Here is a 115,343-nt window from a genome sequence, read left to right as displayed (position 1 = left end):
GTGTAGGATTCGTCCGCCTTCAAGGCGCTCTCCAGCAAGTTCTGCCCTTCCGCCAGCCGGCCGTCCTCGAACAACAGCAGAGCCGATTCGCACAAGGCAATGACGTGGGTCGGCTCCTTGCCCAGGGCCTCCCGGAACTGCGCCTCGGCCAGGGCCTTGTCCCCACGCTGCATATAGAATTTGCCCAGGCTGATGTGGGGCAGGACAAACGCGGGGTCCGCCTCGATGGCCTTCTTGAACCACATCTCGGAACTCTCGGCCATGCGCCCCGACTTCAGGGTGTTCCGCCCCATGTTGTAGAAACGAAGCGCGTTCTTGGTCGGCTGATATCCCTTCTTCGCCGCTATGGCCGGTTTCGCCCCCTCCAGGGATNTCACGAAATCCGCCATCTCTTCCGCGCCCACCAGGGGATAGCCGGAAAGCTCGTACCGGATGACCCGCTCCTTGTCCACAATGACCGTCGTGGGCAGGGCAATGATGCCGAGATCGTGGAAATAGTCCAGACCGCTGTCCACGAGAACCGGATAGCTCAGCTTGAGCCGCTCGACGGTCGAACGGGCCTGCGCCATTACGCCATCGGCACGCTCCTGCACATCCGCTTTGATGGCCACGACCGCAAGCCCGTGGTCGCGGTATTTTTGATACAGCTTCTCCATCCGGGCCAGGGCCTGTTCCGATTTTTTGTCCCAGGTGGACCAGACCAGGAGGATCGTCAGTTTTTCCCCCTTCAGGTTGGCAAACGACCTCTGTCCGCCGGACAGCTGACGCAGGGAAAAATCGGGGGCCTCCATGCCGGACTGGAGCAGCTGGAGCGTCGCATCGGCGGGAGTGGCGGGCAGGCCCGCACAGGCCGCGACCAAAACACCCGGCAGCGCGGTTCTTTTCAAGGCACGCAAAACAGTGGATAGGGGGATCGTCCTGATCATCGTTCCTTCTGACAGGTATCGGCCGTCAAACAACCTGGGTGGAAAGAGGCGGCGGGAGGGGGCGTCACTTTCTCCCCTGCCGGAATTTCGCTATACCCTCTTTGTACTCCGCCAGCGCCTTGTCGAGGTCGCCCGAGGCCTCGTACACGCGCCCCAGCTCATAGTGGGTCCTGACCGGATTCGGATTGCGGAGCAGGGCCGTTTTCAATACCTGCTCGGCCTCCCGGAGATTCCCGGCGCGGGCCAGGAGAATCCCCTCCCCCGTCATGGCGGCATGGGAGTGCTGATTGCGTTTCAGCGCCTCGTCAAACGCCGTCTTTGCCTCTGCCGGGGCGTCGGCGTCCAGCAGCAGGTATCCCAGGCGCACATACAGGACGGCGTCGTCCGGTGCCCGAGCGATCTGCTCCCGCAGGCCGAGGATTTCATTGTCCCGAGAGTGCGGGGCGGCCGGGGCAGAAACGGGCGGCGGCTCCTTTTCCGCGGCCGCCTTGGACGCGGTTCCGTCTGCCGCCCAGGAAGAAACGGCCGTGAGTGCGACCATACCCGCAACACCCCACAACAGCCTGCCACCAGACAGGCGGGGTGGGGTCGATACCGCCAAACGCTCTGCGTTGCCATCTGCCATTATTGATTCTTCACCGCATGCTTCCGGTCATAGGCGAACTGCTTGTGGCACCCCGGCAGACACCGTCCGCCATCGGCGGTCTTCTCGAAACCGACCGGCAGTTTCCAGGCGTTAAAGGGAACCGTATCCCGCACGTGGCGGGGATTGTTGGTCGCGTGGGCATCGTGGCATGCCCGGCAGGTGCGCCCCTTTACCGCCTTGTTGACATGGACGAAATGCAGGTTTTGATCGCCATTCCTGAAGGCGGTCAATTTTGTGGTTCGCTCATCGTCGGCCAGGGATTTTTCATGGCACATGTAGCACAGCTTGTAATTTTCCGGGTTATAGCCGGCGTAAAAAACCGGGGGGAAGTTTTCGCGCAGAATCCTGAAATTCTTGGAACCGTGGGTGTTGTGGCACCCCGAGCAGTCCTTCTGCTTTATGGGACCGTGAAAATCCGTATTGGCATCCAGCATGGCCTTCATATTTGCCACCCGCGTCGTACCGCTCCCATACTCCCTGTTATGACAGCTCATGCAGAGGTCCGCAGGTTGCATGGTCAACTGTTTGACGTAATCGGAGACATGGGGGTCATGGCAGGCAAGGCATTTCTTTTCCGTGGCAAGCCCCTTGTGCTTCACGGTCGCCGAGTTGATATCCGTCTGTTTTTCCTTATGGCAGCCAAGGCAGAGTTCCTCCGAACCATCGGCCTTGAAGTTGTACCGGTACTCGCCGCTATGGGCATCATGGCAGGCGGTGCAGGACTTCTGAACCGGAGCATGGGTGAACTTCTTGTTTTTGAAGGCCTCGGCCTTATCGGCATGGCATTCGAAACAGACGGCGTTGACGGTTGTCCGCAGCAGTTTGGGGAAATCGCCCTGGTGTACGGCGTGGCAGGTGGTGCAACTCCCCACGGCAACCGGCCCATGGACGAACTTGCCCTTCATGATGGAGCGGTCGTGGCACTTGAAGCAGAGTTCCGCGCCGGCGGCACGAAGCTGGTACTTATTGGGGGACTGGTGAGAATCGTGGCAGGTGAAGCATTTACCCTGCTTGACCGGTGCATGGACATACTTGTGGGTATCGAGACGCTCGTGGCACTCGGCGCACAGCTTGCCCGTGTTCTCTATGGCCTCGAACTTGTGTTTCCCGGTCTGCTTGTGGCAGAAGGTACATTCGCCCGTGGCCACGGGACCATGAACATATTTTTCGGTACCCATTTTGCCGTGACAATCGGTGGTAATGCAGGATGCCTTGGGGGGAGCGGATTGGCTGGACAATGCAAAAGCAATGTTCGCGGTGCCGGTGGACAAGAGGAGCAACAGACCAGCAACAAACATCACAGCTACAGCACATGGAGTCTTCCTGCGCACAGTACAATCCCTCCTTCAATCAAGTAAATCATAACATTGCAACTGTGCTTTAAAACCATGTATGTAGTTAATTGTCAAGCGATTTATCCAGAAAGCCTTCTTGCATCATATCGGCTGCGCATACAAGGGGCCTTGGATCGCGTCGGATCGCGGCAGGATCAGTAGGCGTACAGAACCTCGATATTAGCCTGCGCCATGGGATTATTCTGTCGTTCTCCCTTAAGCTCCATACGGTAAATATACGGAATCGACTGTGGCGTGAGAACAGTGCTGGATTCCGCAACTCCGGAGCCCTCCAGTTGAAGACCGCTCGTGTCGGAATTACCCTTCACCGTGTCGACAATCTTGGAATACACGACAAACGGACTGCCCGTAACAGCTGCCATGGTGAAACTCATATCGGAACTTTCTTTTGTCGCGTAGGGGGTGCTGCTGCACCCAGCAGGCCAATTGGCGGTCGATTTGGTTAACTTGCTCTGAATGCACGACTGGTCAGAAAGCAGCTTAGTCACGGTAACACCATTGCTAAAGGCCGTCTGAAGGTCCGCCGCCATGGTGGCGCTCGAGTAGTTCCGCATGATAAACGGCAGAATATCCTTGGCGTATATCTCTGCCCCGCCATAGGTGGCCTCGAGAGCGGTCTTGTAATGCTTGTTCAGCCCTGACACCTGGACGCTCTGGGTCATCATGTAGAGCAGAGCCATAACAATCGTGAGCGATATCAGAGTCAGCATCAAGGATGTGATCAAGGCGAAACCATCTTCATTCTTTATCCTGTTCAAGGCCATCACCTCAGCTTACTCATTGGAAAAGAGATTTTTGGGACGCACCACGAGACGGTACAACTTCCATCGATAATTCAGCAGCCCCTTAGCAGCCAGATCGTAGGAACTGGTCAAGCTTATTTCAGCCGCATTACTGTCACCGACTACAATCGGCGACGGGCTGGTATAGTTCAGATCGCGCCTGCCGTTCTGGGCCAGCACATAAATCTTCACCAATTTCAGGTTGTTCCTGATATTCGGCACCGTGGCGGCGGAAGCGTTGTTTGCCGCTGAAAGCGCAGTAGAGACCGTGCCGCCAGTGGGCGCAGTACAGACGCCTGTCATGACACTACCATTTGCATTCGAATAACAATCGATTGCACCATCACCGTCCATGTCCCATCCGAGGACCACTTGCATATCGGCAACACAGTCCAAGAGAGGAAAATACGTCAGCTTGCCATCGGAGTGGTTGACCATCGCCTTGTAGAGGATGCCGACATAGGGGCTGGGATTGCCATTGGCGTCCTTGGCGCAGACAGCGGGAATCCTGCTTGCATCGGGTGAACCGGCACTACTCGTCGGCTGAGCGACAAAGTAGTCGGCCCGGTTGAAGGGCATGCGGGGGGTGGAACTGTCAATGCCGTACGCCGTATAGATAGCGTTACTCGATGATGAAAACTGGGCAAAGGCCGAATTGCTGAAGGCATAGGAGAAGTTGGTCGGGGAGCCTGAAGGGTTCGCCATGAGCGTCGTACTCTGACCGGTGGCGCTCACCTGCCGCTTGAGTAATACGACATTATCGTTGTTTCCCAGGTTCTCAGCTGCTGATGCCCAGGAATGGGGCGTAACGTTGGGTGGTGAGATTTCAAGGTAGGTCCATTTCTGGGCGGTTTTGGAGGTGCCGACCGTGGTGGCCTTGATAACCAGATAGTCGGTATTGGCAAGAATCTTGTAGTTACCGCTACCGTCCGGGTCCAACGAGACAGATGCCACATTATTGTCGGCTATGATCGGCCGCGGCGGCTCGGTACCGGTATTGAAGTCGTTATAGGTGCTTGCGGGGGCATTCAAGGCTTCTCCGGTATACGCGATCGACGAGGTTTCGGTAAAGAGCCCCAAACCGGCCTGTTGCAGGTCATGTCTCAGCATTTCGAGCCCGACGACCCCCTCGATATTGCTTTCCTCACTCCGAAACACTTTGTTACTCTGTTCGAGGATCGTCTTGAATGCGCTTCCCGTTATCATCAGCACAATCACGAAAAACGTCATGACAATCAAAACTTCAGTCAGAGTAAAACCTTTGTTATTCACTCGCATAGTATTTCCATTCACTGATTTGTCTTTGTGATTACCGCCGACGCTCCATGGTTGTACGAAACCCCTCTATGGTGCCAAGAGACCGCAATATTGACCTGTTTGGAGTTCTGGAGAATTATTCCGGACCGAGTAACCGAAAAATTCTTAAATGCATTTAAAACCGGGCGATTACTGATAACGTAGGAGCTGGTGGATGTTGAAACGAGATCATAGCCTTTGGCCATCTCCCTGGCCATTTGTTCATCCGCGACGACAACGCCCTCGTTCCGCAACTGGTTCTGGAGATTGTGATTCAGGGATACGTTTACAGCCTGCAAAAGTCCCAAAAGCCCCACCATGAGGATAACGATGGCCACAAGGAACTCGATAAGGGTAAACCCGTTGTCATTTAACATTGCAGTTGTCCGGTTGCCCATTATTGTCACTGTCCACTCCCTGCCCCATATTGGTTTTAGCCATGCCAACAGCGATACAATCGAACATGGCGCCGCTATTTACCGGGTTGATGAAGAAGTTAAGCGCATTGTTCGAGATGCCCCTGATATCGAATTCAAAAAAAGTGCCCGCTATGGAGTTGCCATTGTTCAGGCTCAGTTGATAAGCGATATTTTTGGTGAAAAGGACGTGCCCCCCCGTCAAGCTATCCTCGTTGTCGCTGCTGTAATTTTTCATCACATAGCTGGTGGGTTGGAATGTAATCCTGTGTCGTTTCTTCTGATAGATGGAATGGAGCCTGGCATCATTCAGGTCGGCAAATATCTGCCGCGTCAGGCTCTCGATCCGAGCCTTGCGCTGCATGGTAGTGAAACTGAGCGTAGCAATAGAAAGAATTATCCCAATGATGGCCATGGTAACGATAAGTTCAATCAATGTGAACCCTGCTTTGTTCATCCCTTATCTCCCCGGCCGGGTCCAGAGAGAGCGCAAAAAGAAATTTGCAACCCTCGCCCGGCACACGACAGCATTACTTCTCTCTAACATGCAGGAACTTCTTTACCGGCGGCGGGTTCGTGACCAGGGAGAGCCCCTGGGAAACGGGGGGAACGCCGGAAATCGGGGTCGCCAGACGCCGCAAATTGTACCGTGGGTTCGAGTTGCCGAAGGCGGACTGCAACGATATCTGCGAGAAGGCCCCGGTGGAAACCTGTATCAGGGCTTTTCCCTGCATGGCTGCGGAAGGCGGCGTGCCGCCGGTATCGTAGCGCACCGCCCATATCAGGGTATCGCCGCCGAATTTGCACACATCGCCGCTTGGCTTCAAGGTGGTGAAAAACACCGCTCCGGCGGCACTGGCAATAGGGTCGGTAATCACCCGTTCGGCATTGATGGAGTTGGTGCTGTCGGCCGCGTCCAGGTTGATGTACCACCCTGGAGCGGTCTTACTGATGGTCGTGTTCGGCGCAGATGAGCTTGTGCCGGATTGATTCACCAGCCCTGATGGTGACGAATCGGTGCAGGTGGGATCGATATCATTGTCCGTTCCACCAGTGATGTTGCCGAGCCCGGTTCTGGCGTACCGGTTCGCGGTACTGTAGCAGGGCTCCTTGATGCCGTACAGGGTCCGTTGCCCAATACCGTCGTCGCCCTTGAAGAAATAACGGCCGGTTCCAAAATACAGCCAGAGGTTTTTGTTGCTGCGATCCTGCAGCTTGGTCACCGAAGTGGTAACAGGGCCGATACCATTGCTGATAAGGGACGAGGCGACCCAGGTGCTGGGATCGGTGTTTTCCTTGGTCACCAATCGTATCACGCCGCCATTGGTCCAGGTGCCGTCGCTGGCCTGTTGCACATATCCGATGTAGACGGCGTCATCGCTGTACCATCCGGTGGATGCCGAATTCCACCGATCGGTGTCGATGACGCCGGTGGACAGGGAACCGGCAAACGCGTTAGCCGGCAGAGTCGTATTATCGGCGAATTTGTCGATCGTCCGCACCAGGGCACCGGTTGCCAGATCAACCACAAAGATACGCAGTTGCTGATCAGACTGTCCCGTAAAGGTATGCTTTACCGTATCAATGTATCCAGTGGGACCCGAGGCGAACACGGCAAACCAGCGGCCGTTTTTTGTATGGTCAGGTGCAGTCGTGTCCGTCACGCCGTTCGACGCCTTGACCTTTCCCGCAATGCGGACAAATGCCGGTCCGGTCGTGGAAAAGCCAAGTTGACCGACGGCGGAGGTCGTGCCGGGGAACTCCCACAGGTACGTGGGGGTGGCAGGGTTGGTCACGTCGAGAGCAAAGTAGGAGGAATACCCAACCCCGGTAGCGGCGGTTGTCCCCTTGATGGGCGTTTTGACACTGTCTGTCGGAGCGTTGTAGGCCGGGTCTCCGTTCCATTTGGCCGCGCCGCCATACCCCATTCCCCCAACCAGCACGGTCTTCCAGGTAGAACCGTCCGTACTCTTGACGCAATCCCAATAGTTCGCGGACGAGGAGCATGTTGACGGTTTGATGACGCTCGCATCAATGAGCGATGGCGACTTGTCCACATAATAGATATGGCAATAAGCCGGATCCTTGAGGTAGGGCAGATAGGGCAATGCCTGTTTCGGGATAAAACTCCACTCTTCCCGGCCCAGATTGCTGCTGCTGGTAGCCGGACTGCCGGAATAATAAAACTGCGCCTTGTCGAATCTGCCGCTCAACTCCTTGAGAATCCCCAGGCGGAAGGCATGCAGCATCCCGTCGTTGCTGCCGGCGAACACCATCCCCCGATTCTGGTAGGTAGACGATTTAAGAAAGGCGGCATAGGTCTGGTCGTTATAGCCGTTGGGAACGGTGAGGTTGTAGGAGTTCTGGCTCACCGTGGAAACCACCTTGGGGGTGGATGTCACGATATCGCCGAGCTTCCAGACACGGTAACAGCTATCGGTGGAGGTGGGTTCCAGATTGGTGCTGCTGACGCCGCAATTATCGATGCTGACCTTGCGGTTGCGGTAGCGGGTGCCGTCGCTATCCGCGCTTTGGTCACTGCCGTTGATGTAGTCGATCACCTTGCCGGTCTTGGTGACGTCGGACATGCCGAGCAACGACAGGATGGTACTCTTATTCTGAAGCGCCGGATTGTAGGCAGAGGTCAGAGTGGTGAACTTGGTCAAGCTATTGCTATTGAAGATGTCCAGGGAAGAATCATCCGTGTGCGTATAGAGCAGCCGCGGGTCGCTGGTGGGGTTCCTGGTCCACAAGGTTTTCCCGGCCTTCCATAAACTGCTGATCGTATCGGGGTCCACAACGACGTCCGGCGTCGCCGAATCAGGCGTGCCGTCGCCATTCGCGTCGCTGTACAGCTGCACCAGGGTCTTGTTCTGGGATGAATCGAAATAAAACTGGGCAATCCTGTCATCCTTCAGGTTCAATTTATAATCTTTATTGGTATCTTCCCTGATGGAAGTCGTCTGGAGGAATGGATCCAGGTAATACCACATATTATAAAGCTCGCCGATCCAGTAACCCGACGTCCCGTTGTCGAAGTCCTTGCGCGGAAAGAAGACCGCTTGGATCAGGCTGGCGCCGCTCCCCTGGCTGTTGTTGAGGATCGACGCCGCCGTACCCGAGGCGACCCGCGCCAGAATGGAATCGAGTGCCTTGCGTAGTTGCTCCTCCATCTTGCTCGGGTCGGTCACCAGGAAGTAGTTGTCCGGGGTGCCGTTCCCCACGGTATCCCATTCGTTGCAGCGGGTATTGCGCGTGTTCGAGCCGCGGGTGGCGGGGTCGCAGGTGGCATCGGTATATGGCAGTCCGGTCCCCTCCGAGTCCTTGAACCCGCCGTACTTGGCCGCGTACCAGAGGGGCGGTTTGGGCAGTGAAACGGTTGCGGAGCTTGCATGGAAGGTCATGGACTGGGAGGTCGTGGGCAATGGGGTAGTGGTGTTGGCCCACGACGACCCGGAAGGTGGGGATGCGGTATGCTGGACGATCATGTAGGCGCCGGAGCTGTCTCCCACTCCGGCGATGGTGAAACCAAATGCGTCGGGATTACCGGCTGACGAATAGACCCGTTTGACCTGCACCCATACCTGATCGCCCGTAGGGTTTGCCGCCGCACAGTTCGAGTTGGTCGCTCCAGAGGCGCAGACCGTGTATTCGGCCAGTACGTCCAGGTCATAATCGGTCCCTCCCAAATCGTCAAAGGAGGTGTTGAACTTGACATACTTGAGGTTATTGGAAGAGTCGTACTCGGTATCGAGGACATAGTAACCGACTGTTGCCATGGGTGGGCAACTGGAGGTGGTAGAGCCGGATTTCGCGTCGATGCTCAGATTCGACACAAGCTTCCCTGCGGCGTCAGTCACTCGTGCAACGTTAAAGTTTGTATTGGATGTGGTGCAGTTCCAACCGTAACTGTTGGACACCGACTTGCCGTAGGGCATAATCAGGGCCTGCGTGTTGGCTGCTGTCGTCACCTTGATCTCAGGTACGTTGGAGGTAAAGGCCACCACATAGGTCAGCGCATTCGGGGTACTGGTGTTGCTCAGTAGGGAGTTGTGGCCGTACAGGGCCACGGCGGCGGGGTAATAGGACCCTTTCAAATCCCCCTCGGCCGGGCAGAGCCCGCGGATGGCCCCCATGCCGCTGACGCTGACATCTTTACTGTCGCAACGGCCGGATGTATCGGTCCCCGACTCCCCCACTACCATTTTGTTCAGTGTTGTGCCATTCATGTTTTCGTTGTTCCAGATACGATTGGCCAGTGTCTGGACGTTCAGGTTGGGGAGGTCCCCGCTAAAGCTGCTGTTGAAGGCCGATCCGGGTAACTGGTCGTCGTCGAAGCTGTTGTAGACGTCGGAAAAGACCAGGTTGAAACGCATGGAGCAGGCGGGATACAGGGTCGCCGGCGTGTCCCAGTCCGGCTGGGATGAATAGTTGCCGTTATCTCCGTTCGAACCATTGGAGATGCCCGCAACAAAGTCGGAGGTGGGGGTGCCCTTGCCGGCCCAGTAGCGCATCCCTTCGTACAGTATCTCGCCGATGGGGTTGCCCCACTGGGTGTTCAGCGGATAGCTCGACTGGGCCTTGAACTGCTCGATGGACTTGATGAGCAGCCCCTTGCCGCTGCTGGCGGAGGTCTGGAACTGGCCGTTGCTCTGGTTGGTCTCCTCGTTGATGCTGTAGATGTCCTTTCTAATATACCCGCCCGCCTTGGGGTTCTGGTACGACCCGGCGATCATGCCGAAGAACATGTTGGCCGCATTGACGCACTGCCCCTTGCCGATGGAGGAGCAGCTGCTGTCGCTGGTGCAGGCGGTGTACATGTCCTTGCTGCAGACCTTGGCGCTGTTGGCGGTCTCACCGTAAAGCTGCATCAGCCCCACCGAACGGTAGTTGGTGCCGTAGGCCTTGCAGTGCTTCGCCTCCCAGTTGGCGTCGGTGATGAAGCCGGAGGCAGGATCGCAGACCTTGACCGAGACGTTGTACTTGGTCAGTCCCGTTAGAGTGGCGGACTCGGCTTGCCCGTCGCCATTCAGATCGATGGCGTTGTCGGAGCAGATATTGCTGTTACCGTCCACGTTGACCCAATTCCAGGCCCGCAAGCCGCCCGTAACCGTCACTCCCGACACTGCGGTGGCATCGGGGATCACCTTCAACTGCGAGATGTTGTTGCCGCCGACCGTGGTCCCGTTGACGCAGAACAGGGCGCGATTGCTGCCTCCGGAGGGGAATAGTTTAGAGGCGTCGCTCCCCAGGTACTCCTTGCCCCAGATGTGGCCGTCCTGGGGAATATATTCGCCGCTGATCACATCGTAGGCGTTCCCCTGATTGTCCGAGGTGCGGTAGCCGCCATAGATCACCAGCTTGATGACATCGGCCCGGGACATGGTGGCCCAGTTGAGGAAGTTGCCGCTCCACATGCCGGCGTTGGTGCCGGTGCAGTACTTTTGGGCGTCAACCTCGCCGTAGGGTTCGAAGCGGCCGCCGGAACTATTGTAGTTGTAGCACTTGTGGGAGTCGAAATAGCCGTAGTAATCGTAGGAGTGGGTGTACCCGGTTTCGAGTTGGCCGTCGCCGTCGATATCCGAGGCGTCGTTATAGGCAGGATAGTAGAATTTGTGGTCCTTGCCCATGGTGAACAGCACCTGGGGGGGGACATAACCGGCCAGGAACGGTGGCTGCACGCAGTAATCCGACATGCTCGGGGTATAGGTCGTCTGGCTGGAAGCCGCGTGCAGCGGAGTCCCCTCCCCCCAAAATGCCAGCAGCAACGCAGCTAAAACCAACCCAGGCATGTCCAGTCTACATTTCATGGTAACTCCTCCCACAGTGCTCCTGCGTCTTGCCGTTTTCTACATGCGTTCCAGCAAACTTTTCAACGTCACGGCATCCCGAATGCCGACCACCACCGAGCCATCGGGAAACACGATGGTGGGTGTGCCGGTAAGGCCATGGGCATAGGCAAAGCCCATGACGGCATCAAGCTGCGCCTTGCCTTCGTCACCAACCGGTTGCGGCAGGTCTTTCCCTGCGAAGGCAGCATCCAGCAGTTCCCTGCTCTTACGTCCCAGGATGACCCGCGCCTTGTCATAGGCTCCCTCATGTATCGGCAGGGGGAAGAGCATGACACGTATCGACAGGTCGGGGGCCAGCTTCTCCAACTTCTTCAGCTCGCCATGCAGGTTGCGGCAATAGGGGCAGTCGGGATCAGTAAAGACGTAGAGACGTTTTGCGCCGTCGGGGTTGCCGAGGTTCAAGGCATACTGGTCCGGGATGGAAACCGGGTTGATGGTTGCAATCTTCTTGGGCTGCAAGGCCGGGGTGCCGTGGGATGCAACGGGTTCAAACGTATCCAGGCCGAGGACCAATCCCTGTATCAGGAACTTCTTGCCATAATCGAGATACACGATCCCTTCTCGACCGTCTTTTTCCACAAGCAGTTCGAACATGCCGCGATTGGGCGCCTGCTTGACGGATTTGACCGTCCCGCCCCCTTTTTTCAGGAGTTGGGTGGCCTCCGCCGGAGAGAGGGTGTGACACGAGGTGCAATCGCCACGAACAGCGCTTTCATGTGCCCACACCAACGTGGGGGACGACAGCAGCAACAGTGTACCTATCGCAATACAATTTTTTAAGCTCATGCGTTAGCCTATTTTTCTTCCAGCATTTTCTTCAACGTCTCCGCATCCCTGCCCCCAACCAAGATCTTGCCGTCCGGCAGGACCAGCGTGGGGGTGCCGGAAATGCCGTTGGCATTGCCGAACTTGATATTGGCATCCACCTGGGCCTTGCTGGCGTCTTTCGTCGGTTTGGGAACTTCTTTCCCTGCAAAGGCCTTGTCCAGCACATCGAGGCTCTTTACCTCCAGAATCGCCCGCGCCTTGTCGTAGGCGCCCGGATGCATGGCCAGCGGGAACGGGACGATGTAAATCGCCACGTCCGACGTTGTTTTGGCGAGCGTCTTCAGTTCAGCATGAAACTTGCGGCAGTAGGGGCAGTCCGGGTCGGTGAAGACGTACAACTTCTTGGCGCCCGTGGGGTTGCCCATGACAATCGCGTTTTCCAGGGGAACGGTCTTGGTATCGAGAGAGGTCACCTGTTTTTGCTGGGACTGCTCCGGCACGTGGGCCGAGACCGGCTGCAGGGTTGTCAGGTCGATGATGAGCCCCTGCATGAGGCGTTTCTTGGCGTAGTCGATATAGACGACGCCCTGCCTGCCGTCCTTTTCCATCAAGACTTCGAACATCCCCTTTATGGGGGCGGGTTTGACGGACTTTACCGTCCCGCCGGCCCCTTTGAGAAGTTCCGCAGCCTCCGTAATCGAAAACGTGTGGCATGATGTGCAGTCACTGCCATGGCCCACGTTATCCATGGCGAATAACGGAGAGGTACAAAGGGTGACAAGTGCGGCAGCGAAAAACAATATCTTGAACATAATGCTTCCTTTCGGGGGATGTAGCGATTATCAAGCAAAATAAGTGCCTTAAATTACAAGCCGGCAACATGCTGTTTTTAATGAGTTTTACAAATCGAGTCGCTCTAACTCCGCATTTTTTTCATACCTGTTCGGTCGTCCGCCGACCAGCTACGCAATTTTTGCTCACTCAATCCCGAACTCTTTGAGCTTGTACAGCAGCGAACGGTGGCTGATTTCCAGGATGACGGCGGCCTTGGTGCGGTTGCCGCCGGTCTTGATCAATGCCTTGCGAATAAGGTCCCGCTCCAGGGCGTCTTCAGCCTTCTTGATGGAGAGATTTTCGTCCGGCAGGTGTACTTCGGAGGTTCCCATCCCGCCCCGAAGCCTGGGAGGCAGGCACTCGGCGGTAATCGCATCGCCGACGCGGAGGATGGTGGCGCGTTCGATGACGTTTTCCAGTTCGCGGACATTGCCGGGCCAGTCGTATGCGGTCAAGAGCCGCATGGTCTCCGAAACGATCCTGACCGGCGCGGCGCCGTCGCCGGCCCCGTATTTGGCAATAAAATGTTCCGCCAGGAGGGGAATGTCCTCGATCCGCTCCCTGAGCGGCGGCAGGGTGATGCTGAAGACGTTCAGCCGGAAGTAGAGATCTTCCCGGAAACGCCCGGAGCGCACATCCGCTTCCAGGTCCCGCGACGTGGCCGAGACGACCCGTACATTGACCTTGCGGGATGCGGCAGCCCCCACCCGGCGGATCTCCTCCTCCTGGAGCACGCGCAGCAGCTTGACCTGCAAAGCCTGCGGCATCTCGCCGATCTCGTCGAGGAAGAGGGTCCCATTGTCGGCCTGTTCGAACAGGCCGGCCTTGTCGCCTGCCGCGTCGGTGAAGGCCCCCCGCACATGGCCGAACAGTTCGCTTTCCAGCAGGTTTTCGGGGATGGCGCCGCAGTTGACCGCCACGAACGGTCCCTGCGCCCTGTTCCCGCACTTGTGGATGGCGCTTGCCACCAGCTCCTTGCCGGTGCCGGACTCCCCCAGAATCAGTACAGTGGTCTTGAGGTCGCCAATCCTGCCGATCTGGGAGAATATCTCCTGCATGGCCGGATTGCGGCTGATGATGCCGCAGAAACCGTCCTTGCCGGCCACGACCTCACGCAGCCGCTGGTTTTCCGATTTGAGGCGTTCCCGTTCCTCGGCCTTCTTCAACACCATCACGATCTCGTCTTTTTTGAACGGCTTGGAGATGAAATCGTAGGCCCCCATCTTCATGCATGCGACCGCCGTGTCCACCGTCCCATAGGCGGACATCATGATGAACGGCGAGGCGATGCCCGCCTCCAACGCCCGGGCCAGGAGGGTCTTGCCGTCCATTTCCGGCATGCGGATATCGCAGAGGACGAAATCGTACGTAGCCGACTGGAGACGTTCCAACCCGGCGACGCCGTTGGCTGCCGTGTCGGCCAGATACCCCTGGCGGGTCAGCATGACCGAGAGCATGTGACGCAGGTTTTCTTCGTCGTCGATGACCAGGATACGTTTGGGGCTGTCGGTCATGGGGCGTCTTCCGCAACCTGGGCGGGAAGCCAGACGGTAAAGCAACTCCCGGTGCCCGGCACGCTCTTCACGGTGATTCTGCCTCCGAAGGCCTCGACGATGCGCGCCGATATGGCCAGTCCCAGGCCGGTCCCCTTTCCGGGCGCTTTGGTGGTGAAAAAGGGATCGAAGATACGTGCAAGGTGCTCCTCCGGTATGCCGCCGCCGCTGTCCATAACATCCAGCCGCAGACAGCAGGCGGCATGGCGGAGGAATGACGGGCAGGCGTCCCGCTTGGCCCGAATGGCCAGCTTCCCGCCATCCGGCATGGCGTCGCGACTGTTGAGAATCAGGTTGATCAGCACCTGCTGGAGCTGGTGAGGGTCGACCAGCGCCATGGGGAGATGCTCGTCCAACTGGGTGGAGACCTTGATGCGCTTGAACGCCCCTTGCTGCGCCAGCAATTCGAGGGATGCGGTAACCAGCGGGCTGAGGTCGCACGCCTCGACGGCGCTGCCGCGGGGCCGGGCAAAATCTAGGAGCCCCCGCACAATGCGGTCGATGCGGCTGCAATCCCCGGAGATGCGCTGCGCGTAATCCTGAACGGCGGAATTATGCGACTGTTCGCCGGAAAGCAGTTCCGCGTATCCCATGATGGATGCCAGCGGTGTGCCGATCTCGTGGGCCATCCCGGCCGCCAACAGTCCGATGGAGGCCATCTTTTCGGTGTGAATCGCCTCTTCCCGGGCTTGACGCAACTCCTCGTTGGCCTTTTCGAGAGCAGCCACATGTTCGGAAACCAGTCGTTCCTTGCTGAGCAGGGCGCGGGACATGCCGTTAAACGATTCGGCCAGGCGGACGAGTTCCGCGCTGCCGGAAACATGGACCTGCTGGCTGTAATGGCCGCCGGTGATCTTTTCCGTGGCGGCCAGCAGGCTGTTGATCGGTTTCACGACGATCCTCGACAGGATATAGGAACCGAAGCCCAAAAGGAGGATGAAGTCGATAACGAAATAGGTCATGAAGAGCTTCTGCGAACGGTGCAGACGTTCGTTTTCCGCAGTGAGCGACAGCACGATCCCCGCCCTGCCGACGGTGACGCCGTTTCGTATCACCGGAATGACGCGGGCGACAGCTCCCCCACCCTGCAGGACAGCGCCCCGTTCCAGAGACAGGGGGGAGCCGCTGAAGGGGAGGTAGATATCGACCGATTCCTTGCCGGCGGTAAAGATGACCTTCCCGTTGGCGTCGAGCAGGGAGAGCCGCATGAAGACGCCGTCGTCGGCCAGCTTTTGGGCGAATACGGCCGGAGGCGATGCGGGCAGGATCATCCCCTCCGGGAAGGTCGGCACCACATCGGGCAATTGGGCGGCAAAGGCGCTTAACAGCGTCCGTCCATAGTCACCCTTTTGGGAATAGAGATCGTTGGCGGAGGTTTTGAAGGCCAGCGTGCTGAAGAGCAGCCACGCCAACAGCAACATGCAGGTCAGAAAGGCAAGAATGGATACCGTCAGGCTGAGCCGGGCCGAGCGCACCGTTTATCCCCTCACGGCGCTACCCACGTGGAGATACCACTGGATAAGCCGACCGCCGTAGAAGATGTACAATACCGCGCCAAAGGCCAGATAGGGGCCAAAGGGGATGGCCAGCTTGGAATCCTTCTTCAGGATCAGCATCATGGCTATCCCTACCACCGATCCGACCAGGGAACTGGCAAAGATGATGAATGGAACGGCTTTCCACCCCAGAAAGGCGCCCATCATGGCCAACAGCTTGATATCGCCCCCCCCCATGCCTTCCTTGCCGGTCAGCCACTGATAGCAGGAGGCTACCAGCAACAGGCTGCCCCCCCCCAGGAGAATGCCCACCAGGGAGCCGACCCAGGTCTGCCACGGCAGGAAGAAGGAGAAGATGAAGCCGATCACGATCCCGGGCAGAGAGATTTCGTCCGGGATAATCTGATGCTCGATATCGATGAAGGTGATCACCACCAGGGCGCTGCAGAAGAGAAACAGCGCCAGGAAACTGAGGGAAAGCCCAAATCGCCAGAACAGGGCCAGGGTCAGGAGGCCGTTAAGCAGTTCCACCAGCGGGTACTGCAGCGAGATGTGCGCCCCGCAACCGCGGCATCTGCCCCGAAGCCACAGGTAGCTCAGAAGCGGAATATTGTCGAACCAGCGGATGCGGTACTTGCAGAGGGGGCAGTGGGACGGAGGAAAAACCACCGACTCGTTCCTGGGCATGCGGCTGATGCAGACGTTCAGGAATGAGCCGACGACCAGACCGAATGCGAAGATAAACAGAGTGAGGACAAGGAGAGGGGGCATCATTCACGACCTGTCTGAAAATGGATGGCTATCTGCTGCTTCAGGAACGCTTCGATCTCGGCGGCGGTGGCAAAGGAAAAACAGGCGTTGGCAATCTCCGCGGCGCGCTCCCTGCTGCAACGGCGCACCATCTGCTTGACCCGGGGAATCGACGTGGCATTCATGGAAAGTTCGTCAAAACCGAGCCCGAGCAGGATCGGCAGAAAGAGCGGGTCTCCGGCCATCTCCCCGCAGATGCACGCCGGTATGCCTGCCCGGTGGGCCGCCTCGACCACCCGCCGCAGAGAACGGAGCACGGCCGGATGCAACGGCTGGTACATGGGGGCCAACTGTTCGTTGGAACGATCGACGGCAAGGGAGTATTGGATGAGATCATTGGTGCCGACGCTGAAAAAATCAGCCTCCCGCGCCAGCAGGTCGGCCAGGGTCACTGCCGAGGGAATCTCGACCATGATGCCTGCTTGGATATCCCCGTCAAAGGGGATGCCGGCCGTTGCAAGCTCTTCTTTGGCTTCATCCAGCAAGGCCCGCGCGCGGCGCAACTCATCCAGTCCGGAGATCATGGGGAACATGATGCGGGTAGGGCCGTTGATGCTTACCCGCAGGATGGCCCGCAACTGTTTTTTGAACTCATCAGGCATGGCCAGCGCCAACCTGATGGCGCGCATCCCCATGGCGGGGTTCTGCTCCACACTGAGCGGGATTCCGGCCAGCAGCTTGTCGCCGCCGGCATCCAGCGTCCGGATGGTAAGCGGATGGGGGGCGACAGCCTGTTGCATGGCGCTATAGATGCGGTACTGCTCGTCCTCTTCCGGCATCTCCAGCCGATTCATGAAGAGCATCTCGGTGCGGTACAGTCCGACCCCCTCGCCCCCATGGCTGAGCACGAAAGCGCCCTCTTCCGGCACCTCCACATTGCCCTTGAGTTCAATACGATGACCATCGAGCGTCAGGGAGGGCAATGCGGCGCTCTTGAGCAATGCCTGTTCATCGTACTCATAGCGCTGCTTCAACTTGAGGTAACGCCGAAAGGTCGCCTGGTCGGGGTTCAGGATCAGGGTCCCGCTGCTGCCGTCGAGAATGGCCGGGGCATGGTCGTAGGCCAGATCGGCAACATCGTCGATGCCCGCCACTGCGGGCAACCGGAAGGCGCGGGCAAGAATTGCGGCATGGGTCGTTCGGCCGCCGGCCTCCGTGACCATGCCGATGATGCGCGTCTTGTCCATTTGCAGGACATCGGCAGGCATAAGATCATGGGCGACGACGATGGTCTGGCCATGCTCCGCAGAGATCGGCGCCTGCACCTGGCCGGTCATGGTACGGAGGATTCTTTCGACGACCGCTTCGACGTCGCTGATCCGTTCCCGCAGGTAGGCATCCTCTATGCCGGCAAAAAATTCCCGGTACTTGTGGAGGGTGCGGCGCAAGGCCCCTTCGGCATTGATTCGCGCGCTTTCGATGATTGCCGCCGACTCGCTGAACAGACGATCATCGGACATGATCAACAGGTGGGTTTCGATAAAAATGAGGTGGTCGGAGCCGGCATTTTCGGCGAGTCGCGTCCTGATCGCTTCAAGCTCGGAGCGGGTTTGCTCGATGGCGCTCCGCAGGCGCTCGATCTCGGCATCGATGCACTCGTGTTCAACCGAATAGGCTTCTACCGCCGGGCTTTGGCGGTCAACGACCTGCAACCGTCCGACCGCAATGCCGGGAGACATTGCGATGCCGGAAAACAGGCGCATGTCATTCTTCACCGAAGCCATTGGCGATCAGGTCTCCCATGGTTTGCAGGGCCTCTTCCTCGTCGTCGCCGGTCGCGCTCAGGCGGACCGTCGTCCCCTTTGAAGCGGCCAGCATCATGATCCCCATGATGCTCTTGCCGTTTACCTCGATCCCTTCCTTTTCCAGCCGAATCTCCGAGACGAACCGGCTGGCCGTCTTGACGAACAGGGCCGAAGCGCGGGCATGCAGGCCGAGCTTGTTGACTATCGTACATTCCTTGTGGAGCATGGCGTAGTTATGACCTCGTGGGAGCGCGCTGCTCCGAATATGGGCGAAGAATCCGGTGCCGCTATTTTTTCAGGAACTCGCCGGCAACGATGATGCCTTCGCGACCGCACCGCTGAAGTTCGGCCGCCAGTTCGGGAATACCCATACGGGAACGTTTTGCACAGAATTCAATGATCATGGGCAGGTTGACGCCGGTCAGCACTTCGACGGCGCCGTCTTTCAAAAAAGACATGGCCATATTGGAGGGGGTCCCGCCAAACAGATCCGTCATGATGACGGCACCTTCTCCGCTCACCTTTTCCACCGCGGCAACCACCTTGGCCATGATCGGCTCGGAACGTTCGTCAGCCGCGACCTCGACCTTTTCGCAGGCGTCGATCCGGCCCACGATCATCTCTGCCGTATTCAGCAACGCCTCAGCCAAGCCCGCATGAGTTACAAGAACCAGTCCTGTCATTGTTGTCCCTTTTCAATATCTCTGTGAGTAATACGCACTGCGGGAAAATTGCGGCGCAGGTGTTCCGCCGTTGCTTCGGCAATGGCAACCGAACGATGACGCCCCCCCGTACATCCGATGGAGATGGTCAGGTATGCCTTCCCCTCCCTCTGATAGGCCGGTATCAGCATATTTACCAGCGGGAAAAAGGAGTCGATGAAGCCTTTTGTCTCCGGCAGTCCCATGACATAGTCCCGCACCTCAGGATCAAGCCCCGACAGATTCTTCATCTCCGGGACGAAGAACGGGTTGGGGAGAAACCGCACATCCATGACAATGCTCGACTCCATAGGAATGCCGTAGCGAAAACCGAAGGATTGGACATCCACGACAAACGGGCTCTCCCCCTCCTCGCCCCTGACGATCCTCAGAACGAAATCCCTGAGTTGATGGACGTTGAATTCCGAGGTGTCGATAATCTTGGAGGCCATCTGACGCAGCCCGGAAAGCTGTTCACGCTCGATGCGGATCCCTTCGCTGACCGAACAATGTTCGGCGGCGGGATGGCGACGACGGGTTTCGGAAAAACGCCGGACCAGGGTCTCATCGAGGGCATCGAAGAAGAATATATCGATGCTGTGACCGGCATTACGGATTTTCTGAAAAGAACTTTCGTAGCCTTTGATAAATTCACGGCCGCGGATGTCGGCGACCAGGACGATCCCCTTGAAGGTCTCGCCCGATTTCTCGATCAGGTCGACAAAACGCTTGAAGAGGCGCACCGGCAGATTGTCGATGCAATAGAAGCCCTCGTCCTCCAGGGCCCTGACCGCCGTGGACTTTCCCGAGCCGGACATGCCGGTTATCACAATGATGCGCATGGCCTACTCCACCTCGTTGCCCAAGGGGCGCAGTTCAATCCGCGACATGAGCCGTTCCTGAAAATCCCGCGCAGAATGATACCCCATTCCCTTGAGCAGGAAGTTACGGGCAGCCACTTCGATGATTGATCCCAGGTTGCGTCCCGGCCTGACCGGTATGCAGATATGGGGGATATCGACCCCCAGAATGGTTTTCCGGCGATCATCCAGGCCAAGGCGGTCGTATTCCTGGTTGGGGTCCCACTCGACCAGTTCCAGCACCATGTCGATGATCTTTTTTTCACGGATGGACGAAACGCCGTAAAGGTCTTTGATATTGATGATGCCCAGTCCGCGAATCTCCATCAGGTGCTGGATGGCCTCTTCGGCCAAGCCGACGAGGGCCGCCGGCACCTTCTTCTTGATAAAGACCATATCGTCGGCCACCAACCGATGCCCACGGATCACCAGATCAAGGGCGCACTCGCTTTTACCGATGCCGCTCTTGCCGGTCAGCAGGATACCGACTCCCAGCACGTCGACCAGCACACCGTGCAGGTGGGTGGTGGGGAGCAGGCGTTCTTCGAGAAACTTGGTGATCAGCGAGATGAAGGTCGAGGATTGATGAGGGGTGCTGAGGACCGGTATGGCGGCATTGTCTGCTGTCTCCAGCAGACAATGTGGGGGCAGCAGCCCCTTGGTGATGATAAAAGAGGAGATCGGAAATGCGCAGAGCGTCTTGATACTCTCCGCAGCCAGACGGTCGTCGACCTGATTGAGGTAGGAAATTTCGGTATTGCCGAGCACCTGAATCCGCTCGGGATGCAGGTGCTCGGTGTAACCGCTCAGGGCAAGGCCGGGTTTCTGGATGCGCGGGCTGTAGATCCGGTTCCCCATCCCCGCTTGGCCGGCAAGCAGTTTCAGGCCCAGACCGTACTCGCTGTCATCCAGTATTTCCTGTATGGAAAGGCTGATTCCGTCCAATTGCATCTCCAGCGCGCCTGTCCGGCAATTACGCCCGTTGAGGCTCGATCAGGCCGAAGTTGCCGTCTTTGCGACGATAGAGAACGTTGATTTCGCTGTTGGTCGAGTCGGTAAAAACGATGAAATCCTTATTGAGCAGATCCATCTGCATGACCGCTTCCTCCACCGACATCGGCTTGGCCGTTTCCGTTTTGGCCTTGATGACGACCGGCTCGCCGCTGGCTTCAATACTCTCGGCCTGGAACACCTTCTTGGTCAGTTGACGGCCACGTTCGTCGGTAGCGGGTTTGTGGGTCTTGATCTTTTCCTTGTAGCGCTTGAGCTGGCGCTCCATTTTGTCGATTACGGCATCGATGGCGGCGTACATGTCGTTGGTCGCCTCGGAGGCCTTGCTGCTGACGCCTTTGGCGTTTATGACGATCTCCACGATGTGGCGGATCTTCTTTTCAACCGTAAAAAACACCTGGGCGGTGATCGGTCCGTCGATATATTTGGTAACCCGTTCAAGCTTTTCCTCGGCATACGATTTGAGGGCATCGCTCTGTTCCATGTGCCTGAATGTCGTTGATACCTGCATACCTTCCTCCTCGTGTATCGTGTAGTTGAGTGGTGCCTCGGACTTTGAGGTTTAGAAATGCCGCTTTCGCTCAGATGAGGAGCCGATCCTCAAAAGTTCGCGGTACTTGGTGACCGTGCGCCGGGCGATGTTGACGGTCTGCCCGGAAAGCAGCTCGGCGATTTTCTGATCTGAGAGCGGCTTACGCGGATCCTCCTTTTCTATAATCTCCTTGATGCGGTTTTTGACACTCTCCGAAGCGACGAAATCCCCCTCGCTGGTCGAAAGGCCGCTGTTGAAGAAATATTTCAGTTCAAACAACCCCTGGGGGGTCTGCATATATTTGTTGGTGGTGACCCGGCTGATCGTGGATTCGTGCATGCCGATATCGTCGGCCACATCCCGCAGCACCAGAGGGCGCAGGAATTCGATGCCCCGGTCGAGAAATTCGCGCTGGAACCTGATGATACTCTTGGCGACCTTGTAGATGGTGCGCTGGCGCTGCTGAATGCTTTTGATCAACCACATGGCCGAGCGGACCTTTTCGTTGATATACTCCTCGGCCCGGGAATCGACCCCGGCGCTGCCCTTCACCTCGGTGTAATAGGGGCTCAGGCGGAGACTGGGCAGCCCTTCTTCATTCAGCATGACCACATATTCTTCGCCTACCTTGTAGACGAAGATATCCGCCGAGATGTACTGCACGTCCTCGGAGCCGTAAATCCTGCCCGGGCGTGGGTCGAAGCCGGCAATGATCTTGGCCGCCATCAGCACCTGATTGAGATCGACCCCCAGGTCCCGGGCGATCTGCTTGTACTTGCGGGTTTCCAGGTCGTTCAGGTGGTCGAGCAGCACCCGCTCGACGACGCTCCCCTCCATCCCCAGAAAGCGGGCCTGGATCAGGAGGCATTCCCTCAGATCGCGGGCGCCGACGCCGGTCGGGTCGAACTCCTTGATGCGCTCCAGAACCGACAGCACCTTTTCGGAATCGCAGTTGCAGACCTGGGCTATCTCCTCCACCGCGGCGCGCAGGTAGCCGCTCTCGTCGATATTGCCGATGATCTCTTCGCCGACCTGGACCTCGGCATCCGAAAAGGGCCCCATATGGAGCTGCCAGAGCAGGTGGTCGTTCAGGGTCCCCTTGCGGGTCAGCATGCTCTCGAATGACGGACGGTCGTCCTCCCCGCTGTACTGCTCGCCGGAACTGTAGTTGTAGCCGTCCAGATAGCTGTCCCAGTCCCGCAGGGTATCTTCGCCGGTTTCTACCTCATGGAATTCCTCGCCGGCCTGTTCCGGTTCGCTCTCCTTCTCTTCAAGCTCCAGAGATTCGGGTTCGCGGACCTCCTCGGCCTCGACGCTTTCTTCCAGAAGCGGATTTTCCTCCAACTCCAGGCGCACGACATCCTGAAGCTCCAAGCGGGTCAACTGGAGCAACTTGATGGCTTGCTGCAACTGGGGCGTCATCACCAGTTGCTGGGTCATCTTCAGTTGTTGGCGCATCTCCATTGCCATGCCGCTTCTACCTCGAACAGGATGTGATGATCAGTGCGTACGCACCGAATCTGCAAACAAGAACCCGTGTATTTGTGCCGTCCATCAGAGGCGGAAATCGTCTCCGAGATAGATTTCCCGCGCTTTGCGGCTGGACGCGATGTCGTCAGGCGAACCGAATTCCAATACCTCGCCGCCGCTCAATATGTATGCCTCATCGCAGACCCCCAAGGTCTCACGTACGTTGTGGTCCGAGATGAGCACGCCGATGTTGCGTTCCTTGAGCGACACGATCAGGTTCTGAATGTCGGCGACAGCAATGGGATCGATGCCGGCAAAGGGCTCGTCCAGCAGAATAAAGGCCGGGTTTGTGATCAGAGCCCGGGCAATCTCCACCCGCCGCCGCTCGCCCCCGGAGAGGGCGTATCCTTTCGCGCCGGCGATATGGCCGATCCCGAATTCATCCAGCAGTTCCGCCATGCGACGCTTGCGGCTATCGCGATCCGGTTCGACCGTTTCCAGTATCGCCAAGAGATTGTCGGCCACGGAGAGCTTGCGAAAGACCGACGCCTCCTGGGGAAGGTAGCTGATGCCCCGGCGAGCCCTTTGATACATGGGCAGCCCCGTGATTTCGTCGTCGCCCAGAAAGACCTGACCGCCATCGGGCCGGGCAAGGCCGACCACCATGTAGAAGGTTGTGGTTTTGCCGGCGCCGTTCGGCCCCAACAGCCCGACCACCCTGCCCGCCTGGATGGAGAGGTCCACCCCCTTGACCACCTGGCGACCGCCGTAGTTCTTGAGCAGACCACGGGTCCAGAGCCGGAGAGGATCAGCGTGTGCCGGCATTGCCTTTTTTGGCCGTCGGATGAATGACCACCTCCACCGGACGGCCGGCTCCACTTGAGACCTCGCTGCGGTCTTCGTCAATGAAATAGGTAATGATATTACCCGACATGGTATCGGCTCCCTGCATGATTTTGGGGTTGCCGGTCAAGGTGATGCGCCCCAGTTTGCTTTCATAGACCGCATGGGTGGCGGTCCCGATACGGTTTTCCTGGACGATGCGCACATTGCCGTTTGCTTCGATCTTTTCGACGTCGTTCTTCTTGTCGCCGTAATTGATGATGAGCCGGTCGGCATAGATGGTGATATCCCCCTGCTTTGCCACGACCTTGCCGCTGAAGATCGCTGTTTTGCCTTTGTTGTCGGCGGCCAGTTCATTGGCTTTGATCGCAATGGGCAGACTCGACCGGTCCTTGTGGGCGGCGGCAAAAACGGTGGCCAGCGGGAGCATCATGCTGACAACGATTATAAATAATAATGGTTTTATTTTCATCTTATTCATCTATGGCTCTTCGAGCCGGCCACGCCGGCATCAACATCCTTGAGGAATCGGGCTTTCTGACTCTTTACGTCCAGCTCCATCCCCCGTGCGGTGAGGGTCAGACGCTGTTGCCGGAACGCCACCTTGTCCGATGTCCTGAACAGAGAGCGCGCCGCCACGTAGTCAACGGTCTCGGTATCGAATATGACCCCGGTCTCCGTTACCACATGCACTTTGCCGCGCAAAGCGACGTTTCGGCTTTTGTTGAAATAGGTTCCGTGTGCCGCCGTCACCGTAATGGCCCCGGCTGTGGCCGTCCGGGCAAACTCCATGCGGATGTCGGACAGGTTGGCGACATCGCCGTTTTTGTCATACTCGGCCTGCTTGGCCACCAGCTCCCAGACAGCCGTACCCTCGCGCACCTCGTAAAAGCGTGCGCTGTGTATGGCCATGTCGATGTTCTGGGGGAGTTGCCGCGAGACCGGCTCCGGTAGGGCCGCCTGGTGTGAGCCTTTCAGGGTGATGGCGGCCACAATGCCGATAATCGCCGTTACGACAAGAATAGCCAGTGCCAACCTGATGTTTCCGGGCGATACCATATCGGCGTATACTATACCATCGGCCGGCAGGGCTGTCCAGCAAAAGGTACGCCATGCTTGTTTTTTGGCACAAAGATTGAATAATCAGCACAAATCATAACGCGCCGTGACCTCGCCCCACTTGCCGCACCCCTTGAGAATCAGGTCGCACACCTCGCGCACCGCCCCCCGCCCACCGTCGCGGGACGCAACGTAATGTGCCGCATCCTTTGCCTCGGCAAGGGCATCATGGGGCGCAGCGGCGAATGCGACGCGCCGCATGACCGGCACATCGATGACGTCGTCCCCCATGTACGCGATCTGGCTGTCGGCGAGTCCGGTCTTCCGTTTGACGTCTTCGTAGCTTTCCAATTTCTTCAGGGCTCCCTGATAGACCAACTCGATCCCCAACTCCTGGGCGCGAACGGTTACCACGGCAGAAGAACGCCCGGTAATGATCCCCACCTCGATGCCGGCACGCTGCAGCATCTTGATGCCGTGTCCGTCCTTTACGTTGAAAACCTTGGTTTCAAGGCCGTTGCCATCGTAGATGATGCCGCCGTCCGTCATGACGCCGTCGACATCGAGGAGCAGGAGCTTGATTGTCGTGAGACGCACGTCCATGTTATGCGATACCCGCCCTGAGGATGTCGTGCAGATGGATGATGCCGCAGGGAACGCTCGCCTGTTCGTCGTCAAAGACGAACAGCGAGGTGATGGAACAGCGTTCCATGACCTGCAACGCGGCCGCGGCCAACTCCTGACGCATGATGTGTTTGGGATTGAGCTTCATGATCTCGGCAGCCTGCTTGCCGAGAATGTCATAGCCGTGTTCCAGAGCCCGGCGGAGATCGCCGTCGGTAATAACCCCCTTGAGCGCCCCCCCCTCACCGGTCACGCCGGTCACCCCCAGCCCCTTGGCGGTGATGACGAACAGGGCGTCTTTCATCAGCGTATGCTCGGAGACGAGCGGTATCGCCTCGCCGCCATGCATGAGATCCTCGACACGCAACAGCAGCTTCTTGCCCAACGAACCTCCGGGATGAAAGATGGCGAAATCCTCGGCGCGAAAGCCGCGCTTCACCAGAAGGGCCACTGCCAGCGCATCGCCCATGGCCAGGGTGGCGGTGGTGGATGCCGTCGGTGCGAGCCCCAAGGGGCAAGCCTCTTCCCTGACCGAAACATCCAGGAAAACATCGCTGCTGCGCGCCAGGGCAGAAGCAGGGTTACCGCTCATGGAAATCAGGTGGGCGCCGATCCTCTTGATGGCCGGCAGGATGCGCAGCACCTCTTCGGTCTCCCCGCTATTGGAGATGGCGATCACCACGTCGCCGGTCATAATCATCCCCAGATCGCCGTGAATCCCCTCGGCGGGGTGGAGGAAAAAGGCCGGCGTGCCGGTGGAGGCCATGGTGGAGGCGATCTTTTGCCCGACCAGTCCCGATTTACCCATGCCGCTGACGACCACACGCCCCTTGCAGGCCAATATCAGTTCGACCGCCGCCTCGAAGGCGCCGCCGATTCTTTCCGCCATGGCCAGCAGGGCTTCGGCTTCCGTCCGTATCACCCACTTGGCTTTTTCTAAAATCATTTCGAGTCCCGCCTGTGTCGTATAGTGTGCCGGACATGTTTCAGTCAAGCGAAGCAGTACATACCTAAAATCAGAAAAAATAGCAACCTTTGATGAGGCGGCCGCCGTTCCCGGCAGCCACGGACTTGGCGCCAGCGTTCTGATTTTTCTTTGAACCAACGGACGCTTGGGGGTACAATACCATAAAAAACATAACGCCAGACCAGGATACGCTTTCAGACATGAATATTCTTCTCCATACCTGCTGCGGGCCGTGCGCCCTCTATCCGCTGCACAGGCTGCGCGCCGCCGCCCATACCGTCACCGGTTTTTTCTTCAATCACAACATCCACCCCTACCAGGAATACGTCCGACGGCGTGAAGCGGCGCAACAGATGGCCGATAGCGAAGCCATGCCGCTCATGGTCCGGGATGAGTACGATCTTGAGGGATTTTTGGCTAATGTCGCCGCAGAGCCGGAGAAGCGGTGCAGCTACTGCTACGCCTCGCGCCTGAGGGCCGCCGCGGCGGCCGCTTCCGGGCACGGCTTTGAGGCATTCACCTCATCGCTTTTGTATAGCCGCTACCAGCGGCACGAGGAGATCAGGGAGCTTGGGGAACAGGCGGGCAGAGAGTTCGGCGTAGCTTTTTTTTATGAGGATTTCCGCACCGGCTGGCAGGAAGGGATCAGATTGTCGAAGGAAATGGGGCTGTACCGCCAGCAATATTGCGGCTGCATCTACAGCGAAAAGGAACGCTACGCCCCGCGGGAGAAACGGCCATGAACGGCTTGGGGCGGCCCTTGATCATCATGGGGCTCATCCTGGTGGCGGCGGGCCTTGTGCTCTCTTTTGCCCCGCGCATACCGTGGCTGGGGAGGCTTCCCGGAGACATCGCCATCAAGCGGGAACATTTCAGCTTCTATTTCCCCCTCGCCACCAGCCTCCTGATTTCCGCCGTCGTATCCCTCATCCTCTGGCTTATCAGAAAATAGGAATATGCGCGGCGTAGACGCAAAACGGTTCCGTATACCACAAAAAAAGCCCGTGTTTCCACGGGCTTTTTCAGCAACTTTGCCTCAATGCCGATTAGGCATGGATAGCATTCACGGGACAGGTATCCACGCAAGCGCCACAGTCAATACAGGTATCGGCGTCGATTGCACGCTTGGCCCCCTGTTCGCTGATGGCGTTCACCGGACAGGAATCCTCACATGCGCCGCAATTGGTGCAATCGTCGGTAATGGTATGAGCCACGGTTTCACCTCCTTGTAAGATTGGCCTTCCTTACGGAAAACATTTTTATGTATACCATGTTGCCAATCAGTTGTCTAGTCAAGAATACGGGACCCCCTCATTGTGGATTTTTACAAAATGTGTTGAATTCAAAACGGCACTACGGTATATATCAAAAACAGTTTTATTTTAGCAGGTTATTTTAGCAAGAGTGTTCTTTTTTACCGATATTATAAAACTATCTCCGTTTATTCGAGGGAGGACACCATGATTATAATGGCGCTGAACTGCGGGAGTTCCTCAGTGAAGTACCAGCTCTTCGACTGGGAGCGCAAGGAGATCGTGGCAAAAGGCATGGTGGAGAGGGTCATCATCGGCGATTCGTTCATCATGCACGAGGTTCCCGGTCGCGAGACCCACCATTACGAGCAGGACTGCCCCAACCACCAGGCCGCCATCGACCTTGTCATCAAGACAGTCACCGACCCGGTCACCGGCGTGTTGAAGAGCGTGGCGGAGATCTCGGCCGTCGGCCACCGCGTGGTGCATGGCGGCGAGAAATTCACCTGCTCGGTGATGATCGACGGCAAGGTCCTTGATGCGGTCAAGGAGGTCCAGCATCTGGCCCCGCTCCATAATCCGCCCAATATCGAGGGGATCGAGGCGGCCCAGGCGCTCATGCCGACCATCCCCCACGTGGCCATTTTCGATACCGCATTCCACCAGACCATGCCGGAGTACGCCTATATCTACCCGCTGCCCTACGAGTGGTACGAGAAGTACCAGGTCCGGCGCTACGGCTTCCACGGCACCTCGCACCTGTATGTATCCAAACGCGCGGCCGTTCTCCTGGGCAAGTCCCCCAAAGAATGCAACATCATTACCATGCACATCGGCAACGGCGTTTCCCACTGCGCCATCAAAAACGGCATTTCAGTAGACACCACCATGGGGCTCACCCCGCTGGAAGGCGCCGTCATGGGGACGCGCTGCGGCGATATCGACCCGGCGATTCCCGCCTTCATGATGCAAAAGGAAAACCTGTCCGCCAAGGAGATCGACAGCATCCTCAACAAAAAGAGCGGCGTCATGGGCATCACCGGGCGATTCACCGACCGCCGGGATGTGATCGAGCACGCCCAGGCCGGCGACCTCCGGTGCCAGCTGTCCCTGGAGATAGAGGCCTATCGCCTGAAGAAATATATCGGCGCGTTCATGTCGGTCGTGGGCCGGCTGGATGCCGTGGTATTCACCGCCGGCGTCGGCGAGATGGGCGCCCCGATCCGCGAGAAGGCCATCGAGGGGCTGGAGCACTTGGGCATCATCCTGGACAGGGAACGCAACAGAAACGCCATGACCCGCAAGCGGGAGTCCCTGATCACCACGGACGATTCGCCGGTCAAGGTCTTCGTGATCCCCACCGACGAGGAATTGGTCTTCACCGAGGATGTGGTGGCCATCCTGAACGGTACCTATACCGATCACATGCACTTCGAATACTCGTTCGGCAAACAGGACTTTGTCCGAAAATAGCGCGGCAGCCTTCCCCCCTGTCATGAAAAAACCGGCGGAAAGCCGGTTTTTTCATGACAGACGAAGCCCTGGCCGATCACGAACGAGCTCATTCCTTCAGTTCATCCTTCAGCCCTTCGACCACCGCCTTTACCTCGGCGACCATCTCCTCGGCCTGGGAAGATTTTTCGCACGCGAGATACTGTTCGAAATAGTGCACGGCATCCCGGGTCCGCTCCTGATCCATGCAGATACCGCCCAGGGTCAGGTAGGCCATACTGAAGCAGGGGTCCAGCCGCACGGCCTCGCGGCACTCCTCTTCGGCCGCCTCCAACTCTTCCACGTCGTAATATAATTCTCCCAGGTTGTAGTGAACGGCGGGATCGTCAGGATCGATCTCGATCCCTTTCCGGTAGGCCTCCACAGCGCCTTCAGTATCCCCCTGCCCATAGAGGGCGTCCCCCAGGGCATTCCAGGCAAAAACATTGTCCGGTTCCAGTTCGAGGGCCTGGTGATAGGCACGAATGGCATCATCGCCACGTTCCTGGCTGTTGTAGACCAGGCCGATGCTGACCAGCGCATCCGCATCCTTCGGGTCCAGCTCCAGCACGCGCTGGTAGCTGGCAATGGCCTCACGGGGCCGGGCGGCCTCGAAATAGAGGTCCCCCAGGGTTGTCAGCGCATCCGGGTCGTCCGGCACACGCTTCAGACCCTCGCGGTAGCTGGCGATGGCGTCGTCCAGGCTCCCCCCCTCAGCCAGGGCGTCCCCACAACAAAACCAGCCGTCCGGGTCGTCGGGATACGCCTTTCGGTACTCCTCCAGAACGGCGACCGCCCCCGGCGCATCTCCCGACTCAAGGAGATCAATACCTTTACGCAAAAGCTCGTGAAGAAGTTTGTCGGTCATGGTTGTCTCCTGTAATGCATGGATGGTAACTAGATGCAGGCAAGATACCAGAACTGTTCATCATGTTTCCACAAAATTAATGGGAGGGCGATCCGAAGTGAGTTCCCTGTCCTGTATACCGTACCATAGTTCGATTTTGCCAAACAGGACTTTTAAAGACTTTTACTTCGTACGCAAAATAATCTATAGTTTGGAGATATTTTTGCATTGGAGATGTTCATGAAAGAGAGCCATCACTCAATCGGCCTGCGCACGCTGGAAGATATCAGCGCAATCATTCTCCACTCCCATGACCTGCATGAAACCCTGGACAATATCGTTACTATCGTGGCCAGACGCATGGGCACGGATGTCTGTTCAATCTACCTTCTGGAGCAGGACGGCGAAACCCTGGTGTTGAAGGCCAGCAAGGGCCTCTCCAAGGCATCGGTCAACCGCGTTTCCATGAAGGTCCACGAGGGGCTCACCGGCCTTACGTTCGAGAGCCGCGGCATGGTCATGACCGACAACGCCCCGGCCCATCCCCGCTATAAGTACTTCAAGGGGTCCAAAGAGGAAAACTTCCTCTCGTTTCTCGGCTTGCCGCTCTTCGAACGCAAGACGCCCATCGGCGTCATCGTCATCCAAACCCGCGAGGCCCGCGATTTCAGCGAAGACGAGATCAGCGCCCTGCGCACCATCACCTTCCAGATCAGCAGCATCGTGCATAACGCCCGCCTGCTCGATTCCATCCAGCGCACCGAGCAGGAACGCGCGTGGTTTGAACAGGAACTGGCCAAAATAATGAACGGCGACGCTATCAGCGAACCACCGGCCGTGAAAAAGACCGACAAAAAGGTATCCTCTCCGTCGCGCATGCTGGCCGGCAGTGCCGTTTCGGCGGGATTCTGCCGCGGCAAGGTCTATATCCTCGACCGGTTCAGCGACAAGGTCATCAAGGTGGCCAAGGTCGGCACCAAGGCCGATGAACATCACAAACTCAGCCTGGCCCTGGAAAAGGTGAAGATACAGACCCTCTACATGGAGAAGCGGGTCAGCGAAACCCTTTCCGAAGGTGATGCCGCGATCTTCCACACCCACCTGATGATCCTCGAGGACCGGGGCTTTTCCAGCAAGGTCTGCGATCTGATCGATCAGGGGATGGGGGCGACCCGCGCCGTGCACGAGGTTGTCCATCATTACGTGCAGGCCTTCTCAGCCATGGAAGATCCCTATCTGCGTGAGCGGTCGGCGGATATGGAAGATATCGGGCGGCGCCTGATCGACTGCCTGGAGGGGAACGACAAAACGGCGGTGACCCTGAAGGAAAAGCGGGTCCTGGCAACGGATGAGATCTTCCCTTCGGACCTTGCCATGCTGGACCACGACAAGATTCTCGGCATTGTGGCCGAGAAGGGCAACATGTACTCACATGTCGCCATCATGGCAAAATCCCTGGGTATTCCGGCTGTGCTGGGAATATCGGGGCTCATGGACGCTTCCAACGTCAAGGACGAGATCATTGTGGACGGCACCTCCGGGCATATCTACATCAACCCGGACGGCGCCATCAAGAGGGAGTACGAACGGCTTGAGCGGGACCATGCCGGACGCCAGCGAGAGCTGGAAGGCCTGCGGGGGCTGCCGGCGGTAACCCGCGACAACGTCACCATTGTCCTGAATGCCAATATCGGCCTGGTTTCCGACGTCAGGGTCGCCAATATGCACGGCGCCGAGGGTGTCGGCCTCTACCGCACCGAATTCCCGTACATGACGCGCAGCGCCTTTCCCGACCGTCATCAGCAGGCGGCCGTCTATCGCAAGATTTTGGGAGCGTTCCCCGGGCAATTGGTCAACATTCGCACCCTAGATATCGGCGGCGACAAGGCTCTGCCGTACTTTAGCTGCCCCCACGAAGAGAATCCCTTCCTGGGCTGGCGTTCCATCCGCGTATCCCTGGAACGGCAGGACATCTTCCGGGAGCAGCTGGCCGGAATTTTGCTTTCATCCCCCGCCGGCACCCCCAGCATCATGTTTCCGTTGATTTCCTCGGTGGATGAAATCCGTCAGGTGAAGGAGATACTCGCCTCGGTGAGGGAAGAGCTGAAGCTGGAGGGGCACGAACTGCGCGAGGAGATACCGCTGGGGATCATGGTCGAGATACCGGCTGCCGTCCAGATCATCGAGCACCTGCTCAAGGAAGTCGATTACGTCAGCATCGGCACCAACGACCTGATTCAGTACACGTTGGCCGCCGATCGGAACAATCCCCGGGTGAAGCAGTATTACGACCCATACCACCCGGCGGTGCTTCAATCCATAAAAAGGGTGGCCGATGCGGCGACAAAGGCCGGCAAAAAGGCGTCCGTCTGTGGTGAAATGGCTACCGAACCGATCAACGCCCTGCTCATGGTTGGCATGGGCATCCGGGAATTCAGCCTCTCGGCCCCCAGCATCCCGGTGGTCAAACAGGCCATTCGCTCCCACAGCATCCCCGAATGCCGCACCCTGGCGCGCCAGGTCCTTGCCTGCGCCAGCAGCGCCGATATCAGGAGGAAGCTGGACGCAGCACGCAAGAAGCTGCTGGTCTGATGCCCTGTGCGGTTAGCCCCGCACAGGCCCCCTCCCCGCTCTTCGGCCGGATTAGAACATGAACCGCCGCATACTGATGTTCTGCAGAATGCCGATCCCCACCATGGAGGTAATCATGGACGTGCCGCCATAGGAAAAGAACGGTAACGGCACCCCCACCACCGGAAACAGGCCGATCACCATCCCCATATTGATGACGATGTGCCAGAAGAGCATGGCCGTCACCCCCACCGCCAGCAAACTGCCGAACCGGTCGTTGCAGCGCCGGGCGATGTTGAGCCCCCACAGTACCAGGACGAGATACAGGACGATCAGTACCAGGCAGCCGATAAAGCCCCACTCTTCGGCAAATACCGAAAAGGCGAAATCCGTATGCTGCTCCGGCAAGAAACGTAGCTGGGACTGGGTGCCCTTGACGAACCCCTTGCCGAAGACGCCGCCGGAACCGACGGCAATCTTGCTCTGGATTATGTGATAGCCGCTTCCCAGGCGTGAGCGCTCCGGGTTAAGAAAATCGAGAATCCGGTTTTTCTGATACGGCCGCAGCAACTTTGCCCATCCCAGCCAGAGCATCGGCACCATCACCAGGGCAAAGGTGACCACCGTCGACCATCGGAGCCCCACATAGACCGCCAGGGAAAGGGCGATCAGGAGAACCAGGACAGCGGTCCCCAGGTCGGGTTGTTTCATGATCAGAAGAACCGGCACCGCCAAAATACCGAGCGGGAAGAGCACATCCTTGACGCTCAAGCCGTTTACCGTCTGCACATTCGTGAAATACTTGGCGAACGTGGCAATGATGACGACCTTCATCAATTCAGACGGCTGGACATTGAAAAAACCGAGGCTCAGCCACCGTGTCGCCCCCATGGAACGACGCCCCACCACCAGTACGGCCACAAGGAGGATGATCAGAAAGCCGTAAAACCAGTAGGAAAAATCCTCCAGGATATGATAATCGAAACTGCAGATGACCGTAACGACCAACAACCCGAAGAGCACCCAGTAGAATTGCTTGAGGTAATAGGGAGCGCCGACGATCTTGTAGGGCGTTGTGGCGCTGTAGATGTTCATGATGCCCAGCAGGCAGATCGCGGTCATCAGTCCGATCAACATCCAGTCGATATTTGTCAGCAGACGGCGGTCAATCATCGGCTTTTTCCTCATTCACGCCCTGTTGTTTGGCGGGCGGCTCCGCCTCTTCGTCAGTCCCCTCCTCGTCCTGGTTCTTTAGGCGTCGTGCCGGCTCCTTTTTGGGCGGCTTCTTACTATCGAACCAGGCCCGGAGGATACGTCCGGCAATGGGGGCGGCAGCCGAACCGCCGTGCTCGCCATGCTCCACGATCACCGCCACGGCGATTTCCGGTTTTTCATAGGGGGCAAAGGCGACAAACAGGGCATGGTCCCGGTATTGGTACGGCGTCGCCTGCTTGCTGTCGCGCAGCTTGACCACTTGTGAAGAACCGGTTTTGCCCGCCACATGCACATCAGAGAGCCGCGCCGCGCCGCCGGTTCCCCCCGGCTCGTTCACCACGGCGAACAGCCCCTGCTTGACCAACTTGAATTTATCCGCCGAGATGCCGGTCGTACCCATCAATTCCGGTTTGAACTCCCTGAGCGGCCTGCCGTCGGCATCGACGATGCGCTTCACCAGGTAGGGACGGTACACATTGCCCTCGTTGGCCACCGTAGCGATCATGGAGACTAATTGAATCGGCGTCATCAACACATACCCCTGGCCGATGGAGACCGGCACGGTCTCGCCGTGTAACCAGCGTTTGCCGAAGCGTTTCAGCTTCCATTCGGCGGTGGGGATGAGTCCCGCCTTCTCGTGGGCCAGGCCGATGCCCATGGGCGAGCCGAGCATGAACCGCTTCGCCATGGCGGCGATACGATCCACCCCCAACCGCTCGCCCAACTGGTAAAAATAGACGTCGCACGACTCGCGCAGCGATTTTTTCAGGTTGGTGACGCCGTGCCCATGCTTGTTCCAGCATTTGAAGGTCGAGGTTCCCAACTCATAGGAGCCGTTGCAATTCACGGAGGTGTTCCCGTCGATCTTGCCATCCTCCAGGCCGGCCAGCGCGGTGATGATCTTGAAGGTCGAACCGGGAGGATACTGGCCGGTCAGCGCCTTATTTTCAAGGGGGTGACGCTTGTCATCCAGGTATTCCTTCCAGGTATCCGCCGGCATCTTCCCGCTGAAGAGCGCCGGGTCGAATCCGGGATTGCTGACGAAGGCCAGGACCTCGCCGGTGTTCACGTCCATGGCGACGGCCGCTCCGGCCTGATCTCCAAAGGCCTTTTCCGCCTGTTTCTGGATGCGCGCATCGATGGTCAGCACCACACTGTTGCCGACCGTGGGGTAGGACTCGGAAATGGTCCGCAAAACCCGGCCACGCGCATCCACCTCCAACTGCCGGCCGCCATCGTTGCCGTGCAGTTCCTTTTCCCAACTCCGTTCGATGCCGTTCTTGCCGAGATAATCGCCCGGGTTGTACTCTTCGAACCCCTTGGCGCTCAGTTCATCCTCGGAAATCTCGCCGATATACCCCAGCAAATGGGCCGCGAGTACGCCGCTGGCGTACTCGCGCACCGGTTTCATCTCGATCTCGACCCCCGGCAGACGCAGATGGTTTTCCTCCACGATCTCCACCTGGTCGCGGCTGATATTCGACGCGAGAATAATCGGGTAATACTTGGCCCGCCCCTTCCCCTTTTCCCAGCGCTCGCTCAGTTCGGCGCGGTCCATGCCGAGCAGCGTTGCAAGGTGATCGAGCAATTCGTCCTTGTTCTCGACCTCCTGGGGCACGACCGCCAGGCTGAATGACGGTTGGTTGCTCACCAACACCGTACCGTTGCGGTCCATGATGGCCCCGCGGGATGCGGCCACCGGTACGAAACGCAGGCGGTTGCTTTCCGACATGTTACGGTAATCATCGACGCTCAAGATTTGCAGGTGCCACAGACGCAGCAGCAGCAGGAAAAAGATGCCGCCCACCACAAAGGAAAGGATCAGGATTCTTCTCTTGGACTCCGAGATTTCGCGGACGAAACGTTGTTCTTTCATGGTGTTTCCAGCGGGCGGTCGAAACCGGGAATAAGGGGGACAAGGGAGGCGACAAAGGCATTCACCAGAAGATGGGGCAGCAAACCGAGGCCCATTGAGTAGGCAATGCCGGGTGACGCGGTGAACATGACCAGCAGGAGAAGATTGATGGCGACGCAACTCAAGGTGGCCACGCTGGCGGTTATCACGAAAAGCGGCGCGCTCTCGGTGTAGAGCCGGTCGGAAATATTCTTGATAACCAGGAAGATGAGGAGAAAACTAAAGGCATTGAGCCCCAGATAAATCCCGCTGAATACGTCCTTGACAATCCCCAGTCCCCAGGACAGGGGCGCTCCCGCCTGGAACGAACCACGCAAAGCCAGGTAGACCACGATGATCAGCAACAGATCCGGCTTGAAGGGCGAAGCGATATGAACCGGCAGCACCGATGACTGCAGTATCAGAGCCGACACGATAACGATCAGTGCCACCCCCACTTTAGTCATGGGTGTTCACCACCACGAGCACATCCTCCAGATGGGTGATATTCACGGTTGGACGGATGGTTATCGTCTGGAAAATCCCATACTCCCCGCGCTTCACCATGGTCACCTCGCCGATCGGCAGCCCCTTGAGGAATACCCCCCCGATGCCGGATGAAACAACCATGTCTCCGACCTTGACATCTTCTCCGCGGGTGGCGAACTCAAGTTGGCAGAGCCCGTCCCCCTTACCCTTGACCACGCCCCTGGCACGCGACCGCTGAATGGTGGCGGCAATGCCGCTGGAATGATCGGTCAAGAGCAGCACCCGGGAACTGGAGGGGGCCACCTTGACAATCTGGCCCACAATACCGTCAGCCGCCACCACGGCCATCCCCTCGGTGATCCCGCTGGAGCTTCCGCGATCAATGACCAGGGTTCCGAACCAGGGACTCAGGTCCTCTCCGATCACGCTGGCGGCCAGGGTTGGCGCCTTGATCGAATTTTTGACGTCCAGAAGTTGGCTCAGGCGCTTGTTTGCCAGCACCATTTCTTCCGCGGCAATGAGACGGCTGTTAAGCAGCTTGACCTCTTGAATCAGATGCAGGTTTTCCTGGCGCACATTCACCAGATCGAGGTAATTGGTCCAGACCGTCTCGCCGAAGACGCTCAATTGGAAAAACGGCTTTGCAATCGGCCCGAAAACGGTCATGATCCCGCGCTCGACGATGTTGGCATCGCGTTTGTGGGGGATATTGATGGAATAGAAGATCAGGGCCGCGAGGATGGCGACCGCCGTCAGGATGAAGAGCGCGTATTTTTTAATAAAATCCATATCTGTCAACTCGATGCAGGCGTAATAACAGACCGCCCGGCCGTCGTCTCCCGCCTTACTCCCGCAGGTTATTGGTTTGTGCCGCAGAGCTCGTTTTCACCGTATACCCGCATGAGATAGTCGCGGTAACTCGAATGAGGAGTTTTATCAATGAGCTGCTTCATGTGCACGCAATCGATAAACCCGCGGCGCAGTGCAATCTCTTCCAGACAGGCGATCTTGAGTCCCTGACGCGACTCGATGGTTTCGATGAAGTTACTGGCTTCCAGGAGACTCTTGTGGGTGCCGGTGTCCAGCCAGGCGATGCCCCGCCCCAACCGCTCCACCGTCAACTCGCCGCGCCGCAGGTAGGCCGTGTTGACATCGGTGATTTCGAGTTCTCCCCGCGGTGATGGGGCGATGGACTTGGCCGTATCCACCACCGTGCTATCGTACAAATAGAGACCGGGGACCGCGTAGCGGGATTTAGGCTCTTTCGGTTTTTCTTCGATGCTGAGCACCCTGCCCGATGCGTCGAACTCAACGACACCATAGCGCTCGGGATCATTGACCTGATAGCCGAAGATGCGCGCCCCTCCCTGGAACTCCGCAAAGATACGATCCAGATTCATCTTGCCGTAGAATATATTGTCCCCCAGAATCAGGCATACCGGCTTGCGGTCGATAAATTCCTCTCCGACCAGGAAGGCCTGCGCGATCCCCTTGGGCTCGGGCTGAACCTTATACGTGATGGTGATGCCCCAGCGGGAACCGTCACCCAAAAGCTTCTCGAACCGGGGGGTGTCGTGGGGCGTGGAAATCAGCAGGACATCCCTGATGCCGGCCGCCATGAGGGTTGCCAGGGGATAATAGATCATTGGCTTGTCGTAGACCGGTTGCAGCTGTTTGCTGGCCACCAGGGTCAACGGGAACAGGCGGCTGCCTGCGCCGCCGGCCAGAATAATACCTTTGGTGATACCGAGAGGCATGGGGGGAATCCTTTTCGGGTGATTTAATGTGACCAATAATTATGACATGCCTGACGGCAACCTGTCAAACCTCATCCACACGTGGGCACCAGGGAGAGAACAGCGGCCAGCAGGTCGTCATACACCGATGTCCCCGACAAGACCCGCGCCTCCTCGGAGGCGCCGTAGCCGCTTCGCACCAGGATTGTGCGGCAGCCGGCAGCAATCCCGGCCTTCATATCGGCCAGTTTGTCGCCGATCATGACCGAGGCCGCAAGGTCGATGTTGTGGCGGCAGGCCGCCTCCATAAGCATGCCCGGCAAGGGTTTGCGGCATCGGCAGGGGAGTGCGTAACTGCCCCGGCCCGCCGGATGGTGGGGGCAGTAATACCAGGCGTCCACCCGCGCACCCGCTTTGCCGAGTTCGGCGGCAATATGACGGTGCAGGATTTCAACATCCTCTTCGGTGTAGTATCCCCGAGCGACACCGGACTGGTTCGTAACGACCACCACCAGAAAACCGGCCTCGTTCAAACGCCTGATCGCCTCCGGCGCCCCCGGGATAAACTCGAAATCCTCGATCCGGTAGAGGTAGTCCTTCTCCACATTGATGGTGCCGTCCCGGTCCACGAAGACGGCCCGTTTCTGAGCGCCGGCGCCTAAAACCATTTGGAACCGCCCACCAAGCGGCGAAACTCCTTCTTCATTTCCGCAATCATGACAGGAATGCGCATTTCAAACGTGCTCCAGGACCGCTGGATATCCGCAATCTTCTTTTGTTCATCTTGGAAAATGGCGGCAGGGGTGCCGACCGTGGCGGTGATTTCCGCAACAATACCTTCATCCTCTGCCATGAAGGCATTCATGGCGGAGCAGAACTCGTCGCTGAAATAGATACCGTTCTTCTGGTAGACATCGAAAAATTCCTGGATGGCTGTCAGGAAGTCCTGGGCAAGGGAGACAACCGCCGCGAGATTGCTCTGCCCCGGCCGGGAAAGCATCCGGCCGTTTTTGCCGATGTCTATCATGATGCCGTATAATTGAACCAGGGAATCCGACCTGCTGTCCTGCATGGCGCCGAAGATCATCTTTTCCTCGGTCAGGGCGTTCCTGAACTGGTCGAGCGTATGGGTGACATCCAGATGGAGTTGCTGTTTGAACAGGTCGTGCCGTTTGTTGATTTCGTGCACGATAACCGACTTGGTGGACCAGGCGACTGCCACAATAATGGCAATAGCCACTCCGCCGATGGTCAGGAATTGGATGGCAACGTCACTCGAGAACATAGCAGCCCCTCCTTGGGGACACGGCCGGACACGGCATCAAAGTGGTGTAAACAACTATTTGACAAACCAACGCTAATCGTTCTATTTTGCACAAGCTGCGAGTACATTTTTCGAACAAGGCGGAACACACCATGATTAAGACCAACAACCTCAAGATCACCGCCATAACGCCTGTCATCGCTCCCGCGGAACTGCGGCAGGTCTTTCCGCTCTCCGACCGTGACCGCGAGTTCGTCAACACGAGCCGCGAACGTGTCAAGGAGATCATCCATCGCCGGGACCGGCGCCTGATGATGGTGGTCGGCCCCTGTTCGATCCATGACCCGCTGGCCGCCGTTGAATATGCCAAACGCCTGGCACTGCTGTCCCGCAAGGTCGAAGACCGCCTGCTCCTGGTCATGAGGACCTATTTCGAGAAGCCGCGCACCACCATCGGGTGGAAAGGGCTGATCAATGACCCGGATATGGACCACAGCCACCTGATTTCCAAGGGGCTCGGCATCGCCCGTGGCCTGCTTCTGAAGATCACATCCCTGAACGTGCCGGTGGCCACCGAGATGCTGGACCCGATTACGCCCGAATACCTGGCCGACATGATCAGCTGGGGCGCCATCGGGGCCCGGACAACCGAGTCCCAGACCCATCGGGAGATGTCAAGCGGCCTCTCGTTTCCGGTCGGCTTCAAAAACGGCACCGACGGCAATCTGCAGATCGCCATGGACGCCATGAAGGCGGTCCAGCACCCCCACAGCTTCCTCGGCATCAACCGCGAGGGGCGGACCTCCATCATCCAGACCAGCGGCAACCCGGACGTCCACATCGTTTTGCGGGGCGGCTCCCGCAAGGTCAACTACACCCCGGAAGATATCGCCGCCACCGAAGAGAGCCTCAAAAAGAACGGGCTGTTCCCCACCATCATGGTGGACTGCAGCCACGGCAACTCCAACAAGGATTACCAGAAACAGCCGGAGGTCCTGGAAAGCGTCATCCAGCAGGTTATGGACGGCAACAGCTCCATCTCCGGCGTCATGATCGAAAGCAACCTGGAGGCCGGCAGCCAGAAAATCCCTGCCGATCCCAGCCAGTTGAAATACGGCGTTTCCATCACCGATGCCTGTATCGACTGGTCCACGACCGAAAGGATCATTCTCGCCGCCCACGACCGGCTGCGTAAGGCGAAAAGGTGAAATGCACGATGTGAATCGTGTATGGTGAAAGGCCGGGCGGCAAAAAAGCGCTTTCCACCATTCACCATTCGCGCCGCTCCCCTACTCCGCTTCGTACATCAAGCGCATCCCGCCGGCGGCATTCCTCAGAGTGCCGCTGAATTTGCCTTCCATGCCGTCAGCCAACACATCCAGGTAGTCGATTTTTTTCTTGGGAGCGTGAATAACCTCGGGATCACCGGCGATGCCGGCCAGGCGACCAGCCTCATCAATGGCGTCCTGGAGGGTTCCCAGCCGATCGACCAGCTTCAGCCCCTTGGCCTGTTCACCCGAGAGGATGCGGCCGTCTGCAATCCTGCGCACATCTTCGAGCGGCAATTTGCGCCCGGCTGCCACCGCCCGGACAAATTGCTCATGGGTATTGTCGATGACCGCCTGGAGCATGGCGCGGTCTTCCGGGGAAAGCTCCCGCAGCGGCGAGCCGGAATCCTTGAACTTGCCGGTTTTGAGGGTATAGGACTTGATACCGATCTTGTCCATCAGCGTTTCGATATTGGAAAGTTTGAGGATCACGCCGATACTGGCGGTGATGGTGCCGGGATTGGCGTAGATCAGCGTGGCCGGAGCGGAGATGTAGTAACCGCCCGAGGCGGCCAGGCTCCCCATGGAAACGATGATCTTCTTCTTGGCGGCAAACTTTTTGACCTCTTCGTAGATCTCCTGGGACGGCGCCACCACCCCGCCGGGTGAATCAACCCGCAGCACCACCGCCTTGATGTTTTCCTGTTTGAGGAAATAGCGCAGCTGGCGGATCGTGTCCTTGGAGTCGAGGATCATCCCCCGGACCTCCAATAGTCCAACACCCTCCTTGTCCGCCAGCTTGGCATCCATTCCCCCGATTATCGCCTTGGCAATCAGCAGGGAGCCGGCAAAGAGGATCAGGAAGGCTGCCGCGGCGGCAAGGAAGATCAAGGCAATTTTCTTTATCATGCAGGGCCACCCGGGTCGACAATTTTTGGGTGCCATGACACCCCGACTTCTGCTACACTATCACCATGAAAGTATTGGTGGTGTCCGATACCCACGGCAATTTTGCCCCTGCCCTGCAGGCCCACAGCCTGACGGAGCCTGTGGACGCCGTCATCCATCTCGGGGACGGCATGGAGGACGCAAACCTGCTGCGCAACCTGACGCATCTTGACGTCATCGCCGTTTCCGGCAATTGCGACCACGACGCCTCGGTGCCGCGGGAGGTGCTGTGGGAATGTGAGGGCAAACGTGTTTTGCTGGTGCATGGGGACGCTTACGGGGTCAAGGGCGGGCTGGAAAGACTGAAACAACGGGCGGTCGAGGTTTGCGCCCACATAGTGCTGTTCGGTCACAGTCATCGCGCCACCTGCATCACCACATCCGGCATCCTGTTCCTCAATCCCGGCACGCTGACGCGGACAGCGGCCAACAAGACGTTCGCCACCATCGAAATCTCGGAAGAGTCCATCAACGCCCGCCTGCACGACATCCCCTGATCCCCGTATTCTCTAACAGGCTATTGAAAAACTCAGGTTGTTCAAAAATAGTCGGACCGTCGCACCCGCAAAAGGCCCTGCGGAGGCGTAGCAGCGCTACGCCGCGCAAAAGGGCCTTCGAGGATGAAGGCCTGATGGCTGTTTTTCAACAACCTGCTAGCGTCCGGCAGCCGCTCCATGCCCCTTATGCACCGCCTTTTCCAAGCGGCGGCGGCGCGGCCATCCGACCACGAACCCCAATGGGCCGGACACAACATACGCGAGCATGATGCCAAAGGTCATCACCGCCGGTTCGGCGGCCACAACGATCAGCAGCACCACGGCCAGAAGCAGGAAGCCGAAGGGCTGCCGCTTGATCAGCGCCGGATCCTTGAATGAGTAGTAGCGGAATCCCGACACCATCAGGAAGGCAAGAAGGTAGATCAGGACGAGAATAGCCAGCCGTTTGTACGTGCTCGGCCAGCCGAAATGATGGAACAAAAGGACGGTTGCGGCCACCATGCTGGCTGCCGCCGGGATGGGCAACCCCACGAAACGCTTGCTCTCCACCGTATTGACCTGAACGTTGAAACGCGCCAGGCGCAGCGCGCCGCAGACCACGAACAGGAACGCCGCCAGCCAACCGAGACGGCCGAACGGTTTGAGCGCCCAGGCATACATCATCAACCCCGGGGTCACCCCAAACGACACCAGGTCGGCCAGGGAGTCGTACTCGACGCCGAACTTGCTGGTCGTTCCGGTCAGGCGGGCGACCTTGCCGTCCAAGCCGTCAAAAACGGCAGAGGCAAAGATCCAGAGCGCAGCGACATCGAAATTGCCGTTGAGGCTGGCCACCATGCTGTAGAAACCGGCAAACATGCTCCCGGTCGTAAACAGGTTGGGCAGGATATAGATGCCTTTTTTAATATTTTCGGCTCTATCTGCCTTTTTTTCATTCAGTTCAGAGTTCATGCCACGCTTTCTCCGCCTATGCGAGACGCCCCAGCACGGTTTCACCCGCCACGGTTACATCTCCAAGCTTTACCAGCGGCTGGACGTCAACCGGCAGGTACACATCCACCCTCGACCCGAAGCGGATCAGCCCGTAACGCTCCCCCCGTTTCAACGAATCCCCGGTCCGGGCGTAGCACACGATTCGCCGCGCAACCAGGCCGGCAATCTGCACGAAAGCCAGCCGAACACCGCCGGCGGTTTCCAGGACGATGCCGTTGCGCTCGTTTTCGAAGGAGGCCCGGCCGTCACGGGCATCAAAGAACTTGCCGCGATGGTAAAAGGTGTCTACTACCGTGCCGTCGAAGGGGACGCGGTTGACGTGCACATTGAAGACCGACATGAAAATACTGATCTTGAGCGCCGGGATGCCGAGCGGCGTCTCGGGAACGCACTCAGCCACGATCACCGTCCCGTCGGCAGGGGCAACTATCGCGTGCCCGTCAATGGGCGGGGTACGCTCGGGATTACGAAAGAAGTAGAGGATGAACAGGGTCGCTACGCAGAACAGCGCAGCAGAAGCAGCCAGCGCCAGAGAACACCATTTCCAGGCGGCCACGGCCAAAAGAAGCGTCAATCCGGCGGAACAAGCGATGAAGGGATAACCTTCTCTGGCAAATGGGGTCGATTTATTCATGCAACCTGCCTGAACACGCAGACACCCCTCTCCCAACGGGCAAAGGGGTGTCGAATGCGTAGAATTATTCTAGTTTTTGGTTTTGTCAACGATCTTGTTCTTGCCGATCCAGGGCATCAGGGCACGCAGCTTGGCGCCGACCTGCTCGATCTGGTGTTCGGAACCGCGACGGCGCAGGGCGCTGAAGGTCGGCTTGTTGACCTTGTTCTCCAGCATCCATTCCTTGCAGAATTCTCCGGTCTGGATTTCGTCGAGGATTTTCTTCATTTCCTTCTTGGTTTCGGCGTTGACGACGCGCGGACCGCGGGTCAAATCGCCATATTCGGCGGTATTGGAGACCGAGTAGCGCATGTTGGCGATGCCGCCTTCATAGATCAGGTCAACGATCAGCTTGGTTTCGTGCAGGCATTCGAAGTATGCCATCTCCGGGGCGTAGCCAGCCTCCACCAAGGTCTCGAATCCAGCCTGGATCAGGGCGGCAATGCCGCCGCACAGTACGGCCTGCTCGCCGAACAGGTCGGTCTCGGTTTCCTCTTTGAACGAGGTCTCGATGATGCCGGAACGGCCGCCGCCAACGGCCGAAGCATAGGCCAGCGCCAGATCCCTGGTCTTCTTGGAGGGGTCCTGGTGCAGCGCGATCAGGCAGGGCACGCCGCCTCCCTTGGTGTACTCATGGCGCACCAGATGACCCGGTCCCTTGGGGGCCACCATGAAGACGTTGATGTCTTCGCGGGGGGCAATCTGGCCGAAATGGATATTGAAGCCGTGGCCAAAGGCGATGGAAGCGCCCTTTTTCAGGTAAGGAGCGATCTCTTCGCGATAGACGTCGCCCTGGATTTCGTCCGGGAGCAGAATCATCAGAACATCGGCAACCTTGGCGGCTTCGGCAACCGTAACGACCTTGAACCCGGCGTCCTTGGCCTTCTTAACGGAAGCGGAATCCTTTTTCAGAGCGACGAGTACGTCGATACCCGAATCTTTAAGGTTCAGGGCATGGGCATGCCCCTGAGAACCATAGCCGACGATGGCGACTTTTTTCTTTTTCAGAAGTGCTACGTTACAATCTTTGTCGTAATAGACCTTCATACTATTGTTCCATCCTTCCTACGAAATTTTCCGGAAAAACCGGTACAAACCGTTGATAAAACAAGTTCTGAAAATAGTACATTCCCCGACAGCTGTCAATAAATTACCACAAAAAGAAGCCGGGTCGAAGCCCGAGACAACAAAAACGCCTCCTTGCTCGAAGGGGGCGTTTTTGTTTACAAAATACCGCGTTTCTCATTTTTGCCGGGTATTCCGGCATCATTACCGCACCTTCTTGCGATTGCCATCCTCACGCCGCGCAGTACTTCTCCGCCTGAGCCGTCATACGTTACCCAGCATTGCGTGAATCTTCGAGATCAATTCCCTGGGGCTGATCGGCTTGGACAGGAATTCCGGAATATTTATGTTCCCTTCGTTGATCATATCGGCGCTATCTGGGTAGCCACTCACCAAAATGGCCTTCAACCCCGGCTTGATCCTGCACATGACCTGATAGGCATAAAAGCCGTTCATCCTCGGCATGAGCACGTCGCTCACCAACAGGTCGATCCGGGCGAATTCCTTCATGAAAAGCCCGCATGCATCTACCCCGTCCGTAGCGGTAAGCACGGTAAAACCGTACTCCTCGAGGCAATCCTGCAACATTTGCCGCACCAGCAACTCATCATCGACCACCAATATCGTTCTTTGTTTCTGTTGGCCATCGTTCTCGATGTGTGCGGGCTGAAGTGATCGTGCCATTGATGTCTCCGTCGTGCCGGGCATGGGGTACGGTGCATTTGACACCTATCAACTCTCGTGCCATCTCGTAAAAACGCATGGTATCCGAGAGTTACATGCCGACGACCTTTTGAAACGTACAATGGGGCATATTGCAACGGCCAGAAGTGGTAATTTTTTTAACACTTTCAATTTAACTTAATAATTACAATGATATAAATAATGTTACTTTTTTTAACACTCAATTGAATACTATTTGCGTATCAATAAGTTACAATGTTTTTCGCAATGGTAATTTTTTTAACATTGCCCACGGACGCCGCAAAAAAAACCGGAAAGCGCCAGCGCCTTCCGGTTCGACAAACCTGATACTCCCTCCCGGCTTACAGCAATCTGTTGAGGAAGTTCCTGATGCGCTCGTTTTCCTGACCAACACTGAAAAACTCATGGGGGTCCCCCTGGGCCAAGAAATGCCCCGATTCCATAAAGATCACCCGGTCGGCCAGCTCACGGGCAAACCCCATGTGATGGGTGACGATGATCATGGTCATACCCTCGTCGGCCAGGGTATGAATGGTGTCGAACACCTCCCCCACCAGTTCCGGGTCCAGGGCCGACGTCGGTTCATCGAACAGCATCAACTTGGGGCGCATGGCCAGGGCTCGGGCAATGGCCACCCGCTGTTTCTGCCCCCCCGACAGGGTGGCGGGAAAGACGTCCCGTTTGTCGGACAGCCCGACCTTGGACAGCATGTCGGCGGCAACCTGGCGGGCCTCATCCTGCGGCATTTTGCGGACGGTCAGCGGCCCCTCCATGACATTGCCCAGCACGGTCATGTGGGGAAAGAGATGGAAATGCTGGAACACCATGCCGATCTCGGTCCGCAGGGCGCACACCGCCGGGGGGCGGTCCAGGTGGCGGCGGCCGTGGCTGGTGACGTACCCCACCTCGCGCCCCTGGAAACGGATGACGCCGTCATCGATCTCTTCCAGCAGGTTGATGGAACGCAGCAGCGTGGACTTGCCCGATCCCGATGGTCCGATGATGACCAGTTTCTCGCCCGGAAAGACATCCAGATCGATCCGGTCGACCGCCGTCAGATTTTTAAAACGCTTGGTTATGCCCTCCAGCCGGATCAACGGCTCCCTAGCGGTGTTCATAGATCCCTGCCCGATACTCGATTTTTTCAAAAATGAAGGTGAAGATGCTCGTCAAGAGGAGATAGATGGCCGCCGCCAAAACCAGGGCCGTGATGTTGAAATAGGTGTTGAAAAGCTGATCGGCCGAGCGCATCAGTTCCACCATGGCGATGGTGGATACCAGGGCGGTGTCCTTGATCAGGGCGATGAATTCGTTGCCGATGGGGGGCATCAGCCGCTTGTAGGTCTGGGGGATGATGACGCGCCGCATGGCTTGTCCGTAGGTCATGCCGATGGCCTTGGCTGCCTCCATCTGCCCCTGGTCGATGCTCTGGATCGCGCCACGGATGATCTCTCCCAGGTAGGCAGAGTAGTTGAGCCCAAGACCGATCACGGCGGCGGTCAGGGGCGGCAGGGTCACGCCGAAGGCCGGCAGGCCGTAATAGATAAAGAACAGCTGGAGCAAAAGCGGCGTGCCGCGAAAGAACCAGATCACGAACCAGCACGCTGCGGACAGGGGGCGGAAGGTGCTGATGCGCCCCAGGGCGATCAGGAGCCCCCCCAGGGGGGAGACCAGCATGGTGCAGAGCACCAGCAGCAGGGTCATGGTTGTGCCCTTGAGCAGCGCCGGGAGGAATTTGCGACTGTCGTCCAGCAGGGAGAGCCAACGCGACTGCTGCTGTTTTTGGATGGCGGCGACAGCGTTCCGCGCCTCGCTGTTGTCCGGGAACAGCGCCAGGACCTCCCGACTGGCGGCCAGGGCTTTATCCGGCTCGTTCAACGAGACGTATATTCTGGCCATCTGCATGCGGCTGGCCACAAAAACGCCGGCATCAGTACCTTTGGGTGGAACCGGAATCTGCCTGAGCAGTTCCACGGCCCCCGGCAGGTCACCCTGGGCCATCAACTCCCCCGCCTGGCGGGAGAGGGCGTCGCTGTCCAGCGCCCGACCGGTTCCGGCCAGCGTCCACAAAAAAAGCAGGGTCACGGCGACCCTGCTGATGTGTATGTAAAAGCGATTCATAGTCTCTAGAATTTCTTGGGATTAGTGATGTCTTCCGCAAACCACTTCCGGGAGATCTTGGCCATGGAGCCGTCCTTCACCATCTTGTCCAGGGTCTGCTGCACCTTGCCGCGCAGGCCATTGTCATCTTTGCGGAAGGCCACGCCAAAAGGTTCCTTGCTGATCATGCCGGGCAGGATCTTGAACTTGCCGGGACGCTTGGCGATCATGTCGCGACCGGTGACATTGTCCACCACCACCACGTCGATACGCCCCGCTTCCAGGTCGAGCAGCGCCTTGGGATAGTCTTCGTATTCCTTCAACTCCTTCGGGGGGGTAGCAAGTTTCTTGACCGCTTCCAGGCCCGAGGAGCCCTTCTGGGTGCCGGCCTTGATCCCTTTCAGGTCTTTCAGCCCTTTGAAACGCTTTTCCTTGAAATTGACGACCGCAATCTGACCGTCCATGATATAGGGTTTGGTGAAGGCCACTTCCTTGGCCCGCTCCGGCGTAATGGTCATGCCGTTCCAGATGCAGTCGAACTTCTTGGCGTCCAGGGAATGGATCACCCCTTCCCAGGCGGTGGGCTGCCAAACGATCTTGATGCCGAGACGCTTGCCGACCTCTTCGGCGGCGTCGATATCGAAGCCGACCAGCTTGCCGTCTGCCTGGCGATACCCCATGGGAGGAAAGGCGTCATCAAGTCCTATAACCAGCTTACCCCCTTTTTTGACGCGCTCCCAGGACCCGTCGCCGGCAAAGGCGCAGACCGCCGCAAGGGACAACAGAACAGTTAGGAACAGAACAAGCGTCTTCTTCATGGTTATCTCCTCAAACAATAATTTGACAAAGCGGGGCGCGATTATCACAGAAATGGCTGGGCCAGTCAAGGAAAGATACGTTTTTACGAATGTTGTTCCCCCCAGAGTCCGGCCAGTCGTCCCAGGAGCACTCCGTCCCGGATACGCTCGATCACAACGGCGGCCTCCCGATTGACCAGCTCTTCCGACGCCGCATAGTCCACCTGGAGGTAATTCCTGCTCAGCCCCCTGATGCGCCCCGTTTCCGGCTGCCCTGTCTGCCCCAGGACCGGCAGGGTCCGCCCGATGAAGCGCTGGAGAAATGCGCCCTTTTTCATCACGGCGGCATTCCGTAACCGTTCCCCCCTCCCCCTGACGACATCGGCGGGCACCTGGGCCGGCATCCCGGCCGCTTTGGTACCGGCCCGCCGGGAAAAGGGAAACACATGCAGGTCGGAGAACGGCAGTTCCTCCACCAAGTGCAGGGTCTCCAAAAACTCCTCGTCCGTTTCACCGGGAAACCCGGCAATCACATCGGCCCCGATAAAAGCGTCCGGCAGTGCGGCCGTGACCCGTGCCACCAAATCACTGAAGAAACGGGCTGTGTAGCGTCGTCCCATACGATGCAGCACGGTGTCGCTGCCGCTCTGCAGGGGGAGATGAACATGGGGGCAGATGACCTCCGAGGCGGCCATGAGTCCGATCAATTCGTCGCTCAGTTCGTTGGGTTCCACCGAACCGATCCGCAGGCGCGGGACAGCCCCTTCGTCCGCAATGCGCCGCACCAGGCCGGCCAGGGAGTGGCGCGGGGAGAGGTCGAGCCCGTAGGCCCCCAGGTGAATGCCGGTCAGCACCACTTCCCGGTAACCGTTGGCGGCCAGTTCCCGCACCCCCTGCAAGACATCGTCCAGGGGCACGCTGCGGCTTCTGCCGCGGGCAAAGGGCACGATACAGTAGGCGCAGAAGGAATTGCAGCCGTTCTGGGCCTGGAGAAAGGCCCGGGTATGCTCGGCAAAGCTCGAAAGCGGCAGCGGTTCGGCCGTCTGTTCGGCGCTGATGTCCGAGATGCGGCTCTCGCCCGCTTCCACCAGGCCGGCGATGTCCTGTTTTTCCCGATTGCCCAGCACGCTGTCCACCTCGGGCATGCGCTCCAGTTCCCCCGGCGCCACCTGGGCGTAACAACCGGTGGCGACAATGCGGGCCTGGGGGTTCAGGCGTCGGGCGCGCCGGATCAGGCGGCGGGTCTCGGCGTCGGTACGGGCCGTGACCGTACAGGAATTGACCACGTAAATGTCGGCCGGCTCGGTGAAGGGGACCATCCGATAACCGGCCTTTTGGAACTGCTCGCTCATGGCGGCGGATTCGAACTGGTTGGTCTTGCAGCCCAGGGTAGCTATGGCAACACGTTTCATGGGGGTAGAGTATCCTTTTCCAACTTTTTTACGATCCAGGAGACATAGATGACCACAATGACGGCGGCCGACCAGGTAGTGATGAAGATGCCCCACCAAATGCCCATCACGCCCCACCCCAGCATAAGGGCCAGCAGGGGGAAGACCAGAAAGGGCACCGCAATCTGCCGGTAGAGGCCGATCAATAGCGCGAAGCCGGGGCGCTTGACCCCCTGCATGGCCGAAACGCACACGTAGAGGAGCACATAGGCCGGGAACACGAACGCCTCTATCCCCAGGTAACGGACCCCGGCCTTGATGACCGCCCCATCGCGGCTGAAGACCGACATCAACTCGGCACTGAAGGCCAGTACCAGGACGGTGCCGATGGCAGCCAGGATAAAACCGTACCGGAGCGACAGGGCCAATACGTGGCGGATACGCTGTAAGTTCCCCGCGCCAAAGTTCTGGGCGGTCAGAGCCAGGGTGGAAACGTTCAGCCCCATGATCGGCAACAGGGCGAGCTGTTCGACGCGGGTGCCGATGCCGTAGGCCGCCACCACCTCCTTGCCGAACCTTCCGGCAAACCAGGTGATGATGAAGATCCCCACGGTCACGGTCATCATGTTCAAAGCCGAGGGAAACCCCTGCTTCATCAACTCGCCGTAATACTGCCTGCGGGGGCACAACTCCCGCAGGGTAAAGGCAGGAAGGAACCCCAAACGCGAGAGGCGGCTGAATAGATAAAAATTGCCCAGACACTGGGTCGAGATCGTGGCCAAGGCGATGCCGGGCAGCCCCATGGTGGGAACCCCCAGACCGCCGTACATGAACCAGGGGTCAAGAACCAGGTTGAGGAAAAAGGCCGTGACCAGAAAATTGCGATAGGTGGCCGTATTGCCGTGGGAGTTGAGGATGGCGCTCATCACGAAATTAAGCATGGAGAAGGTTGCGCCGCACAGGGTTACGTTCATGTAGCCGAGCGCCAGGGAGAGGTACTCCCCCTGGGCGCCCATGAAGACGAAAATGCGGGGCGCGAAGGCCAATCCCAGGGCGGTCAGGGCAATGGCATGCACCAGCGCGAAGGAAAGGGCCTGCAGCACGAAGCGCTGGGCCTCGTCGCGCCGCCCCCGTCCCAACGCATTGCCGATCAGGGTCGTTGCCCCGGTCGAAATGCCCGCGCCCACCGCCAGGATGATGAAGAACACCGGGAAGCAGAGCGACATGGCCGCCAGCGCCGTGGTGGAAAGCCGGCCGGCATACCAGGTATCCACCACGTTGAACATGGTGTTGAAAAAGAAACCGATCCCGGATGGTATGGCCAGGCGCCGGATCAGTGCCGGTATGGGGGCGGTGGTCAGGTCGGTGGTCATGGTTTACTGGGCAATGGCATTCAACTCCACCCGGCTGCGTGACGTCGTTTCCTTTTCCGGCGCCTTGAACAGGTCGTCGTTCTTCTGGAAGACCCGTTCGGCCGGGACATGCCCCTTTGCCACCAGGTAATTCATGACCGCCACGACCCGCTCGCGAGCCAGTATTTTCAACTCCGGTTCTCCGATCACCGTGTTGGCGATGATCAGTTTCTTCATTTCCTCGGGCGGAAGGGTCTTGACCAGACCGAGCATATTGCGCGGTTTGGGGAATTTTTCCTTTTTGTAGACCGCGGTCAGATAGGTCGGATACTCATCCGAACCCACCGTGATGCTGTCGGCCTTTTCACCTTCCTTCAGCGCCCCCTGCCTGCCCAGGGCCAGGAACTTTTCCCCCCTCACCTTCCGCTCCAGCAGTTCGCGGCGGTACCCCTCCGTGTCCTTTTCCCGGTCCACATACCCTTTCAGCTCAACCTTGAGGGCCGGCCGGTCCAGGAGCGCCTTGGCCAGCGCGTTCAGCTTCTGTTCCTCCTGGGGGGGGATTGCGCTGGCGCCGTGGCTGAACTGGATGGCGCTGAAATCCTGGCCGTTGCCGAACATGGACGAGAGCAGGGACAGGGGCGAGGTGACCGCCTTGACCATCAGGTTCCTGATAACCTGAAAGACCAGCTTCCAGACGCTGAATTTAGGATCGTCGGTGCGGCCGGTGACCGGCACGTCCAGGTGAATCTCTCCCTTGCGGTCCTTGAGCAGGGCCAGCCCCAGCTTGACCGGCAGCTTGGTGGCCTTGCCGCTCTCCACCTTTTCGCCGAACGTGAACTGGTCGATGAAGATGGTGTTCGAGGCATTGAGCAATTTCTTTTCGATGTGGTAGGTGAGGTCCAGGTACAGCTTGCCCTTCTCCACCGTGTAGCCCAGGTAAGTGCCGGAATAGGGGGTAACGGGCGAGAGCTCGATGTCGCGGAAGGAGACCTTCAGGTCCACGAACAGGTCGTCGCGCAGCGGGTTGATCCGGCCGGTGATCTGGAGCGGCGAATGGTTTTCCAGATTGCCGCGCAGGTCCACGTCGGCAAATTTCGACTCCTCGGAGCTGAGGCCGCTGACCCGGCCGCCCAGGTTGTAGAAGGTGGTGGCGAAGTGCTGCGGCAGGTGGTCGTCGCTAAAGGACAGGGTACCGTCCTGAATCGTCACGGCACCGATCTGGATCTGCTTTTTAGCGGCCGCCTGCTGTTGGGCGCCGGCGGTCGGAGGCGCGGCCGTTTCAGCGGCAGCGGGCACCGGCGCGGCGGATGCCGAGGCCGCAGGGGGCGGCGCCTGTTTGGGTTTTTCCACCAGATTCTGCAGGTTCAGCGTGCCGTCCTTGCGTACGATGATGCGGGAGTAGACTCCGTTGAGGGCGATCTGGCGCAGGGCCAGGCTGAAGGGCGCCAGATTGCCCTTGATGTCGTCCAGTTGCAGGCTTTCCCATTTGAGCAGGTCTTCCTCGGCCACGGTATCGATGGCGTGGAAGCCGCGGATACCGGCGCTCCCCATGAACGTACCGGTCGGCTTGCCGTCCTTGAGGGCGATATCCACGTTCATGCTGGCATCGGCGGAGCCCCCCAGGATGAAGACGTTGATGTTGGAGGGGAAGTATGCCTCGAAATCGCGGAGCGGCAACCGGCCCGCGCTGACGCTCCCGCGGTAGCGGAAGGGATTGGGCGTGATCGTGCCGCTGGCCTTGAGCGGGGTGGCCTTGTTGAAGATCGAGGAGAAACGCAACTGTGCCGGGGTGAATTTCGGGCCGTTCAGGTTGGCCAGGGTGAGACTGGTGTTGCGCAGCGTGAAGCGCGGCTTTTCCGGCAGCGTCTTGTCGGTAAAAGAACCGGCGAGCTTGTCGACACGCACCTTCTTGATGCGGAAGGAGAACGGCTTGGCAGTCGCTTGCCCCGATGTTGCGGCGCTCTTCCCGGCCGATGGCTTGGGCTTTTGTGCGGTGGCCCCCTGTGGTTTTTTCAACAGCGACAGGATCGAGATGGCGCCCTGTGCCTCACGGGAGAGGGAGACGTTCCCCTGGGCCAGCATGACGTCGTCCAGGTCAAGGCGGTTTTCCCGTTGACGGTAGGCCGCACCGTTCACCTCCAGGCGCCGCAGGTCGAGCCCCTCTTTGTTGCCGTAGCGTGCCGAGAGCCCGCTGAGGGCAAGATCCGCCCGTTCCACGTTCACCCCGTTCTCCGGGGAATAGGCAGCCTCAACGGACAGGTCCAGAGCCCCCTTGAGCGGCGCAGTCAGGAAACGGGCCAGATAGGGCCACCCCCTCTGGAGCTGCAGGTCGTTCAGCTCGGCCGAAACCGTGGCCTTGAGCGGAGTCAGGCTGAAAGCGCCCTCGGCGCTGAAGTCGGCCTCGTTGTCCAGGGACAGCGCCACCTCGTAATCGGCCGATTTCCCCGGTTCGTTGGTGAAGCCTTTCACCGCGGCATTGATCCCGGTGATATTTCCCTTGAATCCCCCCTTGGGCAGGGCGTCGTTCACGTGGAGCACGCCGTTTTTGAAATCGAATGAAGCGATGCGGACCAAGGTTGCAGGGCTCTTTTTCGTATCCGTAGCGACCTTGGCGGCCGGTTTCCGCCCTGCCCCGGCAGACGTGGGCAGCAGGCGCTGGTACATCCACTCCCCTGCGGCACTGCGGCCGGCAAACAGTTCAAGCCCCTCCACCGTGATGCTGTCCACCAGAAAACGCCGGGCAAAGACCTCCAGGCTCGATGCCCGCACCTGGAACGACGGGAGCCGGAGCAGCGGCTGCCCCTCCTTGAGGTTGACGGTAACGCCATCCAGCTGCACCAGCCCCTTGATGGCCAATTCCGGTTTTTTGTCCGCAGATACGCGATAACTGACATCCGTATTGACGGTCAGTTTGCCGGACGCCAGGTCAGCCGGCGGCTTGACCGGCACATAGGCCACATAACCGGGCAGGTCGAGCTGCCGCAGGTCGATGTGCACGGAGGTTTCCAAGGATTTGCTGAGCGGTTTTACCTTGCCGGAAAAACTGAAAGGTGCGCCGTTCACCAGGGCCGAGATGTGGGGATCGGTGTATTTCTCCACCAGATAGGGGATGTTGCTGATAAAGGGAACCGCAACCTTGAGGTCGCGAACGGTGTGTTTCCTCCCCCCTCCCACGGCCCGGTCGTCAAAATCCACGGAGCCGTTGGCAAGGGTGATATTGTTGATGGAGAAGCGGAATTCCCCTTTGGATTCCTTTTTGGGCTTCGCCTTCTGGCGCTCGATGATGTCGTTGAAGCTGTACCTGTTGGCGGCCAGACGGGCAAAGGAGAGCGAAGGCGCCTCAATGGCGACCTGGGAGATGATCAGGGCGCGTTTGTAGATCGAGGCCAGCCCGAGGGAGGCGCGGAGCTGCCTGATGGAGACAAAGGGGCCGCCCCCCTTCTCCTCGATGGCAAAGCCCGTGACCGTGACCGTGAGGGTAAAGGGATTGATGCCGACCTTCTCGATGCGGACCTTCCTGCCGGTGGCATCCTCCAGGGCCGTGACGGCCTGGCTCCGGACGATGAGCGGCAGAATGGCGCTGCAAAAAAGGATGAGCGCCACGAAAGCGGCGGCGATGATGATGGCTATCTTGCGTTGTCTCGACATGGCATCCTCGCGGCAGAACAGGATCAGCAAAAAGGGGCTTTTTCAAAAATAATACCACGGACCCGTCACCATTAATAATCCTAAAATCGGTATTTCCGCCACAGAACCACGAGATACAGAGAAAAATCGCAGAGTTTTCCAACTATTCCCGAATTCGTGAATGATTAAGAAAATAAGCCGAAATACCGTCAAACTTTCTGAAATGTTTTCTCCGCGTCGCGGTGTCTCCGTGGCACACGGTCTAACGAAAAGGGCCGCGCAAGCGGTAATTGCGCGGCCCCAAGGATTCTGCGGCAACCGACGCGCCCCCTACCCCTTCCACCCCTTGGCGCCGCGCCCGATGGCCACAGCGCCGGTGCGGACCAACTCCTTCAACCCCAGCGGCCGGAGCAGTTCCAGGATGGCGTCGATCTTGGCCGGACTTCCGGTAGCCTCGATGGTGTAGGATTTGGCGGTGACGTCGATGATCTTGGCGCGGAAGATATCGACAATCCGCAGCACCTCGGCGCGATTTTCGTCCTCGGCCGCAACCTTGACCAGAATCATCTCGCGCTCGATCGCACTACCGTCGCTGAAATCGATCACCTTGAGCACATCGATCAGCTTGTTGAGCTGTTTGGTGATCTGTTCCAGAATCTGCTCATCGCCACGGGTGACGATGGTCATGCGCGAGAGCCCTTCCTCGTTGGTCGGGGCGACGGTCAGGGAATCGATGTTGAAGCCGCGTCCCGAGAAAAGACTCGCCACGCGGGAAAGTACGCCAAATTCGTTTTCAACCAGTACTGATACGGTATGCAGCATGGGAAACCTCCATAAAGTCAAAAGCTACTTCCGTCACAGAGACACGGAGACACAGAGGCACACAGAGAAAACCCAAAAACAAACTAATCCGAAAGGGATAATTCTATAAATGCATAAGACAAACGGGCCTTTCCGGCTATCTTCTGCCTTCGGCCTTTCTCTGTGTCTCTGCGTCTCTGTGGCAGATTTAATCAGTTATTCATTCATGAGTTACGCATTCAAGACCATCTCGTTCAGCGACGCCCCGGCAGGAACCATGGGCAGCACCTTTTCCTCGCGGGCGATCTTGAACTCCATGATCACCGGCCCCTTTTCCTTGAAGGCCTGCTTGATGACCGCTTCCACCTCGCCCGGCTTGGAGGTGCTGAACCCCTTGGCCCCGTAGGCCTCGGCCAGCTTGACGAAATCGATGGGCAACTCCATGCAGGTCTGGGAATAGCGCTTGTCGAAGAACAACTCCTGCCACTGGCGCACCATGCCGAGGAAATTGTTGTTCAGGATCACGATCTTGACCGGCAGGCGGTTCTGCACCAGGGTGGCGATCTCCTGGATGTTCATCTGCACGCCGCCGTCGCCGCAGATGGAGATGACCTGACGCTCGGGGAAAGCCGCTTGCGCCCCCATGGCGGCCGGCAGGCCGTACCCCATGGTGCCGAGCCCGCCCGAGGAGAGGAGCGTGCGCGGCCTGTTGAACTGGAAGAACTGGGCGGTCCACATCTGGTGCTGCCCCACGTCGGTGGCGACGATGACGTCGTCGTCCGACAGCTCCCGTAATTTTTGAATGACGAACTGGGGCTTGATGACGGTTGAACTCTGCTTGTACCCAAGGGGGTGTTTGTCCTTCCAGCCGGCAATATCTTCGTGCCAGGGGGCCAGCGCCGCCTTGAACCCATCCGCCTTGTCCTTATGCTTGTCGGCCAGCTTGATCATCTTGGCCAGAACGTCCTTCACGTCGCCCACGATCGGCAGATCGACCCGCACGTTTTTCTTGATGGAGGTCGGGTCCACATCGATGTGGATGATCTTGGCGCCGGGTGCAAACGTGGCGATCTTGCCGGTCACCCGGTCATCGAAGCGCGCCCCCACGGCAATGATCAGGTCGCTGTTGGTCATGGCCATGTTGGCGCAGTAGGAGCCGTGCATGCCCAGCATGCCCAGTGACAGCGGGTCGCTCCCCGGGAAGGAACCGAGCCCCATCAGGGTGGTGGTCACCGGCACCGACAATTTGCGGGACAGGCCGGTCAGTTCGTCCGAGGCATTGGCCAGGATAACCCCGCCCCCGACGTAGATCACCGGACGGCGGGATTCCAGCACCATGTCCACCGCCTTTTCCACTTGTCGGGGATGCCCCGCCACGGTCGGCTTGTAGCTGCGCATCTCTACCGCATCCGGGTAGACGAATTCAGTCTCGGCGATCTGCACATCCTTGGGGAGGTCCACCAGAACCGGGCCGGGCCGGCCGGTGCTGGCGATGTAGAAGGCCTTTTTCATGATCAGGGCCAGGTCCTTCACATCCCGCACAAGGAAATTGTGCTTGGTGCAGGAGCGGGTGATGCCGATGATATCCACCTCCTGGAAGGCGTCATTGCCGATCAGCGCCGTGGACACCTGGCCGGTGATGATCACCATGGGGATCGAGTCCATGTAGGCCGTGGCGATACCGGTCACCGTGTTGGTGGCGCCCGGCCCGGAGGTGGCGATGGCGACGCCGACCTTGCCGGTGGCGCGGGCATAGCCGTCGGCCGCATGGGTGCCGGCCTGTTCATGGCGCGGCAGGATATGGTGGATATCCTTGAAACCGAAGAGTTCGTTGTAGATGTTGATCACCGTGCCTCCGGGATAGCCGAAGACCGTGTCCACACCTTCCTTTTTCAGACATTCCAGCAATATGCGTGCACCGTTCATTTTCATTGGTGATACCTCTGAATGGGAGTGTTGGTTGGGAGCGATGGCGCGGCCGCATCTCCGGCGGCCGCGACGCTCGATATTACCGGCAAACGTTGCGTCCCGTCACGGAAGCGTGGACATACGGGGCGAAAACGACCGACTTATGCGTAAGCGTTTCCATGGTTCCTCCTTTGGGCATGTTTCCGGGGTGGGACGCTCGATGCATCAACCCCGGAAGTATTAGGTTGTTCAAAAATAGTCAGATCGTCGCACCCGCGAGACAAGCCCTGAGGAGGCCGCCCTCTCTCTATCTCTCCCCCAGAGGGGGAGAGCATGCCGTGCCCTCTCCCTCCGGGAGAGGGATTGGGTGAGGGTCCGCAGCGCTACGCCGCACGAAAGGGTTTTCGAGGACGAAGGCCTGATGGCTGTTTTTCAACAACCGTCCTAATCTGCCGTGGTCACGGCGCCGGTGTGGGCCGAGGTCACCAGCTTGGCGTAGCGGGCTAGCCAGCCGGTCCTGATCTTGGCTTCCGGCGCCTTCCAGGCGGCCCGGCGGGCAGCCAGGGTGGCGTCATCCACCAACAACTCCAAGCGGCGGTTGGGGATATCGAGCAGGATGCGGTCCCCCTCTTCCACCAGGGCAATCGGGCCGCCCTCGGCCGCTTCCGGCGAGATGTGGCCGATACAGGGACCGCGGGTGCCGCCGGAGAAACGGCCGTCGGTCACCAGGGCAACCGAATCGCCGAGCCCCATCCCCATGATGGCAGCCGTGGGGGCCAGCATCTCGCGCATGCCGGGGCCGCCCTTGGGTCCCTCGTAGCGGATCACCACCACATCGCCCGAGGTGATTTTCCCCTCCATGATGGCGGCCATGGCCTTTTCCTCGGCGTCGAAACAACGGGCCGTCCCCTCGAACAGCATCATGGCGGCCGACACGCCCGACTGCTTGACCACCGCCCCCTTGGGGGCCAGGTTGCCGGTGAGGATGGCGATGCCCCCCTCTTTCTTGATCGGATTGGAGAGCGGGCGGATCACCTCTTCATCCACGTTGGCGATGCTTGCCGCCAACTGCCGGGTGGTCAGGCCGAAGAGGGTCGGCGCATCCTTGATCTTGTCCCCCAACTGTTTGAGCACACCGCCGACGCCGCCGGCCACGTCCAGGTCTTCCATGAAGTATTCCCCGGCCGGGTTCATGGAGGCCAGTTGCGGGGTGTCCTTGGCCAGGATGTCGAAGGTCTCCAGCGGCAGATCCACCCCCGCCTCCCGGGCGATGGCCAGAAGGTGCAACACGGTATTGGACGAACCGCCCAGGGCCAGATCGACCCGGATGGCGTTCTCGAAGGCCGCGCGGGTCATGATGTCGCGGGGCTTGACGTCGTTTTTCACCAGTTCGACGATCTTCTCGCCCGAGGCAAAGGCGATGCGGCGCTTGAGGGCGGAAACCGCCAGGGCGGTGCCGCAGCGGGGCAGGCTCATCCCCATGGTCTCGGTCAAGATGGCCATGGTATTGGCGGTGAACAATCCCTGGCAGGAGCCCATGCCGGGGCAGGCGTTGTCCTCGCAAACCTTGAGTTCCTTGTCGTCGATCACGCCGGCCTTGTAGCGGGCCATGGCCTCGAAGGTATCGGTGACAAAGGAGTATTTGCGCCCGCTCAGGCTGCGCCCGCTCATCATGGGACCGGCGGTGACGATGATGCAGGGGATATTCAGGCGCGCGGCGGCCATCAGCATGCCGGGGGTGATCTTGTCGCAGTTGGTCAGGAGCACCAGGCCGTCCAGCCGGTGCGCCTCGGCCACCGATTCCACCATGTCGGCGATCAGTTCGCGGGTCGGCAGGGAGTAGTGCATCCCCCTGTGCCCCATGGCGATCCCGTCGCAGACGCCGGGGATGCCGAAGAAGAAGGCGTGGCCGCCGCCCGAGTGGACGCCTTTCTCGATGAAGCGTTCCAGATCGCGCATGCCGGAGTGGCCCGGAATCAGATCGGTGAAGCTGGTTGCCACGCCGATGAACGGTTTTTCGAAGGCGCTGTCGGGAACGCCGGTTCCCTTGAGAAGCGCCCGGTGCGGTGTTCGTTCGAGTCCCTGCTTGATGGTATCGCTACGCATAATGGTCGTCCTTGATGATTCGAATTTTCGTGGCGCCAAACAGCCGATTGGCGCGGATAAAGGATATAAACGATAGTATATATGCGGACCGGTGTCAACCCGGAATGCCGTGGAGTTGCGCCGCTATTCCGCAGATAAAAAAACGGACGGCCGCCTCAAGGTGGTGGTCAGGCTCAGTGTCGCTCGGTTGCCGAAAAACCCCATGGGCCACGACATGTGCCCGGTCAGGCAGAGCCGCGCAATCGCACGCCAAACCACCCAACTTCTGCACGGCGCTTGGTTCCGCCCCACTCTTGGCACTTTTATTAACAATACCTAATCTTGCTTTCGGAGGGATCTGCCTATATACTTTATCGTCGCTCCCCAACACGTGACACGAAGGATCGGTTCCATGAACGCACATGATATCCCCCCAAGCGGTGAAACGAAGCCGACCGCAACCGATCTGCAACGTTCCTTCATGCGGCATCTCCACTACACCCTGGTCAAGGACAAATACTCCGCCACCAAGGCCGATCTTTATCTGGCCCTGGCCTTTGCCGTGCGGGACATGCTGGCGGAACGCTGGCTCGACACCCAGCAGTCCTACTACATCAATGACGCCAAACGGGTCTACTACATCTCCATGGAATTCCTGATGGGCCGCAGCCTGGGCAACAGCCTGATCAACCTCGGGATCAGGGAAAAGTGGGAAAATGCCCTCATGGAGATGGGAATCGACCTGGAAGACATCGCCGAAACCGAGTGGGACGCGGGCCTGGGCAACGGTGGCCTGGGGCGCCTGGCGGCCTGTTTTCTCGACTCCATGGCCACCATGAGCCTGCCGGCCTACGGCTATGGCATCCGCTATGAGTACGGCATGTTTTACCAGAAGATCATCGACGGCGGCCAATACGAACTGCCGGACAACTGGCTCCGCTACGAGAATCCCTGGGAGTTCGGCCGCCAGGAGCATCTGCACAAGATCCGCTACGAAGGCCGCGTCGTGGAATCCAGCGACCCCGCGGGGGAGGTGCGTCATTCGTGGGTCGATACCCATGACGTCATGGCCCTGGCCTACGACGTGCCGGTGCCGGGCTACGGCAACGAGACGGTCAATACCATGCGCCTGTGGAGCGCCAAATCGACCCGCGAATTCGAGCTTGAGTCCTTCAACCGGGGCAATTACGTGGGCGCGGTCGAATCCAAGATGAAGACCGAGAACATATCCAAGGTGCTCTACCCGGCCGATCACATGGCCGAGGGCAGGGAGTTGCGCCTGCGCCAGGAATACTTCCTGGCGTCGGCCACGGTGCAGGATATCTTTTACCGTTTTTCCAAAAAACACGACGACCTCAATCTCTTGCCGGAAAAGGTGGCCATCCAGCTCAACGACACCCACCCTACCCTGGCCATCCCGGAGCTGCTGCGCATCCTGCTTGACGAGAAGCTGCTCTCCTGGGAAACGGCCTGGGACCTTTCCGTTAAGACCTTCGCCTACACCAACCACACCATCCTGCCCGAGGCCCTGGAAAAGTGGCCGGTGCGCATGCTGGAGGGCATCCTGCCCCGCCACTTGCAGATCATCTACCGGATCAACGATTGTTTCCTCAAGGAGGCGAGGGCCCGATTCCCCGGCAACAACGACCGATTACGTCGCATGTCCATCGTGGGGGAGGAGGGGGAAAAGCATATCCGCATGGCCCACCTGGCCATCGTCGGCAGCCACTCCATCAACGGCGTGTCCGTGCTGCACAGCGAAATCCTGAAGGACCATCTGTTCAGCGACTTCTTTGCCCTCTGGCCGGAACGCTTCAACAACAAGACCAACGGCATCACCCAGCGGCGCTGGCTCAAGTGCGCCAATCCCTGGCTATCGGACCTGATCTCGTCCACCATCGGGGATGCCTGGGTCACCAATCTGGATGAATTACAAAAACTGCGGGCAATGGCCGACGACCGGGATTTCCAGCAACAGTGGGCGGAGGTCAAGCGTGCCAACAAACAGAGGCTGGCGGACTACATTTACCGGCATAACGGCATCCAGGTCTCTCCCGACTCCCTGTTCGACTGCCAGACCAAACGCCTCCATGAGTACAAGCGGCAACTGCTCAATGTTCTCCACGTCATCGCCCGCTACAATCGCATCAAGGCCAATCCGGGCCTGAACGTCCCCCCCCGTACAGTCATCTTCAGCGGCAAGGCGGCGCCATCCTATTTCATGGCCAAGCTGATCATCCGCCTGATCAACGCCGCGGGAGAGGTAATCAACAACGACCCGGCGGCCCACGACCGGCTCAAGGTGGTGTTTCTGGCCAATTACAGCGTTTCCCTGGCCGAGCTCATCTTCCCGGCAGCCGACCTGTCGGAGCAGATCTCCACCGCAGGGACCGAGGCGTCCGGCACCGGCAACATGAAGTACGCCTTGAACGGCGCCCTGACCATCGGGACCCTGGACGGCGCCAATATCGAGATCATGGAGGAGGTCGGCCGGAAGAACGTCTTCATCTTCGGCATGAACGCCGAACAGGTGGAGGGTCTGAAGCGCGCCGGATACCGCCCCGACGATTATTATTCCCACAACCAGGAGTTGCGGCAGGCTATGGACATGATCGCCGACGGCACGTTCTCGCCGGGCGATCCCGGCCTGTTCAGGCCGATTGTGGACAACCTGCTGGGCAACGACCCCTACCTGCTCCTGGCCGACTACGCCTCCTATGCGGCCTGCCAGGACGAGGTGGACCGGCTCTACCGCCACCCCCACGAATGGACCCGCAAGTCGATCCTCAACACGGCCGGCATGGGTAAATTTTCCAGCGATCGCACCATAGCCGAGTATGCCCGGGAGATCTGGGACGTCAAACCCGAAAAAATCGGCCGCCACAGCCGGCGCGACCTACCCTGACCCGAAATGGAACCAATGAAGACACCAACCCTGTGGGATACCCCCAACGACACCGCAAAAGACCAACCGATGCCGGCGAACGCGCCGCTGGCGGAGCGCATGCGCCCCCGCAGCGTGGCCGAATTCACCGGGCAGGAGCACCTGCTGGGCGACGGGCGCATCCTGCGACGGATGATCGAGACCGACAACCTCTCCTCGCTGATCTTCTGGGGCCCACCCGGTTGCGGCAAGACCACCCTGGCCCACGTCATAGCACGGGAAACCAAGTCCCACTTCATCTTCTTCTCCGCCATCCTCTCGGGGGTCAAGGAAATCCGCGAGATCTTCCGCGAAGCGGAGGGGTATGCCGCCCGCGGCGCCCGCACCATCCTGTTCGTGGATGAGATCCACCGGTTCAGCAAATCCCAGCAGGACGCCTTTCTCCCCTACGTGGAAAAGGGGGTCGTCACCATCATCGGCGCCACCACCGAAAACCCCTCCTTCGAGGTCATCGCGCCGCTCCTCTCCCGCTGCCGCGTCCTGACCCTGAACCAGCTGGACGCGGCCACGGTCGGGACAATCCTGCGCCAGGCGCTGAACGATGGGGAACGGGGCCTCGGTACTCTCGGGTTGACGGCCGACGATGACGCGCTCGTCTTCCTGGCTGACCAGTGCGGCGGCGATGCCCGCATTGCCTTGAACACCCTCGAGGTGGCGGCAGGTATTACGACAGATAGCGTCATAACCATCGAGACCGTGCAGGAGGCCCTGCAAAAAAAAGCCCTGCTGTACGACAAGGGGGGCGAAGAGCATTACAACGTCATCTCCGCCTTCATCAAGTCCCTGCGCGGCAGCGACCCGGATGCTGCGCTCTACTGGATGGCCCGCATGCTGGAGGCGGGGGAGGACCCGCTCTTCATCCTGCGGCGCATGATCATCATGGCCTCCGAGGATATCGGCAACGCCGACCCCCGGGCCCTGCAGGTGGCGGTATCGGCCCTCCAGGCCTTCCAGTTCGTGGGGATGCCCGAGGGACGCATCACCCTGGGGCAGGCGGTCGTCTACCTGGCCACGGCCCCCAAATCGAACGCTTCCTACGCCGGCATCAACGCCGCGCTGTCCGAGGTGAAAAAGAGCGGCGCCCTCCCCGTTCCCCGGCACATCCGCAACGCCCCCACCAAGCTGATGAAGGAGCTGGGCTACCACAAGGGGTACCAGTACGACCATGACTACGAGGATGGGTACGCCGGACAGGAATGCCTGCCGGAGAAGTTGGCCGGGCAGAAGTTTTACGAGCCCAAGGGGCACGGCTATGAGAAGAACATCCTGGAGCGCATGGAGTGGCTGCGCGCCAGAAAGAAAAAACCATGACTGGAATGTATTTCCCTCGTGCCGGGTGAGTTGGGACAATAAACGGGAAAAATCAGCTCACCACAAAGGCACAAAGGACACAAAGACAAACAAACAATCATTTTAGATAGTTATACAACTTCTTCATAATCGACTGGATTCACCGTTTGGTGAATGGCCTTTGGGCGGTTAACTTTGTGCTCTTTGTGCCTTTGTGGTGAATATACTGTCGCCTTTCAGATAAAGGAGATCACATGAAGCGACTCGCCATTTTGACCAGCGGCGGCGACTGTTCCGGCATGAACGCCGTGATCCGCGCCGCGGCTCGCACCGCCATCGCCAATGACGTGGAAATGATCGGCTACCGCAAAGGGTTTGCCGGTCTCTTGAAGAATGACTACCTGGAGCTTACGAGCAGGGCGGTTTCGGGGGTGCTCCAGCGGGGGGGGACCTTCCTGCAGTCGGCCCGGTCCCAGGAGTTCCGCACCGCGGAGGGACGCCGCACGGCGCTGGACAACCTGCTGCGGGAAAAGGTCGACGGTTTGATCGTGATCGGCGGCGATGGTTCCCTCAACGGCGCCCGAGCCCTCGACCTGCTGGGTTTCCCGGTGATCGGCATCCCGGCCAGCATCGACAACGACATCCCGTACACCGACATGGCGCTGGGGGTGGATACGGCGCTGAACAACATCATCTACGCGGTGGACTGCATCAAGGACACCGCCAGTTCCCACGACCGGGCCTTTATCGTGGAGGTAATGGGGCGCAACTCCGGTTATCTGGCCTCGACCTCGGCCATCGCCACGGGCGCGGAATTCGCCATCGTGCCGGAGGTGGAGTTCGACCTGACGGAGATGTGCCACCAGCTGCGGCGGCGTTACGAGGAGGGGCGCACCAATGCCCTGATCATCATGGCCGAGGGGGCCGGGCATGCCCAGGAGGTCGCCGACAGCATCAAGGACTGTGCCGGCTTCGAGACCAGGGTGACCGTGCTGGGGCACTACCAGCGGGGCGGCGCGCCTACGGTCTTCGACCGTCTGCTGGGAAGCCGCTTCGGCCTGAAAGCGGTGGAGCTGTTGCTCTCCGGGACAAAAGGGGTTATGCTCGGCCTGTCCACCACCACCCTGACCACCACGCTGCTGGAGATGGTGGTCAAGGGGGGCCAGAAAAAACTGAACAACGAACTGGTGCACATGGCCGGCATCCTGGGGATCTGAGATGGCGCGCAAACGCAGGTTCTACAACGGGCAGTCCCGCAAGGCCGGCCTTCCTCCCGGCACCCTGGTCCACATCGGCACGGCGCGCAGCGGCGGCGCCGCCATCGACGCGACCGTCTATTCGCCGGACAACGTCAGAGAATTCCGCCCCGAGGGGTTCGATCAATGCATCCAGCCATCCCCCGGGCCGGCCGTCACCTGGGTCAATCTGGAGGGGCTCCAGGACGTGGAGTTGATCCGGCGTTTCGGCGAATGCTATCATCTGCACCCGCTCGTGCTGGAAGATATCGTCAATACGACCCAGCGCCCCAAGATCGAGGATTACGGCGACTACCTGTTCATCGTCGCCCGCATGATCAGCTTCACGCCGGAACAGGGCATAGAAACCGAGCAGGTCAGCATGATCGTCGGGCCGAACTACCTGCTGTCGTTCCAGGCAGGGACCGCGGGGGACGCTTTCGAACCGGTGCGGGAACGGATCCGCAGCGGCCGGGGCCGCATCAGGACCATGGGGGCCGACTATCTGGCCTACGGCCTGATCGACGCCATCGTCGACAACTATTTTACCGTACTGGAGGGGATGGGGGAACTCATGGAGGATCTTGAGGAAGAGTTGGCCCAGGGGCCGACCCAGGAGATCCTCAAAAGGATCATCGCCCTCAAGCGGGAGATCATCTTCATGCGCAAGGGGGTCTGGCCGCTGCGCGAGGTCACCGCAGCCCTGGAACGGGGCGAATCGCCCCTGATCAGCGACACGTCGCGGGTCTTCTTCCGCGACACCTACGACCACACCATCCAGGTCATCGACGGCGTGGAGACCTTCCGCGACCTGCTGTCCGGCATGCTGGACCTGTACCTGTCCAGCATGAGCAACCGCACGAACGAGATCATGAAGTTTCTGACCGTCGTCGGCACCATCTTTCTGCCGCTGACCTTCATCGTCGGCGTGTACGGCATGAACTTCAAGTACATACCCGAGTTGGAATGGCGTTACGGCTATTTCATCATCTGGGGAGCGATGCTGGCCATCGCCGCGGCAATGGCTCTCTATTTCAAAAGAAAACGGTGGTTATGAGCAGGTCATCGAAAAACTGCCGGAGGAAACCATGACACGACTCGTCCTAAAATGGGTATTGAACGCCTTTGCTCTCTTTCTGGTTATGAAACTGATTCCGGGGATTCAGATCGACCGATTCCAGGATCTGCTGGTGGGAGCGCTGGTGATCGGCTTATTGAACGCTTTTCTGCGGCCGGTCATCGTCCTTTTGACCCTCCCGGTAACCGTGCTGACCCTGGGGCTCTTTACCCTGGTAATCAATGGGCTGATGTTTTATCTGGCCGCGACACTGGTCCACGGCTTCAGGGTCTCAGGCTTTACCACCGCCTTCGTGGCCGCACTGCTGTTCAGTCTGTTCAGCTTCGTCTTCAACATGCTCGTCCGCAAGGACGCCTGACATACCGGCAGCGTCAAGCCGTTCTTCTGCAACCAGGGCAATGCAGTGTCCTACAGCGGCAAAGAGATCCTGGTACCGGACCGGCTTGAAGAGATAGTGGCTGATCGTTACGCCTGAAACGCCGGAGTCTTCGGAGACCGACCTTTCGGTATCGGCAGTAATTACGATATGCTTCGTATCGGGTTTGACGGAAGGGATTTGATCCGCCACCCAAACGCCTCCCATCCTCGGCATGGTGATATCCGTGATAACGATATCCGGCGGACATGTCCCCATGAGATTCAGTCCCGCTTCGCTATTGGCAGCCGAGTTAACGGCGATGCAGGGAAATTTCTTCGGGATTATGGCCGCAAGGATGCCGCGGGATATATCGTCGTCCCCGATGATCAGCACTGAGATCGCCGGGGTGTGGTTGCAGGCCGACTCCATGTCACATTTCTCCCCTTGGACACTACGGGTACTAAAAAACCCGCGTTTAACGGGTGAATATCTAGCAACAACCGTACCTACCAGACTTGAATTGACCGGCCGACCGGCAAATCACATCATTTTTCTCAAAAAAACTACCCGTACACCGAAAAGCCTGCCACGGGAGAACCCGGCGGTTGCAAGAGCGCCTGTTTTTCCTCACTGCTCACCGGCTGCGAGGCCTTCATTTTTTGGGGGGAGTCCTTCAGGGAGGTGGAGAGGGTAACACTATCGTCAAACAAGGTGCGTGGCCGGCCGGCGGCGGCAGCATGCTTGACCGCAGCCGTTTCATTCGTGGCCGGGCGCTCTGCGGGTTGACGGGATACCAGCTGTGACGTTGGTTGTGCGACGACACCTGCCGACAATTGCATTTTGCACCTTTTTTTAATTAATTTCGTTATATTACACCCGGCTACAGCGCAATACAAGCAGACTAATTTAGCAGGATTACTTCCCCGGCGTTTTTTGCTATAGTAGCAACGTCATTGAGCCGACTCAATGACGTTAAAGGAAAAGGTCATGCTCCAGTCGCTGCGAGACGCCATGCGACAGATCGTACCCGACATCATTGTTCTGATCGAGAAAAAATGACCGATATCTCCGCCATGCTCCCCCCACGGGTCGCCCGCACCATCCGCGAGCAGAGGCTTTTTGAGCCGGGCGACACCATCATCGTAGCCCTCTCGGGCGGGGCCGATTCCACAGCCCTGCTTGATCTGCTTTCCCGTCTGCCGGGGCTTTCGCCGCGGCTCGTGGCGGCCCACCTGAACCATTGCCTGCGCGGCCCGGAATCGGACCGGGACGAGGAATTCGTCCGTTCCCTTGCCGTCCGGTACCGCATCCCCCTGGAATGCCGCCGGGTGGATGTGAAAGCATATGCCCACAGGGAACAACTCAACCTCGAAGATGCGGGCCGGCGGGCGCGCATCGCCTTTCTCGACGAACTTCGCCACTCATGGCAGGCAACAGCGGTCGCGCTGGCGCACCACGCCGACGACCAGGCCGAGACCGTTTTGATGCGCCTCCTGCGGGGAGCAGGTCCGGGCGGCCTGGCCGGCATGTCCTACCGGAACGGTCGAGGCTTCATCCGCCCCCTGCTGGGGCTCAGCCGGGCCGAACTCGTGGCCTACCTGACGGAGCGCGGCCTCACGTGGCGCGAAGACGCCAGCAACCGGGACACGACATTTCTGCGCAATCGCATCCGCCATGAACTGCTCCCCATGCTGGAAGGGTACAATCCGGCCATCCGGGAACGCCTGGCCGCAACCGCCGCCGTGCTGTCGGATGAACATGCGCTCCTCAATCAGCTCACGAGTGCGATCGTCGACCAGACCTGTGCCCCGGATGACGATACGTTTGCCTGCCCTGTCTCAATCCTGTCGGAACAACCGCCGGCACTGCGTCGCAGGCTTTTCCGCCTGCTGCTGGAACGCCAGGCCGGTAATCTGAACCACTTCTCGAATCGGCATATCGCCGCCCTTGAGCACCTATTGGAGTCATCCCAGCCCAATGCGACCCTGAACCTGCCCCAAGGCATCACCGCCGTGCGCGAGTACGACACGCTGCTCATACGGCGCAGAACCGAATCCGAGCCGCCGGCGCCGGCACCCGCAGTTGAACTGGAGATCGCGGGCGCCGGACAGTACCGGCTTCCCGGCGGAGCAACCCTGACGCTGAGCCCTGTTGCCGCGCCGACCGGCGTCGAACCGCTCGCGGCCGGCACCGCCCTCTTCGATCCGGACCGCGTCCCCTTTCCCTGGCGCGTGCGCATGTTCCAAAACGGTGACCGAATCACCCCCTTCGGCATGACCGGCAGCAAAAAGGTCAAGGAGCTTTTCATCGACGCCAAGGTCCCCCGCTCCAAGCGATGCGCCGTCCCCTTGCTCTTCTGCGGCGACACCCTGATCTGGGTCTGCGGCCTGCGCACCTCGCAGCTTGCCCGCCTTGACGGCGCCTCCACCCGCGCCATCATGGCGGTGTTCTCGGAGACGTGAAGCCATGCGCCGCTTTGCAGAGCCCAGCATCACGGCGCTCCGGCGGCCCGCCCTTTTCAGTTATCATTACTCATGATTAGGACAGAACTCATTGCGGCTGCCGCAAACGACAATGTCGTGTATACTTTTTTCATGACGAACCTCTCGATCAGGCAAAACCGAAATCTTCCTTTACCGATCAGCGCACCAACCGCTGCCTGGATTACGATATAAAATTGCCCCCTATCCTTTTCGCCGGCTCTTTTATAGCTTAAAATACTACGGCCCAGCCATCACTGCAAATGATTTTCAATATCACTGAGAAAAAAATCGTGCCCTCGTCTTTCGGGGCAATCGTCAGTACCTGCCAAAACCATGTCGCCGGTCGTTTGAACTTGTCAATGGGCACTTGTTATGGTACTTAATTTCAATTTACACAAAAATGATTCGCACATTCAGGTACGGGGGTAACCGTGAACCAATTTTATAAAAATCTCGCACTCTGGCTCGTCATCAGCTTGATGATGATCCTGCTCTTCAACATGTTCAACAAACCGCGCCCGACGGCTGACAAGATCAATTTCAGCGATTTCATCGCCCAGGTGGACGCCGGCAAGATCACCTCCGTCACCATCCAAGGCAACGACATCACCGGCAAATTCGAGGGTAAGGACGGCAAGGAGTTCCGCACCTACAAGCCCTACTCCGACGCGGACCTGACCGAGAAACTCCTGGACAAAAAGGTCACCATCATCGCCAAACCGGAAGAAGAAAAATTCTCCTGGTTCTCGATCTTCATCTCCTGGTTCCCGCTGCTGCTCCTGGTGGGCATCTGGATCTTTTTCATGCGCCAGATGCAGGTCGGCGGCGGCAAGGCCATGTCCTTCGGCAAGAGCCGGGCAAAACTCCTGACGGAAAGCCAAGGCAAGATCACCTTCGAGGATGTGGCCGGCATCGAAGAGGCCAAGGAGGAGTTGAACGAGATCATCGCCTTCCTGAAGGACCCCAAGAAGTTCACCAAGCTGGGGGGCAGAATCCCCAAGGGGGTGCTGCTGATGGGCCCTCCGGGCACCGGCAAGACCCTGCTGGCCCGGGCCATCGCCGGAGAGGCGGGCGTCCCCTTCTTCTCCATCTCCGGCTCGGATTTCGTGGAGATGTTCGTCGGCGTCGGCGCCAGCCGGGTGCGTGACCTGTTCCTCCAGGGCAAAAAAAGCGCCCCCTGCATCATCTTCATCGATGAGATCGACGCCGTGGGCCGCCACCGCGGGGCCGGCCTGGGCGGCGGCCACGACGAGCGCGAACAGACCCTCAACCAGTTGCTGGTGGAGATGGACGGCTTTGAGTCCAACGAAGGTGTCATCCTGATTGCAGCCACGAACCGTCCCGACGTACTCGATCCGGCCCTATTGCGTCCCGGCCGTTTCGACCGCCAGGTCGTGGTGCCCCGCCCCGACGTCAAGGGGCGCGAGATGATCCTCAAGGTACACGCCAAGAAGGTACCACTCTCGCCCGATGTGGATCTGGCGGTCATCGCCCGCGGCACTCCCGGTTTCTCCGGGGCCGATCTGGCCAACGTGGTCAACGAGGCGGCGCTTCTGGCGGCGCGGGTGGACAAGGCCGTTGTGGAATCCAGCGATTTCGACAATGCCAAGGACAAGGTGCTCATGGGCGTGGAACGGCGCAGCATGGTCATCTCGGACGAAGAGAAGAAGAGCACCGCCTACCACGAGGCGGGCCATACCCTGGTGGCCAAACTGGTTCCGGGCACCGATCCGGTCCACAAGGTATCCATCATCCCCCGTGGCCGCGCCCTGGGCGTCACCATGCAGCTCCCCATCGAGGACAAGCACAGTTACTCGCGGGAGGCACTTCTGGCCCGCATTGCCGTGCTGATGGGCGGCCGGGCGGCCGAGGACCTCATCTTCAATACCTTTACCACCGGCGCCGGCAACGATATCGAACAGGCCACCGAGATGGCCCGCAAGATGGTCTGCGAATGGGGCATGAGCGACAAGATGGGGCCGCTCTCCTTCGGCAAGAAAGACGAACAGATCTTCCTGGGCCGGGAGATGTCCACCCACAAGAACTACAGCGAAGCCACCGCCGTGGAGATCGACACCGAGATCAAGCGTATCGTCGATGGTGGTTATGAACGGGCCCTGACCCTGCTCAAGGAAAACATCAAGAGTCTGCACAACCTCTCGGAATGCCTGATCGAAAAGGAAAACCTGACCGGGGCCGAGGTGGACGAGATCATTGACGCCGGTACACCGATCTATGGCCACGACGGCAAGCAGACGGCCGGAGAAGAAGCGGCGGCACAGGCGCAGCAGCATACCACCGACCTCAAGGCTTGATATGAGTGCCTTCACGGTCAGGCTGCTCGCCGTTACCTCCCAGGAGGAAGCCGAACGGGAACTGGCAAGGATAGGCGTCGACCCGCGCGGTATCGGCATGATGTCCCCCAAGATGTTGATCCGTTGCGTACACCTGAGCAAGCTCCTCTGCCGTCAGGCCAACATCCTCAAACAGGAGATGCTCGGCCTGGGGGGGGATGCAGCGGTGGCCCGCGGTACGGTGGCGTGCAGTATCGACCGAACCGACGTCATCCTGACCGGTACGGAGAAACAGCTCCGCAGGCTCTGCGAAAAACTTGCCCAGCAGCCGTTTGGCCTTGCCGATCTGGCGGCCGACTTGACCGCCCTCCTGACAAACGTTTCTCCGGCCCTGAAAACGTGGAAAACGGCGCGGCGCGATTTACTGCTCGATCGCCCGCTCATCATGGGCATCCTCAACGCGACACCCGATTCCTTTTCAGACGGCGGCAGCTTCATCGATCCGCACAAGGCGGTAGAACACGCCCTGGAGATGGAGGCCGAGGGGGCCGACATCATCGATATCGGCGGAGAGAGCACCCGGCCGGGCGCTCCTGCGGTTCCGGCCGCAGAAGAGTTGCGCCGGGTCGCACCGATCATTGAGCACCTTGCGGGGAGGCTCTCCCGCCCCATTTCAGTGGACACATGGAAGAGCGAAGTGGCCCGGGGAGCGCTTGCCGCCGGAGCCGAGATCATCAACGACATCAGCGGCTTCGGCTTTGATCCCGCCATGGCGCCCTTGGCGGCGGAGAGCGGCGCCGGCGTGGTCTTGCAGCATACCCGCGGCACGCCCGACAGGATGCAGACCTGCACCGACTACGAGGATCTGCTGGGCGAGGTCATTGCCGGGTTGCGCAGCTCGGTGGACAGCGCCGTTACGGCCGGGGTCGAACGGGAACGGATCGTCATCGACCCCGGTATCGGTTTTGCCAAAGATACCGCCGGCAACCTCGAACTCCTGCGGCGGCTGCGGGAGCTCACCAGCCTCGGCCTGCCGCTCCTGGTGGGGACCTCCCGCAAGACGTTCATCGGCAAGACGCTGGGGCGGGAGACAGGGGAACGCATGGTCGGCACCGCCGCAACCGTCGCACTGGCCGTTGCCAACGGGGCCTCCATTGTACGGGTGCACGACGTCCGCGAGATGCGTGACGCCGCGGACATGGCCCATGCAATTATCACTAGCTGAATGCTCCTAGCCACCCCGGTTATAGGCGGCACCAAACCCGCCGCCATCAGAGGGAAAGAATGCCTGGTTTGCTCGACAACAGCACCCTGCTCGACCTCGGCGACATCCTTATCGTGGCTGTCCTTGTCTATCATTTTTCCCTTGTTCTGAAAAAGGACGCCGCCGTCAGGCTCCTGATCTTTCTGCTGCTGTTCTTCTCCTGCTTCTACATGGCGCAACTCTCCGGCTTTTCCTCCACGACCTGGCTGCTGCGCACCATATTTTCCTCGGCACTGATCATTTTGGCCATCATCTTCCAGGGGGATATCCGCCGGGCCATCCTTTCCCTGGGGCGTCGTCCCGTCCCCGCCAATACCCAGGACGAGACGACCGAAACCATCGAGGAACTGGTCAGGGCGGTCGGTGAGATGTCGAAGAAGCGGATCGGGGCGCTGATCGTCATCGTGCGCCGCCTGCCCATCGATCACCTGGTCGAAGTGGGCACCGAGATCGACGCCAAGGTGACCAGCGAACTGCTCAACTCGATCTTCCTCCCCTACTCCCCGATCCATGACGGGGCGGTGATCATCCACAACGGAAAGCTCACCAAGGCCGGCTGCCTGCTGCCGTTGTCCAAAAACCCGGACATCGCCAAGAGCTTCGGCACGCGGCACCGGGCGGCACTGGGATTATCCGAACTCGTGGACGCCCTGGTCATGGTGGTCTCGGAAGAGACCGGCAACATTTCGCTGGTGCATGACGGCAAAATCTACTACGACCTGGAACAGGCTGAAATACGGCGCATGCTGCGAAAATCCCTGGATTTCATGCGCCTCCATACCGCGGCCCCGGCCGGAGAGGCGGTAAAACCATGACCTGGAGCCTTGCCGCCGTCAAACGCCGCTGCATGCGAAACGCAAGCCTCAAGATTCTCAGCCTCATGCTGGCGGTCTGCATCTGGAGCTTTACGTCCCTTTCCCGGGAAACCCGCTTTGAGCTGGTCCTGCCCGTGGAGTTGCGCAACACTCCACCCGGCTACAGCGTGGCTCCGCCACTGCCGGGCGAGGTGCATTTCACCCTGACCGGGCCGTCAATCCTGGTCGACGGCGCACGGCGCGCCAATTCCAGCGTCATCCTTAACCTGCGGGGCGCCAGGCCCGGGAAGGCCGTCTTTGCCCATTTGGAAACCAACCTGAAGCTGCCGGAGGGGATCCGGGTGACCCGCATCTCGCCGGCAGTGCTGGAAATAGACCTGATCAGAACACAGATGAATTCAGACCAAGGAGATCGAAAACCGTGAAAAAACTCTTCGGGACCGATGGCGTTCGCGGCGTTGCCAATATCTATCCCATGACCAGCGAAATAGCCATGCAGCTGGGCCGGGCCGCGGCATACATCTTTAAACGCGCCGACAAGCGGCGGCACCGCATCGTCATCGGCAAGGACACCCGCCTGTCGGGCTACATGCTGGAAAACGCCCTGGTGGCGGGCATCTGCTCCATGGGGGTGGATGTACTCGTGGTAGGACCGCTCCCCACGCCGGGTATCGCCAACATCACCTCATCCATGCGGGCCGATGCCGGCGTGGTCATCTCGGCATCCCACAACGACTTCCAGGACAACGGCATCAAGTTCTTCTCCGCCGACGGTTTCAAACTGCCGGACGAAATCGAACTGAAGATCGAGAACCTGATCGAAACGAATCACATCGACTCCCTGCGCCCAACCGCAACCGAGGTGGGCAAGGCCTTCCGCATCGACGATGCCGCCGGCCGCTACATCGTATTCCTCAAGAACACCTTTCCCCCGGAGATGGACCTGTCGGGCCTCAAAATCGTTCTGGATTGCGCCAACGGCGCCGCCTACAAGGTGGCCCCGGCCGTCTTCGAGGAGTTGGGGGCCGAGGTGATCCCCCTGGGAGTAAAGCCGAACGGCACCAACATCAATGCCGGGTGCGGCTCGCTCCACCCGGAGGTGATCAGCAAAGCCGTCAAGGAACACCGGGCCGACATCGGCATTGCCCTGGACGGCGACGCCGATCGGGTAATCGTCTGCGACGAATTCGGCAACGAGGTGGACGGCGACCATATCATGGCGATCTGCGCCACGGACATGTTGCGCCGCAACACCCTGAAGAAGAATACCCTGGTGGCCACCGTCATGAGCAACATGGGGTTGGACATCGCCGTCAGAAAGGCGGGCGGTACGGTGATCAAAACCGCCGTAGGCGACCGCTACGTGGTTGAGGAGATGCGCAAGGGGGGGTACAATCTGGGAGGTGAGCAGTCCGGGCACATGATCTTCCTGGACCACAGCACCACCGGCGATGGTATCCTCTCGGCGCTCCAGCTTCTGGCGGTCATGCGCCGCGAGGGGAAACCGCTCTCCGAACTGGCCAAACTGATGATCGCCCTTCCCCAGGTGCTGGTCAACACGCGGGTCGCCGAAAAGAAAGACATCATGACCATCCCCGAGATCGCCGCCAGGATTGGCGACGTGGAAAAGAAGCTGGGAAGCGAGGGGCGCGTACTGATCCGCTATTCCGGCACCGAACCGCTCCTGCGGGTCATGATCGAGGGACAGGACAAGTACGAGATCACCACTTGGGCCAACGAGATCGCGGAGCTGGTGAAGCTGCATATCGGGGAGTAGATAATAAAGAAAAATCTGCCGCAGAGACGCGGAGAACGGCAAAACTTTAGAGCAACCCTGAATCTTGGTTTTGTTATTTACCCTGAATGTTTTTCTTTTCTCTCGTTGTTCCTCTGTGTCTCTGTGTCTCCGTGGCAGATGTTGAAGTATACTGTATTTAGATTTGCCCCTATGGCAAATGTCAGGAGGTTTTAACGTGGCAAAACTGGGATTGAACGTCGATCATATCGCAACCGTGCGTCAGGCCCGGGGCGGGTTGGAACCCGATCCGGTGACGGCGGCCGCCATGGGGGAATTGGCCGGGGCCGAGGGGATCACCATCCATCTGCGGGAGGACCGGCGGCACATTCAGGACCGGGACCTGGAGATCCTGCGCCAGACCGTGAAGACCAAGTTGAACCTGGAGATGGCCGCGACTCAGGAGATGGTGCGCATCGCCCTGAGGGTGAAGCCGGAGCAGGTCACCCTGGTGCCGGAGAAACGCCAGGAGTTGACCACCGAGGGGGGGCTGGACGTCATCCTCAATATCAAGGCCGTCACCGACGCCGTCAAACGCCTGCGGGACAACGGCATCATCGTCAGCCTGTTCATCGACCCGAATCAGGAACAAATCAAGGCCGCCAACAAAACCGGCGCCGATTACATCGAGATTCATACCGGCTCCTATGCCGAGGCCCGGGACTGGGCCCTGCAGGAGAAGGAGCTGGAGGCCGTCGATACCGCCATCAAGCTGGCCCGCAAGGTCGGCCTGGGGGTCAATGCCGGACACGGGCTCAACTACGTCAACATCAAGGCGATTACCGCCCTGGGCGGCATCGAGGAATTCAACATCGGCCACGCCATCATCTCCCGCGCCATGCTGGTCGGCCTCGACCGGGCCGTACGCGACATGGTCGAGTTGATCAAGTACGCATGATCTCCGGCATCGGCATCGATACGGTGGAGATCGGCCGCTTCCGGCGTTTCCTGGAAGACGGCAACCAGGCGATCATCGCACGGATCTTCACCCGGGAGGAACGGGACCGGTGCAGCGTTCGCAAGGATGCCGCCTCATGCTACGCCGCCCGCTTCGCCGCCAAGGAGGCCTTCCTGAAGGCATTGGGCAGCGGCCTGCGCGACGGCATTTCCTGGCACGACATGGAGGTCGTCAACAACGAGTCGGGCAAACCGGATCTCCGGCTCACGGGCCAGGCACACAAAATTTTCACGGAGAGGGGACTGGGGACGTCATTCCTCTCCCTGTCCCATGACGGCGGACAGGCCGTTGCCATGGTAGTGCTGGAGGCACCATGAAGGTCATAGCGGCGCAGACCATGCAGGAGTTGGACCGGCAGGCCATCCAGGAGCACGGCATACCGGGGCTGGAGTTGATGGAACATGCCGGCCACGCCTGCATGGAGGCCATCTTCCACGAGTTCGGCTATACGGGGGACAAGCGGGCCTTCATCTTTGCCGGCCGGGGCAATAACGGCGGCGACGGTTACGTCATCGCACGCCTGCTGCTGCAAAGCGGCTGGCAGGTCCGGGTCTGCATCCTGGCGGAACGGGACCGGATCGGCGGCGATGCGGCCATCAACCTTGAGCGGTTGCCGCCGGCCGCGGTCTCCTACTGCACCGTCCCGGGACAACTGGCGGGGCTGTTTCGAGAAGAGCTCAGCCAGGCCGATGTCGTCGTGGATGCCCTTTTCGGAACCGGCCTGAATAGCGAAGTTGCCGGCATCCACCGGGAAGCGGTGGAGTTGATCAATACTGCCGGGTGTCCGATACTGGCGGTAGACATCCCTTCCGGCATCCACGGGACGTCCGGCCGGGTGTTGGGGCGCGCGGTGCGGGCGACCGTCACCGTCACCTTTGCCGCCGCAAAACTGGGGCACGTCCTGTATCCTGGCGCCGACCACACCGGCCGCCTGGTGGTGGCCGACATCGGCATCCCGGCCGAACTCGTGGAGAACGCCTCCGGTTGCGAATTCCTCACCGCCGACAGCATCGCCCCCCTGCTGCGCCGCCGCGACCGTCAGGCCCACAAGGGGCATTTCGGCCACTGCCTGATCGTCGCCGGGTCCCGCGGCAAGACCGGCGCCGCCGCGCTCTCCGCCAACAGCGCCGTGCGGGCCGGTTCCGGTCTGGTGACCCTGGCGGTCCCGGAAAGCCTCAACCCTATTCTGGAGGTAAAGACCACCGAAGCCATGACCGTTCCCCTGGGCGATTCCGGCTGCGGCTACCTGACCGGCAGCACATTTCCCGCCATCGAAGGACTGCTCCCCGGCAAGGATGCCCTGGCCATCGGCCCCGGCCTGGGCCAGCACCCTGCCACCGTCGCCCTGGTGCATGCCCTGTTGAAAACAGTCGCCCTCCCCCTGGTGATCGACGCCGATGGCCTGAATGCCGTGGCTCAGGACGCGAACTGCCTGCTGGAGAAGAAAAGCACTCATGTCGTGTTGACCCCCCACCCGGGAGAGATGGCCCGCCTGATGGGGGCCACCATCGCAGACGTGGAAACCGACCGCATCGCCACGGCCCGAAAGTTTGCCGCCGCCTTCGGCGTTCACCTGATCCTCAAGGGTTCCCGCACCATCATCGTCGCACCGGACGGTAGCACGGCCATCAACGGCAGCGGCAATCCGGGCATGGCCAGCGGCGGCATGGGGGACGTGCTGACCGGCATCATCGCCTCACTCCTGGGCCAGGGGTACAACTGCCATGATGCCTGCCGCCTGGGGGTCTTCATCCACGGCTACGCCGCCGATCTGGTGGCCCGGGACAAAGGGGAGATCGGCATGAGCGCCGGCGACGTGCAGGAAAAGCTCCCCTATGCCTACCACAATCTACTACCGTTACCCAAGGAGAACAGCGTATGCAGACCGTAGCCGACATCATGACCAAAGACGTCGTCACCGTGAAAAAAGAGACCAACCTGCGGGAATTGTCGGGGATATTCGAGACCCGTCGCTTCGGCAGCCTGCCGGTGGTGGACGAAGCCGGAAACCTGACCGGCATCGTGACCTCCTCCGATCTGATCGAACAGGGGCGCAACCTGCATATCCCCACGGTCATTTCCATCTTCGATTGGGTGATCCCCCTGCAGGGGGAACGGACCCTGGAGCGCGAGGTGCAGAAGATGACCGCCCAGACCGTGGGGGAGATCTGCTCCGGCGACGTGGTGACGATCGCCCCCACCGACCCGGTCAGCACGGCCGCCGACATCATGAGCGACCGCAAACTGCATGCGCTGCCGGTGGTTGAGGGGCACAAGCTGGTGGGGATCGTCTCCCGCATCGACATCATCCGCAATCTGGTCCCGAAGTGATCGAAGAGACCTTCCACACCAGTTCGCCCGGCGAAACCGAGGAATTGGGACGGCAGCTGGGGGCGCTGCTGGAACAGGGCGCTTTCCTGGCGCTGCGGGGTGAACTGGGAGGGGGCAAGACCTGTTTCACCCGCGGCGTGGTTCAGGCAGTTGCCCCGGAGAGTGCCCATCTGGTGGCCAGCCCCACCTTTGCCATCATGAATCAGTACCCCGGCCGCGTACCGATCTATCACTTCGACTTCTACCGCATGGCAGGAGAGGCAGATATCGACGACCTGGGCTTCACGGAGTACCTCCAGGGGGAAGGCGTCTGTATCGTGGAATGGTCCGAGCGCCTGAAAGACCTGCTCCCCGCCGATCATCTGCGTATTACGTTCCGCTATGACGGCGACGACCGGCGCAGCATCACCCTGGAAGCGAGGGGAACATCCTCGGAGATTCTGTTGTCACGCTTGCTAAAGCGTATACAAGGCGATAAAATTTCTTTGACCTGAGAGTTGATAATCTGTTATAGAGCTTTACCTTCGGGCAGTCTGTCCCACCACCTATTTGTGAAGGAGCGATGTATGGCACTGGTAGTCCAGAAATACGGCGGCACGTCGGTTGGCACCGCCGACCGCATCAAAAACGTCGCCAAGCGGATCATCAAGACCTATGAAGCGGGTAATGACGTGATTGTCGTCGTGTCCGCCATGTCCGGAGAGACCAATAAACTGGTCGCCCTTGCCAACGAGATGAGCGAAATTCCCGACGGGCGTGAATATGACGTGGTGGTCGCCACCGGCGAGCAGGTCACCATCGGCCTCTTGGCCATGCACCTCAAGTCCCTGGGGTACAAGGCCAAGTCTTACCAGGGGTGGCAGGTGCCGATCATTACCGACAGCGTCGCCAGCAAGGCCCGCATAGAAAGCATCGACGACAAGAACATCCGTGCCGCTCTCAAAGACGGCGCCATCGTGATCGTGGCCGGTTTCCAGGGGATCGACGCGGCCGGCAATGTCACCACCCTGGGACGCGGCGGTTCCGATACCTCGGCCGTGGCCATTGCGGCGGCCCTCACGGCAGACGTCTGCGAGATATACACCGACGTGGACGGCGTTTATACCACCGATCCCAACATCTGCAAGGAAGCCCGCAAGGTCGAGAAGATCTCCTACGACGAGATGCTCGAACTGGCCAGCCTGGGCGCCAAGGTGCTGCAGATCCGTTCGGTGGAATTCGCCAAGAAATACAATGTGGACGTTCACGTCCGTTCGAGTCTTAATGAAAACACCGGTACCATGGTTACCAGGGAGGATAAGGAAATGGAAGGTATTCTCGTATCAGGGGTGGCGTACGACAAGAATGAAGCCAAGATTGCCGTCATGGGAGTACCGGACAAGCCGGGCATCGCCGCCAAGATTCTCACGCCGCTCTCCGACGCAGCCATCTCGGTGGACATGATCGTCCAGAACGTCAGCCAAGCCGGCTTGACCGACTTCACCTTCACCGTGACCAAGGCTGACCTGAAACAGGCCCTGTTGATCACCAATGAGGTCGCCAAGACGATTCAGGCCAAAGAGGTCCTTTCCGACGAAAACATCAGCAAGGTATCCATCGTCGGCCTCGGCATGCGCAGCCACGCCGGCGTCGCCACCCAGATGTTCGTCGCCCTTGCGGCCAACGGGATCAACATCCAGATGGTTTCCACCTCGGAGATCAAGATCTCGGTCGTGGTCGACGAGAAATACACCGAACTGGCCGTACGCGTGCTGCACGATACCTTCGGGCTGAAAGGCTGACCTCCCCTTCCCGCGTCCCAACGAAAACGCCCCGCCGGATTTCCCGGCGGGGCGTTTTCGTTGGCGATCCGGCCCTTTTGCCTATTTCGGCAGTTTGAACAGATCTCTGAACTGTTACCGTTACGCATGGCTCCCGACCGGGCGCCTAGTAGCCGCTGCCTCAACAGTTGGCGATAGTGTTGATTTGATAACCGTTGGCTTGAAAGGCAAGCTTGAGCGCACTGCGCTGCTCCGGCGTCATGTCTTCAAGAGTGGCCAACAGTCGTTCCTTAACCTTGTTGGACGAGCATATTCCCTCATGCAGGTCCTTCTGCGTCGCCTCCGGGAGGCGAGAGTCAGTCAGAATCCGATTTATATCGCCGGATTCGCAAAGCATTTTTTTCAGGGTCGCGCCATTACTGGTGACGTAAAAATGCTTGGCGTCCTTGTACACCAGGAAATTTGCGCTTCCGCACCCCGCCGTAAGACTCGTCAGAACCGCAAAGATACCAATCAGGATGTGCTTGTTCATCATGGCTGCCTTCCCTTCAGGAGTTTTTGCACCTTGCCCTTGATCTGGGCTGAATTCCAATCCAACTGCCCGATAAGTTTGTCCCGCACTATGCCGGAACGATCGATCAGTATGCTGACGGGCTGCCCGAAAAGCCCGAATGTATCGAAATAGACATTTTTTTCACTATCCAGCAGAACGGGATACTCTATCTTCAACCGGCTTGCCTGTTCACGAACAGGCTTTTCCGAAGAATCAATGGCAATGCCGAGCACCATCAGGCCTTTTGCCCTCATGTCGCGGTAAAGCGCATTCAATCCGGGTATCTCGGCTAAGCACGGGGGGCATGCGGTAGACCAGAAGTTCAAAATGACCGCGCTGCCCTTTAGCTCATTCAGGGTTACTCTGCGGCCATTCAGGTCCTTCAGGTTGAAGTTGGGAGCCTTGTCATTAACCCGTGCAGCCTGCGCAGCAGTACCTGCAAACAGGCAAAAACCGAGAACAAGACCAAGGCTGAATGCTTTCAAAGGTAAACCGATATTCATTGCCCCCCCGCACAAAAACATATTAAAATACAAATAAACATATACTTCAATTTAACATCGAACGCCAGAAATTTGTGATCGGGGGAATCAGGAAACAGGGAGGCTGCGCCGGCGGCGGCGCAGCTCGGCAAAAAAAGCGCTCAGCAGCGATGAGCATTCCTGTTCCATAATGCGGGGGACAAGGTCCACCCGGTGATTGAGGCGGGGATCGTTGGAGAGGTCGTACAGGGTGCCGGCCGCGCCCCCCTTGGGGTCGTGGCAGCCAAAGACAACGGTGGGTATGCGGGCCAGGATGATGGCTCCCATGCACATGATGCACGGTTCGAGGGTGACGTAAAGTGTCGTATCCAGGAGCCGCCAGGAGTTAAGCTTCCGCGCGGCCTTTCTGATGGCGATCAGCTCGGCGTGGGCCGCGGGGTCCTGGGCCGTTTCGCGCAGGTTATGGCCCCGGGCGATGATCTTGCCATCCCGGACAATGACGCAGCCGATGGGAACTTCGTCCTTGGCCCGGGCCTTGGCCGCTTCGGCGATAGCCTTGGCCATCCAGTAGTCGTGGTCGTTTTTCAAAGCTGTCTCACATCCTGTCCTGCGTTCCGTATGATCGTTCACCAGGGAAACATAGCGAAAAGGAGGCGGGGTTGTCTACCTAATTCCACGAGTATGAACTGGCCGCCCCCAGCCCCTCGAAAAAGCCGTTGTCTTTGAAATACTTGCAATTTATAGCTTGACCACGGGGTGTATTCATATTAGCTTTTAACGATGGGCCGGATTGCCCCTGTTCATGGACGGCGTGAGAATGGGGATGAGGTGAAGCAGCCGGACTCAGTTCTGGACCATTCGCTACAACAGGGTAGACCGGGAGTAAGAGGCCGTTGCATTACGCATGACGTTCCCAGAATTTCCCAATCACTCAACACCAGGTGGTGCCATATGTTTATGAAATCAAGCGACAAAGTTGTTAATGAGTTGCGCAAGGAACTGCGGGCGGCCATGGGAGACCACGGCAAGTTGAGCAAGCTGCACTCCCTTGTCACGGAAAAGATCAACCATGTGGAAACGTTCGGCGAAGAGAAGGAAAACCTCACCAGATTCAGGAAGGAAGTCAGGGACGCCCTTAACTGCTGTACCTCGCGGCCGGGGTTTTAGCACGCCTTGAGGGCGCCACCACGCCTGTTTCACCAATCCCCCTACCCGTTACCCTTTTCCCATCATGCCGCGAACGGCTGCCGGCAGGTCGGCCGGCAGGACCACCATCTTGGCGTTGGGTGAGGCGGCCAGCTTCTGCAGCATGTTGACGTAGCGGTCCCCCAGCAGGAACACGGCGGGCAGGTCGCGGTCCTTGATGGCCTCACTGATATCGGTAATGGCCTTGGCCGACGCCTCGGCCAGCCGGACCTGGGCCTCTGCCTCGCGCTTGGCGGCTTCCAGGCGTCCCTCAGCCTCTCGAATGGTGGCTTCCCGCTTGCCCTCGGCTTCCAGAATGGTGGCCTGCTTGAAGCGGTCGGCGCTGGCCTGCTGCTCCATGGCCCGCTGCATGGACTCGGACGGCTTGATGTCCTGAATCTCCACCGATTGGACATAGATCCCCCAGGTTGCCACCTCCTTGGAGATGGCGTCCTGAAGTCTGGCCTTGATATGTTCCCGCTCCGACAGGGCGCTGTTCAGGTCCATCTGGCCGATGATGGCCCGCAGGGAGGTCATGACCAGGTTCTGGATGGCATATTCGTAGTTCTGGATCTCGTACACGGCGCGGGTCGGATCGGTAACCTTGATGAAGGCGATGGCATTGGTGATGATGACCGCGTTGTCCCGGGTAATCACCTCCTGTGCGCCCACGGAGAGCACGTCCCCCTTGGTCGAGACCCGGTAGGCCACGGTATCGATGTAGGGGATGATAAAGTTGAGTCCCGGCTTGAGGGTCGAATGATATTTGCCCAGCCGCTCCACGACCCACTCCTGCCCCTGGGGAACGGTCTTGACCCCGGCGAACAGCGTTGCAGCGACCACCACCAGAAGAACGCCAAAAACAACAACTCCAGCCATCTTTCCCCCCTAGATTTTAGTTACCTTGAGAACCTGTCCTTCAATATCCACGACGCGGACCGAATCTCCCACCTGCAGCACCTCATCGGCATAACAGCCCCACTCGTCGGCGCCCAGCACGGCAATGCGGAATCGTACCGTCCCACGGCCGTAGCTATCCTCCGTCCCCCGGACGATGATGCCGGTTTCCCCCACGATCCCTTCCTTCGATTGGCCGGAATGGGTTCTACTGACCTTGGGCTTGAGATATTTGAACCACATCACGGTGAAACCGATGGACGACACGGTCCAGATGAACAGCTGCCCGGCCACGGGAAATCCCGGCCAGAGCGCCTTCAGCAGGCCGACCACCAAGGCCCCCAGGCCGAACCAGATGATCGTGAACGACGGCACGGCCAGTTCCAGGCCGATCAGGCAAAATCCGGCGATTATCCAGTACCACCATTCGAACTGCATCATGCGACCTCTTTCGTCAATATCATCGTCAAACTCTAGGCAATCATCCCTCAAAAGTATAGCAAAAATATCACGCAAAATTGACCTTTTTCCTTTTTTGTTGCACTTTGGATGCGCATATTGCAATAATAACGACCAAGGAGATTGATTATGGATATCGGCACGATTGCAGGGACCGCACTGTCGGTAAAAGGCGGACAGACTCAACAAACGCTGTCGACGGCCATGATAAAACAGGCCGCCAACCAGCAGAACCAGTTGGCCGACCTCCTGGCCCAGAACGTTCAGCAGGCTCCCAAGCCGGACAGCTCCTACAACTTTTCGACCTACGCCTGATGCGGTGCCCCGGGAAGGTTTTTCCCGTAACGGAAGTTAAAATATCCCCCGATAACGATACCCTCCCCAAATGCCCTTCCCCCGTCCGGGAGCGCAGACTTTTTTTCGACTTATAATCATCCGTTTTATTTGCAATCATCCGGCAGTGAAACAACCCTCAAAACAGGAATCAAAGACGGATCCAGCGACGCCATACGCTCTTTGCCTAACTGTATCAGCGCCTCCCGCACCCTGTCGGCAGCGGCGATGAAAGCGGCCACATCCACCCACTGGCAAACCGCCGGCACGCGCCTCAGGTACGCCGCCCCACCCTCCAAGAGCGTGACTGCACCGCCGAAATTGCCGTTTCTCCAATGGTGCAGGGCCACCGCCACCTGGAGAACTCCCTGGTAGAAGTAGCGCGCCTCGCCCTCCTCCCCCACCCAGAGGTCTTCAAGGGTCTCGTGGCATTCATACCAGCCACGGGTATTGAATTGCCGCACCGCCTCAAGCAATTGTCGCGACGGAGAGTCTTCACAACATCGCATAAACAGTACCTCACGTTTGTTCAGCCGCCAGCGCCAAACGCCTGCAACCACCCGAAAACAGCAGAAAAAAACACAAGTTGTTGTGCGCCCACGTGCAGGCTGGTATAGTTCCGTCCGTAACGTAAGGTTGATTGCCATTCTTGAACATGTCCTCACACGGAAGCGATGACACAACCAGCCACTATAGTCGGGGAGCCAATGCCATGAATGCACTCTGGAACTATTATCTCTGTTTGAGCATCAAAACCAGGCTCACAATCCTGTGTGTATGCTACAGCGGCTGCATCATCGCTGCAACCTTTGCCGGGAGGTCGCTTGACTCCGCCCTCCTGCAATTCTGCGCGGCTGCTTTCTTCATCTGCCTGGGGGCTCTGTTCGGCGGCATCAATGTCTGGGCCATAAGTAATTCCATCGGCCGGACCATCGGCTACCTGCAAACCATGTCCAAAGGCGATCTCAGCCCTGAGATCATCGTACGACGCAATAACGAAATCAGCAAGATCCTGATGGCCATGCGGGTCATGGTGGCAAACCTGACCGATGTGCTGCGCAACATCCACGAAGCAAGCCTTCAGATGGAACAGTCGTCGTTTCAGATCGCCGAAATATCCAACGACATCTCCAACGCAAGCCATTCCCAGCAGGAACGGGCGCAGGACGTGACTGCGGCGACATCCGAGGTTCGCATGATATCGGAATCGGTGCGGGAGTTGTCGGAACGGGTGCGCAGCACATCCTCTGAGACGGAGCAGGAGGCGGAACGCGGGCTCATGGCGACCAGGGACAATATCGCCCAGATGCGCCTGACCGTGGAAGAGGTGAACCGGGCGGCCTTGGAAACGGCCGGTCTCCACCAGGTGGGAGAAAAGATTCACCAGATTATTGAAAGCATCACCGATATCGCCGACCAGACAAACCTTCTGGCCCTGAATGCAGCCATAGAGGCGGCCCGGGCGGGTGAACAGGGACGCGGTTTCGCGGTGGTCGCCGACGAGGTGCGCAATCTGGCCTCACGCACGGCGCGGGAAACGGAGGAAATCTCCGGGATCATCGCTGAATTGACGAGCCAGGTCAACCAGAGCAGGAAGACAATGGAGCAGATCGTTACGCGGGTGCACGACGGCGAGCAAAAGACCCAGGAGACCGCAGAGATCATCGAGCGAATGGTAGCCTCGGTACGGGAGTCCACCGCTGCGAATACACGCATATCCGAGGTCAGCCAATCCCAGATGGAACAGTTATCCACCCTGCAGCTGAGTCTGGATTCGCTTTTCCACACCATTCGCGAAAGCGGCTCAAAGGTGGGGATAACCGCCACCATCAGCGCCGATCTCAACAATGTGACCCAGGAATTCAACAAACTGATGGCCCGTTTCACATTCGACACCGCCACCACGATCCTGCCCACACAAAACGAAAACCGGCTCTATCCCCGCGCCCAGAACGGGCTCCTGGTCTACGTGCGGCGCGCAGGCCAGCAAAACCCGATCAAAGGGATCTCCAGCGATTTCAGCCTGTCGGGGCTCAAGCTGCGCTTGCCGGGGAATACCGATATCCCGCACAACGAAACCCTCGAAGTGGACATCATGACCCCCTGCAAATCCCGGGACGAGTACGAGCGCCAGACGCCGCTCCGCATTGCCGCACGGGTTGTCTGGAACAGCAAACAGAAAGACAACGGCCTCTACGGGCTCCATTTCATCGACGCGACACCGCAGCAATTGCAAAGGATCGAGTCCTGTTTTGCCTACTTCCACAAGAATCCCCGTTTCCAGGAGAGATAGGCGGACAGAGGCACGTGTCCCGGTTCAATTACAGTTTAGTTTGTTCCTCCCCGGTAAGAAGCTGAATACAAAAACGGTCGTTCGCAAGTGCGAACGACCGTTTTTAGAGTCCCCAGGCAGTACGAGCCTCAGTTCATCATCATGCCGCCGGTCCCGGTCGTCCCTCCCGCCATGCCCCCTCTGAAGGCGGTCGACATATTCAGGTACGGCTGTCCGGCACTCATCATCGGCATATTCCCCAGGGTTGTGGTCATGGTGCCCATAAGGGTCGTCATGGCCGTTTGGGAATTCGGCCCCTTGATGGACGACATGTTGCTGAAGATCATCCCCATCATGCCGCGGTAGCGATTGACATCAACGGTAACGGTGGTTCCGCTTGTTCCCATCACTTGAGCCATCTCTCCCCCCATCAGGCTCGCCATATTCTGCGCCGCAGTGTGCATGGTGGCGTTATTGGCGAGCATATAGTCTTCGAGCATGTTCGTCCCGACCGTCATGCCAAGTTTGGCCGCCAGGGCGGTCATGGCCTGCTGCATGGAAGCATATTTCCCTGTTTCCATCATTTCCCGCAATTGGGACGACATGGGGCTGATGAAGTTGCTGTTGACCGTGCCGCTCGTGGCTGTGGCGGGCATGCTGAGGACATAACTGCCGGTGACCGGCAGCCCGGTATCCTTGTCGATGGTCTGCCCCTTGATTGCCAGCGCCACGATGGGATACTTGCCCACATCCGCGGGATCGACCGTCAGGGTGTACGCGCCATTGGCATCCGTGGTGGCCGAGGGTTCGCCGGCATCCAACTGGTAGTTACCGTTTTTGTCGAGGAATACGGTGGCACCGACGAGATAACCGTCAGCCACTTTGCCGCTCAAGGAGGTTGTTCCTGTTGCCGGAGTAGTCCCGCCTCCGCTGCCGCACCCGGCGATAAGGCCGACAGTAATCATCGCTGCTGCTAATATAGTTTTTTTCATCATGATCGTTTCTCCTTCAATCGCATCTGCACGCGAAGTCTAGAATTCGTAAAAGACGGCGAGTCCCATGCCGTACTCGGGACTGGCGGTCGTGATCCCCTTGGCCAGATAGCCATCGATGCCGGTGTGTTTCGCGAACTGGTACTTGACTCTGAGCCGCGCCTCCAACTGGGACGCTGCGCCGTTGACGGTAGGAGTGGTCCCTTTGAGCAACACCATGGGGCGCAGCCGCTCGGTGAGTTGATAACCTGCTCCGGCGTAGTAGTTGAGATAATTTTTGACGGCAATGACCGATGATTTTCCCTGGATGACGTACCCCGCCTCGCCGTCCGCAAACCAACTGCCGAACCACTTGGTTAATTCCACGGCAAAGCCTTCATCAAACTCCCCGGTCCCAAGGAATTTGTTCTTGTCGGCGGTGGGAATTTTCACGTAGACGTTGGGGCGGATGGCCGGCACATACTTTTCCTCGGTGTACAGGACATATCCGGCCTTTAGTTTGATGTCGCCGAGCCCGGAATGGGAATTATTGACGCTCCCCGCCGACGCGGAAGTCATCGAGCCGGAGGCCCCCATGCCATTCATTGCCGCCACAACCGACTGCATGCCCGTGGACTGCCCCTGCATCCCCATGTATTGCCCCGCCACCACCGCACTACTGCTCTGGTAGACAAAGGGGATTTCCAGCGAAAAATCAAGTCGCTCGGTCGGGTAGACCGTCGCCGTGAACGGCATGTATATGGAGTCGGTCCTGATTCCGGTTCCGTATTTACCCGACGCGAACTCAAAGCCAAGGCCGACGGAATATGCGGGTTCGTCGGCACAAGCCCATGCCGGAAGAATGAAGAGGGTCATGACGGCAAGAAGGGAGGAAAACCTTCCCGATCCTATCAAGTGTTGCATTGTGAGCTCCTTCTTTAAGATAATCGGCTTCGTGGGCAACAAGGACGGCAAACTTCAGCGTCTCATCATCCCGCCACCGCCGCGCATCATGCCACCGCCCTGCATCATGCCGCCCGAATTCCACCCGGACCAGGCGGCCCTCCCTTGATCATTTCGCAATGCTGCTTGAGAGCCGGTGGTCTTGTTTGTGAGCTTCTGCACCATCAGATAAGTTTTCCCATCCTTACCCTGGGCCTTGGAGCCCTTGGCGCTGATATCGTCGTTGGGATGGAGCGGAATTTCCTTTTTCTCCCAGAACGACTTGGGCCCAAGATTGAGGCTGATGGTCTCCCCACCGGCCTTTACGTCCACAAAAATGTGCTCTTTTTCTCCGGTCTGGGGAGAAGATACCACGCGACCCGTTACGGTCGTCACCGTGTTCACATCGTACCCCTTGGCGAAGTCCAGACCGCTCTTCCCAACGGCATCGCTGCCGAAGCCGAAGCCGGCAAACGCGGAGCCGATCAGCAGGCCATTCAAAACGATTGCCAACGTCGCGATGGAAAAAAAACGGTCTTTGGTCATACTGGACTACTCCCGATTCGTGCTATTTGGTGGTTGTGGCTGCGGGCGGTTTCGTGGCGGTCATACCGTTGCCGCTCCCGCCTATCTGCCCGGACGGCATGGTGGCGCCGCCCTGAGCCCCTGTTCCATTCATGGCCATATGCTGCGGCCCCGTGCCATTCATCGCCCCCTGATGCATGCCCGCGCCACCGGCCCCCTGCATGCCGGAAGACATCTGATGCCCCCCGCCCATGCTTCCCCCCATTTGGCCGCCCCCCATCCCGCCGCCGAAAGCGAATGCCTGGACGGCAAGTATGAGAGCGGCGCTTGCCGCCACTGTTGAGATTGTTCCGATCCTTTTCATTTGTGGATACCTCCGTGGAATATGATGATTCTGTCCAGGTATATTCCACGGTGTATGCCAAAACGAAAAACTTTAGCAATACCGCGATATCATTAATTTTATTGTTTATTCATAAAAGTCAAATAAGGATAAAATGTGCAGACAATTGCACCATGTGAGAAGAATGTTGCACAACACTAGTCTTCGTCGAGCAGGCCAAACTCCTTCAGCTTGTATTGAAGGGTCCGGCGCGACACCCGTAGCTCCTCGGCAGCCAGACGGCGGTTGCCGCCATGCTGTTCCAGGGCTTTGACGATCAGATCGCGCTCCACCATTCTCAGCTTGTCCTTGCCGGTAATAGCGACCGGCTCCGGTGAACGCGCCAGAGCATCGGGGAGATTGGCAGCCCGGACCATATCCTGGGCAAGGATGACGGCCCGCTCCACGACGTTCTGCAACTCGCGGATATTGCCCGGCCAGGCATACGCCTTCATGGCCTTGAGCGCCTCCGGTTCGATGCCCTTGAGCTTCTTGCCGACCTGACGGCAGAAGCGCTGGATAAAGTACTCGGTCAGCAACGGGATGATATCCCGCCGTTCCCGGAGCGGCGGCAGGTTGACCGGGAAGACGTTGAGACGGTAGAAGAGATCCTCGCGGAAACGCTTCTCCGCGACCTCTTCCGCAAGGTCGCGGTTGGTTGCCGCAATCACCCGCACATCGGCCTTGATCTCCTTGCCGCCCCCGACCCGTTCGAACACCCGTTCCTGAAGGACCCGCAGCAGCTTGGCCTGGAGGGCCACCGGCATTTCACCGATTTCGTCCAGAAAAATGGTCCCCCCCTTGGCCAATTCGAACTTGCCCAGTCGGGCCTGGATAGCCCCCGTAAAGGCCCCCTTTTCGTGGCCGAAAAGCTCACTCTCCAGCAGGTTTTCCGGGATGGCCGCACAGTTGAGCGGGACGAGCCCGCCGTTGCTCCGGGGGCTGAGCAGATGGATGGTCCTGGCCACCAACTCCTTGCCGGTGCCGCTTTCGCCGTAGAGAAGCACATTGGCCGTGGTGCCTGCCACGTTGTGGACCAGTTTTTGTATCGACTGCATGGCCGATCCCGCAAAGATGAGCTCTTCCGGCGGTAACCCAACCGTTTCGGATTCCTTGAGCGCACGGTAGTCCCGCGAGTGTTGCAGGCCTTCAAGCGCCCGGTCCACAATCCTCAACAGGGTATCCGGGTCTTCCAGCGGTTTGGTGAGAAAATCGAAGGCCCCATCCTTCATGGCGCCGACCGCCTCCTCCACCGTTCCGAACGCGGTCAGAAAGATAAACCGGGGAGGGTTGGCATCCTGTATGGTGTCCCGGAACAGCTCAAGACCGCTTTTGCCGGGCATCTTCAGATCCGAGATAACCAGGTCGAACTGCTTGCCCTTTATCAACCGGGCCCCGGACAGTCCGTCGCCGGCGGTGAGCACATCATGCCCCTCGTCCTCCAGAACGGTCTGCAAAAAACTCCTGAAGGTTTCATCGTCCTCGACCAGCAGAATACGCCCTTTCATGACTTCTCCCCTACCCGTGCCCCTGGCAGCGTTATGGTTACCGCCGTCCCGCGGCCTGAACTTTCAAGTGCAATCGAACCGTGGTGTTCTTCGATGATCTTCTTGCTGAGCGCCAGCCCCAACCCCGTGCCCCTGGCCTTGGTGGTAAAAAAGGGTGTGAATATCCTGGCAAGGTTTTCCGGGCTGATGCCGTGCCCGGTGTCGCTGATGGTGACGATTGCCTGGGGGCCGGCCGCGTGCGCCGTTACGCGAAGCTCTCCCCCGTCGGGCATCGCCTGCACGCCGTTTTTGACGATATTGAGCAGCACCTGTCCGAGCCGGTCCCGCTTGCCGGTTACCACCAGATCGTGGGGGCAGTCCACGACGAGGACGACCCGGGCCTGTTCGGCTTCTGGCCGTACCAGATCGACGCAATGTTCGACAAGTTGGGCAAGGGCACAAGGCTCCGCCTCACCCCCGTCGTTCCTGGCAAAGGCGAGCAGGTCCGTCACCAGGGACTCGAGGCGCCGGGCCTCCGCCACGATCCGGTGGGCGGATTCCTTTGTCCGGGGGTCGTCGGGCCTTTTTTCAATGAGCTGGGCAAACCCTTTGATCCCTGCCAGGGGGTTGCGGATCTCATGGGCCAGCATGGCGCCCATTTCCCCCATTTGGGCCAGGCTTTCGCGCTGCGCCATTTCCTGCCGGTGCAGCTCTTCCCGCAGGGAATAGCGATAGATGACAAAGGTCAGGAACCACCCGACCGCTACCAGGGCGAACAGTACGGCCATGGTCAGTCGGGCATGCCTGATGACCGCGTCCGCCCGGTAGGTGTGGAGCACCAGACGCAGCCCCAGGGTCTCACGGGGCGTATGGATGTGGCCGTACAACTCGTACGCGGTTTCACCCGTTGCGAGCTTCACGCGGGTTCCCGACATGGTTTCGGCAAACAACCGCCGCAACGTATCGCTGTTTTGCAACCGGGTGCCTATCAACTCCTGGTTGGAGTGGAATCGGTAAACGCCCTCCCTGTCGACAAGAGCGAAATAGGCTAAATCCTGGGCATGGAACGTCGCCAGGGATTGGAGGGATGGGTCGTGAACCACACTGTTTTCAATGGCCGCATGAAGCGAATGGGCCAGCCCGAAAAGATTATCCTCCGCGATGGGGCGCGCATCGCGATAATTGTTCATGGCGAACCAGAGGATGAACAGGGAGAGCCCGACCCCGCATACCAATCGAATCAGTTTGAGCATAACGCGGCTTTCGTTACCAGGAGATTGCGAGGGGAACGGCATCTGGCAAGTCTAACACAATTTTCCGGATCGGTATCCGTGGATAACTACATTTTTTCGACCAGGAGCAGATCCCGTTTGCGCAGCGGGCTTGGGCTCACTGCTTCCACATATTGAGCATCGCCACGATCGGCAGCATGGCGTACGCCCCCCGTACGACCGCTTCAAGCGGGTTGGCAACCGGCATGACCGTAATGCCGGTTGCCGCCTGAATCCTTTCCCGCATGCCGGCCAGCAGGGCGCCTCCTCCCGTCAGGGTGATGCCGTTTTCGATAATCTCGCTTCCCGTTGCGTGCGGCACCTCCCGGAGAAATTCCGTTATCAAGCCCAGGATCGCTTTCACCGCCGGATCGCAGGCCTCCCGCGCCTCAACGAGACCGATCTGCGGCAGCGCAGGACCATCGCCTCCCCGCGCATCCCGTGTCGGCACGGGAACAGCAGCCGAACCGCGGAGCGCCGCGCGAACCAGCGACTCAGCCTGACGGGTGGATATCCGCATGTTCCGCATCCTGAGCATCCCCTCCCGGACCGCGTTCCGTAGCGCACAGCACCCTCCGCGCAGGGCTGCCGTGTCCACGACCTTACCGGACGTGATGACGGCGCAGTCCGTTACCCCCTCGCCGATATCGACGACCATCCGGGCATAGGGCGATACGATATCGACCCCTGCACCGACGGCTGCGGCGAGGGGTTCCGGGACAACGACGACAGCGCATGCGCCGCCCCGGGAAACCCCCTCGATAAGAGCATTGCGCTCATCGGCGTTCGCATCGGTAGGGGCGCACGCCACGGCGCGTGGACGGATCATGCCGAATATCCTCATTTTTGAAATGAGCGGTTCAAGAAGCGCCACCACGGCATCCGGATTCGCCACGACGCCGCACGACAATGCCGGGACGTTTCCAGCCATGGAAGCATGGGTTATAACCCCATGCCCCTTGCTGACGACACGGGTCGTTGCAGTACCCAGGTCTATGGCTATATCCGGACGCCACGGGGAGAGCCCTTCCCAATGTTTGGCCATGATGATTCTCCTGCTGGAAAAGTATTTCACGATTCCTGGAACTGTGCCTCTTGTTGCCCGGACCTTCCCGACCTGCGTTCCAGTTCCAGCACTATGGGGCTTGCGATAAATATGGATGAGTAGGTTGCGATGACGACGCCGCTTACCAGGGCGAGGGCAAAATCGTGGATTACCTCCCCGCCGAAAAGAAACAGCGACAGTGCCGCCAGAAACGTGGTCAACGAGGTGATCACGGTCCGGGACAGGACTTCGTTGATGCTTCTGTTGAATATGCTCTCCATGGACCCGGACAGATTCCTGTTGAGATTTTCCCTGATCCGGTCGAACACCACCACCGTATCGGTTAGAGAGTACCCTGCAATCGTCAGGACCGCGGTAATGAACAGAAGGTTGATCTCCTTGTCCAAGACGTAAAACAGGGCAACCATCGCCAGCACATCATGGAGTGTGGAGACGACGGCGCCAAAGCCGAACTTGAAATCAAAACGCCAGGCTATGTACAAGATGATGCCGAGCATGGACACTCCCACCGCTATCAGGGTATCCTTCTTGAGCTTGTCGCCGATGGAAGGACCTATCTCCGTGGAGCTCTCCACCACGAAATCGTTCCCCGGGAACCCTTTTTTGAAGACTTCCTTGATGGTATCGACGTTGTTCCCGGCCATCAGGCTGGCTTTTCCGACCTTGACAAGGAGCTTGTTCCCCTCCTGGATTTCCTGCAGGTTGGCCTCGCCGAGGTTGTTCCGGGCAAGGAGGTCACGGGCCTTTTCCAGAGGGACCGGCTGGGTGAAATTGAGCTGCACCGATGTCCCCCCGGAAAAGTCGATGCCCATATTGGCGGCGTTTCTGGCGATCTGGACAATGCCGATCAAGCCTATAATAACGATGATACCCGATACGATGAAGGTGATGTTTCTCTTGCCGATAAAATCGACCGCGGTTTTATTGATAAGTTGCACCGTTTCCTCCTGGAAGCGTGTTTTTTGAGATTGGAAAGCGACAGGACGTTCCGCAGACGGCACGAAAGCAGACGATGGCCGGCGCAGGACGTTGTCCTGCCGACAGGGGCACGCAGAAACCGTTCGCGGAGAGACCTCTCCCGACGCCATACGGCTTGCGATGGTAAACTAAGGATAGTGCAGGGAGACGGAGCAGTTACGCGGGCGGTGCCCTGGCTGGGACGGCCGGGACTGCGGCCGAGATGAGAGCATGGGGGTCACAGGGGTAAGACGAAATGTGGGCGACACGATTTCCCAGCCGGGAGACCGTGCCGGAAAGATCCAGCACCTGGGCGCTTTTTGCAAGCTTGCCGTGGGAGGATTGCAGCAGATTTTTGACAACAAGGTGGGCTGATGGCTTGACTTTTTGCGGGCTTGAGAGCTTCGGTTCCCGTGGATTGGCAAGGTGGGGTACGCTTATCCCCTGGAGAATAAAGAAAACCGCGGCCACCATGACAAGCGGCAGCAGACATTTCCTGTGGATAGCATATGTCTCCAATAAACGCATGGATAAAGCCTATACGAAACCGCTATCGGGCGCAAGTGATATCGGTCGCACCGTGCCGTACCGGCGAGCGGCCATACGGCGTACGGCCGCGATCATTTTTTCAGCTTGCCCCGGCAGAGCGAGAGGATTTCCGCCTGCTGCTGCGGGGTCATCACATCGAAGCGAGCGCCGACACCGGGAATCTCGCTGGTCATCCCCCACTCCCGTTTCCAGCAGATGGTGGACGCAATAGGCGTCGGGTCGCTCAGGGCAACGAGTCGTATCCATACGGTCGATTGCAGGGCAATCTCGTCGTTGACGCAGAACAGGAAGCAACCGCCCGCCGAAAAGTCGATACAGACCGTACGTTCGGCATCCGTCATATCCGGGGAGCATGACAACACGGCATTCAGATTAAGCGGCACCCTGTTGCAAATGGGAGCGACCTTCGGGGGTTGTTCGCAGCAGTATCGAAGGTGCTCCTCGGGGGTACAAGCCCCATCCTGATCGTCCCATGAGATCAGCATGCGAATCTTTTGGGTTTTGGCGGTGATGTTGAGGCGAGCATTGGGCATGGCATGCAGGGCATCCTCCACCAGGCTCTTTTCGTACCGGGACGCCTTTACCATCAGCGGCATGTCGAGAAAGATGGCGTTATAGGGCTGCCGGGCGGCCTGATTCGCCACATCGCGCAGAGATGCCACCGTATGGCAGATTACCCGCTCATTTTTGATAAACGTTTCATATATGAGGCGCCGTTCTTCGTCGGCAACGGCCAGAAGTATTTGGGGCTGCATCTATGTTGTCTCCTTGTGGCATGCGCCGGGGATATCCGCCAGATACTGTCCTGCATGGTAGGAACTGCGCACGTAGGGGCCGCTCTCCACATGGCTGAATCCCATGCCCAGGGCGTTTTCCCGCAACTCGTCGAAGACCTCGGGCCGGACATACTCCTGCACCGGGTAATGGTTGCGGCTGGGGGCCAGGTACTGGCCGATGCTGAGATAGCCGCACCCCGCACCCCGCAGGTCGCCCAACACCTGCACCACCTCGTCCCGCGTCTCCCCCATCCCCAGCATGATGCCCGACTTGGCCGGGGTTTCCGGCGCCAATTCCCGGCAGGTGCGGAGCAGATCCAGGGAGCGGCCATAGTCGGCACCGCTGCGGATGTGATACAACCGCGGCGCCGTCTCCACGTTGTGGGCGATAATATCCGGCTCCGCGGCCATGACGGTTGCCAGGCTCTGGCGGTCACCCTGGAAATCGGGGATGAGCGGTTCGATGCGCGTTACGGGCGATGCGGCGCGGATGGCAACCACAGTTGCAGCGTACAGGGCTGCCCCGCCGTCCGGCAGATCATCCCGGGTCGGACTGGTGATCACCACATGGCTCAGCCCCAGCCGGGCAACCGCACCGGCCACCCTGGCCGGTTCCCCGCTATCCACCGGCTCAGGCGGCGATTTGTCCACGTTGCAGAAGGAGCAGTGCCGGGTACAGTGTTTCCCCAGGATCAGGAACGTGGCCTGGCCGCAGCGGAAACATTCGGAGATATTGGGGCAAAGCGCCTGCTGGCAGACCGTGTTCAGGTGCAGCTCCCCCAAGAGCGCCCGCATCCCGGCCTGTTCCCCTGGATTAACGCGTTTTTGCAGCCACTCCGGTTTCCTCGCCATCTTCACGCATCCCCCCCTTCCAGGTTCCAGCGATCCGTACCGTACCGCCCCACCAGCAACTCCCCGGCCAGAGAGCGTTCCTGTTCCGTGAGCGGCTGGGGCGAAAGCTCCACGGTGAAGTTCCTTTGAAAGGCCTCGATCAACTTGTGCCGCACCACGTCGTACTCCGGGGGGATGCCGCACTGTTCCAGACTGACGGCGTCCTCCGCCAGGCCGGGCGCCCGATCCTTCATGAACGAGAGTCCCAGAGTGGCCCGGTTCACCAGCGGTAGCGAACCGTGCTGAAAGATGATCCCCTTCTGCCGGCGCTGGGCATTGCCGCCGATCTTTTTCCCCCGCACCAGGATGTCGAAACTCTCCTTGCCCGCAAAACAGAAGGGGGTCCGTTCTCCCAGACGCACATCCGGGGAGACGGCGTCCAGGGCATATGATACCTCAAGTCCCAGGTCCCGGTACAGGGCAATCAGAAAACCGGTCAGTATACGGAATGAATCCTTGATGGACGAGGCGGGCGGGATCTGGTCCGGCGAACAAACCAAGGCATAGGTCACCTCGTCGGCGTGGTAGATCGTCCCGCCGCCGGTGATGCGGCGCACGATGGGCACCCCACCGGCCCGGCAGCGTTCCAGGTCCAGCACTTCCGCCGCTTTCTGGAAACGCCCCAGGGAGAGGGCCGGCGGCTGCCAGCCGTACAGTCGCAGCACCGGGTGGGACCGAACCGGGTCAAAGGAACACAACAGCGCCTCGTCGATGGCCATGTTCTCCGCTCCGGTGCGCGGTCCGTCCTCGATGAGGCGCCAGGTTGACGCGGTATCAGTCATCTGTGGACATTCCCTTCCCGATCACCCCAGGCAGCAGACATGCTGCTCCCTGGCCGCCTTGGTCTCGTCCAGCCGCGAGACCGGCATGGTCAGCGGCGCGTCCAACAGCGCCCGGGGGTCGCTTTCGGCGGTCCGGGCGGCCTCGATCATCACGTCGATAAAGGCGTCCATGGCTGCCTTGCTCTCGGTCTCGGTCGGCTCGATCATGATCGCTTCCTTGACGATGAGCGGGAAGTAGACCGTGGGAGGGTGATACCCCCGGTCGATCAGGAACTTGGCGATATCGATGGCGTGCACGCCGTGGGCCAGTTGCCGGGAGGCCGAGAAGACGCACTCGTGCATGCAGGTCTGGTCGTAGGGGAGATCGTAGTAGGGCTTCAGGCGTTCCTTAATGTAGTTGGCGTTGAGCACCGCCTGCTCGGACACCTGGATCAACCCCTCGCGCCCCAGCATGATGATGTAGGCATAGGCCCTGACCATGATGCCGAAGTTGCCGAAAAAATTGGCCGCGCGGCCGATGGAATCGGGCCGGGAGGTCTGGAGCACAAAGGTCCCCTCGTCGTCCATGTCGATGCGCGGCTGGGGCAGGAACGGGATCAGGGCCTTCTTGACCCCCACCGGACCGGCACCGGGACCGCCTCCTCCGTGGGGCGTTCCGAAGGTCTTGTGCAGGTTGACGTGCACCACGTCGAAACCCACGTCCCCCGGTTTGACCTTACCCATGATGGCGTTCAGGTTGGCGCCGTCGTAGTACATCAGGGCGCCGAACGAATGGGCGATGTCGCAGATCTCCTTGATATGCGGGTTGAACAACCCCAGGGTGTTGGGGCAGGTCATCATCACCGCCGCCACCTCGTCGCTCATGGCCTGCCTGAACAGTTCCAGGTCCATGTCGCCGTAGGGCGCGGTCGGCACGGTGACGATCTCGTAGCCGGCGATGGTGGCCGAAGCCGGGTTGGTGCCGTGGGACGAGTCGGGGACCACGACGTATTTTTTCCTGTTCCCCTTGGCGCGATGGTAGGCTGAGATCAGCAGGATGCCGGTCATCTCGCCGTGGGCGCCCGCCAAGGGCTGGGTGGTGACCTCGTCCATGCCGGTGATGTCGGCCAGCATCTGCCCCAGGTCGTAGAGCATCCCCAGGTTCCCCTGGCAGTACTCCCCGCCCCCCGGCAGAAGCGCCGTCATGGGATGGAAGGGGGCGAACAGGGCCGCGGCGTTCTCCAGCACCTTGGCGTTGTACTTCATGGTGCAGGAGCCCAGTGGGTAGAAGTTGGTGTCCACCGAGAAGTTCAGCCGGGACAGGTTGGTGAAGTGCCGCACCAGATCCAGTTCGGATACCTCGGCCAAGCCGGCCGGTTCCGCGCGCAGCAGACCATCCGGCAGAGGAGGGGCGGGAGGCACGTCCGAGGCTGGCAGCTTCACGCCCCTGCGGCCGGGAACGGATTTTTCATAGATAAGTTCCATACGATAGTCTCTCCAAGATCAGATATGCCCGCATTACAACCTGAATCCGTGATGCCGGAATGCCGCAATGGCCGGAAGAGCCGGAGCCCGCTCGCTGCCGTGTCGTGACAGCCCACTCACCAAGCTGGTCCGCCGCCTAATGGCCGAAGACTGCTCAAACGCAAAGGCAGAGGCCTTCCGGACTAGCGGCATGGAGGCGTCACGGATTCAGGTTACAACTCGGCCCGCAGCGCCTCGGCCAGCCGGTCGATCTCTTTCTTCGTTCGCTTCTCGGTGACCGTCACCACCAGGGCGTTGGCCGAATCCTCGTAGTAATCCCCCAGCGGCACGCCGGGGGCGATACCCTGCTTGAGCAGTTCCGCCACGACCGGTGCGGCCGGCTTGGGCAGGAACACCGTGAACTCGTTGAAGGTCGGCGCCGATTGCACTACGGTCACACCGGGAATTCCGGCCAAGCGGGCCTTGGTGTATTCGGCCTTGTCGCGGTTGAGGCGGGCCAACTCCGCCACCCCTTCCCTCCCCACGGCCGAGAGGAAGATCAGGCCGCGCAGGGCGCACAGCCCCTGGTTGCTACAGATGTTGGAGGTGGCCTTGTGGCGCTTGATGTGCTGTTCCCGTGCCTGGAGGGTCAAGACGAAACCGCGTTTGCCGTTCTTGTCCACGGTTTCGCCGACGATACGCCCCGGCATGTTGCGGATATAGGCCTTTTTTGCGGCGATGAAGCCGAAGGAGGGGCCGCCGAAGGAGAGCGGGTTGCCCAGACTCTGGCCGTCCCCCACGGCGATATCAGCCCCCATGTCGCCCGGGGGCGTTATGAGGCCCAGGGAAACCGGATACACGGAAGCCACCAGCAGGGCGCCGGCGGCATGCACCTGTTCCGCCAGGGGGCTCAGATCCTCGATGCAGCCGAAAAAGTTGGGGTTCTGCACCAGTACCGCCGCAACGTGCTCATCCAGGCAGGCGGCCAGGGCGGCGCGGTTCAGCAGGCCGTCCAGGGGAGCGATCTCCACGACCTCCACCGCCTGATTGTAGAGGTAGGTCTTGAGCACCTGCCGGGAGAAGGGACTGACGCAGCCGTCCACCACGATCCGGGTGCGGCCGGTCGCCCGCAGGGCCATCATGGCCGCCTCGGCGCAGGCCGTGGCACCATCGTAGAGCGAGGCGTTGGACACCTCCAGACCGGTCAGGCGGCAGATGGCGGTCTGGTATTCGAACAGGGCCTGCAGGGTCCCCTGGGAACACTCCGGCTGGTAGGGGGTATAGGCGGTGTAGAACTCGGCCCGGCCGGAGAGGTGATCGACCACGGCGGGAATGATATGGTCGTAAAAACCGCCCCCGATGAAATTGACCATGGCGGCGCCGTTGTCGGCGGCAATGGCCTGCATCCGGGCAAAGGTCTCGAACTCGGACATGCCGGGGGGGATATTGAAGGTCTTGGCCCGCAATTCGGGCGGGATCGGAGCAAACAACTCCTCGACGCTGGAGGCGCCGACAACCGAGAGCATCTCCCTGATCTCTTCCGGCGTATGGGGGCAGTAATGACTGTCATTCATGCGGACTCTCCTGAGAGGTTGTTGAAAAACAGCCATCTCGCCGCCATCCTCGAAAGCCCCCTTGTGCGGCGTAGCGCTGCTACGCCTCCGCAGGGCTTTCTGCGGGTGCGACGATCTGACTATTTTTGAACAACCTGGGTGTTTCAACAGCCTGCTGGCAAAGGCGGGATTCGCCCCTAAATGGTTTTAAGATACTCGTCGTACTGCTCCCGGGTCATCAGGTTTTTCAGTTCCGCCTCGTCGGCAATCTCGATCCAGGTCAGCCAACCGGCGTCTTCCGCGCTTTCGTTGACGATCTCCGGGGCGTCGTTCAGGGCTTCGTTGATCTTGACCACCTTGCCGGAAACCGGCGAGAAGATGTCGCTGGCGGCCTTGACCGACTCGATGGCTCCCAGCATATCGAACTGTTTGACCACCTTGCCCATGGCGGGCAACTCCACAAAGGTGATGTCCCCCAGTTCATGGGCGGCGTGTTCGCTGATGCCCACCGCGCCGATCCCTTCTTTTACCCTGACCCATTCGTGTTCCTTGGTGAAATAGATGCTCATGCCGGTATACCCTCCTTTTAAGATAAAAAAATCTGTAAAATCTGCCACAGAGGCAGATTGTGTTTTAAGACCGGAGCGACCCGCCGCGGTAGAAGGGGAGTTCGCAGACCGTGGCCTCCATACTGACCCGTTCATGGATGATGGTGAGCGGCGTACCGATTGTGGCCAAGTCCGGCCTGACGAATCCCAGACCGATGCCGCAGCCGAGCATGGGTGAAAACACGCCGCTGGTCACCGTGCCGACCCCCTCGCCGCTGAAACAGAGTTCGTAGTGGTGGCGCGGCGAACGGCGGCTGTTCACCTCGAAGGCAACCTTTCTGCGGGCTACGCCCTGCTCCTTCTGGCGCAGCAACGCCTCCTTGCCCACAAAGTTCTTGGACAGGTCCACAAACCCTTCCAGACCGGCCTCCAAGGGTGTGGTCGCCTCGTCGATATCGCTGCCGTAGAGCGAGTACCCCACCTCAAGGCGCAACACGTCCCGCGCCCCCAGCCCGGCCGGTTTGACCCGCTCGTCCAGCAGCAGCTGATCCCACAGTTCGACGACCTTGTCCGAGGGGATGAAGATCTCGTAGCCGAGTTCCCCGGTATAGCCGGTGCGACTGACGATGGCCTCCACACCAAAAAGGTTCATGGTGGTGAAGCGGAAATAGGGTATGGCGGCGATTCCCGCGCCGAAGGCCGCCGCCATGACGTCCCGGGAGAGCGGCCCCTGGATGTCCAGCTTGCCGGTTGCGGCCGAGATGTCGGTAAAGGCACCCCCCTTCAGCCTGGCGCCGATGACGGCGAAATCCCGGGGGGCCGTGGCCGCATTGACCACGATCATGGCCTTGTCTGGTGCCAGGCGGAAGACGATCAGGTCGTCGATGATGCCGCCGCTTTCGTTGAGCAGGAAACCGTAGCGCGAACGCCCGACCGGGATCGTTGCCACGGAAAAGGTGAAGACATCCTCCAGACCGCCGGCCGCAAAATCCCCTTCGAAGAGGAATTCCCCCATGTGGCAGATATCGAAGAGCGACGCCTTGGCGCGGCACCAGGCGTGTTCGGCGATGATTCCTTCGTACTGGATCGGCATGTTCCAGCCACCGAAGGGGGCCATCAATGCCTTGAGCGCCTCATGCCGCCCGCAGAGCGGCGTTTGTTTAAGCTGTTCATCCATGACTCGACCCCCCAGTTTCGTTACCTGCGCGTTTCCAGCCCGGCCGCGAAAAAAAACGGGTCATGGAGCGCCATCGGCCCACCCCACCCTGTTTTTCTCCGCATGGTAGTGGAATTATGCCGTATACGCAACTCGAAAAAAGAGAGAAATATGATACCTTCGGTAACTGTTTAACTTGTGAAAAAACAAAATTGTGCATAGAATCAGCCGGTACAACGGCATCCCAGCTCAAAGCCCCGGAGTCCGCACGGTGAAGGCTTTTTCCGGATGGTCCATTCGCACCCACCTCATCCTGTTGGTCGCATTCGCGGTCACCCCCGCCCTGGCGATTATCCTCTACACCGGTCTCGAACAAAAACGGAATTCCCTGAACGAAGCCAACAGCCGGTGCTCCGCCCTCGTCAGGGCGCTGGCCGGCGATATGACCAATACGGTCAGCAGCACGCGCCAACTCCTGACAACCCTGGCCGTGCTGCCCCAGGTGCGCAACATGGATGCATCGGCCTGCGACGGACTGTTCCGGGAAATCCTGCGCAGCGACAACCGCTACCTGAACCTCCAACTCTTTCGCCCCACCGGCGAGTCGGTCGCCTCGGTCGTCCCCCCTCCCCCCGGGCTCAACGTAAGCGACCGGAAATACTTTCGCGATGCGGTACGCCGGCGGACCTTTTCCGCCGGGGAGTACATCGTCGGGCGCACGGTCAACAAACCGACCTTCAACTTTGCCCTGCCGGTCACCGGCGACCGGGGAGAGTTGTTGGGCGTGGTCCAGGCGGCCATCAACCTGGAACGGGTCAATGCAATCTTCGACAAATCCCACTTTCCGGTCGGCTCCGCCCTGGTTTTACTCGACGGCACGGGCACGATCCTGCTTCACAGCGCCGATGCCCGTTACCGGATCGGCACCAAGGACGATCGGGGCATCTTCAACGACATGCGCGCTGCCCGGGGTAACGAGAAGATCACCCTGCACTCTTCCGGGGGATCGTACCGCATCATGGCCTACCGTTCCCTGCAACTGGCCGGCGATCCGACCCCCTATCTTCACATCAGGCTGGAAGTGCCCGAGGAAGCGATCCTCACCGACGCCAACCGCATCCTCATCCGCAACCTGCTGTTTCTGACGTTCGCCGTCGCTCTTGCGGCCGTGGCGGTGTTTGCCTATGCCAACCGCGTCATCATCAACCGGGCCGGGCGCTTGGTACGCTCATCTTTGCTGCTGGCTGAGGGCGGACAGGACGTACAGGTCGGCATCCCCTACTCCCAAGGTGAGTTCGGCCTGATTGCCCAGGCCTTCGACGACATGGCAAAGACCCTGGCGTCGCGCGAGGAGGAACGTGCCACATTCGTCCGGGAACTCCAGGCGGCAACCAGGCAGGCCCTCGACGAGCGGGCCAAGACCGATGCCATCCTTGCCAGCATCGGCGACGGCATCAGCATCCAGGATCGGGAGTATCGCATCCTCTATCAGAACGGCACCAGCAGAGGGTGGATGGACGACCAGTCCGGGCGTTTCTGCTATGAGGCCTACGAGCAGCGACACCGGGTGTGCGACAACTGCCCCGTCAGGCAGACGTTCGAGGACGGCCAAGTGCATACGGTGGAACGCAACCTGACGATAAACGCCCGGGATACGTGTCTGCTGGTGACGGCTTCGCCGCTCAGGAATTCGACCGGCGACATCATCGGCGGCATCGAGCTCGTCAAGGACATCACCGGACGCAAGCAGGTCGAGATCGCCCAGAAGGAGTTGACGAACAAACTGGCGGAGTCAAACCATCAACTCCAGCATTTTGCCTACATCGCCTCCCACGACCTGCAGGAGCCCTTGCGCACCATCACCAGCTTCATACAGCTTCTGGCCCGGCGCTACCAAGGCAAGCTGGACAAGGACGCGGGGGAATTCATCGCCTTCATAACCGACGGAACCCAGCGCATGCAAAGGCTCATCAACGACCTTTTGGAGTATTCCCGCGTCGAATCCCAGGGCGCCCCGTTCGTTGTTTTTGCCGCCGAGGACGCGCTTAGGGCCGCAACGATGAACCTGAAGAGAGGTATCGAGGAAAGCGGCGCAGAAATCACCCATGACCCGCTCCCGGCCATAACGGGTGATGAAACCCAGATCATGCAACTGTTCCAGAACCTGCTCGGCAACGCCATCAAATTCCGGGGCGACGAGCCACCCCGTATCCATGTTGCCTGCGCCGAGAGCCCCACGGAATGGGAATTTTGCGTCACGGACAACGGCATCGGCATCGATGGCCAATTTTTCGAGCGAATCTTCGAGATCTTCCAGCGGCTGCATGGGAGGGACGCCTACTCCGGCACCGGCATCGGGCTGGCCGTCTGCAAAAAAATCATAGAACGCCACGGCGGCCGTATTGGGGTGACGTCAGAACCGGGCCGGGGCAGTTGCTTCTCGTTCACCATCAAAAAGGACCTTTCCGAAATGGGGGATGCGGCATGAGGCTTCTGCACACGGCACACCTTGCCGTCCTGTTCGTGGTACTGACGCTGGCGATAGCCGGTCCGGCCCACGCCGCTGCCGATGCCGGGGGACAAAAGACGCGCATCCTGATCCTCAACTCCTATCACCCCTACTACACCTGGTCGGACAACGAACTTATCGGCATCGTCGAGACCCTGCACCGGGCGCGGCCGGAGATAGAACCGACCGTGGAGTACCTGGACTGCAAGTATTTCCCGAAGATGGAACATTTCGGCAAGATCAGGGACCTGTTTATCCAGAAATACCGGAACGTGACGATCCCCCTGATCATCGCCGTGGATAATCCGGCCCTCGACTTTGCCCTGAAATACCGCGACGCCATATTCCCCGGCACCCCGATCGTCTTCTGCGGGATCAACGGCTTTGAACCGGCGATGATCAAGGGGCAGCGCAACGTGACCGGCGTTGCCGAACGGCTTGATGTCAGGGGCACCGTGGAGTTGATGCTCAAGGTGCACCCCGCAACGCGGCAGATTTTCGTTATCCATGATTACACCTCCACCGGGCTGGCGACCCGCAGGCAGGCGGAGGAGGATCTGAAGGGGTTCAAGAGTCCGGTTGCGATCCGCTATATGGGCGACCTGACAACCGACGGCATGCTGCGACAATTATCGTCACTTTCAACGGGCAGCCTCGTGCTGGCGCTCTCCTACAGTCGGGATCGGGACGGGCGGGTATTCGACCACACCAAGATAGCGCAGCTTCTGGGGGAACGATCTCCCGTGCCGGTGTACGGCGGCCATGAAGAGCGCATCGGCCACGGCATCGTCGGCGGGAGCCTGTTGGGTGGGCGACTGCATGGGGCGCAAGCCGCAGAAATGGCCCTGAAGGTGCTCAATGGACGGGACATCGCCACGCTGCCGGTCTACACCGGCCAAACGGGACGGGTGATGTTCGACTACACCCAACTCACCCGTTTCCATATCCCCATGTCCCGGCTTCCCTACGGCTGCACCCTTGTCAACAAGCCCGTGTCATTCTACGAGAGGTACACCAGACTGGTCTGGACGACAATTTTTGTCATGGCCAGCCTGGGCATGATCATAACCCTGCTCATTCTGAACATCAGCCAGAGCCGCCGGGCGGCGCAGGAGTTGGCCCGCAAGGCGCAGGAGCTGGAAAAGAGCAACGCCGAGTTGAAGGAGTTCAACATGCTGGCCTACCATGACCTTCAGGAGCCTCTGCGGGTCATTGGCGGGTTCGTGCAACTCCTGGAAAAACGCTACAGGGGAAAACTTGACCGGGAGGCCGATGAATTCATAGCCATCATCGTCGCTAACGTATCCCACCTCAAGCACCTGTTCAACGACTTGCTGACCTACCTCAATCTCGGCCGGCAGCCGGTCGGGTGCGTCCCTCTGGACGGTACGGAGATCGTAACGAGCGCCCTGGCCGGTCTACAGGAGACGATCGCCCGGCGCGGTGCCGTCGTCACCCATGCCCCTTTCCCGGAGCTCATTGGCGACAGGCAGCTTCTGGTCATGCTGCTGAGAAACCTTCTGGAGAATGCACTGAAATTCTCCCGTGAAACACCTGTGATCTCCATTGATTGCCGCAACGCGGAAGATCGACATATCATTTCGGTGCAGGATAACGGCTTCGGCATCGCCCCGGAATACCAGGGAAAAATATTTCTACTCTTCAAAAAGCTGCACAATCGGGACGAATATCCCGGCACCGGCATTGGTCTTGCAATTTGTAAACGAATTGTGGAATTGCACGGGGGAAAGATTTGGCTTGAATCGGAGCCGGATAAAGGCTCCACCTTCTTTTTCAGCCTGCCGACCAGATAAAGCAGGACGAGCATTTTACGTCATTTGACGCAGTTGGAGGCCCACACCATGACGCCACCTTACCTCAAACCGGCGGAAATCCTGTTAGTTGAAGATAATCCCGCCGATGTCAGACTGACAATGGAAGTGTTAAAAGACGCAAAACTCTGTAACAATATCAGCGTCGTCAACGACGGTGTCCAAGCCCTTGACTTCCTGTATCGCCGGGGGGAATATGGTGCCGCAGCCCGCCCCGATATCATCCTGCTCGACCTCAACCTTCCCCGGCTGGACGGACGCGAGGTACTGGAGCGGATCAAGAGCGACGATAACCTGAAGCATATCCCGGTAGTGGTCCTGACAACCTCCAGCGCCGAACAGGACATACTCAAAAGCTACGCCCTGCACGCCAACTGCTACATCACTAAACCGGTTGACCTGGAACAGTTTACCAAGGTGGTGACATCCATCGAGGAGTTCTGGTTCTCCATTGTGAAGCTTCCCGGAATGTGAGTGCGCTGCCATGCCCTACGCCGAAATAATCAGAGTCCTGTTGATCGAAGACAATCCCGCCGACGTCCGGCTGCTGCGAGAGTGTTTCTCGGAACTCTCCGATGTGCTTTTTCTGGTCCACGATGCCAACTGCATCGCCTCCTCGATACAACTCGTTTCGGAGAAACATTTCGACGTTATCCTCCTCGACCTTTCGCTCCCCGACAGCATCGGGCTGGAGACGCTGCACCGCATGCACACCCAGGCCCCCGACATTCCGATCATCGTTCTGACCGGCATGTCCGACGACGCCCTGGCCCTCACCGCCATGCGGCACGGCGCCCAGGACTATCTGCTCAAGGGACAGTTCGACATTAATCTGCTGAGCCGAGCCATCCGTTACACCATCGAACGCAAACGGGCCGAGGCGGAGATCAAGAAGCTGGCCTACTACGATACCCTGACCGGGCTCCCCAACCGAATACTGTTCAGCGACCGCCTCAAGCAGGCCATCGTCATGGCTGAACGGGACCAAAAGAGCCTGGCGCTCCTGTACCTCGACCTTGACCAGTTCAAATACGTCAACGACACCTTGGGGCACGCCTACGGCGACCGTCTGTTGAAGATCAGCGCCGACCGCATCCAGGGATGCCTGCGCAGTTCCGACACCGTGGCCCGCATCGGCGGCGACGAGTTCGTCATCATCCTCTCCCTCCTTTCCGGGGGAGACGACGTACCAAAGGTGGCGGACAAGATTCTCGAAGCCCTCAGAAAACCGGTTCAATTCGAGAACCATACCATCCACACCAGCGCCAGCATCGGTATCGCACTGTACCCGGAAAATGGCGCAACGGTCGACGAACTGCTGAAAAACGCCGACATTTCCATGTATCAGGCCAAGGAAAAGGGGCGCAACAACTACCAATTTTTCTCCGAAGAGATGAACCGGCTGGCGCTCGCGCGGCAGGTGATCGAGTCGAACCTGCGCCAGGCCATGGTACGGAACGAATTTTTCCTGGTATACCAGCCGCTGTTCGACATCGCGAGCCGGACGATCATCGGGTTCGAGGCGCTGATCCGTTGGCACCATCCCCAGCATGGGGACATGCTCCCGCCTCAATTCATCAACATTGCCGAAGAGACCGGCATGATCGTCGCCATCGGCGAGTGGGTCCTGCGGACGGCGTGCCGGCAGGCCCGGCAATGGCATAATAACGGCGGTTCCGACGGCTTGCGCATCTCCGTCAACGTCTCGGCCAGCCAGTTAAGACACGACAGCTTCCTCGACATTGTCGCATCGGCCCTGGAGGAATCGGACCTCCCGCCCGGCTGCCTTGAATTGGAGGTGAACGAAAGCACCATCATTGAACAGGGAGAGAAAAGCATCCCCATTCTGAAAAAACTGAAGAAACTGGGAGTTTCCCTGGCCGTCGATGACTTTGGCACCGGCTATTCCTCCCTCTCATACCTCAAGCACTTCCCCATCGACCGGGTCAAGATCGACGGCACCTTTGTGCGCGATATCACCCCCGGCGGGGATAATGCGGCCATCGCCGAGGCGATCATCTTCATGGCCCACTCACTCAGGCTCAACGTGGTGGCCGAAGGGGTCGAACAGGAGAAGCAGTATTCCTTCCTTCACAACAGCAAATGCGATGAGTTGCAGGGATTTTTCATGTGTCACCCCCTGCTGCCGGAAGACATTATCCCGCTTCTGCGTACCTACACTACGTTAACGCACTAGCCACGCCATGGTGGCGTCCTGTGCGGTTCGCGTGCCGCACAGGACGCCACCTCTACCTCTACAGAGTTCTTCCCGCCGCCTCGGCGAACAAGCGCAGCTTGTCCATCATCGCCTGGAATTTTGCCGGTTTCAACGATTGCGGCCCGTCGCTGGAGGCATGCTCCGGATCGGGATGGACCTCGACAATCAGGCCGTCGGCTCCGCACGCCACAGCGGCATAGCACATGGGGGCGACATAGTGATGATTGCCGGTGCCGTGGGAAGGATCCACCACCACCGGTAAATGGGTCTTTTCCTTGAGCACCGGCACGGCTGAAAGGTCGAGGGTGTTGCGGGTGGCGGTCTCGAAGGTGCGGATGCCGCGTTCACAGAGGATCACCGACTGGTTCCCCTCGCTCATGACATACTCGGCGCTCATGAGAAACTCCTGGATCGTCATGGACATGCCCCGTTTCAGCAAAACCGGCCTGCCGAGTTGGCCCACCTTTTTCAGGAGCGCGAAATTCTGCGCGTTGCGGGCGCCGATCTGGAGGATGTCGGAGTATTCCGCCACCAGTTCGGCGGTTTCGGGATTGATCACCTCGGTTACGAACGGCAGGCCGGTCACCTCCCGGGCCTTGGCCAACAGCTTGAGCCCCTCCTCCTCCAACCCCTGGAACGAATAGGGCGACGTGCGCGGCTTGAATGCTCCGCCCCGCAAAATGGAGGCCCCCGCCTTTTTCACCGCCTCGGCCGTTTCAACGATCTGCCGTTCGTTTTCAACGGAACAGGGACCGGCCATCATGATCACCCGTTCCCCGCCGATAGACACCTCATCGTTGATGCGCACGACACTCGACTCCTTTTTGATCTCCTTGGAGGCCAACTTGTACGGTTGCAGGATCGGCACCACGTTTTCAACGCCGTGCAGCGACTCAAGGGAGTGCAACACCATCTTGCCCCGCTCGTCCCCCACCGCCCCGATGACATCCCGGGTCGAGCCGTGGATCACATGGGGCATGTAGCCCAATTCCTTGATGCGCTTCAACACCTCGTCCATGTCCTTCTTTGCCGCGCCAGCCTTCATTACGATGATCATCCCCAGTTCCTTTCCCACAAGCAAAAGGGCCGAAGGTTTCCCCCCGGCCCTGTCCGCATCTGCTGCGGCAAACAAAAAAGCCGGGGGACTGTCTGTCCACCCGGCTTGTGGTGTGTAATGGTTTCGCTTCCTTGCGCTTACACCTTTGCCCGGGCAGACGGCCTGAAATAAAAGCCGTACCAAAAGAAAAAGTAAAAGGCGCTAAAGAAACGATTCGAATTCATGGTTGGTACTAAATCACAGCCGCGGAGAATTTGTCAAGGGTAAATTTTCAGCTTTGCCGACAACGGTTTCCCAAGGGCCCGCCAGGACATCCCCGCCGCCTCACACCCCGTACACCACATAGCCCCGCGGCGGCGCCTCGACCAGACACCATCCTCCACTGTCGGTGGCGGTCGCGGGCGGCTGGGGGATGGCACCCTGGCCGCCCCAGGCCAGGGGTTTCAGCGTCGTGTTTCCGAAACCGGACTGCACCCGCCTGCCGAGGGAGCCCCCGGAATTGTTCAGGACAAAGAGCAGCCCCGGCTGACTGGCAATGCCGGCGCGTTCCATGACGTACAGCAGGTCGTCCACGTAGCGGATGACCGTGCCGCCCCCGGCATGGCTCTCGTGCACCTTGACCAGCCGTTCGATCCCGTCCGGCTCGCCGGGTCGGGCCAGACCGTAGTTGAAATAGTCTTTCCAGAAGACGCACGGGTATCCCTCGTGGGTGAGGATATAGGCGTAGGCCAGCATCTTGTCGTTCACCACGCAGTCGTTGCCGCTGAAATCATGGTTATCCACAAAGCTCACCGCCTCGTGGGGGCGGTCCCGTATCAGCACGCCGCCGTCCGCCAGGGTCCGCAGACTGAAGCCGTAGGTATCGCACAGATCCTTCAACCGGTAGCGCAGCGGGAAATCAAAGGCTCCAACCCGGTGTACGGCCCAGTTGTTGACCGAATCGAGCCAACTGTCGATGAAATCGTCTCCGGCCCAACACTCCCCCACCCCGAAGAGAGACACCGGCTGCCCTCCGCGGCTGTACTGGCGGTCGTGAATCGCCCGCACGATCCAGGCGCCGAACCCCTTGACAAAATCGTAGCGGAAGCCGTCAAAACCGATCTCTTCGATCATCCACTTGGCGTGGTTGAGGATACCGGTGGAGACACGGGGATTGATGTGGCACAGGTCCGGCATCCCGCCAAAGGCGGCGGGGTCGTTCTCGGTGTAGGGAGAGGGATTGAAGCAGGTCCAGTCGCGGGTGAAGCGATTGCTTTGGGGGGTGAATTTCGTCCAGCGGTAATTTTGCAGGATCGGGTTGAATTCCTGCTGGTCGGCGCCGTTGTTGTGGTTGAGAACCAGGTCGGCATAGACCTTCAGGTTGCAGCCGTGCGCGGCCCTGATCAGGGCGCGCAACTCCTCTTCCGAACCGAACCAGGTTCTTACCTCGTCAACGCCGTTGACCTTGCGCAGCGCCTTTTGCGGGTATCTTCCCAGGTCGTAATAGTCGTAGACATCATACCCCATGGACATGCCGCCGATGTTGGCGGCCTTGCCGGCAGGCGGGAGCCAGAGAGCGGTAAAGCCGGCCTGTTCAAGCCCGCCGAGCTTGGCGGCGAGGAACTTCCACCACGTATATTCCTGAGCCTCCTCCCGGGGGCAATCCCAGTAAAACGCCTGCATCAGAACACCCATGATGTCCCTCCCCGTATCTGCGATAGTCCTTGGGCTTGTTCTGAAATACTACCACAACACGGCGGCGAGGCCACAAAGGCACGGAGGAAATCACACTTTTTCAACCAGTTTTCAAACGGCAACTCATGGCGTTATTCGGGGAGATCGGGGGGGCCGGGGGACTGTTAATTTTTTTAACACTATCTCAAAACAGCGTAGTAACCCATCGAATTAACTAAAATTTACCGATTGGCGCAAAGTGTTAATTTTTTTAACACTCAATAAAAATAATATTTATTTCAAAGCGTTACAACCACGCGACAAATGTTAACAAAATTAACACGCCGCTATGCCGTCGGCCTGCCCATGGCCAGATCCTGGCGCACGAGTTGCTCCAGGGCGGCATCCAGGTAGACGCGACGGCAATCGACGCCGTCAATGGCGCCGGTGCGCAGCAGGCTCAGGAAACGGCAGCCGCCGAAACAGATCGGCAGATAGGCGCACTCCAGGCATTCGTCGTTTTTCCACACATCCAGGTTGTGGGACGCGGCATAAGCGCCGATCCCCTCGGCCAGGGAACCGATCCGCAACTCCTCGCGCCCCATGAAGGCGGGGCACTTGTAGAGCGAGCCGTCGTAGGCCACCACCAGATCGTGCTCGAACTCGATCATGCAGGCGGCCGCTTTGAGCTTGGGGACCGGAAACCCTCGCGTGATGACTTCGTGCCGCAGGAACAGGCTGGCCTCGATCATCCATGGTTCGCCGGTGGAGGCGCACGCGGACCCCAAATCCCCGGAAACGCTGCCGTCCGCCTTGGGGATGACCGGCGAAAACCCCACCGCCTTCAACTTCTCCGGGGCGATCCCCTGCTCCAGGAGATAATCCAGCATCTCCGGGAAGCGCCTGAAATTGTCGCGGGTGTAGTTGCCTCCCAGGTCCACCGGCACCAGGTCATGGATCGCCTTGATATTGGCCACGATGGTGTCAAAGCTCCCCTTGCCGGAGACAAAGGGGCGCTGCCGGTCGTGGATATCCCGGGGACCGTCCAGAGTCACCCTGACGGCGGCCAGCCCCAGGGAGAGGAGTTCCTGCACGACCTGGCGGGTCAGCAGAGTGGCGTTGGTGATGATATTGAACCGGAAGACGACGCCCGCTTCCCGGGCCGATTCGACGAGGCGGCCGGCGATGCGCTTCAGGAGCGGCAGGGCCATCAGGGCCTCGCCCCCGTAGAAGTCCACGGTCACGTCCCGCCCCGCCGCCATCTGCTCCCCGAGGCGCCCCACCAGCAGGTCGGCTATGGGGGCGCTCATCACGAACCGCCCCCGGAAGGGGTCTTCGAAACAGTAGCCGCAGGCCAGGTTGCATTCCAGGGTCAGGGTCACCAGGGCGGCAACGTGGCGGCCGGCACTGTTGATGGCCGTAAAGGTCTGCCGCATCTCCTCCCGTTCCCCTGCCCGGTCCGGCACCAGTACCCCCAGGCGCACCAGGGTGTCCCGTTCCCGCTCTGCCAGTTCACCCGTGCGGGCCTTTTCCAGCAGGTTTTCGGACAATTCCAGCACCGCGCAGCGTCGCGTGGCCACGGCCAGGACTCGGCCCGGCTTGTCGGGACAGGGGTAGGTTTTCAGATAGTGCGTCAGTTCCATGAATCGGCTCTTTCCCTGAAAAAGGGCGGGGAGGGTCGCCCCTCCCCGCCATGAAACATCTACTTAGTTGATCTTTGCCATATTGCCCGATGCACAACATGCGGCGACGACACCCGCGACATGCCCTTCCTCCAGCACCACCAACTCCTCCTGAACTTCACGCATATACCTCACCTCCTTTCATTTTAGTGTGTTGCAACGCCACCCGGCTGGTTTTTTGCACCTATTCCAGCCGCCATGCCATCAAGAATCAGGGAAGAAACGGACACTGGTGCGGTCAAGAATCCCTTTCACATACCCGTTCCTTTTCCACAAACAGGCAAGGAGCAATCCATGAACAAATATCCAAGTACACAAAGGGTTTCCAACGTGCTGGACATGCAGTCTTTGTTTCTGATAGTATCCCGCGCACGGAATCCTATCATGTCACTCTCCAAACCTCAACATACCATCAGCATCTTTTGGGTGGCCATTTGCCTGGCTCTCGGCACCCTCCCCTGCCTGGCATGGGGGGAAGAGGCGGACGAGACCCTGGGGCTCTTCAGCGCCTGGCAGGAGGAGGCATCCACCGCCTCCCGCGCCCCCAAGCCGCTCTCCCAGACCGCGGAGAACGTCACCGTGGTCACCACCGCCGAGATAGAGGCGCTCAACGCCCACACCCTGGCCGACGTGCTGGACACCATCCCCGGCATCCAGGTCCAGCACAACGGCGGACCAGGGGTTTCTGCCTACACTTTTATCCAAAGCATCGACTTCATCCACACCCAGGTATTCGTGGACGGGGTATCCATAACCAACCTGGGGAGTGGTTTCTCCGACACCTCCCTGATCCCGGCCCATATCATCGAGCGTATCGAAATCGTCAAGGGGGCCGCCTCCTCGGCCTGGGGCCAGGCATTGGGCGGGGTGATCAACGTCATCACCAAATCGCCCGAGCGGGGCCGCACCATCGCCGGCGCGGCCACCGCCTCCATCGGCGAGCAAACTACGGCCGATACCAGTCTGGAACTGAGCGGCACCAAGGACAGGCTCGGCTACTACTTGTCCGGCAGCTATCTGGGCTCCGACGGCCTGCTCCCCAACACCCAGATCAATTCCAACCGCGCCTACGCCAAGTTGACCTACGATCTCCCGAACCATGGCCAGATCTGGGCTACCTATTTCTACACCCGCGCCGACATGGGAGACCTGTACGCCGCTGCCTATGACCTGAAGGAACAACCGGACAAGCGCTTCCAGATGGGGACCCTCGGACTGCGCTACCCCATGGGGGACCGGTTGGAGTTGGAGGTGAGCGGGCACCATTCCTTTAACAGGGTTGACAATTCCTATTTTAATATCAGTAACGGTGCCCCTTGGATACCGAGCCTGCCGACTGCAATCAACAAAGAGCTGGTAAGTGGCGCCAGCGCCAAGCTAGTCTGGCGGGGGGATGACAATCTGCTGGTGGCCGGCAGCGATTATAACCACCTGGAAACATACGTCAACTCCTCCGACGGCAGCACCGTCAGCCCATTCAGTAGAAAGGTGGAACGCTGGGGCGTGTTCCTCAACGACACCCTCACCCTCGGCTCCGTCAGCCTGACCCCCGGCGTGCGCTTCGACCACACCCAGACCGCCGGCGACCAGTTCAGCCCAGCCCTGGGGGCCACCTGGCAACTGACCGATACGACACTGCTGCGGGCCTACACGGCCCGCGGCTACGGCCTCCCCGTGCTGGGCCTTACCGACTACCCCTCGGTGAAGATCTGGACCACCCAGGTCGGGGCGGAGAGCAGTGCCATACCGTACGTCTGGGTAAAAGGCACCCTGTTCCGCAACCAGACCTGGGGCGATACGGTTGAACAGCGCATCGCCCTGGGAGCGGAACTGGAAGCCCGCACCACCCCAATCTGGAACGCCTCGCTCGGAGCCGGCTACACCTTCACCGACACGACCCGCACCAAGGACGGCAGCGAGGTTAACGATTTCGCCCGCCACACCGTACAGGTGGCCCTGCGCTACAACGACAATACCTACCGGGGCGTACTGACCGGCCGCCATGTATTCTGGAATTCCCGGCCAGACGAAAACGGCAGCTACGGCGGCCTGACGTGGGACCTGCACCTAGGAGCAGTGCTTTTCAAACGTGAGCAAAGCTCCCTGGAGTTATTCTTTTCCGGGCATAATCTCTTCAATGCCTCACAGTATGAAACATATCTAATACCCAACACGGGCCGCTGGTTCGAGGGTGGCATGAGGGTGCGCTTTTGAGGATACTGACCGCCCTCATAGTCTCCCTTGCCCTGCTGCTCCCCCTTGCGGCCGATGCCTACGACGTGCTGGTACTCCAGAGCCGCCGCGACCCGGCCTTCGAAGAGGCCCTTGCCGGGTTCCGCGCCAACCGCAGATTTTCGGAGCGGGTGGTCGTGCTCGCCGACTACGCCGATGTGGACGTTACCCGCATCGTCCGCGAAGATCGGCCCGCCCTGGTCCTGGCCCTGGGAGACCGGGCCCTGGAAGCGGCCCGCAAGCTGCGGCAGACCCCGGTCATCGCCCTGATCTCCCTCGGCATCCATAGCCGTCACGCCACCCGCTCCAACCTGACCGGCATCGGCATGTTCGCACCGCCGGAACGCTACCTTTCCCTGTTTCAGGGGATGAAAAAACGCCGCGTGGGGCTGATCTACCATCCCGCCAAGAGCGGCTGGTACGTGCAACTGGCCCGCCAGGCGGCCCAGCGGCTGGGGATAGAGCTGGTGACGCGCGAGGTTTCGACCCCGCGGGACACCCTGACCCAACTTGCGACCCTGGCCGGCAAAGTCGATGCGCTGTGGATGCTCCCCGACGC

106 protein-coding genes (2 of these 106 running past the window's edge) are annotated in these 115,343 nt (G+C 59.3%); 32 read left to right on the top strand and 74 right to left on the bottom strand.

Translation table 11 applies throughout. The features are described 5' to 3' along the window. From F6V30_RS12120 to F6V30_RS12000, 25 genes are all read right to left on the bottom strand, one after another. A protein-coding gene (locus tag F6V30_RS12120) for a tetratricopeptide repeat protein (RefSeq protein ID WP_476739155.1) crosses the window boundary here: on the bottom strand, positions 1 to 791 show its 5' portion. The gene continues 445 nt to the left of window position 1, outside the view; 791 of the gene's 1,236 nt are visible here — the first part of the coding sequence; it begins with the start codon at positions 789 to 791; its stop codon lies off the left edge, out of view. 199 nt (positions 792 to 990) lie between these two features. Next, positions 991 to 1,467 (bottom strand): tetratricopeptide repeat protein, encoded by a 477-nt coding sequence (locus tag F6V30_RS12115; RefSeq protein ID WP_191965677.1) that lies wholly within the window; start codon positions 1,465 to 1,467, stop codon positions 991 to 993. An 83-nt stretch (positions 1,468 to 1,550) separates the two neighbouring features. Beyond that, complete coding sequence (locus F6V30_RS12110) at positions 1,551 to 2,750, bottom strand: cytochrome c3 family protein (RefSeq protein WP_191965676.1); 1,200 nt, start codon at positions 2,748 to 2,750, stop codon at positions 1,551 to 1,553. A 311-nt stretch (positions 2,751 to 3,061) separates the two neighbouring features. Beyond that, positions 3,062 to 3,685 (bottom strand): hypothetical protein, encoded by a 624-nt coding sequence (locus tag F6V30_RS12105; protein WP_420850277.1) that lies wholly within the window; start codon positions 3,683 to 3,685, stop codon positions 3,062 to 3,064. A gap of 15 nt (positions 3,686 to 3,700) precedes the next feature. Then, positions 3,701 to 4,987: a prepilin-type N-terminal cleavage/methylation domain-containing protein gene (locus tag F6V30_RS12100; protein WP_151157210.1), complete on the bottom strand. Its 1,287-nt coding sequence runs from the start codon at positions 4,985 to 4,987 to the stop codon at positions 3,701 to 3,703. Between the two features lie 11 nt (positions 4,988 to 4,998). After that, the gene (locus F6V30_RS12095) at positions 4,999 to 5,382 is read right to left on the bottom strand and encodes a type IV pilus modification PilV family protein (RefSeq protein ID WP_246163477.1); all 384 of its coding nucleotides are present in this window, start codon (positions 5,380 to 5,382) and stop codon (positions 4,999 to 5,001) included. Then, positions 5,372 to 5,878: a pilus assembly FimT family protein gene (locus tag F6V30_RS12090; RefSeq protein ID WP_151157208.1), complete on the bottom strand. Its 507-nt coding sequence runs from the start codon at positions 5,876 to 5,878 to the stop codon at positions 5,372 to 5,374. The genes F6V30_RS12095 and F6V30_RS12090 overlap by 11 nt, the downstream gene beginning before the upstream one ends. A gap of 73 nt (positions 5,879 to 5,951) precedes the next feature. Beyond that, positions 5,952 to 11,231 (bottom strand): pilus assembly protein, encoded by a 5,280-nt coding sequence (locus F6V30_RS12085; RefSeq protein ID WP_151157207.1) that lies wholly within the window; start codon positions 11,229 to 11,231, stop codon positions 5,952 to 5,954. A gap of 39 nt (positions 11,232 to 11,270) precedes the next feature. Continuing rightward, on the bottom strand, positions 11,271 to 12,023 hold the full coding sequence (locus F6V30_RS12080) for a DsbC family protein (protein WP_191965674.1): 753 nt from the start codon (positions 12,021 to 12,023) through the stop codon (positions 11,271 to 11,273). 44 nt (positions 12,024 to 12,067) lie between these two features. Beyond that, on the bottom strand, positions 12,068 to 12,853 hold the full coding sequence (locus F6V30_RS12075; protein ID WP_151157205.1) for a DsbC family protein: 786 nt from the start codon (positions 12,851 to 12,853) through the stop codon (positions 12,068 to 12,070). A 165-nt stretch (positions 12,854 to 13,018) separates the two neighbouring features. After that, positions 13,019 to 14,389, bottom strand: a complete 1,371-nt coding sequence (locus F6V30_RS12070) for a sigma-54-dependent transcriptional regulator (protein WP_151157204.1) — start codon at positions 14,387 to 14,389, stop codon at positions 13,019 to 13,021. Next, positions 14,386 to 15,903, bottom strand: coding sequence for a sensor histidine kinase (locus tag F6V30_RS12065; RefSeq protein ID WP_151157203.1), 1,518 nt, complete (start codon positions 15,901 to 15,903; stop codon positions 14,386 to 14,388). The genes F6V30_RS12070 and F6V30_RS12065 overlap by 4 nt, the downstream gene beginning before the upstream one ends. A gap of 3 nt (positions 15,904 to 15,906) precedes the next feature. Beyond that, a complete protein-coding gene (locus F6V30_RS12060; protein ID WP_420850276.1) occupies positions 15,907 to 16,698 on the bottom strand; it encodes a prepilin peptidase in 792 nt (263 codons plus the stop codon). Next, on the bottom strand, positions 16,695 to 18,458 hold the full coding sequence (gene ptsP / locus F6V30_RS12055) for a phosphoenolpyruvate--protein phosphotransferase (protein ID WP_151157202.1): 1,764 nt from the start codon (positions 18,456 to 18,458) through the stop codon (positions 16,695 to 16,697). Before ptsP (F6V30_RS12055) ends, F6V30_RS12060 begins: the two co-directional genes overlap by 4 nt. Further along, positions 18,439 to 18,705, bottom strand: coding sequence for an HPr family phosphocarrier protein (locus tag F6V30_RS12050; protein ID WP_151157201.1), 267 nt, complete (start codon positions 18,703 to 18,705; stop codon positions 18,439 to 18,441). Before F6V30_RS12050 ends, ptsP (F6V30_RS12055) begins: the two co-directional genes overlap by 20 nt. 61 nt (positions 18,706 to 18,766) lie before the next feature. After that, positions 18,767 to 19,162 carry a PTS sugar transporter subunit IIA gene (locus F6V30_RS12045; protein ID WP_151157200.1) on the bottom strand — a complete coding sequence of 132 codons (396 nt, stop codon included), beginning with the start codon at positions 19,160 to 19,162 and terminating at the stop codon, positions 18,767 to 18,769. Next, entirely contained in the window at positions 19,159 to 20,022 is an 864-nt protein-coding gene (gene rapZ / locus F6V30_RS12040; protein ID WP_151157199.1) for an RNase adapter RapZ, read from the bottom strand. The genes F6V30_RS12045 and rapZ overlap by 4 nt, the downstream gene beginning before the upstream one ends. Positions 20,023 to 20,025: 3 nt before the next feature. Beyond that, positions 20,026 to 20,985, bottom strand: coding sequence for an HPr(Ser) kinase/phosphatase (gene hprK / locus F6V30_RS12035; RefSeq protein ID WP_151157198.1), 960 nt, complete (start codon positions 20,983 to 20,985; stop codon positions 20,026 to 20,028). 28 nt (positions 20,986 to 21,013) lie between these two features. Then, positions 21,014 to 21,562, bottom strand: coding sequence for a ribosome hibernation-promoting factor, HPF/YfiA family (gene hpf / locus F6V30_RS12030; protein ID WP_151157197.1), 549 nt, complete (start codon positions 21,560 to 21,562; stop codon positions 21,014 to 21,016). Between the two features lie 51 nt (positions 21,563 to 21,613). Then, positions 21,614 to 23,053, bottom strand: coding sequence for an RNA polymerase factor sigma-54 (gene rpoN / locus F6V30_RS12025; protein ID WP_151157196.1), 1,440 nt, complete (start codon positions 23,051 to 23,053; stop codon positions 21,614 to 21,616). Positions 23,054 to 23,137: 84 nt separating this feature from the next. Beyond that, entirely contained in the window at positions 23,138 to 23,878 is a 741-nt protein-coding gene (gene lptB / locus F6V30_RS12020; RefSeq protein WP_151157195.1) for an LPS export ABC transporter ATP-binding protein, read from the bottom strand. Next, positions 23,862 to 24,377: a lipopolysaccharide transport periplasmic protein LptA gene (lptA, locus tag F6V30_RS12015; RefSeq protein ID WP_151157194.1), complete on the bottom strand. Its 516-nt coding sequence runs from the start codon at positions 24,375 to 24,377 to the stop codon at positions 23,862 to 23,864. Before lptA ends, lptB begins: the two co-directional genes overlap by 17 nt. After that, on the bottom strand, positions 24,374 to 24,931 hold the full coding sequence (lptC, locus tag F6V30_RS12010; protein WP_191965673.1) for an LPS export ABC transporter periplasmic protein LptC: 558 nt from the start codon (positions 24,929 to 24,931) through the stop codon (positions 24,374 to 24,376). Before lptC ends, lptA begins: the two co-directional genes overlap by 4 nt. 108 nt (positions 24,932 to 25,039) lie before the next feature. After that, the gene (locus F6V30_RS12005) at positions 25,040 to 25,558 is read right to left on the bottom strand and encodes a KdsC family phosphatase (RefSeq protein WP_151157192.1); all 519 of its coding nucleotides are present in this window, start codon (positions 25,556 to 25,558) and stop codon (positions 25,040 to 25,042) included. Between the two features lies 1 nt (position 25,559). Next, positions 25,560 to 26,525, bottom strand: coding sequence for a KpsF/GutQ family sugar-phosphate isomerase (locus F6V30_RS12000; protein WP_151157191.1), 966 nt, complete (start codon positions 26,523 to 26,525; stop codon positions 25,560 to 25,562). A 221-nt stretch (positions 26,526 to 26,746) separates the two neighbouring features. Between F6V30_RS12000 and F6V30_RS11995 the strand changes: the two genes are divergently transcribed. After that, positions 26,747 to 27,289: an epoxyqueuosine reductase QueH gene (locus F6V30_RS11995; RefSeq protein ID WP_151157190.1), complete on the top strand. Its 543-nt coding sequence runs from the start codon at positions 26,747 to 26,749 to the stop codon at positions 27,287 to 27,289. Next, positions 27,286 to 27,498: a DUF2905 domain-containing protein gene (locus F6V30_RS11990; RefSeq protein WP_151157189.1), complete on the top strand. Its 213-nt coding sequence runs from the start codon at positions 27,286 to 27,288 to the stop codon at positions 27,496 to 27,498. Before F6V30_RS11995 ends, F6V30_RS11990 begins: the two co-directional genes overlap by 4 nt. A gap of 94 nt (positions 27,499 to 27,592) precedes the next feature. On the opposite strand, the gene F6V30_RS11985 is transcribed toward F6V30_RS11990, so the two are convergent. Next, positions 27,593 to 27,760, bottom strand: a complete 168-nt coding sequence (locus F6V30_RS11985) for a DUF362 domain-containing protein (RefSeq protein WP_149305927.1) — start codon at positions 27,758 to 27,760, stop codon at positions 27,593 to 27,595. Between the two features lie 246 nt (positions 27,761 to 28,006). On the opposite strand from F6V30_RS11985, the gene F6V30_RS11980 reads away from it, so the two are divergent. After that, complete coding sequence (locus F6V30_RS11980; RefSeq protein WP_151157188.1) at positions 28,007 to 29,272, top strand: acetate kinase; 1,266 nt, start codon at positions 28,007 to 28,009, stop codon at positions 29,270 to 29,272. 88 nt (positions 29,273 to 29,360) lie between these two features. Here the strand turns inward: F6V30_RS11980 and F6V30_RS11975 are convergent, their stop codons facing one another. Beyond that, positions 29,361 to 30,158 (bottom strand): tetratricopeptide repeat protein, encoded by a 798-nt coding sequence (locus F6V30_RS11975; protein WP_151157187.1) that lies wholly within the window; start codon positions 30,156 to 30,158, stop codon positions 29,361 to 29,363. Positions 30,159 to 30,371: 213 nt separating this feature from the next. Here F6V30_RS11975 and ptsP (F6V30_RS11970) point away from each other — a divergent pair, with 213 nt between their 5' ends. Next, positions 30,372 to 32,729, top strand: a complete 2,358-nt coding sequence (gene ptsP / locus F6V30_RS11970) for a phosphoenolpyruvate--protein phosphotransferase (protein ID WP_275938146.1) — start codon at positions 30,372 to 30,374, stop codon at positions 32,727 to 32,729. Positions 32,730 to 32,780: 51 nt separating this feature from the next. On the opposite strand, the gene rodA is transcribed toward ptsP (F6V30_RS11970), so the two are convergent. The 7 genes from rodA to F6V30_RS11935 form a co-directional block, all read right to left on the bottom strand. Continuing rightward, positions 32,781 to 33,881, bottom strand: coding sequence for a rod shape-determining protein RodA (gene rodA / locus F6V30_RS11965; RefSeq protein WP_151157185.1), 1,101 nt, complete (start codon positions 33,879 to 33,881; stop codon positions 32,781 to 32,783). Further along, positions 33,874 to 35,799, bottom strand: a complete 1,926-nt coding sequence (gene mrdA, locus F6V30_RS11960; protein WP_151157184.1) for a penicillin-binding protein 2 — start codon at positions 35,797 to 35,799, stop codon at positions 33,874 to 33,876. The genes rodA and mrdA overlap by 8 nt, the downstream gene beginning before the upstream one ends. Further along, complete coding sequence (gene mreD / locus F6V30_RS11955) at positions 35,796 to 36,284, bottom strand: rod shape-determining protein MreD (protein WP_151157183.1); 489 nt, start codon at positions 36,282 to 36,284, stop codon at positions 35,796 to 35,798. Before mreD ends, mrdA begins: the two co-directional genes overlap by 4 nt. Beyond that, the gene (mreC, locus tag F6V30_RS11950; RefSeq protein ID WP_151157182.1) at positions 36,277 to 37,095 is read right to left on the bottom strand and encodes a rod shape-determining protein MreC; all 819 of its coding nucleotides are present in this window, start codon (positions 37,093 to 37,095) and stop codon (positions 36,277 to 36,279) included. The genes mreD and mreC overlap by 8 nt, the downstream gene beginning before the upstream one ends. Before the next feature lie 68 nt (positions 37,096 to 37,163). Further along, on the bottom strand, positions 37,164 to 38,063 hold the full coding sequence (rfbA, locus tag F6V30_RS11945; RefSeq protein WP_151157181.1) for a glucose-1-phosphate thymidylyltransferase RfbA: 900 nt from the start codon (positions 38,061 to 38,063) through the stop codon (positions 37,164 to 37,166). A gap of 71 nt (positions 38,064 to 38,134) precedes the next feature. Next, positions 38,135 to 38,710 carry a D-glycero-beta-D-manno-heptose 1,7-bisphosphate 7-phosphatase gene (gene gmhB / locus F6V30_RS11940; protein ID WP_151157180.1) on the bottom strand — a complete coding sequence of 192 codons (576 nt, stop codon included), beginning with the start codon at positions 38,708 to 38,710 and terminating at the stop codon, positions 38,135 to 38,137. Continuing rightward, a complete protein-coding gene (locus tag F6V30_RS11935; RefSeq protein ID WP_151157179.1) occupies positions 38,701 to 39,327 on the bottom strand; it encodes a hypothetical protein in 627 nt (208 codons plus the stop codon). The genes gmhB and F6V30_RS11935 overlap by 10 nt, the downstream gene beginning before the upstream one ends. A gap of 131 nt (positions 39,328 to 39,458) precedes the next feature. Between F6V30_RS11935 and F6V30_RS11930 the strand changes: the two genes are divergently transcribed. Next, on the top strand, positions 39,459 to 40,514 hold the full coding sequence (locus tag F6V30_RS11930) for a 3-deoxy-7-phosphoheptulonate synthase (protein WP_151157178.1): 1,056 nt from the start codon (positions 39,459 to 39,461) through the stop codon (positions 40,512 to 40,514). 81 nt (positions 40,515 to 40,595) lie between these two features. Here the strand turns inward: F6V30_RS11930 and sppA are convergent, their stop codons facing one another. Then, complete coding sequence (gene sppA, locus F6V30_RS11925) at positions 40,596 to 41,483, bottom strand: signal peptide peptidase SppA (protein WP_151157177.1); 888 nt, start codon at positions 41,481 to 41,483, stop codon at positions 40,596 to 40,598. A gap of 65 nt (positions 41,484 to 41,548) precedes the next feature. On the opposite strand from sppA, the gene F6V30_RS11920 reads away from it, so the two are divergent. After that, a complete protein-coding gene (locus F6V30_RS11920; RefSeq protein WP_151157176.1) occupies positions 41,549 to 42,019 on the top strand; it encodes a metallophosphoesterase family protein in 471 nt (156 codons plus the stop codon). A 156-nt stretch (positions 42,020 to 42,175) separates the two neighbouring features. Here the strand turns inward: F6V30_RS11920 and pssA are convergent, their stop codons facing one another. The 13 genes from pssA to ilvD all read right to left on the bottom strand — a co-directional run bounded on the left by pssA (position 42,176) and on the right by ilvD (position 59,537). Next, positions 42,176 to 42,970, bottom strand: a complete 795-nt coding sequence (gene pssA, locus F6V30_RS11915) for a CDP-diacylglycerol--serine O-phosphatidyltransferase (RefSeq protein ID WP_191965672.1) — start codon at positions 42,968 to 42,970, stop codon at positions 42,176 to 42,178. Between the two features lie 16 nt (positions 42,971 to 42,986). After that, on the bottom strand, positions 42,987 to 43,646 hold the full coding sequence (locus tag F6V30_RS11910; RefSeq protein ID WP_151157175.1) for a phosphatidylserine decarboxylase family protein: 660 nt from the start codon (positions 43,644 to 43,646) through the stop codon (positions 42,987 to 42,989). A gap of 69 nt (positions 43,647 to 43,715) precedes the next feature. Then, positions 43,716 to 44,732: a ketol-acid reductoisomerase gene (gene ilvC, locus F6V30_RS11905; RefSeq protein ID WP_151157174.1), complete on the bottom strand. Its 1,017-nt coding sequence runs from the start codon at positions 44,730 to 44,732 to the stop codon at positions 43,716 to 43,718. Between the two features lie 282 nt (positions 44,733 to 45,014). Then, positions 45,015 to 45,434: a response regulator gene (locus F6V30_RS11900; RefSeq protein ID WP_191965671.1), complete on the bottom strand. Its 420-nt coding sequence runs from the start codon at positions 45,432 to 45,434 to the stop codon at positions 45,015 to 45,017. Between the two features lie 362 nt (positions 45,435 to 45,796). Next, positions 45,797 to 46,573, bottom strand: coding sequence for an amino acid ABC transporter ATP-binding protein (locus tag F6V30_RS11895; protein ID WP_151157172.1), 777 nt, complete (start codon positions 46,571 to 46,573; stop codon positions 45,797 to 45,799). Further along, a complete protein-coding gene (locus tag F6V30_RS11890) occupies positions 46,560 to 47,576 on the bottom strand; it encodes an amino acid ABC transporter permease (protein WP_151157171.1) in 1,017 nt (338 codons plus the stop codon). The genes F6V30_RS11895 and F6V30_RS11890 overlap by 14 nt, the downstream gene beginning before the upstream one ends. A gap of 5 nt (positions 47,577 to 47,581) precedes the next feature. Then, positions 47,582 to 48,373, bottom strand: a complete 792-nt coding sequence (locus F6V30_RS11885) for an amino acid ABC transporter substrate-binding protein (RefSeq protein ID WP_151157170.1) — start codon at positions 48,371 to 48,373, stop codon at positions 47,582 to 47,584. Positions 48,374 to 48,456: 83 nt separating this feature from the next. After that, on the bottom strand, positions 48,457 to 49,764 hold the full coding sequence (mtaB, locus tag F6V30_RS11880) for a tRNA (N(6)-L-threonylcarbamoyladenosine(37)-C(2))-methylthiotransferase MtaB (RefSeq protein ID WP_151157169.1): 1,308 nt from the start codon (positions 49,762 to 49,764) through the stop codon (positions 48,457 to 48,459). Then, positions 49,761 to 51,116, bottom strand: coding sequence for an MATE family efflux transporter (locus tag F6V30_RS11875; protein WP_151157168.1), 1,356 nt, complete (start codon positions 51,114 to 51,116; stop codon positions 49,761 to 49,763). Before F6V30_RS11875 ends, mtaB begins: the two co-directional genes overlap by 4 nt. 3 nt (positions 51,117 to 51,119) lie before the next feature. Then, entirely contained in the window at positions 51,120 to 54,743 is a 3,624-nt protein-coding gene (locus tag F6V30_RS11870; protein WP_151157167.1) for a DUF748 domain-containing protein, read from the bottom strand. A 309-nt stretch (positions 54,744 to 55,052) separates the two neighbouring features. Beyond that, positions 55,053 to 55,544, bottom strand: a complete 492-nt coding sequence (gene ilvN, locus F6V30_RS11865; RefSeq protein WP_151157166.1) for an acetolactate synthase small subunit — start codon at positions 55,542 to 55,544, stop codon at positions 55,053 to 55,055. A gap of 210 nt (positions 55,545 to 55,754) precedes the next feature. Beyond that, the gene (gene ilvB / locus F6V30_RS11860; protein ID WP_151157165.1) at positions 55,755 to 57,455 is read right to left on the bottom strand and encodes a biosynthetic-type acetolactate synthase large subunit; all 1,701 of its coding nucleotides are present in this window, start codon (positions 57,453 to 57,455) and stop codon (positions 55,755 to 55,757) included. A gap of 420 nt (positions 57,456 to 57,875) precedes the next feature. After that, positions 57,876 to 59,537, bottom strand: a complete 1,662-nt coding sequence (ilvD, locus tag F6V30_RS11855; protein ID WP_151157164.1) for a dihydroxy-acid dehydratase — start codon at positions 59,535 to 59,537, stop codon at positions 57,876 to 57,878. 391 nt (positions 59,538 to 59,928) lie between these two features. Here ilvD and F6V30_RS11850 point away from each other — a divergent pair, with 391 nt between their 5' ends. The 5 genes from F6V30_RS11850 (at position 59,929) to F6V30_RS11830 (ending at position 66,421) form a co-directional block, all read left to right on the top strand. Next, positions 59,929 to 62,421: a glycogen/starch/alpha-glucan phosphorylase gene (locus F6V30_RS11850; protein ID WP_151157163.1), complete on the top strand. Its 2,493-nt coding sequence runs from the start codon at positions 59,929 to 59,931 to the stop codon at positions 62,419 to 62,421. 69 nt (positions 62,422 to 62,490) lie between these two features. Beyond that, a complete protein-coding gene (locus tag F6V30_RS11845; RefSeq protein ID WP_246163526.1) occupies positions 62,491 to 63,771 on the top strand; it encodes a replication-associated recombination protein A in 1,281 nt (426 codons plus the stop codon). A gap of 233 nt (positions 63,772 to 64,004) precedes the next feature. After that, positions 64,005 to 64,967, top strand: a complete 963-nt coding sequence (gene pfkA, locus F6V30_RS11840; RefSeq protein ID WP_151157161.1) for a 6-phosphofructokinase — start codon at positions 64,005 to 64,007, stop codon at positions 64,965 to 64,967. Between the two features lies 1 nt (position 64,968). Next, the gene (gene corA, locus F6V30_RS11835) at positions 64,969 to 66,042 is read left to right on the top strand and encodes a magnesium/cobalt transporter CorA (RefSeq protein WP_151157160.1); all 1,074 of its coding nucleotides are present in this window, start codon (positions 64,969 to 64,971) and stop codon (positions 66,040 to 66,042) included. Between the two features lie 31 nt (positions 66,043 to 66,073). After that, positions 66,074 to 66,421, top strand: coding sequence for a phage holin family protein (locus F6V30_RS11830; protein WP_151157159.1), 348 nt, complete (start codon positions 66,074 to 66,076; stop codon positions 66,419 to 66,421). Here F6V30_RS11830 and F6V30_RS11825 read toward each other — a convergent pair. After that, entirely contained in the window at positions 66,335 to 66,850 is a 516-nt protein-coding gene (locus F6V30_RS11825) for a response regulator transcription factor (RefSeq protein ID WP_151157158.1), read from the bottom strand. The genes F6V30_RS11830 and F6V30_RS11825 overlap by 87 nt on opposite strands. A 134-nt stretch (positions 66,851 to 66,984) precedes the next feature. Next, the gene (locus F6V30_RS17115) at positions 66,985 to 67,260 is read right to left on the bottom strand and encodes a hypothetical protein (RefSeq protein ID WP_191965670.1); all 276 of its coding nucleotides are present in this window, start codon (positions 67,258 to 67,260) and stop codon (positions 66,985 to 66,987) included. Between the two features lie 216 nt (positions 67,261 to 67,476). Between F6V30_RS17115 and tilS the strand changes: the two genes are divergently transcribed. From tilS to F6V30_RS11765, 12 genes are all read left to right on the top strand, one after another. Then, a complete protein-coding gene (gene tilS / locus F6V30_RS11820; RefSeq protein WP_151157157.1) occupies positions 67,477 to 68,883 on the top strand; it encodes a tRNA lysidine(34) synthetase TilS in 1,407 nt (468 codons plus the stop codon). 452 nt (positions 68,884 to 69,335) lie between these two features. Next, positions 69,336 to 71,219 carry an ATP-dependent zinc metalloprotease FtsH gene (gene ftsH / locus F6V30_RS11815; RefSeq protein WP_246163471.1) on the top strand — a complete coding sequence of 628 codons (1,884 nt, stop codon included), beginning with the start codon at positions 69,336 to 69,338 and terminating at the stop codon, positions 71,217 to 71,219. 1 nt (position 71,220) lies between these two features. Then, on the top strand, positions 71,221 to 72,423 hold the full coding sequence (gene folP, locus F6V30_RS11810) for a dihydropteroate synthase (RefSeq protein WP_151157156.1): 1,203 nt from the start codon (positions 71,221 to 71,223) through the stop codon (positions 72,421 to 72,423). 59 nt (positions 72,424 to 72,482) lie between these two features. Beyond that, entirely contained in the window at positions 72,483 to 73,277 is a 795-nt protein-coding gene (gene cdaA, locus F6V30_RS11805) for a diadenylate cyclase CdaA (protein WP_151157155.1), read from the top strand. Further along, complete coding sequence (locus tag F6V30_RS11800) at positions 73,274 to 73,702, top strand: CdaR family protein (protein ID WP_151157154.1); 429 nt, start codon at positions 73,274 to 73,276, stop codon at positions 73,700 to 73,702. The genes cdaA and F6V30_RS11800 overlap by 4 nt, the downstream gene beginning before the upstream one ends. Then, positions 73,699 to 75,054 (top strand): phosphoglucosamine mutase, encoded by a 1,356-nt coding sequence (gene glmM / locus F6V30_RS11795; protein ID WP_151157153.1) that lies wholly within the window; start codon positions 73,699 to 73,701, stop codon positions 75,052 to 75,054. The genes F6V30_RS11800 and glmM overlap by 4 nt, the downstream gene beginning before the upstream one ends. A gap of 196 nt (positions 75,055 to 75,250) precedes the next feature. Next, positions 75,251 to 75,970, top strand: coding sequence for a pyridoxine 5'-phosphate synthase (locus F6V30_RS11790; RefSeq protein ID WP_151157152.1), 720 nt, complete (start codon positions 75,251 to 75,253; stop codon positions 75,968 to 75,970). Then, positions 75,967 to 76,347 (top strand): holo-[acyl-carrier-protein] synthase, encoded by a 381-nt coding sequence (locus tag F6V30_RS11785; protein ID WP_151157151.1) that lies wholly within the window; start codon positions 75,967 to 75,969, stop codon positions 76,345 to 76,347. Before F6V30_RS11790 ends, F6V30_RS11785 begins: the two co-directional genes overlap by 4 nt. Next, positions 76,344 to 77,921, top strand: coding sequence for an NAD(P)H-hydrate dehydratase (locus tag F6V30_RS11780; protein WP_151157150.1), 1,578 nt, complete (start codon positions 76,344 to 76,346; stop codon positions 77,919 to 77,921). The genes F6V30_RS11785 and F6V30_RS11780 overlap by 4 nt, the downstream gene beginning before the upstream one ends. Next, positions 77,909 to 78,361, top strand: coding sequence for a CBS domain-containing protein (locus F6V30_RS11775; protein WP_149305970.1), 453 nt, complete (start codon positions 77,909 to 77,911; stop codon positions 78,359 to 78,361). Before F6V30_RS11780 ends, F6V30_RS11775 begins: the two co-directional genes overlap by 13 nt. Then, positions 78,358 to 78,855, top strand: a complete 498-nt coding sequence (tsaE, locus tag F6V30_RS11770; protein ID WP_151157149.1) for a tRNA (adenosine(37)-N6)-threonylcarbamoyltransferase complex ATPase subunit type 1 TsaE — start codon at positions 78,358 to 78,360, stop codon at positions 78,853 to 78,855. The genes F6V30_RS11775 and tsaE overlap by 4 nt, the downstream gene beginning before the upstream one ends. Before the next feature lie 72 nt (positions 78,856 to 78,927). Next, positions 78,928 to 80,142 carry an aspartate kinase gene (locus tag F6V30_RS11765; RefSeq protein WP_151157148.1) on the top strand — a complete coding sequence of 405 codons (1,215 nt, stop codon included), beginning with the start codon at positions 78,928 to 78,930 and terminating at the stop codon, positions 80,140 to 80,142. 160 nt (positions 80,143 to 80,302) lie between these two features. On the opposite strand, the gene F6V30_RS11760 is transcribed toward F6V30_RS11765, so the two are convergent. From F6V30_RS11760 to tadA, 3 genes are all read right to left on the bottom strand, one after another. Then, positions 80,303 to 80,656 carry a hypothetical protein gene (locus F6V30_RS11760; protein ID WP_151157147.1) on the bottom strand — a complete coding sequence of 118 codons (354 nt, stop codon included), beginning with the start codon at positions 80,654 to 80,656 and terminating at the stop codon, positions 80,303 to 80,305. Then, positions 80,653 to 81,177 carry a peroxiredoxin family protein gene (locus tag F6V30_RS11755; RefSeq protein ID WP_191965669.1) on the bottom strand — a complete coding sequence of 175 codons (525 nt, stop codon included), beginning with the start codon at positions 81,175 to 81,177 and terminating at the stop codon, positions 80,653 to 80,655. The genes F6V30_RS11760 and F6V30_RS11755 overlap by 4 nt, the downstream gene beginning before the upstream one ends. 87 nt (positions 81,178 to 81,264) lie before the next feature. Further along, on the bottom strand, positions 81,265 to 81,744 hold the full coding sequence (gene tadA / locus F6V30_RS11750; protein ID WP_151157145.1) for a tRNA adenosine(34) deaminase TadA: 480 nt from the start codon (positions 81,742 to 81,744) through the stop codon (positions 81,265 to 81,267). A gap of 363 nt (positions 81,745 to 82,107) precedes the next feature. On the opposite strand from tadA, the gene F6V30_RS11745 reads away from it, so the two are divergent. Further along, positions 82,108 to 82,323, top strand: a complete 216-nt coding sequence (locus F6V30_RS11745; RefSeq protein WP_149305976.1) for a hypothetical protein — start codon at positions 82,108 to 82,110, stop codon at positions 82,321 to 82,323. A gap of 48 nt (positions 82,324 to 82,371) precedes the next feature. Here the strand turns inward: F6V30_RS11745 and F6V30_RS11740 are convergent, their stop codons facing one another. Next, positions 82,372 to 83,220, bottom strand: coding sequence for an SPFH domain-containing protein (locus tag F6V30_RS11740; RefSeq protein ID WP_151157144.1), 849 nt, complete (start codon positions 83,218 to 83,220; stop codon positions 82,372 to 82,374). 9 nt (positions 83,221 to 83,229) lie between these two features. Continuing rightward, on the bottom strand, positions 83,230 to 83,679 hold the full coding sequence (locus F6V30_RS11735) for an NfeD family protein (protein ID WP_338042771.1): 450 nt from the start codon (positions 83,677 to 83,679) through the stop codon (positions 83,230 to 83,232). A 147-nt stretch (positions 83,680 to 83,826) separates the two neighbouring features. On the opposite strand from F6V30_RS11735, the gene F6V30_RS11730 reads away from it, so the two are divergent. Further along, positions 83,827 to 84,012 (top strand): hypothetical protein, encoded by a 186-nt coding sequence (locus F6V30_RS11730; RefSeq protein WP_151157143.1) that lies wholly within the window; start codon positions 83,827 to 83,829, stop codon positions 84,010 to 84,012. A 125-nt stretch (positions 84,013 to 84,137) separates the two neighbouring features. Here the strand turns inward: F6V30_RS11730 and F6V30_RS11725 are convergent, their stop codons facing one another. Next, the gene (locus F6V30_RS11725) at positions 84,138 to 84,539 is read right to left on the bottom strand and encodes a DUF309 domain-containing protein (protein ID WP_151157142.1); all 402 of its coding nucleotides are present in this window, start codon (positions 84,537 to 84,539) and stop codon (positions 84,138 to 84,140) included. Positions 84,540 to 84,742: 203 nt separating this feature from the next. Between F6V30_RS11725 and F6V30_RS11720 the strand changes: the two genes are divergently transcribed. Then, positions 84,743 to 86,323, top strand: coding sequence for a methyl-accepting chemotaxis protein (locus F6V30_RS11720; protein ID WP_151157141.1), 1,581 nt, complete (start codon positions 84,743 to 84,745; stop codon positions 86,321 to 86,323). 128 nt (positions 86,324 to 86,451) lie between these two features. Here the strand turns inward: F6V30_RS11720 and F6V30_RS11715 are convergent, their stop codons facing one another. The 15 genes from F6V30_RS11715 to gcvT all read right to left on the bottom strand — a co-directional run bounded on the left by F6V30_RS11715 (position 86,452) and on the right by gcvT (position 101,622). Continuing rightward, positions 86,452 to 87,297 (bottom strand): hypothetical protein, encoded by an 846-nt coding sequence (locus F6V30_RS11715; RefSeq protein WP_246163469.1) that lies wholly within the window; start codon positions 87,295 to 87,297, stop codon positions 86,452 to 86,454. A gap of 36 nt (positions 87,298 to 87,333) precedes the next feature. Further along, positions 87,334 to 88,197 carry a transporter gene (locus F6V30_RS11710; RefSeq protein WP_151157140.1) on the bottom strand — a complete coding sequence of 288 codons (864 nt, stop codon included), beginning with the start codon at positions 88,195 to 88,197 and terminating at the stop codon, positions 87,334 to 87,336. Between the two features lie 54 nt (positions 88,198 to 88,251). Continuing rightward, the gene (locus F6V30_RS11705; protein ID WP_151157139.1) at positions 88,252 to 88,761 is read right to left on the bottom strand and encodes a MamS/MamX family magnetosome protein; all 510 of its coding nucleotides are present in this window, start codon (positions 88,759 to 88,761) and stop codon (positions 88,252 to 88,254) included. A 22-nt stretch (positions 88,762 to 88,783) separates the two neighbouring features. Then, entirely contained in the window at positions 88,784 to 89,104 is a 321-nt protein-coding gene (locus F6V30_RS11700) for a hypothetical protein (RefSeq protein WP_151157138.1), read from the bottom strand. A 176-nt stretch (positions 89,105 to 89,280) separates the two neighbouring features. Continuing rightward, positions 89,281 to 90,630: a sigma-54-dependent transcriptional regulator gene (locus F6V30_RS11695; RefSeq protein ID WP_151157137.1), complete on the bottom strand. Its 1,350-nt coding sequence runs from the start codon at positions 90,628 to 90,630 to the stop codon at positions 89,281 to 89,283. Continuing rightward, complete coding sequence (locus tag F6V30_RS11690) at positions 90,627 to 91,862, bottom strand: two-component system sensor histidine kinase NtrB (protein WP_151157136.1); 1,236 nt, start codon at positions 91,860 to 91,862, stop codon at positions 90,627 to 90,629. Before F6V30_RS11690 ends, F6V30_RS11695 begins: the two co-directional genes overlap by 4 nt. Positions 91,863 to 91,998: 136 nt before the next feature. After that, the gene (locus F6V30_RS11685) at positions 91,999 to 92,925 is read right to left on the bottom strand and encodes a rod shape-determining protein (RefSeq protein WP_151157135.1); all 927 of its coding nucleotides are present in this window, start codon (positions 92,923 to 92,925) and stop codon (positions 91,999 to 92,001) included. Positions 92,926 to 92,951: 26 nt separating this feature from the next. Further along, positions 92,952 to 93,884 carry a protein translocase subunit SecF gene (gene secF, locus F6V30_RS11680; protein ID WP_151157134.1) on the bottom strand — a complete coding sequence of 311 codons (933 nt, stop codon included), beginning with the start codon at positions 93,882 to 93,884 and terminating at the stop codon, positions 92,952 to 92,954. A 639-nt stretch (positions 93,885 to 94,523) separates the two neighbouring features. After that, the gene (locus F6V30_RS11675; RefSeq protein ID WP_151157133.1) at positions 94,524 to 95,207 is read right to left on the bottom strand and encodes a PilZ domain-containing protein; all 684 of its coding nucleotides are present in this window, start codon (positions 95,205 to 95,207) and stop codon (positions 94,524 to 94,526) included. After that, the gene (lipA, locus tag F6V30_RS11670; protein ID WP_151157132.1) at positions 95,208 to 96,086 is read right to left on the bottom strand and encodes a lipoyl synthase; all 879 of its coding nucleotides are present in this window, start codon (positions 96,084 to 96,086) and stop codon (positions 95,208 to 95,210) included. Then, positions 96,083 to 96,901, bottom strand: a complete 819-nt coding sequence (locus F6V30_RS11665; RefSeq protein ID WP_151157131.1) for a lipoate--protein ligase family protein — start codon at positions 96,899 to 96,901, stop codon at positions 96,083 to 96,085. Before F6V30_RS11665 ends, lipA begins: the two co-directional genes overlap by 4 nt. Before the next feature lie 21 nt (positions 96,902 to 96,922). Next, positions 96,923 to 98,365, bottom strand: coding sequence for an aminomethyl-transferring glycine dehydrogenase subunit GcvPB (gene gcvPB, locus F6V30_RS11660; RefSeq protein ID WP_151157130.1), 1,443 nt, complete (start codon positions 98,363 to 98,365; stop codon positions 96,923 to 96,925). Between the two features lie 212 nt (positions 98,366 to 98,577). Next, complete coding sequence (gcvPA, locus tag F6V30_RS11655; RefSeq protein ID WP_151157129.1) at positions 98,578 to 99,918, bottom strand: aminomethyl-transferring glycine dehydrogenase subunit GcvPA; 1,341 nt, start codon at positions 99,916 to 99,918, stop codon at positions 98,578 to 98,580. Between the two features lie 176 nt (positions 99,919 to 100,094). Beyond that, positions 100,095 to 100,466: a glycine cleavage system protein GcvH gene (gene gcvH, locus F6V30_RS11650; RefSeq protein WP_151157128.1), complete on the bottom strand. Its 372-nt coding sequence runs from the start codon at positions 100,464 to 100,466 to the stop codon at positions 100,095 to 100,097. A gap of 64 nt (positions 100,467 to 100,530) precedes the next feature. Then, positions 100,531 to 101,622, bottom strand: a complete 1,092-nt coding sequence (gene gcvT, locus F6V30_RS11645) for a glycine cleavage system aminomethyltransferase GcvT (RefSeq protein ID WP_151157127.1) — start codon at positions 101,620 to 101,622, stop codon at positions 100,531 to 100,533. A 250-nt stretch (positions 101,623 to 101,872) separates the two neighbouring features. Between gcvT and F6V30_RS11640 the strand changes: the two genes are divergently transcribed. The 4 genes from F6V30_RS11640 to F6V30_RS11625 are packed head-to-tail and all read left to right on the top strand — an operon-like array spanning position 101,873 to position 108,139. Next, the gene (locus F6V30_RS11640) at positions 101,873 to 104,089 is read left to right on the top strand and encodes a sensor histidine kinase (RefSeq protein ID WP_151157126.1); all 2,217 of its coding nucleotides are present in this window, start codon (positions 101,873 to 101,875) and stop codon (positions 104,087 to 104,089) included. Continuing rightward, positions 104,086 to 105,924 (top strand): sensor histidine kinase, encoded by a 1,839-nt coding sequence (locus F6V30_RS11635; RefSeq protein ID WP_151157125.1) that lies wholly within the window; start codon positions 104,086 to 104,088, stop codon positions 105,922 to 105,924. Before F6V30_RS11640 ends, F6V30_RS11635 begins: the two co-directional genes overlap by 4 nt. A gap of 48 nt (positions 105,925 to 105,972) precedes the next feature. Further along, complete coding sequence (locus tag F6V30_RS11630; RefSeq protein ID WP_151157124.1) at positions 105,973 to 106,416, top strand: response regulator; 444 nt, start codon at positions 105,973 to 105,975, stop codon at positions 106,414 to 106,416. 10 nt (positions 106,417 to 106,426) lie between these two features. Beyond that, on the top strand, positions 106,427 to 108,139 hold the full coding sequence (locus tag F6V30_RS11625; protein ID WP_151157123.1) for a putative bifunctional diguanylate cyclase/phosphodiesterase: 1,713 nt from the start codon (positions 106,427 to 106,429) through the stop codon (positions 108,137 to 108,139). Between the two features lie 58 nt (positions 108,140 to 108,197). Here the strand turns inward: F6V30_RS11625 and aroF are convergent, their stop codons facing one another. From aroF to gptM, 3 genes are all read right to left on the bottom strand, one after another. Continuing rightward, a complete protein-coding gene (gene aroF, locus F6V30_RS11620) occupies positions 108,198 to 109,217 on the bottom strand; it encodes a 3-deoxy-7-phosphoheptulonate synthase (RefSeq protein ID WP_149306002.1) in 1,020 nt (339 codons plus the stop codon). 324 nt (positions 109,218 to 109,541) lie between these two features. Beyond that, positions 109,542 to 110,891, bottom strand: a complete 1,350-nt coding sequence (locus F6V30_RS11615) for an alpha-amylase family glycosyl hydrolase (protein ID WP_151157122.1) — start codon at positions 110,889 to 110,891, stop codon at positions 109,542 to 109,544. A 326-nt stretch (positions 110,892 to 111,217) separates the two neighbouring features. Continuing rightward, the gene (gene gptM / locus F6V30_RS11610; protein ID WP_151157121.1) at positions 111,218 to 112,513 is read right to left on the bottom strand and encodes a geopeptide radical SAM maturase; all 1,296 of its coding nucleotides are present in this window, start codon (positions 112,511 to 112,513) and stop codon (positions 111,218 to 111,220) included. A gap of 423 nt (positions 112,514 to 112,936) precedes the next feature. Here gptM and F6V30_RS11605 point away from each other — a divergent pair, with 423 nt between their 5' ends. Together F6V30_RS11605 and F6V30_RS11600 are read left to right on the top strand one after the other, a co-directional pair. Next, the gene (locus tag F6V30_RS11605; protein WP_191965668.1) at positions 112,937 to 114,766 is read left to right on the top strand and encodes a TonB-dependent receptor plug domain-containing protein; all 1,830 of its coding nucleotides are present in this window, start codon (positions 112,937 to 112,939) and stop codon (positions 114,764 to 114,766) included. After that, positions 114,763 to 115,343: the 5' portion of an ABC transporter substrate-binding protein gene (locus tag F6V30_RS11600; protein WP_151157119.1), read on the top strand. Its footprint extends 298 nt past the window's final position; the window shows 581 of its 879 coding nt (coding positions 1-581); it begins with the start codon at positions 114,763 to 114,765; its stop codon lies beyond the right edge, outside the window. Before F6V30_RS11605 ends, F6V30_RS11600 begins: the two co-directional genes overlap by 4 nt.

Source organism: Oryzomonas sagensis, assembly GCF_008802355.1.
GTDB classification, from domain to species: domain Bacteria; phylum Desulfobacterota; class Desulfuromonadia; order Geobacterales; family Pseudopelobacteraceae; genus Oryzomonas; species Oryzomonas sagensis.
The sequence above is the reverse complement of the archived record's forward strand: the minus strand, read 5'-3'. Positions and strand labels throughout refer to the sequence as shown.

Excerpts from the sequence above, each read along its gene's own strand:
- F6V30_RS12115 (WP_191965677.1), bottom strand. The coding sequence starts at position 1,467 with ATGGTCGCACTCACGGCCGTTTCTTCCTGGGCGGCAGACGGAACCGCG.
- F6V30_RS12110 (WP_191965676.1), bottom strand. The coding sequence starts at position 2,750 with ATGGGTACCGAAAAATATGTTCATGGTCCCGTGGCCACGGGCGAATGT.
- F6V30_RS12100 (WP_151157210.1), bottom strand. The coding sequence starts at position 4,987 with ATGCGAGTGAATAACAAAGGTTTTACTCTGACTGAAGTTTTGATTGTC.
- F6V30_RS12095 (WP_246163477.1), bottom strand. The coding sequence starts at position 5,382 with ATGTTAAATGACAACGGGTTTACCCTTATCGAGTTCCTTGTGGCCATC.
- F6V30_RS12090 (WP_151157208.1), bottom strand. The coding sequence starts at position 5,878 with ATGAACAAAGCAGGGTTCACATTGATTGAACTTATCGTTACCATGGCC.
- F6V30_RS12085 (WP_151157207.1), bottom strand. The coding sequence starts at position 11,231 with ATGAAATGTAGACTGGACATGCCTGGGTTGGTTTTAGCTGCGTTGCTG.
- F6V30_RS12075 (WP_151157205.1), bottom strand. The coding sequence starts at position 12,853 with ATGTTCAAGATATTGTTTTTCGCTGCCGCACTTGTCACCCTTTGTACC.
- F6V30_RS12070 (WP_151157204.1), bottom strand. The coding sequence starts at position 14,389 with ATGACCGACAGCCCCAAACGTATCCTGGTCATCGACGACGAAGAAAAC.
- F6V30_RS12060 (WP_420850276.1), bottom strand. The coding sequence starts at position 16,698 with ATGATGCCCCCTCTCCTTGTCCTCACTCTGTTTATCTTCGCATTCGGT.
- ptsP (WP_151157202.1), bottom strand. The coding sequence starts at position 18,458 with ATGGCTTCGGTGAAGAATGACATGCGCCTGTTTTCCGGCATCGCAATG.
- F6V30_RS12050 (WP_151157201.1), bottom strand. The coding sequence starts at position 18,705 with ATGCTCCACAAGGAATGTACGATAGTCAACAAGCTCGGCCTGCATGCC.
- F6V30_RS12045 (WP_151157200.1), bottom strand. The coding sequence starts at position 19,162 with ATGACAGGACTGGTTCTTGTAACTCATGCGGGCTTGGCTGAGGCGTTG.
- rapZ (WP_151157199.1), bottom strand. The coding sequence starts at position 20,022 with ATGCGCATCATTGTGATAACCGGCATGTCCGGCTCGGGAAAGTCCACG.
- hpf (WP_151157197.1), bottom strand. The coding sequence starts at position 21,562 with ATGCAGGTATCAACGACATTCAGGCACATGGAACAGAGCGATGCCCTC.
- rpoN (WP_151157196.1), bottom strand. The coding sequence starts at position 23,053 with ATGGCAATGGAGATGCGCCAACAACTGAAGATGACCCAGCAACTGGTG.
- lptB (WP_151157195.1), bottom strand. The coding sequence starts at position 23,878 with ATGCCGGCACACGCTGATCCTCTCCGGCTCTGGACCCGTGGTCTGCTC.
- lptA (WP_151157194.1), bottom strand. The coding sequence starts at position 24,377 with ATGAATAAGATGAAAATAAAACCATTATTATTTATAATCGTTGTCAGC.
- F6V30_RS12005 (WP_151157192.1), bottom strand. The coding sequence starts at position 25,558 with ATGGACGTGCGTCTCACGACAATCAAGCTCCTGCTCCTCGATGTCGAC.
- F6V30_RS12000 (WP_151157191.1), bottom strand. The coding sequence starts at position 26,525 with ATGATTTTAGAAAAAGCCAAGTGGGTGATACGGACGGAAGCCGAAGCC.
- F6V30_RS11995 (WP_151157190.1), top strand. The coding sequence starts at position 26,747 with ATGAATATTCTTCTCCATACCTGCTGCGGGCCGTGCGCCCTCTATCCG.
- F6V30_RS11990 (WP_151157189.1), top strand. The coding sequence starts at position 27,286 with ATGAACGGCTTGGGGCGGCCCTTGATCATCATGGGGCTCATCCTGGTG.
- F6V30_RS11980 (WP_151157188.1), top strand. The coding sequence starts at position 28,007 with ATGATTATAATGGCGCTGAACTGCGGGAGTTCCTCAGTGAAGTACCAG.
- F6V30_RS11975 (WP_151157187.1), bottom strand. The coding sequence starts at position 30,158 with ATGACCGACAAACTTCTTCACGAGCTTTTGCGTAAAGGTATTGATCTC.
- ptsP (WP_275938146.1), top strand. The coding sequence starts at position 30,372 with ATGTTCATGAAAGAGAGCCATCACTCAATCGGCCTGCGCACGCTGGAA.
- rodA (WP_151157185.1), bottom strand. The coding sequence starts at position 33,881 with ATGATTGACCGCCGTCTGCTGACAAATATCGACTGGATGTTGATCGGA.
- mrdA (WP_151157184.1), bottom strand. The coding sequence starts at position 35,799 with ATGAAAGAACAACGTTTCGTCCGCGAAATCTCGGAGTCCAAGAGAAGA.
- mreD (WP_151157183.1), bottom strand. The coding sequence starts at position 36,284 with ATGACTAAAGTGGGGGTGGCACTGATCGTTATCGTGTCGGCTCTGATA.
- mreC (WP_151157182.1), bottom strand. The coding sequence starts at position 37,095 with ATGGATTTTATTAAAAAATACGCGCTCTTCATCCTGACGGCGGTCGCC.
- rfbA (WP_151157181.1), bottom strand. The coding sequence starts at position 38,063 with ATGCCTCTCGGTATCACCAAAGGTATTATTCTGGCCGGCGGCGCAGGC.
- gmhB (WP_151157180.1), bottom strand. The coding sequence starts at position 38,710 with ATGGTTTTAGGCGCCGGCGCTCAGAAACGGGCCGTCTTCGTGGACCGG.
- F6V30_RS11935 (WP_151157179.1), bottom strand. The coding sequence starts at position 39,327 with ATGTTCTCGAGTGACGTTGCCATCCAATTCCTGACCATCGGCGGAGTG.
- F6V30_RS11930 (WP_151157178.1), top strand. The coding sequence starts at position 39,459 with ATGATTAAGACCAACAACCTCAAGATCACCGCCATAACGCCTGTCATC.
- sppA (WP_151157177.1), bottom strand. The coding sequence starts at position 41,483 with ATGATAAAGAAAATTGCCTTGATCTTCCTTGCCGCCGCGGCAGCCTTC.
- F6V30_RS11920 (WP_151157176.1), top strand. The coding sequence starts at position 41,549 with ATGAAAGTATTGGTGGTGTCCGATACCCACGGCAATTTTGCCCCTGCC.
- pssA (WP_191965672.1), bottom strand. The coding sequence starts at position 42,970 with ATGAACTCTGAACTGAATGAAAAAAAGGCAGATAGAGCCGAAAATATT.
- F6V30_RS11910 (WP_151157175.1), bottom strand. The coding sequence starts at position 43,646 with ATGAATAAATCGACCCCATTTGCCAGAGAAGGTTATCCCTTCATCGCT.
- ilvC (WP_151157174.1), bottom strand. The coding sequence starts at position 44,732 with ATGAAGGTCTATTACGACAAAGATTGTAACGTAGCACTTCTGAAAAAG.
- F6V30_RS11900 (WP_191965671.1), bottom strand. The coding sequence starts at position 45,434 with ATGGCACGATCACTTCAGCCCGCACACATCGAGAACGATGGCCAACAG.
- F6V30_RS11895 (WP_151157172.1), bottom strand. The coding sequence starts at position 46,573 with ATGAACACCGCTAGGGAGCCGTTGATCCGGCTGGAGGGCATAACCAAG.
- F6V30_RS11890 (WP_151157171.1), bottom strand. The coding sequence starts at position 47,576 with ATGAATCGCTTTTACATACACATCAGCAGGGTCGCCGTGACCCTGCTT.
- F6V30_RS11885 (WP_151157170.1), bottom strand. The coding sequence starts at position 48,373 with ATGAAGAAGACGCTTGTTCTGTTCCTAACTGTTCTGTTGTCCCTTGCG.
- mtaB (WP_151157169.1), bottom strand. The coding sequence starts at position 49,764 with ATGAAACGTGTTGCCATAGCTACCCTGGGCTGCAAGACCAACCAGTTC.
- F6V30_RS11875 (WP_151157168.1), bottom strand. The coding sequence starts at position 51,116 with ATGACCACCGACCTGACCACCGCCCCCATACCGGCACTGATCCGGCGC.
- F6V30_RS11870 (WP_151157167.1), bottom strand. The coding sequence starts at position 54,743 with ATGTCGAGACAACGCAAGATAGCCATCATCATCGCCGCCGCTTTCGTG.
- ilvN (WP_151157166.1), bottom strand. The coding sequence starts at position 55,544 with ATGCTGCATACCGTATCAGTACTGGTTGAAAACGAATTTGGCGTACTT.
- ilvB (WP_151157165.1), bottom strand. The coding sequence starts at position 57,455 with ATGAAAATGAACGGTGCACGCATATTGCTGGAATGTCTGAAAAAGGAA.
- ilvD (WP_151157164.1), bottom strand. The coding sequence starts at position 59,537 with ATGCGTAGCGATACCATCAAGCAGGGACTCGAACGAACACCGCACCGG.
- F6V30_RS11850 (WP_151157163.1), top strand. The coding sequence starts at position 59,929 with ATGAACGCACATGATATCCCCCCAAGCGGTGAAACGAAGCCGACCGCA.
- F6V30_RS11845 (WP_246163526.1), top strand. The coding sequence starts at position 62,491 with ATGCCGGCGAACGCGCCGCTGGCGGAGCGCATGCGCCCCCGCAGCGTG.
- pfkA (WP_151157161.1), top strand. The coding sequence starts at position 64,005 with ATGAAGCGACTCGCCATTTTGACCAGCGGCGGCGACTGTTCCGGCATG.
- corA (WP_151157160.1), top strand. The coding sequence starts at position 64,969 with ATGGCGCGCAAACGCAGGTTCTACAACGGGCAGTCCCGCAAGGCCGGC.
- F6V30_RS11830 (WP_151157159.1), top strand. The coding sequence starts at position 66,074 with ATGACACGACTCGTCCTAAAATGGGTATTGAACGCCTTTGCTCTCTTT.
- F6V30_RS11825 (WP_151157158.1), bottom strand. The coding sequence starts at position 66,850 with ATGGAGTCGGCCTGCAACCACACCCCGGCGATCTCAGTGCTGATCATC.
- F6V30_RS17115 (WP_191965670.1), bottom strand. The coding sequence starts at position 67,260 with ATGCAATTGTCGGCAGGTGTCGTCGCACAACCAACGTCACAGCTGGTA.
- tilS (WP_151157157.1), top strand. The coding sequence starts at position 67,477 with ATGACCGATATCTCCGCCATGCTCCCCCCACGGGTCGCCCGCACCATC.
- folP (WP_151157156.1), top strand. The coding sequence starts at position 71,221 with ATGAGTGCCTTCACGGTCAGGCTGCTCGCCGTTACCTCCCAGGAGGAA.
- cdaA (WP_151157155.1), top strand. The coding sequence starts at position 72,483 with ATGCCTGGTTTGCTCGACAACAGCACCCTGCTCGACCTCGGCGACATC.
- F6V30_RS11800 (WP_151157154.1), top strand. The coding sequence starts at position 73,274 with ATGACCTGGAGCCTTGCCGCCGTCAAACGCCGCTGCATGCGAAACGCA.
- F6V30_RS11785 (WP_151157151.1), top strand. The coding sequence starts at position 75,967 with ATGATCTCCGGCATCGGCATCGATACGGTGGAGATCGGCCGCTTCCGG.
- F6V30_RS11780 (WP_151157150.1), top strand. The coding sequence starts at position 76,344 with ATGAAGGTCATAGCGGCGCAGACCATGCAGGAGTTGGACCGGCAGGCC.
- F6V30_RS11775 (WP_149305970.1), top strand. The coding sequence starts at position 77,909 with ATGCAGACCGTAGCCGACATCATGACCAAAGACGTCGTCACCGTGAAA.
- F6V30_RS11765 (WP_151157148.1), top strand. The coding sequence starts at position 78,928 with ATGGCACTGGTAGTCCAGAAATACGGCGGCACGTCGGTTGGCACCGCC.
- F6V30_RS11760 (WP_151157147.1), bottom strand. The coding sequence starts at position 80,656 with ATGATGAACAAGCACATCCTGATTGGTATCTTTGCGGTTCTGACGAGT.
- F6V30_RS11755 (WP_191965669.1), bottom strand. The coding sequence starts at position 81,177 with ATGAATATCGGTTTACCTTTGAAAGCATTCAGCCTTGGTCTTGTTCTC.
- F6V30_RS11745 (WP_149305976.1), top strand. The coding sequence starts at position 82,108 with ATGTTTATGAAATCAAGCGACAAAGTTGTTAATGAGTTGCGCAAGGAA.
- F6V30_RS11740 (WP_151157144.1), bottom strand. The coding sequence starts at position 83,220 with ATGGCTGGAGTTGTTGTTTTTGGCGTTCTTCTGGTGGTGGTCGCTGCA.
- F6V30_RS11735 (WP_338042771.1), bottom strand. The coding sequence starts at position 83,679 with ATGATGCAGTTCGAATGGTGGTACTGGATAATCGCCGGATTTTGCCTG.
- F6V30_RS11730 (WP_151157143.1), top strand. The coding sequence starts at position 83,827 with ATGGATATCGGCACGATTGCAGGGACCGCACTGTCGGTAAAAGGCGGA.
- F6V30_RS11725 (WP_151157142.1), bottom strand. The coding sequence starts at position 84,539 with ATGCGATGTTGTGAAGACTCTCCGTCGCGACAATTGCTTGAGGCGGTG.
- F6V30_RS11720 (WP_151157141.1), top strand. The coding sequence starts at position 84,743 with ATGAATGCACTCTGGAACTATTATCTCTGTTTGAGCATCAAAACCAGG.
- F6V30_RS11715 (WP_246163469.1), bottom strand. The coding sequence starts at position 87,297 with ATGATGAAAAAAACTATATTAGCAGCAGCGATGATTACTGTCGGCCTT.
- F6V30_RS11710 (WP_151157140.1), bottom strand. The coding sequence starts at position 88,197 with ATGCAACACTTGATAGGATCGGGAAGGTTTTCCTCCCTTCTTGCCGTC.
- F6V30_RS11705 (WP_151157139.1), bottom strand. The coding sequence starts at position 88,761 with ATGACCAAAGACCGTTTTTTTTCCATCGCGACGTTGGCAATCGTTTTG.
- F6V30_RS11700 (WP_151157138.1), bottom strand. The coding sequence starts at position 89,104 with ATGAAAAGGATCGGAACAATCTCAACAGTGGCGGCAAGCGCCGCTCTC.
- F6V30_RS11695 (WP_151157137.1), bottom strand. The coding sequence starts at position 90,630 with ATGAAAGGGCGTATTCTGCTGGTCGAGGACGATGAAACCTTCAGGAGT.
- F6V30_RS11690 (WP_151157136.1), bottom strand. The coding sequence starts at position 91,862 with ATGCTCAAACTGATTCGATTGGTATGCGGGGTCGGGCTCTCCCTGTTC.
- F6V30_RS11685 (WP_151157135.1), bottom strand. The coding sequence starts at position 92,925 with ATGGCCAAACATTGGGAAGGGCTCTCCCCGTGGCGTCCGGATATAGCC.
- F6V30_RS11675 (WP_151157133.1), bottom strand. The coding sequence starts at position 95,207 with ATGCAGCCCCAAATACTTCTGGCCGTTGCCGACGAAGAACGGCGCCTC.
- F6V30_RS11665 (WP_151157131.1), bottom strand. The coding sequence starts at position 96,901 with ATGACTGATACCGCGTCAACCTGGCGCCTCATCGAGGACGGACCGCGC.
- gcvPB (WP_151157130.1), bottom strand. The coding sequence starts at position 98,365 with ATGGAACTTATCTATGAAAAATCCGTTCCCGGCCGCAGGGGCGTGAAG.
- gcvPA (WP_151157129.1), bottom strand. The coding sequence starts at position 99,918 with ATGAATGACAGTCATTACTGCCCCCATACGCCGGAAGAGATCAGGGAG.
- gcvH (WP_151157128.1), bottom strand. The coding sequence starts at position 100,466 with ATGAGCATCTATTTCACCAAGGAACACGAATGGGTCAGGGTAAAAGAA.
- gcvT (WP_151157127.1), bottom strand. The coding sequence starts at position 101,622 with ATGGATGAACAGCTTAAACAAACGCCGCTCTGCGGGCGGCATGAGGCG.
- F6V30_RS11635 (WP_151157125.1), top strand. The coding sequence starts at position 104,086 with ATGAGGCTTCTGCACACGGCACACCTTGCCGTCCTGTTCGTGGTACTG.
- F6V30_RS11630 (WP_151157124.1), top strand. The coding sequence starts at position 105,973 with ATGACGCCACCTTACCTCAAACCGGCGGAAATCCTGTTAGTTGAAGAT.
- F6V30_RS11625 (WP_151157123.1), top strand. The coding sequence starts at position 106,427 with ATGCCCTACGCCGAAATAATCAGAGTCCTGTTGATCGAAGACAATCCC.
- aroF (WP_149306002.1), bottom strand. The coding sequence starts at position 109,217 with ATGATCATCGTAATGAAGGCTGGCGCGGCAAAGAAGGACATGGACGAG.
- F6V30_RS11615 (WP_151157122.1), bottom strand. The coding sequence starts at position 110,891 with ATGGGTGTTCTGATGCAGGCGTTTTACTGGGATTGCCCCCGGGAGGAG.
- gptM (WP_151157121.1), bottom strand. The coding sequence starts at position 112,513 with ATGGAACTGACGCACTATCTGAAAACCTACCCCTGTCCCGACAAGCCG.
- F6V30_RS11605 (WP_191965668.1), top strand. The coding sequence starts at position 112,937 with ATGTCACTCTCCAAACCTCAACATACCATCAGCATCTTTTGGGTGGCC.